Origin of the sequence: Roseobacter sp. MED193 (assembly GCF_000152965.1) — a bacterium.
GTDB lineage: Bacteria > Pseudomonadota > Alphaproteobacteria > Rhodobacterales > Rhodobacteraceae > Pseudophaeobacter.
Genome location: NZ_CH902583.1, coordinates 214,330 through 306,237, shown reverse-complemented (window position 1 = coordinate 306,237; position 91,908 = coordinate 214,330). Strand labels below are relative to the sequence as shown.

General features: G+C 56.0%; 84 protein-coding genes and 2 tRNA genes (1 of these 86 only partly in view). 37 read left to right on the top strand and 49 right to left on the bottom strand.

All coding sequences use genetic code 11. The annotated features are described in order from the left end of the window. From MED193_RS03955 to MED193_RS03930, 6 genes are all read right to left on the bottom strand, one after another. Positions 1-1,312 (bottom strand): branched-chain amino acid ABC transporter permease (locus MED193_RS03955; protein WP_009808353.1); only part of this gene is annotated, 1,312 nt, incomplete at its 3' end. Then, a complete protein-coding gene (locus MED193_RS03950) occupies positions 1,309-2,319 on the bottom strand; it encodes a branched-chain amino acid ABC transporter permease (RefSeq protein WP_009808352.1) in 1,011 nt (336 codons plus the stop codon). The genes MED193_RS03955 and MED193_RS03950, both read right to left, overlap by 4 nt. Positions 2,320-2,756: 437 nt before the next feature. Continuing rightward, entirely contained in the window at positions 2,757-3,470 is a 714-nt protein-coding gene (locus MED193_RS03945) for an ABC transporter ATP-binding protein (RefSeq protein ID WP_009808351.1), read from the bottom strand. 90 nt (positions 3,471-3,560) lie between these two features. After that, entirely contained in the window at positions 3,561-4,346 is a 786-nt protein-coding gene (locus MED193_RS03940) for an ABC transporter ATP-binding protein (RefSeq protein WP_009808350.1), read from the bottom strand. Between the two features lie 97 nt (positions 4,347-4,443). Then, complete coding sequence (locus tag MED193_RS03935) at positions 4,444-5,637, bottom strand: ABC transporter substrate-binding protein (RefSeq protein ID WP_039965850.1); 1,194 nt, start codon at positions 5,635-5,637, stop codon at positions 4,444-4,446. Positions 5,638-6,109: 472 nt separating this feature from the next. Further along, positions 6,110-7,108 (bottom strand): GlxA family transcriptional regulator, encoded by a 999-nt coding sequence (locus MED193_RS03930; protein ID WP_039965847.1) that lies wholly within the window; start codon positions 7,106-7,108, stop codon positions 6,110-6,112. 194 nt (positions 7,109-7,302) lie between these two features. Between MED193_RS03930 and MED193_RS03925 the strand changes: the two genes are divergently transcribed. Beyond that, the gene (locus MED193_RS03925; protein WP_009808346.1) at positions 7,303-8,679 is read left to right on the top strand and encodes a class II 3-deoxy-7-phosphoheptulonate synthase; all 1,377 of its coding nucleotides are present in this window, start codon (positions 7,303-7,305) and stop codon (positions 8,677-8,679) included. A 186-nt stretch (positions 8,680-8,865) separates the two neighbouring features. Here the strand turns inward: MED193_RS03925 and MED193_RS03920 are convergent, their stop codons facing one another. Next, entirely contained in the window at positions 8,866-9,681 is an 816-nt protein-coding gene (locus tag MED193_RS03920; RefSeq protein WP_009808345.1) for a PAS domain-containing protein, read from the bottom strand. A 251-nt stretch (positions 9,682-9,932) separates the two neighbouring features. On the opposite strand from MED193_RS03920, the gene MED193_RS03915 reads away from it, so the two are divergent. From MED193_RS03915 to phoB, 10 genes are all read left to right on the top strand, one after another. Further along, positions 9,933-10,829: a YicC/YloC family endoribonuclease gene (locus MED193_RS03915; protein ID WP_009808344.1), complete on the top strand. Its 897-nt coding sequence runs from the start codon at positions 9,933-9,935 to the stop codon at positions 10,827-10,829. 19 nt (positions 10,830-10,848) lie between these two features. Further along, positions 10,849-11,490, top strand: a complete 642-nt coding sequence (gene gmk, locus MED193_RS03910; protein ID WP_009808343.1) for a guanylate kinase — start codon at positions 10,849-10,851, stop codon at positions 11,488-11,490. After that, entirely contained in the window at positions 11,487-12,008 is a 522-nt protein-coding gene (locus MED193_RS03905; RefSeq protein WP_009808342.1) for a gamma carbonic anhydrase family protein, read from the top strand. Before gmk ends, MED193_RS03905 begins: the two co-directional genes overlap by 4 nt. Positions 12,009-12,126: 118 nt before the next feature. Then, positions 12,127-13,170 carry a cell wall metabolism sensor histidine kinase WalK gene (locus MED193_RS03900; RefSeq protein ID WP_009808341.1) on the top strand — a complete coding sequence of 348 codons (1,044 nt, stop codon included), beginning with the start codon at positions 12,127-12,129 and terminating at the stop codon, positions 13,168-13,170. Between the two features lie 435 nt (positions 13,171-13,605). Further along, positions 13,606-14,661 carry a substrate-binding domain-containing protein gene (locus MED193_RS03895; RefSeq protein WP_039965844.1) on the top strand — a complete coding sequence of 352 codons (1,056 nt, stop codon included), beginning with the start codon at positions 13,606-13,608 and terminating at the stop codon, positions 14,659-14,661. Positions 14,662-14,768: 107 nt separating this feature from the next. Next, positions 14,769-16,247, top strand: coding sequence for a phosphate ABC transporter permease subunit PstC (gene pstC / locus MED193_RS03890; RefSeq protein ID WP_009808339.1), 1,479 nt, complete (start codon positions 14,769-14,771; stop codon positions 16,245-16,247). Next, a complete protein-coding gene (gene pstA, locus MED193_RS03885) occupies positions 16,247-17,599 on the top strand; it encodes a phosphate ABC transporter permease PstA (RefSeq protein ID WP_009808338.1) in 1,353 nt (450 codons plus the stop codon). Before pstC ends, pstA begins: the two co-directional genes overlap by 1 nt. Positions 17,600-17,613: 14 nt before the next feature. Beyond that, positions 17,614-18,411, top strand: coding sequence for a phosphate ABC transporter ATP-binding protein PstB (pstB, locus tag MED193_RS03880; protein WP_039965840.1), 798 nt, complete (start codon positions 17,614-17,616; stop codon positions 18,409-18,411). Positions 18,412-18,431: 20 nt separating this feature from the next. Further along, positions 18,432-19,142, top strand: coding sequence for a phosphate signaling complex protein PhoU (gene phoU / locus MED193_RS03875; protein ID WP_009808336.1), 711 nt, complete (start codon positions 18,432-18,434; stop codon positions 19,140-19,142). 3 nt (positions 19,143-19,145) lie between these two features. Continuing rightward, a complete protein-coding gene (gene phoB / locus MED193_RS03870; RefSeq protein WP_009808335.1) occupies positions 19,146-19,835 on the top strand; it encodes a phosphate regulon transcriptional regulator PhoB in 690 nt (229 codons plus the stop codon). Between the two features lie 79 nt (positions 19,836-19,914). Here phoB and MED193_RS03865 read toward each other — a convergent pair whose 3' ends face one another. Continuing rightward, a complete protein-coding gene (locus tag MED193_RS03865) occupies positions 19,915-20,829 on the bottom strand; it encodes a LysR family transcriptional regulator (protein WP_009808334.1) in 915 nt (304 codons plus the stop codon). Between the two features lie 109 nt (positions 20,830-20,938). Here MED193_RS03865 and MED193_RS03860 point away from each other — a divergent pair, with 109 nt between their 5' ends. Together MED193_RS03860 and MED193_RS03850 are read left to right on the top strand one after the other, a co-directional pair. After that, on the top strand, positions 20,939-22,159 hold the full coding sequence (locus MED193_RS03860) for an acyl-CoA dehydrogenase (RefSeq protein WP_009808333.1): 1,221 nt from the start codon (positions 20,939-20,941) through the stop codon (positions 22,157-22,159). A 749-nt stretch (positions 22,160-22,908) separates the two neighbouring features. Next, positions 22,909-24,654 (top strand): SulP family inorganic anion transporter, encoded by a 1,746-nt coding sequence (locus tag MED193_RS03850; RefSeq protein ID WP_039965837.1) that lies wholly within the window; start codon positions 22,909-22,911, stop codon positions 24,652-24,654. A gap of 155 nt (positions 24,655-24,809) precedes the next feature. Here MED193_RS03850 and MED193_RS03845 read toward each other — a convergent pair whose 3' ends face one another. Both MED193_RS03845 and MED193_RS03840 read right to left on the bottom strand, forming a co-directional pair. Further along, entirely contained in the window at positions 24,810-25,085 is a 276-nt protein-coding gene (locus tag MED193_RS03845; RefSeq protein WP_009807547.1) for a hypothetical protein, read from the bottom strand. Continuing rightward, positions 25,054-26,403: an ISNCY family transposase gene (locus MED193_RS03840; protein ID WP_009807548.1), complete on the bottom strand. Its 1,350-nt coding sequence runs from the start codon at positions 26,401-26,403 to the stop codon at positions 25,054-25,056. The genes MED193_RS03845 and MED193_RS03840 overlap by 32 nt, the downstream gene beginning before the upstream one ends. Before the next feature lie 202 nt (positions 26,404-26,605). On the opposite strand from MED193_RS03840, the gene MED193_RS03835 reads away from it, so the two are divergent. Further along, the gene (locus MED193_RS03835; RefSeq protein WP_009808330.1) at positions 26,606-27,373 is read left to right on the top strand and encodes an SDR family oxidoreductase; all 768 of its coding nucleotides are present in this window, start codon (positions 26,606-26,608) and stop codon (positions 27,371-27,373) included. 38 nt (positions 27,374-27,411) lie between these two features. On the opposite strand, the gene MED193_RS03830 is transcribed toward MED193_RS03835, so the two are convergent. From MED193_RS03830 to MED193_RS03785, 10 genes are all read right to left on the bottom strand, one after another. Next, positions 27,412-28,275 (bottom strand): acyl-CoA thioesterase II, encoded by an 864-nt coding sequence (locus tag MED193_RS03830; protein ID WP_009808329.1) that lies wholly within the window; start codon positions 28,273-28,275, stop codon positions 27,412-27,414. Positions 28,276-28,288: 13 nt separating this feature from the next. Next, entirely contained in the window at positions 28,289-30,250 is a 1,962-nt protein-coding gene (locus MED193_RS03825) for an acetoacetate--CoA ligase (RefSeq protein ID WP_009808328.1), read from the bottom strand. Then, entirely contained in the window at positions 30,247-31,458 is a 1,212-nt protein-coding gene (locus tag MED193_RS03820; RefSeq protein ID WP_009808327.1) for a serine hydrolase, read from the bottom strand. Before MED193_RS03820 ends, MED193_RS03825 begins: the two co-directional genes overlap by 4 nt. Positions 31,459-31,490: 32 nt before the next feature. Beyond that, positions 31,491-32,255 (bottom strand): enoyl-CoA hydratase/isomerase family protein, encoded by a 765-nt coding sequence (locus tag MED193_RS03815; RefSeq protein WP_009808326.1) that lies wholly within the window; start codon positions 32,253-32,255, stop codon positions 31,491-31,493. A 199-nt stretch (positions 32,256-32,454) separates the two neighbouring features. Continuing rightward, on the bottom strand, positions 32,455-33,483 hold the full coding sequence (locus tag MED193_RS03810) for a phosphotransferase family protein (protein WP_009808325.1): 1,029 nt from the start codon (positions 33,481-33,483) through the stop codon (positions 32,455-32,457). Between the two features lie 14 nt (positions 33,484-33,497). Beyond that, the gene (locus MED193_RS03805) at positions 33,498-34,148 is read right to left on the bottom strand and encodes a histidine phosphatase family protein (protein ID WP_009808324.1); all 651 of its coding nucleotides are present in this window, start codon (positions 34,146-34,148) and stop codon (positions 33,498-33,500) included. Between the two features lie 2 nt (positions 34,149-34,150). After that, on the bottom strand, positions 34,151-35,146 hold the full coding sequence (locus MED193_RS03800; RefSeq protein WP_009808323.1) for a nitronate monooxygenase family protein: 996 nt from the start codon (positions 35,144-35,146) through the stop codon (positions 34,151-34,153). Positions 35,147-35,190: 44 nt separating this feature from the next. Then, positions 35,191-36,012, bottom strand: a complete 822-nt coding sequence (locus MED193_RS03795; protein WP_039965832.1) for an SDR family NAD(P)-dependent oxidoreductase — start codon at positions 36,010-36,012, stop codon at positions 35,191-35,193. Positions 36,013-36,018: 6 nt separating this feature from the next. Further along, positions 36,019-37,134 carry an acyl-CoA dehydrogenase family protein gene (locus MED193_RS03790; protein WP_009808321.1) on the bottom strand — a complete coding sequence of 372 codons (1,116 nt, stop codon included), beginning with the start codon at positions 37,132-37,134 and terminating at the stop codon, positions 36,019-36,021. A gap of 5 nt (positions 37,135-37,139) precedes the next feature. Continuing rightward, the gene (locus MED193_RS03785) at positions 37,140-38,309 is read right to left on the bottom strand and encodes an acyl-CoA dehydrogenase family protein (protein ID WP_009808320.1); all 1,170 of its coding nucleotides are present in this window, start codon (positions 38,307-38,309) and stop codon (positions 37,140-37,142) included. A gap of 171 nt (positions 38,310-38,480) precedes the next feature. Between MED193_RS03785 and MED193_RS03780 the strand changes: the two genes are divergently transcribed. The 3 genes from MED193_RS03780 to MED193_RS03770 all read left to right on the top strand — a co-directional run bounded on the left by MED193_RS03780 (position 38,481) and on the right by MED193_RS03770 (position 40,848). Beyond that, positions 38,481-39,476, top strand: a complete 996-nt coding sequence (locus MED193_RS03780; RefSeq protein ID WP_039965829.1) for an NADPH:quinone oxidoreductase family protein — start codon at positions 38,481-38,483, stop codon at positions 39,474-39,476. Positions 39,477-39,640: 164 nt separating this feature from the next. Continuing rightward, positions 39,641-40,093, top strand: coding sequence for a type II 3-dehydroquinate dehydratase (gene aroQ / locus MED193_RS03775; protein WP_039966618.1), 453 nt, complete (start codon positions 39,641-39,643; stop codon positions 40,091-40,093). Next, entirely contained in the window at positions 40,093-40,848 is a 756-nt protein-coding gene (locus MED193_RS03770; protein ID WP_009808316.1) for a LuxR family transcriptional regulator, read from the top strand. Before aroQ ends, MED193_RS03770 begins: the two co-directional genes overlap by 1 nt. 643 nt (positions 40,849-41,491) lie before the next feature. Here MED193_RS03770 and tsf read toward each other — a convergent pair. From tsf to MED193_RS03745, 5 genes are all read right to left on the bottom strand, one after another. Beyond that, positions 41,492-42,367, bottom strand: a complete 876-nt coding sequence (tsf, locus tag MED193_RS03765; protein ID WP_009808315.1) for a translation elongation factor Ts — start codon at positions 42,365-42,367, stop codon at positions 41,492-41,494. Positions 42,368-42,457: 90 nt separating this feature from the next. Next, complete coding sequence (rpsB, locus tag MED193_RS03760) at positions 42,458-43,213, bottom strand: 30S ribosomal protein S2 (protein ID WP_009808314.1); 756 nt, start codon at positions 43,211-43,213, stop codon at positions 42,458-42,460. Between the two features lie 157 nt (positions 43,214-43,370). Further along, positions 43,371-44,198 carry a 1-acyl-sn-glycerol-3-phosphate acyltransferase gene (locus MED193_RS03755; RefSeq protein ID WP_009808313.1) on the bottom strand — a complete coding sequence of 276 codons (828 nt, stop codon included), beginning with the start codon at positions 44,196-44,198 and terminating at the stop codon, positions 43,371-43,373. A gap of 4 nt (positions 44,199-44,202) precedes the next feature. After that, positions 44,203-44,964, bottom strand: coding sequence for a GNAT family N-acetyltransferase (locus MED193_RS03750; protein WP_009808312.1), 762 nt, complete (start codon positions 44,962-44,964; stop codon positions 44,203-44,205). Positions 44,965-45,071: 107 nt separating this feature from the next. Further along, a complete protein-coding gene (locus MED193_RS03745) occupies positions 45,072-45,254 on the bottom strand; it encodes a DUF3553 domain-containing protein (protein WP_009808311.1) in 183 nt (60 codons plus the stop codon). Positions 45,255-45,281: 27 nt separating this feature from the next. Between MED193_RS03745 and MED193_RS03740 the strand changes: the two genes are divergently transcribed. Next, entirely contained in the window at positions 45,282-45,878 is a 597-nt protein-coding gene (locus MED193_RS03740; protein ID WP_009808310.1) for a histidine phosphotransferase family protein, read from the top strand. Positions 45,879-45,976: 98 nt separating this feature from the next. On the opposite strand, the gene MED193_RS03735 is transcribed toward MED193_RS03740, so the two are convergent. From MED193_RS03735 to MED193_RS03705, 7 genes are all read right to left on the bottom strand, one after another. Further along, the gene (locus MED193_RS03735; protein WP_009808309.1) at positions 45,977-47,242 is read right to left on the bottom strand and encodes a glutamate-5-semialdehyde dehydrogenase; all 1,266 of its coding nucleotides are present in this window, start codon (positions 47,240-47,242) and stop codon (positions 45,977-45,979) included. A gap of 97 nt (positions 47,243-47,339) precedes the next feature. Beyond that, complete coding sequence (gene proB, locus MED193_RS03730) at positions 47,340-48,446, bottom strand: glutamate 5-kinase (protein WP_009808308.1); 1,107 nt, start codon at positions 48,444-48,446, stop codon at positions 47,340-47,342. Next, positions 48,434-49,468: a GTPase ObgE gene (gene obgE, locus MED193_RS03725; protein ID WP_009808307.1), complete on the bottom strand. Its 1,035-nt coding sequence runs from the start codon at positions 49,466-49,468 to the stop codon at positions 48,434-48,436. The genes proB and obgE overlap by 13 nt, the downstream gene beginning before the upstream one ends. Before the next feature lie 127 nt (positions 49,469-49,595). After that, positions 49,596-50,132, bottom strand: coding sequence for a GNAT family N-acetyltransferase (locus MED193_RS03720; protein ID WP_009808306.1), 537 nt, complete (start codon positions 50,130-50,132; stop codon positions 49,596-49,598). A gap of 241 nt (positions 50,133-50,373) precedes the next feature. Next, positions 50,374-50,643 carry a 50S ribosomal protein L27 gene (rpmA, locus tag MED193_RS03715; protein WP_009808305.1) on the bottom strand — a complete coding sequence of 90 codons (270 nt, stop codon included), beginning with the start codon at positions 50,641-50,643 and terminating at the stop codon, positions 50,374-50,376. 11 nt (positions 50,644-50,654) lie between these two features. Continuing rightward, the gene (locus MED193_RS03710) at positions 50,655-51,218 is read right to left on the bottom strand and encodes a 50S ribosomal protein L21 (protein WP_009808304.1); all 564 of its coding nucleotides are present in this window, start codon (positions 51,216-51,218) and stop codon (positions 50,655-50,657) included. A gap of 274 nt (positions 51,219-51,492) precedes the next feature. Beyond that, positions 51,493-52,302, bottom strand: coding sequence for a DUF2059 domain-containing protein (locus MED193_RS03705; protein WP_157041263.1), 810 nt, complete (start codon positions 52,300-52,302; stop codon positions 51,493-51,495). Positions 52,303-52,466: 164 nt separating this feature from the next. Between MED193_RS03705 and MED193_RS03700 the strand changes: the two genes are divergently transcribed. Next, positions 52,467-52,556 (top strand) — tRNA-Ser (locus MED193_RS03700). A 145-nt stretch (positions 52,557-52,701) separates the two neighbouring features. Here MED193_RS03700 and MED193_RS03695 read toward each other — a convergent pair. Genes MED193_RS03695 through MED193_RS03685 form a run of 3 tightly spaced genes read right to left on the bottom strand, consistent with a single transcriptional unit; the run spans position 52,702 to position 55,019 of the window. Beyond that, entirely contained in the window at positions 52,702-53,760 is a 1,059-nt protein-coding gene (locus MED193_RS03695; RefSeq protein ID WP_039965825.1) for a methyltetrahydrofolate cobalamin methyltransferase, read from the bottom strand. Between the two features lie 3 nt (positions 53,761-53,763). Beyond that, positions 53,764-54,696: a methylenetetrahydrofolate reductase gene (locus MED193_RS03690; RefSeq protein ID WP_039966616.1), complete on the bottom strand. Its 933-nt coding sequence runs from the start codon at positions 54,694-54,696 to the stop codon at positions 53,764-53,766. Between the two features lie 26 nt (positions 54,697-54,722). After that, complete coding sequence (locus MED193_RS03685) at positions 54,723-55,019, bottom strand: virulence factor (protein WP_009808300.1); 297 nt, start codon at positions 55,017-55,019, stop codon at positions 54,723-54,725. A 322-nt stretch (positions 55,020-55,341) separates the two neighbouring features. Here MED193_RS03685 and MED193_RS03680 point away from each other — a divergent pair, with 322 nt between their 5' ends. Together MED193_RS03680 and MED193_RS03675 are read left to right on the top strand one after the other, a co-directional pair. Beyond that, on the top strand, positions 55,342-56,454 hold the full coding sequence (locus tag MED193_RS03680) for a Ppx/GppA phosphatase family protein (protein WP_009808299.1): 1,113 nt from the start codon (positions 55,342-55,344) through the stop codon (positions 56,452-56,454). 66 nt (positions 56,455-56,520) lie between these two features. Then, positions 56,521-57,252, top strand: coding sequence for an RlmE family RNA methyltransferase (locus tag MED193_RS03675; RefSeq protein ID WP_009808298.1), 732 nt, complete (start codon positions 56,521-56,523; stop codon positions 57,250-57,252). A gap of 21 nt (positions 57,253-57,273) precedes the next feature. Here the strand turns inward: MED193_RS03675 and MED193_RS03670 are convergent, their stop codons facing one another. Together MED193_RS03670 and MED193_RS03665 are read right to left on the bottom strand one after the other, a co-directional pair. Then, a complete protein-coding gene (locus MED193_RS03670) occupies positions 57,274-57,453 on the bottom strand; it encodes a hypothetical protein (protein ID WP_009808297.1) in 180 nt (59 codons plus the stop codon). Between the two features lie 157 nt (positions 57,454-57,610). Then, positions 57,611-58,468 (bottom strand): YihY/virulence factor BrkB family protein, encoded by an 858-nt coding sequence (locus MED193_RS03665; RefSeq protein WP_050757569.1) that lies wholly within the window; start codon positions 58,466-58,468, stop codon positions 57,611-57,613. A gap of 166 nt (positions 58,469-58,634) precedes the next feature. Between MED193_RS03665 and MED193_RS03660 the strand changes: the two genes are divergently transcribed. Genes MED193_RS03660 through MED193_RS03650 form a run of 3 tightly spaced genes read left to right on the top strand, consistent with a single transcriptional unit; the run spans position 58,635 to position 62,753 of the window. Then, positions 58,635-59,291: an ABC transporter ATP-binding protein gene (locus MED193_RS03660; RefSeq protein ID WP_009808295.1), complete on the top strand. Its 657-nt coding sequence runs from the start codon at positions 58,635-58,637 to the stop codon at positions 59,289-59,291. Beyond that, positions 59,288-61,711, top strand: a complete 2,424-nt coding sequence (locus MED193_RS03655; protein WP_009808294.1) for an FtsX-like permease family protein — start codon at positions 59,288-59,290, stop codon at positions 61,709-61,711. The genes MED193_RS03660 and MED193_RS03655 overlap by 4 nt, the downstream gene beginning before the upstream one ends. After that, positions 61,701-62,753: a lipocalin-like domain-containing protein gene (locus MED193_RS03650; protein ID WP_050757568.1), complete on the top strand. Its 1,053-nt coding sequence runs from the start codon at positions 61,701-61,703 to the stop codon at positions 62,751-62,753. Before MED193_RS03655 ends, MED193_RS03650 begins: the two co-directional genes overlap by 11 nt. Positions 62,754-62,801: 48 nt before the next feature. Here MED193_RS03650 and MED193_RS03645 read toward each other — a convergent pair whose 3' ends face one another. The 3 genes from MED193_RS03645 to MED193_RS03635 all read right to left on the bottom strand — a co-directional run bounded on the left by MED193_RS03645 (position 62,802) and on the right by MED193_RS03635 (position 67,454). Continuing rightward, complete coding sequence (locus MED193_RS03645) at positions 62,802-63,245, bottom strand: universal stress protein (protein WP_009808292.1); 444 nt, start codon at positions 63,243-63,245, stop codon at positions 62,802-62,804. Beyond that, positions 63,242-66,343 carry a TRAP transporter permease gene (locus MED193_RS22225; protein ID WP_009808291.1) on the bottom strand — a complete coding sequence of 1,034 codons (3,102 nt, stop codon included), beginning with the start codon at positions 66,341-66,343 and terminating at the stop codon, positions 63,242-63,244. The genes MED193_RS03645 and MED193_RS22225 overlap by 4 nt, the downstream gene beginning before the upstream one ends. Positions 66,344-66,488: 145 nt before the next feature. Further along, a complete protein-coding gene (locus tag MED193_RS03635) occupies positions 66,489-67,454 on the bottom strand; it encodes a TAXI family TRAP transporter solute-binding subunit (protein WP_009808290.1) in 966 nt (321 codons plus the stop codon). Between the two features lie 929 nt (positions 67,455-68,383). On the opposite strand from MED193_RS03635, the gene mtnA reads away from it, so the two are divergent. Together mtnA and MED193_RS03615 are read left to right on the top strand one after the other, a co-directional pair. After that, complete coding sequence (mtnA, locus tag MED193_RS03620; protein WP_009808289.1) at positions 68,384-69,499, top strand: S-methyl-5-thioribose-1-phosphate isomerase; 1,116 nt, start codon at positions 68,384-68,386, stop codon at positions 69,497-69,499. Next, on the top strand, positions 69,489-70,166 hold the full coding sequence (locus tag MED193_RS03615; protein WP_009808288.1) for a class II aldolase/adducin family protein: 678 nt from the start codon (positions 69,489-69,491) through the stop codon (positions 70,164-70,166). Before mtnA ends, MED193_RS03615 begins: the two co-directional genes overlap by 11 nt. 155 nt (positions 70,167-70,321) lie before the next feature. On the opposite strand, the gene MED193_RS03610 is transcribed toward MED193_RS03615, so the two are convergent. The 8 genes from MED193_RS03610 to pdxH form a co-directional block, all read right to left on the bottom strand. Continuing rightward, entirely contained in the window at positions 70,322-73,969 is a 3,648-nt protein-coding gene (locus MED193_RS03610) for a vitamin B12-dependent ribonucleotide reductase (RefSeq protein WP_009808287.1), read from the bottom strand. Between the two features lie 701 nt (positions 73,970-74,670). Further along, positions 74,671-76,323, bottom strand: a complete 1,653-nt coding sequence (locus MED193_RS03605; RefSeq protein WP_009808286.1) for an IS66-like element ISRosp4 family transposase — start codon at positions 76,321-76,323, stop codon at positions 74,671-74,673. A gap of 64 nt (positions 76,324-76,387) precedes the next feature. Further along, positions 76,388-76,741, bottom strand: coding sequence for an IS66 family insertion sequence element accessory protein TnpB (tnpB, locus tag MED193_RS03600; RefSeq protein ID WP_009808285.1), 354 nt, complete (start codon positions 76,739-76,741; stop codon positions 76,388-76,390). After that, positions 76,738-77,166, bottom strand: coding sequence for a transposase (locus MED193_RS03595; RefSeq protein ID WP_009808284.1), 429 nt, complete (start codon positions 77,164-77,166; stop codon positions 76,738-76,740). Before MED193_RS03595 ends, tnpB begins: the two co-directional genes overlap by 4 nt. Positions 77,167-77,653: 487 nt before the next feature. Continuing rightward, positions 77,654-77,730: transfer RNA gene (locus MED193_RS03590), tRNA-Pro, on the bottom strand. A 44-nt stretch (positions 77,731-77,774) separates the two neighbouring features. Further along, positions 77,775-78,221: a DUF192 domain-containing protein gene (locus MED193_RS03585; protein ID WP_050757619.1), complete on the bottom strand. Its 447-nt coding sequence runs from the start codon at positions 78,219-78,221 to the stop codon at positions 77,775-77,777. Between the two features lie 46 nt (positions 78,222-78,267). Beyond that, the gene (locus MED193_RS03580) at positions 78,268-78,810 is read right to left on the bottom strand and encodes a cold-shock protein (RefSeq protein ID WP_009808281.1); all 543 of its coding nucleotides are present in this window, start codon (positions 78,808-78,810) and stop codon (positions 78,268-78,270) included. A gap of 120 nt (positions 78,811-78,930) precedes the next feature. Beyond that, positions 78,931-79,536, bottom strand: a complete 606-nt coding sequence (pdxH, locus tag MED193_RS03575) for a pyridoxamine 5'-phosphate oxidase (RefSeq protein WP_009808280.1) — start codon at positions 79,534-79,536, stop codon at positions 78,931-78,933. A 160-nt stretch (positions 79,537-79,696) separates the two neighbouring features. On the opposite strand from pdxH, the gene fabI reads away from it, so the two are divergent. The 5 genes from fabI to trpE all read left to right on the top strand — a co-directional run bounded on the left by fabI (position 79,697) and on the right by trpE (position 86,039). Beyond that, positions 79,697-80,500, top strand: coding sequence for an enoyl-ACP reductase FabI (gene fabI, locus MED193_RS03570; RefSeq protein WP_009808279.1), 804 nt, complete (start codon positions 79,697-79,699; stop codon positions 80,498-80,500). Between the two features lie 91 nt (positions 80,501-80,591). Continuing rightward, positions 80,592-81,110 (top strand): xanthine phosphoribosyltransferase, encoded by a 519-nt coding sequence (gpt, locus tag MED193_RS03565; RefSeq protein WP_009808278.1) that lies wholly within the window; start codon positions 80,592-80,594, stop codon positions 81,108-81,110. Between the two features lie 163 nt (positions 81,111-81,273). Next, the gene (locus tag MED193_RS03560; RefSeq protein ID WP_009808277.1) at positions 81,274-82,449 is read left to right on the top strand and encodes an aminotransferase; all 1,176 of its coding nucleotides are present in this window, start codon (positions 81,274-81,276) and stop codon (positions 82,447-82,449) included. Positions 82,450-82,668: 219 nt separating this feature from the next. Continuing rightward, positions 82,669-84,513, top strand: coding sequence for a peptidylprolyl isomerase (locus tag MED193_RS03555; protein ID WP_009808276.1), 1,845 nt, complete (start codon positions 82,669-82,671; stop codon positions 84,511-84,513). 14 nt (positions 84,514-84,527) lie between these two features. Next, positions 84,528-86,039 (top strand): anthranilate synthase component I, encoded by a 1,512-nt coding sequence (gene trpE, locus MED193_RS03550; RefSeq protein ID WP_009808275.1) that lies wholly within the window; start codon positions 84,528-84,530, stop codon positions 86,037-86,039. 149 nt (positions 86,040-86,188) lie between these two features. Here the strand turns inward: trpE and MED193_RS03545 are convergent, their stop codons facing one another. After that, on the bottom strand, positions 86,189-87,910 hold the full coding sequence (locus MED193_RS03545; protein ID WP_254655430.1) for a divergent polysaccharide deacteylase family protein: 1,722 nt from the start codon (positions 87,908-87,910) through the stop codon (positions 86,189-86,191). A 225-nt stretch (positions 87,911-88,135) separates the two neighbouring features. Between MED193_RS03545 and MED193_RS03540 the strand changes: the two genes are divergently transcribed. The 6 genes in view from MED193_RS03540 to glp are tightly spaced (at most 40 nt apart) and all read left to right on the top strand, a layout consistent with a single transcriptional unit that may run on beyond the window. Next, positions 88,136-88,717, top strand: a complete 582-nt coding sequence (locus MED193_RS03540) for an aminodeoxychorismate/anthranilate synthase component II (protein ID WP_009808273.1) — start codon at positions 88,136-88,138, stop codon at positions 88,715-88,717. Beyond that, complete coding sequence (gene trpD, locus MED193_RS03535) at positions 88,714-89,739, top strand: anthranilate phosphoribosyltransferase (protein WP_009808272.1); 1,026 nt, start codon at positions 88,714-88,716, stop codon at positions 89,737-89,739. The genes MED193_RS03540 and trpD overlap by 4 nt, the downstream gene beginning before the upstream one ends. Then, positions 89,736-90,407, top strand: a complete 672-nt coding sequence (locus tag MED193_RS03530; protein ID WP_009808271.1) for a uracil-DNA glycosylase — start codon at positions 89,736-89,738, stop codon at positions 90,405-90,407. The genes trpD and MED193_RS03530 overlap by 4 nt, the downstream gene beginning before the upstream one ends. 40 nt (positions 90,408-90,447) lie before the next feature. Continuing rightward, positions 90,448-91,260: an indole-3-glycerol phosphate synthase TrpC gene (gene trpC / locus MED193_RS03525; protein ID WP_009808270.1), complete on the top strand. Its 813-nt coding sequence runs from the start codon at positions 90,448-90,450 to the stop codon at positions 91,258-91,260. A gap of 2 nt (positions 91,261-91,262) precedes the next feature. Further along, positions 91,263-91,733, top strand: coding sequence for a cyclic pyranopterin monophosphate synthase MoaC (moaC, locus tag MED193_RS03520; protein WP_009808269.1), 471 nt, complete (start codon positions 91,263-91,265; stop codon positions 91,731-91,733). Further along, positions 91,734-91,908 carry the beginning of a gephyrin-like molybdotransferase Glp gene (gene glp, locus MED193_RS03515; protein WP_009808268.1) on the top strand. The gene runs 998 nt beyond the window's last position, so 175 of the gene's 1,173 nt are visible here — the first part of the coding sequence; its start codon is at positions 91,734-91,736; its stop codon lies off the right edge, out of view.

Below are 91,908 nucleotides of genomic sequence, written 5' to 3'. Positions count from 1 at the left end.
GGATCAAGCCGCGTGGGCTGAAGCGGAGCACCAGAAGGAGAATGAGCCCCATGGTGAATAGTCGCATATGCGCGGCGTTTTCCATCAGATGCCCCCGCAGGAAGCTACCATCATCCAGGCCAGAAGTGAGCAGCGTTATCAGCTCCAGGCTCATGGGTTCCACCTTGATCCAGAGGAACCAGATCAGGAAACCGCCCAGGACTGAACCAAAGTTGTTGCCAGAGCCGCCCACGATCACCATCACCCAGATCAGGAAGGTAAAGCGCAGCGGGTTATAGGTCCCCGGTGTCAATTGCCCATCCAGGGTGGTCATCATCGCACCTGCAATGCCGCAGATTGCTGAGCCCAGCACAAAGATCTGCAAATGGCGTTTGGTGACGTTTTTTCCCATGGCTTGCGCAGCCACCTCATTGTCACGAATGGCGCGCATCATCCGGCCCCAGGGGCTTTTGAGTGCCATCTGAGCCATCCACAGCAGGACAATCAGAACTAAGGAAAACAGCCCCGCGTAGCCCAGTTTGACATAGAGCGTGGAACCCAACACAGGGTCCATCCCAAAGCCCGCAAACCACTCTACATAGGAGGGGTCATTTTGCAGATCGACCTCATAGGGCACCGGACGCGGCAGGCCGACAACGTTTTTCACACCGCGCGACAGCCAGTCTTCGTTCTTCAGGATCGCGATAATGATCTCGGCAATGCCCAGAGTTGCAATCGCCAGGTAATCTGAGCGCAGACCCAAGGCGGTTTTGCCGATCAGCCAAGCAGCACCTGCGGCCAGAAGACCGCCCACAGGCCAGGATAGGATGACGGGCCAGTTAAGCCCCCCAATATTACCTTCCAGGGCTGGGTTAATCGCTTCGATGGCTTCAATCGATGGATCAAACAGGGCGCGATAGATGACAAATCCAATAATCAGGATCGCCAAGATCAAAAGGGCCCGCAGGCGTCCCTTTGGCACCATCTTTGTCACGGCGACTGCTGAGACAACTGTTAGCGCGCCCATGACCATGGCCATGAGAACACCGGGGCCGCCGGCACTCCAGGCGCCGGGTGTTGGAGGCATTGCCGTCAGAACAACAGCAAGCCCGCCCAAAGCCGTGAACCCCATGATGCCCACATTAAACAATCCGGCAAAGCCCCATTGCAGGTTCACCCCCAGCGCCATGATCGCCGAAATCAGCCCCATGTTGAGGATCACCAAGGACGAGTTCCAAGAACCCGAGAAAAAGCTCCAGTCCGTCAGGCCTTCCAAAAGGATCAGAACTGCCACCACGGCAAACATCAGGCTGTGTTTCATAGTATCAGTCATACCGATTTCCCCTTGAAGAGCCCTGTTGGCTTGAACAGGAGGACGATGATCAGGATGGCAAAGGAGACCGCAAACTTATAGTCGGTACTCAGCAGTTGCACCAATCCATCCGGCGCGAGGCTGTCAGGCAGGGCATAGTTCAGCACCTTCTTCCAGGCATAGGTGATGGTGACCTCAGAAAAGGCGATGATAAACCCACCTGCAATGGCGCCCTGCGGGCTTCCCAAACCGCCAACAATCGCCGAGGCAAAAATGGGCAGCAGCAGCTGGAAATAGGTGAAGGGCTTGAACGACTTGTCTAGACCATAGAGCACCCCGGCGATGGTCGCCAAAGCAGCCACAATAAGCCAAGTGTACATCACCACCCGGTCCGGGTTGATGCCGGACAGAAGCGCCAGATCCTCGTTGTCGGAATAGGCGCGCATGCTCTTCCCGGTGCGGGTCTTGTTGAGGAACCAAAACAGCAGCGCCACAACCACAATGGCCGTGATCACAGTGATGCCCTGAGAGGTCTTGATCGCCAGACCCTCGCGCAACCCGGTCATCTCCTTAAAGGCGCGCGCCTTGATGATGAAGCGCTCGCCATCGGCAAAGCGCTGATCGCCGGGGCCGATGATAAAACGGACAAGGCCGTTCATCATGAACATCACCCCCAACGAGACCATGACAAAGACCACCGGCTTGGCCTTTTGGGCGCGGTAGAAACGATAGACGGTTTGATCGGTGATCAGCACCAATGCCATGGTCGCCAGAATACCAAAGGGCAGGGCCAAAAGCGCCGTTGGCAGCGGGCCAAAACTCACACCCCAGGACTGCAGCAACCAGGTGACCAGAATGGTCATCATAGTGCCAAAGGCCATGGTGTCCCCATGGGCAAAATTGGAGAACCGCAGGATACTGTAGATCAGCGTCACCCCCAGCGCGCCAAGTGCGAGCTGGCTGCCATAAGCAACAGCGGGGATCATCACGAAATTGGTAAGCGCCACAAGGGCGTTGAGAAGATCCATTAGAATGCCGCTCCCACAAAGCATGTGCCTAAATATGAGAATGTTTCGACCGAGCCATCCCGCATGTTTTGCCTATAGTTCATTCGAGCGCTCCGATCCGACGGAGTAAAACTCAAATCGGTAAATGAGCGGCTTGCAAACAAGATCGTCTCGCCAACAGGCTTTCTTTCAAACACTTCAAAACAATCCGCTCCGCAATGATCGGAGGACACGATGTTCATCTCATTTTCAGAATTGTTCGAAGCCTCTTGGTGCAGAACAAAAGACTGGGGAGAAACAGAGCTACAGCTAGAGATATCGTCCAAATCGTCGCAGTGCCTATCGAAAGAACACTCTAGGATAATCTTCTCAGCATCGGGCTGTCCAACACGGCCATAGGAACTACAAGAGGTGAGCATTATCAAAGGAACGAAACACATTTTTTTTCCAACCATCTCTCACCCCCCCAAGAACGATTTGCGCACTTCAGGGTCTGCCAACAGCTCTTGCCCGGTGCCGGTATAGGCATTGCGCCCCTGCACCAGGACATAGCCTTTGTCAGCGATCTCGAGCGCTTGCTTGGCGTTCTGTTCCACCATCAGGATCGGCAGCCCGGTGCGGGCCACCTCGATGATACGATCGAACAGCTCATCCATCACGATGGGGGAGACGCCCGCTGTGGGTTCATCCAGCATCAGGACCTTGGGCTGGGTCATCAGCGCGCGGCCCACGGCCACCTGCTGGCGCTGACCACCGGACAGCTCACCTGCGGGCTGGTTGCGTTTGTCGCGCAGGATCGGAAACAGGTCATAGACCTGCTCCATGGTGCCGCTGATATCGTCCGTGCGGATGAAGGCCCCCATCTCCAGGTTCTCTTCCACCGTCATCGAGGTGAAGATATTGCTGGTCTGGGGCACAAATCCCATACCCTTGATCACCCGATCCTGCGGGCTGAGCTTGGTGATATCCTCACCGCCCAAACGCACCGCGCCCGAGCGCACATTCAACATGCCAAAGACTGCCTTCATGGCGGTGGATTTCCCGGCCCCATTGGGCCCCACAATCACGGCGATTTCGCCGGGGTTCACGGCGATGGTACAGTCATGCAGAATATCCGGCCCCTTGCCGTATCCCCCTGTCATGCCGTCACCAATCAAAAAGGGTTCAGACATACGCGCCTCCCTGCATCACCTTTGCATAAATATTCCGGGGGAGCCGCACCGCGGCGGGGGCAGAGCCCCAAATCTTCCGATCTGCCGCCATCAGGCCTGCTCCAGCTTGTCTTTGTTTTTCAGGCCAGTTCCCAGATAGGCCTCAATGACCTGCTCATTGGCCTTGATCTCATCCAGCGTACCCTCAGCCAGTTTCTTGCCCTCGGCCATACAGATCACCGGATCACAGAGTCGGCCGATGAATTCCATGTCATGCTCAATCACCACAAAGGTATAGCCGCGTTCTTCATTCAGGCGTTTGATAGCGTCGGCAATGGTATAAAGCAGGGTGCGGTTAACCCCGGCGCCAACTTCGTCCAGGAAAACGATCTTGGCATCCACCATCATGGTGCGGCCCAGCTCCAAGAGCTTCTTTTGGCCCCCCGACACTTCGCCTGCCCGCAGATCGGCAATATGGCTGATGGTGAGGAACTCCAGCACCTCATCGGCCTTGGCGCGCAGGGCACGTTCTTCATCAGCGATGCGCTTGCGGCCAAACCAGGTGTTCCACAGGCTTTCGCCCGATTGTGCACCCGGCACCATCATGAGGTTCTCCCGGCAGGTCATTGAGGAAAACTCATGCGCAATCTGGAAGGTGCGCAGCAGCCCCTTGTGAAACAACTCATGTGGCGGCAAGCCGGTGATATCTTCCCCATCCATGGTCACCCGACCAGATGTGGGCTGAAGCACGCCTGCGATCACGTTGAAAAGGGTGGTTTTTCCGGCACCGTTTGGGCCGATCAAACCGGTAATGGACCCCTTGGCGATTTCGAGCGAAGCGCCGTCAACCGCGTGGAACCCGCCGAAGTGCTTATGCAAGTCATCGACGACGATCATTTCATTCTATCCCCTGCCGCATTTTCGGCTTTCTAAATTTGGAACAGCCCGGGAAATCCCCGGGCTGTTCTTTGGTATTATGACCCTACAAGAGAGATCAGCGGAACTTTACTGTGGTGTTCATGCCGTCTTTGACCAAAATCTCACGGTAGGAGCCTGCGCTCTCACCGGGGCCAATCAGCTCAACGCCAGTGGCACCTTGATAGTCAACATCTTTGCCGGCCGCGATCAGTTCCAGTGCCTTGCCCAGGTCACCGGGGTTGATCACTTCACCAGGCGCATTGGCCACATCCATGATCTTTGCGCCATACTCAGCAGGATCAGTCGAGTTTGCGGCCTGCATGGCCAGCAGGATCAATGCAGCAGCGTCATAGGATTCTGGCGCATAGGCAGAGGTCCCGTCAAAGCCTACGGCTTTGGCCTGCTCGGCAAAGATAGCTGCACCTTCGCTGTCAGAACCGGCGATCTGGCCATAAGAGCCATCCAGGTCAGATCCAACATTCTTTGGCAAGCTGTCGCCGATCATGCCACCTGGCAGACCAAAGGTGTCAAATGCGCCAGAGTCCAGCGAGGACTGGATGATGCCCAGACCACCCTGGTCAAGATACCCGGCGACAACCAGAATATCGCCACCAGCAGAGGCCAGAGACGCAACTTCGGCGGAGTAGTCACCTTTGCCGTCTTCGTGGGCTGCAACGATGGTTACCTCACCACCAACAGCCTCAAAGGAGGTCTTGATCGCGTCTGCCAAACCTTTGCCATAGTCGTTGTTGGTATAGGTCAGGGCGATGGACTCGACGCCTTTTTCTTGCAGAACCTCAGCCATGACCTGACCTTCGCGCGCATCTGAGGGCGAGGTGCGGAAGAACAAGCCGTTGTCTTCCATGGTGGAAAGACCAGGCGACGTCGCCGAAGGGGAGACCATGACCATCCCGTTTGGAATAGCAACGTTTTGCAGGATCGCACCCGTCACACCAGAGCAGTCGCCACCGATAATACCATTGACGCCTTCAGCAATCAGCTTTTCGCCGTTTGCCACCGCCAGGCCGTTATCGATACAACCAGTGTCAGCACGCACGGATGTCACGGTGGCACTGTCGAGCAGCTTGCCAGATTTTGTGACTTCTTCCATTGCCATTTCGGCACCGGAGGCCATCGCAGCTGTCAGGGATTCAATTGGGCCGGTAAAGCCGATCAGAACGCCAAGTTTCACTTCCTTGGCGTGGCCGCCTGCATAGGCGGTGCCAGCAGTCAACGCGAGGGCCGCAGTGGCCATCATCAGTTTTTTCATCATAGTTCTCCCAGTTTTTGGAACAAGTGTGTTCAGATCAAACCCTAGGCAAGGTGTTTTCAAAAGGAAAGTCCTCTTGGCCTGGGCGAGGGGTTTGACCTCAGCTTGCTCTCATTTCTTGGACCCTCCCGTTTTGGGCTGGCCTGATGAGGCGAATGCTCTACAGACTTCGGAGCACGAGGGGAAGAACACAGAGACCATTTTGTCGCAGTTCAAACACTCGCCGGACTGATAAAAACTGACAATTAGGATCCCATCTGGGGCCTGCGGTGCGGTTTGAACTTCCGGCAAACCTCTGAGGTCCAACCAATTTTGGCTAAAAATTGATCAGTTGGAAAACCAAGGGGGCGCTGAAGAAACCAATCCCCACCGACTGCAAAAAAAATGGATCCAAAACTGAGAATAGGTTGACGACCGGAGGGCTTACGACTGTTTCAACAGGCGGAATCACCCCAAGAATCATGCGGCAGAATCACAGGGATTCCGATTTGCTGCCGCGTTCCCGGTAGGGGGTAGTATTGTAGTGTGAGCGATAACACTTGGAAAAATGCGACGGGGACGCAAATCCGCAGGCCAGAGCCACATTGATCACACTCATATCGGTCTGCATCAATAGATTGCGCGCCTTTTGCAGTCTCAACTCCATATAATAGCGTTTGGGGCTTCGATTGAGGTAGCGCCGGAACAGACGTTCGAGCTGCCGGGTCGACATGCCAACATCCTGTGCCAATACAGAAGGGCTGATCGGCTCCTCGATATTGGCTTCCATCATTTGGACCACCATAGACAATTTCGGATGGCGCACACCAATACGCGTCGGGATAGACAAGCGCTGAGTGTCTTGATCGGTGCGGATTGACGAGTAGATCAACTGATCTGCCACGGCATTGGCCAACTCTTCACCAAGATCATTGGCAATGAGTTTCAACATAAGATCTATAGAAGAAGTGCCGCCCGCAGTTGACAGCCTGTTGTTATCAATCACAAAAACAGATTTTGTGAGGGTTACTTCTTCAAACTCTTCGGCAAAGCTGTCGATGTTCTCCCAGTGGATCGTTGCGCGTTTTCCATCCAGCAAACCGGCCTTTGCCAGAACATAGGAGGCGGTACATAGCCCGCCCACCGTCACGCCCTTGCGCGCCTCACGACGCAGCCATGCAAGCATTTTTTTGCTGGTGGCACCCTGTACGTTTACACCGGAACAGACCAAAATAGTGTCATCTCGTTGCAGATCGCCGAGATCACCATCCACAGCAAAAGTGGTTCCGGCTGAACAGGTAACATTCTCGCCCTCTTCTCCCAGCAAGCTCCAGCTATAGGCGTTACGTCCTGCCATACGATTTGCAATGCGCAGACATTCAACCGCCGACGCAAAGGAGAGCATGGAAAATCTCTCCAACAAAACAAATACATATCTTTTAGTGGGTCCGGTTTCTTTTGGTGTTTCGACCGGTTTTCTGTGAGCTTGCATGGGCACATCCTTGGCAAAATTTGAATGCACCGGGGGAGACCTGTGTGAAGTCAGCCCCGCGTGATACACAAAAACCGTGACCATAGGTTTGCGGCCGGGTCAAGAGGGAGCAAATCTAAACTGGTCAGCACGGGTACGTTTTTGTATAGGTGGCATCCGTTCTATTACAAAGACCTCTTAAGCGGAGAAAAGCTATGAGTGAGTGGCAAAAAGCAAACTGGCGCAACAAACCCCGCGTGCAGATGCCCGACTATACCGACGCTGCGGCCCTGGGGGCCGTTGAAGCGCAGCTTTCAAACTATCCGCCACTTGTTTTTGCCGGGGAAGCACGTCGCCTGAAACAACATCTGGCCGCCGCCGGCCGCGGTGAGGCCTTTTTGTTGCAGGGCGGTGATTGTGCCGAAAGCTTTGAACAGTTTAGCGCCGATGCGATCCGCGATACCTTTAAGGTCATGCTGCAGATGGCCATGGTCCTGACCTATGGCGCCAAGGTTCCGGTGGTCAAGGTTGGCCGGATGGCCGGCCAGTTTGCCAAACCCCGGAGCGCGCCAACTGAAACAGTAGAAGGCGTGGAACTGCCCAGCTACCGCGGCGATATCATCAACGATCTCGGCTTTACCGAAGCCTCCCGGATTCCTGATCCCAAGCGGATGCTGCAAGCCTATACCCAGGCGGCTGCAACGCTGAACCTGTTGCGCGCCTTTTCAACCGGCGGCTATGCGGATGTGAACCAGGTACATGCCTGGACCCTAGGCTTTACCGAGGGCGGAAAAGCCCAGAAATACCGTGAAATGGCCAATCGTATCACCGATACACTGGATTTCATGAAAGCCGCTGGCGTCAACAATGATGCCTCACACGCGCTGCAAACCGTTGAATTCTATACCAGCCACGAAGGGTTGTTGCTGGAATACGAAGAGGCGCTGACGCGGCTGGATTCGACCTCCGGAAAATGGCTCGCTGGCTCTGGCCATATGCTCTGGATTGGGGATCGGACACGTCAACCTGATGGCGCCCATGTTGAATTCTGCCGCGGGGTTCTCAACCCCATTGGCATGAAATGTGGCCCAACCACCAGTGCCGATGACCTGAAGGTGCTGATGGAACGCCTGAACCCAGAAAACGAAGAGGGCCGTCTGACCCTGATCGCCCGCTTTGGCGCCGGCAAGGTGGCAGAGCACCTGCCGCGTCTGGTCAAAGCCGTGGAAGAAGAAGGGGCCAAGGTCACCTGGGTCTGCGACCCAATGCATGGCAATACCGTCAAATCCTCTACCGGCTACAAGACCCGTCCCTTTGAAAGCGTCCTACGCGAAGTTCAGGATTTCTTTGCAGTCCATTCCGCCGAAGGCACGACGCCGGGCGGCGTCCATTTTGAGATGACGGGCCAAGATGTCACCGAATGCACCGGTGGTGTTCGTGAAGTGACGGATGAGAACCTGAGCGATCGCTATCACACCGCCTGTGATCCACGTCTGAACGCCAGCCAATCATTGGAACTGGCCTTCTTGGTTGCCGAAGAATTGTCAGACCTGCGCAACAAGCGTCAGGCACGCAGTGCAGAAGCCAGCTAAACCGCTGCCGCCGCCAATACTGACTAGAAAACCGCCCCAGGCTAATGGGGCGGTTTTTCTTTTGTCAGATCGTTGCAAGGTTTTGAGGGGAACTTTTGTTGATGCAAAGGGAAACGCCCCGGGAATTCTTCCACGGGGCGCTGGTAACTAGACTATGACCAAATAGACTAGAATGCGGCTAAAATTTTACGAAACGGTCGTATCATCACGGCTGGAAACCAGCCGTAGATGTGATCCTTTGGATTTACTCTTGGCGTCCGCGCGCGAAGTGTCTCGGGCAGGTCTGGAGAGCTTGAGGTCCGCCAGATCACGCGCTTCCTGCAATATCGAAGTTTCTTCCGTCATACGGGACTGCAATTTTGCAAACTCAGGATTAGGTGTGTTTACATCATCCGAACCACGTGATTTTGCTTTGAATTCAGTATCATCAGTGGCTTTGGCAATGGCGCGCATCTCGATCGAAGTGATGGTAAAACGCTGAGACGTCTTTGTTGGGTTGCCTTCGGACACAAAGACCCCAAGCGCCCGGCTGACATCGCCCAGATCACTGCGCAGGGGCAGCAGCAACATGCGCGCTTCGCGGCGACCGCGCAGGCGGGAGCCTTCGGTCTGCATCTCGATCTCTACGATCGCAGGAGCTTCAAACATATGTTCGAGCGCAGCACTCATCTGTTTGCGCGCTTCAGGGGTGAAAAAGGCGGTGATCGGCATGCCGCGCACTTCCATTCCAGCCATTTCATTGACCTTTTGGCCGGCCAGACGGAAGCGGGCGATACCGGGCGCAACACGTTCCAGAATGAAGGTCTGGGACAGGATGTTTTCTAGCCCGCGTGGATCGATCTGCGCGCGGCTTGGAATATCGTCACCACGGCGCAGAGCTGTCCAATAGGCTTCTGCCTGGCGCATGGAGGAAACCGGAACGGTGTTACGGAAATTTGTCATGGCAACCACCTTGTTGTGACCCTTGCCCTGGCTAGTGTTTTTGCTATCGCCAAAAAACATGTGCTTTTCCTTACGTTATCCGGTTCATGTCCCATCAAGTCCGCAACACAGTCTGTCGACTGCCTTATTCGTACCGTTTAGATGGTTACCTTGCAGTTAACATGCCATAATATTATTCAAATTTGGACTAAAACTTAAAGCAATGGTTAACGCCTTTGGATAAGCACCTATCCTTTTGGGTCTGTCACCTCGTCTGACGACACAGTTTTGGGCCCGAAGTTGCAGCCAGTTGGCCAGATAAGGAAAAATTGATGAAAATTCGAAGCATGACGGGCTTTGCCTCGGGCCAGGGTCGGCTTGCCGCTCATAGTTGGAGCTGGGAAATGCGCTCTGTCAACGCCAAGGGGCTGGATCTGCGGCTACGCGTGCCGGACTGGTTAGAGGGGCTCGAAGCCCATCTGCGTAAGGTCATGGGCCACCGGTTGGCGCGGGGCAATGTCTCTTTGGGGCTTCGGATCAGCCGGGGAGAAGAAGGCGCTGGCACGCTCTCACTGAACAAACCTCTATTGGCCTCTGTCCTCGCCGCCCTGGCAGAGGCCGAGGCACTGGCGCAATCCGCAGGGGTAGATCTTTCGGTAACCTCTGGTGCGGATTTGCTGTCAATACGTGGGGTTCTGGAGACCACAGCGACCGAGGATGACCCGGCCCCCTTGGTCGCCGCATTAAAAGAGGAATTCGAAAGCCTTTTGACCCAATTCGTTCAAATGCGTGAAGCAGAAGGGGCAGCCCTGGCGCAGGTTCTGCGCGATCAGTTGGCAGAGGTGAAGCGTTTGACCCAATTGGCAACTGAGCGCGCCGAGGCACGCAAGCCTCTGGTGGCAGAGGCGCTTAAGGCCAATCTGGCTAAGGTCCTGGAAAACACTGAAGGGGTTGATGCCAACCGTGTTGCCCTGGAGTTGGCGATGCTGGCGGTGAAATCTGATGTGACCGAGGAAATCGATCGGCTTGCGGCCCATGTCACTGCTGCAGAGGAGCTTTTGTCCACCGGTGACGCCGTAGGGCGAAAGTTTGATTTTCTGATGCAGGAATTTAACCGCGAGGCCAATACGCTCTGTTCCAAGGCGCTCAACAGTGACTTGACCTCGGTGGGTCTAGAGTTGAAAGCAGTGATCGACCAAATGCGCGAACAAGTGCAAAATATAGAGTAACTCCAAAGGAGAAGACCTGATGGCAGACCGCCGCGGCCTTTTGATCATCCTGTCCTCGCCCTCCGGCGCAGGCAAATCCACCCTGGCAAAACGGCTTCGCAGCTGGGACGACAGCATTTCCTTCTCCGTCTCAGCCACCACCCGAAACCCACGACCCGGAGAGGTCAATGGACAGGACTATCACTTTGTGTCGGTAGATGATTTCAAATCAGCCGTGACCGAAAATGATATGCTTGAACATGCCCATGTCTTTGGCAATTTCTACGGATCCCCAAAAGGGCCGGTGCGCGCCGCTATCGAGGACGGTCAGGACGTCTTGTTTGATATCGATTGGCAGGGTGCCCAGCAGATCCGCAATTCGGAACTGGGTCAGCATACGCTGTCGATCTTTCTGCTGCCGCCCTCGATCACCGAGCTTAAGCGCCGGCTGGAAAGCCGCGGTCAGGACGACGCGGAGGTTATTTCGCGCCGGATGGAAAAGAGCTGGGATGAAATCAGCCACTGGGGCAGCTATGATCACGTCTTGATCAATGATGACTTGGACGCCACCGAAGAGGCGCTGAAGACCATAATTTCTGCAACCCGGCTGCGACGCATCCAGCAACCGCAGCTGACAGATCACGTGCGGGTACTGCAGACGGAATTTGAGGAAATGTCATGACCCTTTATGCTCTTGGGGCCCATCAACCGCAACTGCACGCCGATACCTGGGTTGCCCCGGATGCCAATTTAGTGGGGCAGGTTGTGCTGGAGGCCGGCGCTTCGGTCTGGTTTGGCTGCACCATTCGCGCCGACCACGAAGAAATTCGCATCTGTGAAGGCGCAAATGTGCAGGAGAACGTAGTCATGCACATTGATGCAGGCTTTCCGCTGACCGTGGGCAAGAACTGCACCATTGGTCACAAGGTGATGCTGCATGGCTGCACCATCGGTGAAAACAGCCTGATCGGCATGGGGGCTACGGTTCTGAACGGTGCCAAGATCGGCAAGAACTGCCTGATCGGGGCAGGGGCCTTGATCACCGAAAACAAGGTGATCCCGGATAATTCATTGGTAATGGGCGCGCCTGGTAAGGTGGTGCGGGAAGTGTCTGAGGCTCAAGCCAAGAACCTCACCCTCAGCGCCCTGCATTATCAAGAAAACATGCGCCGTTTTCGGGACGAGATGCGCCCCATTTGAGCAGGTTTTCTCAAAATTCTGAGAGCCACGCATCCCGCTCGTATTGCGCTGCGACAGCTTGCCATATGACATTTACATTCGCCTGTTAGGAGAGCTGAATCACAGTGGAGAGCGGAGAATGAAACAAGAGGTGATCGCAGGTTTCCTGGAAGCCATGCCGCTGCCGAGCGTCTTGGTGGACCAAACTGAGCGGTTCATCGGAGCCAATCGGCTTGGGCATGAGCTGTTGGGAGATCAAATAATGGGTCGCCATTTTGCCACCATCCTGCGCCAGCCCAGTGTTGCAGGCGCGATAGAAAAATGCCTGGAGGATCGCGGCAATCGCGCCACCCGGTACTTGTCCAACGATGGGGCCCAAGACACCACCTATGAAGTCTCCTTACGCTATATTGCAGGGATTGGTGCGGTGGAGGGAGGCGCAGTGCTGATTAGCTTTACTGATGTGACCGAACGGGAGCAGGCCAATCAGATGCGGCGTGATTTTGTTGCCAATGTCAGCCATGAATTGCGGACACCGCTAACTGCCTTGATGGGATTTATTGAAACCCTACGTGGTGCGGCGCGCGATGATGCCGATGCCCGGGATCGGTTCCTATCGATCATGGAAGGCGAAGCCAGCCGAATGAACCGCTTGGTCGGGGATTTGTTGTCTTTGAACCGCGTTGAAAGCAAAGAGCGCATTCGGCCCAAAGAGGAATTGGACCTCGTGGCCCATCTCGCCTCGACATTAAAAACCATGCAACCCTTGGCCGATGCTGACAACGTCAGCCTGAAGTTCACACCTCCCTCTGAGCCGGTGATGATCATTGGGGATCCAGATCAATTGCTCCAAGTCTTTATGAACTTGATTGAAAACGCCATCAAATACGGCGGAGACCAGGTAGAGATGACGGTTGAACTGCTGGAGCGTGATCCTTCTCTGCGCACCGCAGCCGTGCGCGTCAAGGTAATGGACAACGGGGCGGGCATTGATCCAATCCATTTGCCCCGTCTGACAGAGCGGTTCTACCGCGCTGACAATCACCGTTCTCGCGAGCAAGGTGGAACCGGGCTGGGATTGGCAATCGTAAAGCATATCGTCAACCGTCACAGGGGGCGACTGCGGGTCAGCAGCGATCTTGGGGTTGGAACCTGTTTTGCGGTGACCTTGCCGCTGTCGTAGCAAGCCTCAGGCCTCTGCTTGGTCCGAGAGCCACACGAAGAACTCTAGATCCTGCCGGTCAAGCGAATGGTCGATTGATTGAGCTGCGACCGGGCCTGACGATGCAGGTCTTTGGTATTTCTAGATGGGCGTTACCCCCCGACCGCAAAACTGCCTCCGGGAATATGACCTGTTGCGACCAGCGTCATTCAGCGCGGAACTTTAGGGGCAGGGCGCTGGGGTATTAGTTTCAGACGACAGGTTCTTAGCCATTTCTGAGCCTCGCGTTAAAATTAGTTAAGACAGAGGCCTGTTTTGTGACAAATATCGCCTCAATCTGGCTTTTGTCATATGCCTGTTACATAGCCGTCACAAAAGCCTCATGTACGCCTCTTAGGAGGAGCCCATGATCATCACGAAGATGGTCACACATATTAATCTCTCATGGAGACTCCCATGTCCTTTGTGAAACTGACCGCTTCTGCCCTGACCATTGCCGCTGCTACGGCGACAGCTGCCACAGCACGTGACCAGGTTCAGGTTGCAGGCTCCTCGACCGTTCTGCCCTATGCTTCCATCGTAGCCGAAGCCTTTGGCGAAAACTTTGACTTCCCAACACCCGTTGTTGAATCCGGTGGCTCTTCGGCTGGTCTGAAGCGGTTCTGTGAAGGTGTTGGAGAGAACACCATTGATGTCGCCAATGCATCGCGCGCCATCAAGGAAAAAGAAATCAAAGCCTGCGCCGAAGCTGGTGTCACCGACATCATCGAAGTTCGCATTGGCTATGATGGCATCGTCTTTGCTTCCGACATCAACGGCAACGAATTTGCCTACACCCCCACCGACTGGTTCCTGGCTCTGTCCGATGAGATCCTGGTTGACGGCAAAATGGTTCCAAACCCAAACAAAACCTGGGCTGACGTAAACGCGTCTTTCCCAGCCCAGAGCCTTCAGGCCTTTATCCCAGGCACCAAGCACGGCACCCGTGAAGTGTTCGAAGACAAAGTGATCCTGGCTGGCTGTGAAGCCACCGGCGCATTTGAACACCTGCTGGCCCAAGCCGAAGGCGACACTCCTAAGGCCCAGAAAAAAGCTGCCGAAAAAGCCTGTATCGCTCTGCGTACCGATGGCGTTTCCGTTGACATCGATGGCGACTACACCGAGACCCTGGCCCGCATCGAGAGCAACAAAGATGGCATCGGCGTCTTTGGTCTGGCTTTCTACGAAAACAACACCGACAAGCTGCAGGTTGCAACCATGTCCGGTATCGTGCCTTCGACTGAAAGCATCGCGACCGGCGAATATCCTGTTTCGCGGCCACTGTTCTTCTACGTGAAGAAAGCTCACATCGGCGTGATCCCTGGCCTGAAAGAATATGCTGAATTCTTCATCTCCGATGAAGTTGCCGGCCCTGATGGTCCTCTGTCCGAATATGGCCTGGTTGCCGACCCAGAACTGAGCCAGACTCAGGAAACGGTTGCAAATGAAGCCACCATGGGCGGCAACTCCTAATAGCCCCCAGCACATAGCCTTTTGGCTGGGGCGGATCATCCGCCCCAGTCGTGTTTCTGGACTAAATCCAGCTCGCCTTTTTCGCTGCTGTCACACCGGAGCTTTTGATGCCACTATTCTGGCTTGTCGTTGTCTTGCTAGCGCTTACCGCGCTTGGCTTTTGGTTTGGGCGCCGCCGCGCCTTGGCCTCGGTGCAGGGAAACCCGCGCCATTTGCATTCCTTGCCAATCTATTACGGCGCAAATGTAGCCATGAGTATCGCCATTCCAGCTCTGCTGACCTTGGTGATTTGGCTTCTGGCGCAACCGCTGGTGATTGAAAACCGGGTCTCGGCGACCATCCCGCAGGACTTGCTCCCCGAAAACACCAGCATCGGCCTGGTGATGAGCGATGTTCGGCGCCTCGCAGAAGGGCTGGATCAAGCTGTAGAACAAAATGTGATGACCACCGCTGAGACACTTGCCCTGGATGCAAGCACCACTGATGTGCGTGAACTACTCGGCACCGTGGGCGTCGCTCTGGGCTCCGAAGTGCGCCCTGAGGTACTCTCAGCAGCTCAGAGCTACCGACAGCTGTCTAGCACAGGGTCGACCGCAATGGCGGTTGTTTGCCTGGTCTTGGCCCTGGCTGGCTTTGGCCTTTCTGCACGCCACACCAACAAAGAGTTCCGCGCCCGAAACGTTGTTGAGCGCGGGGTTTTGGCCCTGTTGATCCTGGCGGCGTCGCTCGCGATCCTCACAACGGTTGGCATCGTCTTGTCGATGCTGTTTGAAACAGTAAACTTCTTTGGTCTGCATGCCTGGACGGACTTCTTCTTTGGCAGCACCTGGGCGCCCAACTTCCGCGGCGACAGTGAGTTGTCGATGCTGCCACTGCTCTGGGGCACGCTCTATATCTCAGCCATTGCGCTTTTGGTTGCGGTGCCAGTGGGTTTGTTTGCAGCGATCTACCTCTCTGAATACGCCGGACCAGCTGTGCGCTCCCTGGCAAAACCACTGCTGGAGATCCTCGCGGGTATTCCGACAATCGTTTATGGCCTCTTTGCGCTTCTGACCGTTGGCCCGCTGCTTCTCAACCTTTTTGGTCAGGGCGAAAACGGCATCCTTGGGCTCAACTGGATGACTGGTGCAACCTCAGTTCTCACTGCAGGGGTGGTGATGGGTATCATGTTGATCCCCTTTGTCTCCTCTTTGTCTGACGACATTATCAACGCGGTTCCCCAATCGCTGCGCGATGGCTCGCTGGGCCTGGGCGCAACCCGGTCGGAAACAATTCGACAGGTGGTATTACCCGCAGCTCTTCCAGGCATCGTGGGAGCCATATTGCTTGCAGCCTCTCGTGCGATCGGCGAGACGATGATCGTCGTGATGGGGGCAGGGGCGATTGCCAAGTTCTCCGCCAACCCCTTTGAATCCATGACGACAATCACCACCCGTGTTGTCAGCCAGCTGACCGGCGATACCGATTTTGCCAGCCCTGAAACGCTGGTCGCCTTTGCCCTCGGGCTTTCCCTCTTTGTCCTTACCCTGGGCCTTAACGTCCTGGCGCTTTATATCGTGCGCAAATATCGGGAGCAGTACGACTAATGACCGATTTCAGCCCAACCCCGGACCAGCCCGCAGCAGCGCAGAGCTCCTTGCTCACCCTGTCTAAGCGGACAATCCAGCGCAACGCTGCCGAGAAACGGTTCAAAGCCTATGGCATCGCCGCAATCGCCGTCGGACTTGTTATGCTGCTGGTTCTGGTCACCACGATCGTTGGTCGCGGTACCGGCGCCTTTCAGCAAACCTTCATCACCGTGAATGTCGAACTGCTGGAAAGCAAGCTGGACAAAAACGGTGAGCGCAACATTGAAGACATCAAACGTGTCACAACCTTTGGCTATGCGCCCCTGATCAAAACTGCGATGCAGAATACCGTGGCAGATCTGGGTATTGAGACCAGCCTTAAAACCAAACATATGGCGGGGCTGCTGTCTAAGAACGCGGTTGCCCAGCTGCGTGCCTTTGTGCTGGAGAACCCAGAAAAGATTGGCGAAACTGTTGAGTTCCGCTTCCTGGCTCAGAGCCGTGTCGATGGGTACCTCAAGGGACGTGTGTCCCGCGACAGCATTGCAAACGATAAGAACATCTCGGCAGAACAACTGGACCTGGTGGATGCGCTGGTTGCTGCCGGAGTTATTGAAAAGACCTTTAACCTCGACTTTATCCTTGGGTCAGATGCGTCGGATCAACGCCCTGAAGCCGCAGGGATGGGGGTCTCGATGATGGGCTCTCTGTTTATGATGTTGGTGGTGTTGGCCCTGTCTTTGCCAATTGGAGTTGCCGCCTCTATCTATCTGGAAGAGTTTGCGCCAAAGAACTGGATTACCGATGTAATTGAGGTCAATATCGCAAACCTCGCGGCGGTGCCCTCAATTGTTTATGGTATCCTCGGCCTAGCGGTTTTCATCAACTACATGCACCTGCCCATGTCCGCCCCGTTGGTCGGTGGTTTGGTGCTGACGCTGATGACCTTGCCGACGATCATCATTTCGACCCGTGCAGCCCTGAAGGCGGTCCCTCCCTCGATCCGAGACGCTGCACTGGGGGTTGGCGCTTCCAAAATGCAATCGGTGTTCCACCATGTGCTGCCATTGGCCGCGCCGGGTATTCTCACCGGGACCATCATTGGCCTGGCACAGGCATTGGGAGAAACCGCGCCGCTGCTGTTGATCGGCATGGTTGGCTTTATCGCTTCCAACGCTCCAGAGACCATCGGTGAAGGCCTGTTGTCTCCGAACTCTGCAATGCCTGCTCAGATCTACGAATGGGCCAAACGGGCCGACCCGGCCTTTTATGAGCGCGCCTGGGGCGGGATCATTATTCTGCTAATCTTTCTTGTAACCATGAATACGGTGGCCGTAATACTGCGTCGTCGCTTTGAACGTCGCTGGTAGCCAGAGGTGAGGAAATGAACACTATGAATATGTTGGATAAAACCTTGGATACAAACACCACCAAGATCGCAGCACGGGACGTCAACGTCTATTATGGTGAAACCCATGCCATCAAGAACGTGAATGTGGAGATCGCCACAAACACGGTCACAGCCTTCATTGGCCCATCAGGGTGCGGTAAATCTACTTTCTTGCGCTGCATCAATCGGATGAATGACACAATTGATGTCTGTCGTGTGACCGGAGACATTCTGCTGGATGGGGAAGATATCTACGACAAACGTGTCGACCCGGTACAATTGCGCGCCAAGGTGGGAATGGTGTTTCAAAAACCAAATCCGTTCCCCAAATCGATCTACGACAATGTCGCCTACGGCCCGCGGATCCACGGCTTGTCGAAAAACAAGTCAGAAATGGATGAGATTGTTGAGAAATCCCTGCGCCGTGCTGCCATCTGGGAAGAGGTAAAAGATCGCCTTGATGCGCCGGGTACCGGCCTGTCTGGTGGTCAGCAGCAGCGTCTGTGCATCGCCCGCGCCATTGCCACGGAACCCGAGGTATTGCTGATGGATGAGCCTTGTTCTGCACTGGATCCAATCGCGACGGCCCAGGTGGAAGAGCTTATCGATGAGCTGCGTGCCAACTATTCCGTGGTGATTGTCACCCACTCGATGCAGCAGGCCGCCCGGGTCAGCCAGAAAACCGCGTTTTTCCACCTCGGCAACCTGGTTGAATTTGGCGCCACAGGGCAGATCTTTACCAACCCCGAAGATCCGCGCACCGAAAGCTATATCACTGGTCGTATCGGCTAAAGCCCACAAAGGAAAAAACCATGGTAGAACAACATATTGCCTCCGCCTTTGATCGGGATCTCGAAGCTATTCAAGCCCAGATCATGAAGATGGGTGGCCTGGTTGAAGCGGCAATTGTCGATTCAGCACGGGCTCTGGAAACCCGCGACGAGGAACTGGCACAAAAGGTGCGTCTAGGCGACAAGGCCATTGATGGACTGGAAGAGCTGATTAACGAAGAATCCGCCCGCGTCATTGCGATGCGGGCCCCGGCTGCGGTTGATCTGCGGGTCGTTCTGTCCGTGATGAAGATTGCAGGTAACCTGGAGCGTATTGGCGACTATTCAAAAAACATTGCCAAGCGCACGGGTGTTTTGGTGCAGTGGCATGACAATACAGACAGCTCTGCCGCCCTGCGCCGCATGGCTCGTGAAGTCGAGCTGATGCTAAAGGACGCTTTGGATGCCTATATTCAACGCGATACAGAACTGGCTGCCGATGTAATCACGCGGGATCGTGAGGTGGACCAGATGTACAACGCACTGTTCCGCGAGTTCTTGACCCATATGATGGAAGATCCGCGCAACATTACAGCCTGTATGCATCTGCACTTCATTGCAAAAAACATCGAACGCATGGGGGATCACGTCACCTCCATCGCTGAAGAGCTAATCTATCTGGTGACCGGTCGTCGGCCAGAGGATGACCGGCCCAAAGCAGATTTCACCTCCATTTCGACAGAGGAGGCCTGATCCATGACTGCCGATCAGCCGACAGTTCTGATCATCGAGGATGAGTTAGCCCAGCGAGAGGTCCTTGCCTACAATCTTGAGGCCGATGGCTTTCGTGTCATCCGGGCAGAAAACGGCGAAGAAGGCTTGCTGCTTGTTGAAGAAGACATGCCCGATATCATCGTGCTGGATTGGATGATGCCAAATCTAAGCGGGATCGAAGTCTGTCGGCGTTTGAAGACACGGCCAGAAACCCGCGGGATTCCAATCATCATGCTTTCGGCCCGATCCGAAGAGGTGGACAAGGTGCGTGGGCTTGAGACAGGTGCCGACGATTATGTGGTCAAACCCTATTCTGTGATCGAGCTGATGGCACGGGTCCGCACCCAGCTGCGGCGCGTGCGCCCCTCTACTGTTGGGATGCGTCTTGAGTTTGACGACATAATCCTGGACGCCGAAACCCATAAGGTCAGCCGGTCCGATAATTCGCTGAAACTTGGCCCCACAGAGTTCCGCCTGCTCTCTACCTTTATGGAGAAACCAGGTCGCGTCTGGAGCAGAGAACAGTTGCTGGATCGGGTTTGGGGGCGTGATATCTATGTCGACACGCGAACGGTAGATGTGCATATCGGCCGTCTGCGTAAGGCGCTGACCCAGTTTGGTGGTGCTGATCCGGTGCGCACGGTGCGCGGCGCGGGCTACGCTTTAGGCTAAGGCCTCGCCAGACCGTATGAACACTTCAATGGGCGTCACTCGGCGCCCGTTTGCTGTCGCGGTCGATCACAGGCAGCGCCTATCGCGGTAGCGGGTCTTCTGGCTGTGCTTGACCTTCAAGCCAGAGCCGAAACTTTGTCAGCGCCGGATCACGCGATTTATTCTTTGGCCAGACCAGAAAATAGGCGCCTGCGGCCTCACTGGGGCGTGATTGTAGCGCAGCCAACCTACCGGTGGCGATATCCTGTTCCACAAGATAATCCGGCATCAAGGCCACCCCCAACCCGTGCAATGCAGCCTGGGTAATGGTTGAGAATTGATCATACATTGTCCCGCCCAGACCCTCTGGGCTGGCCGAAACACTATGCTGCTCAAACCAATCCAGCCAGGCCTTGGGCCGGGTCTGAATATGTAACAGCGGCATGTCCAATATGTTCTTGGGGGCAACATAGGTTCCAATCGGGACCATTTGCGGGCTACAAACCGGCAAGAGCTGCTCAGATTTTAGCAGCATGGATTCGGTGCCCGGCCAATCAGCAGTACCAAAATGAATTGCTGCATCAATAGGTTCGCTGCCAAAACTAAAGGCCTGCAAGCGCGTGGTCATATTGATGGTGATATCAGGATGACGGCGGGCAAACTCTGGCAGGCGCGGCATCAACCACCGCATCCCAAAGGCGGGAAGAATCGCAAGATTAAGTGTTCCAGCCATAGGGGCGGTCTGCACCCGCAGTGTGGACTGGGTGATCTTATCCAGAGCCTCGCGGATCTCGCGCGCATAGGTTTCAGCCTCTGGAGTCAGGTGAAGTTTCTTGCGATCGCGCTGCACAAGCGAAACCCCGAGTTGGGCTTCAAGCGATTGTAATTGCCGACTAACCGCACCTTGGGTCAGGCACAGCTCCTCCGCCGCAGCCGAAGCACTGCCGAGACGATCCAACGCTTCGAGGGCGCGCAGAGCAGAAATTGAAGGGAGAAAACGTCGAGGATGCTGCATGTATGAGTTTTATGCATATTTGAATGCCAAAGTCTCGCTGTTTTTTTGTCCGTCCCACTGTTAATCTTTGGACAACAATCATCACATCTCCAAACCTGAGGGTCTTTCAATGACTGACAAGCCAAGCCTACGCGCCAAAGATGCACCTGATCTGGGAGGATTCACCTGGGAAGATCCTCTGCGTATGGAAGATCAGCTGACTGAAGATGAGCGGATGATCACCGCCTCTGCACGCGCCTATGCACAAGAAAAACTGCAACCCCGGGTCACCGCCGCTTATGAAAACGAAGAGACAGATCCAGCGATCTTTCGCGAGATGGGCGAAATGGGCTTGCTGGGGACCACAATTCCCGAAGAATACGGCGGATTGGGCGGCGGCTATGTATCCTATGGGTTGGTTGCCCGCGAAGTAGAGCGCGTCGACAGCGGCTATCGTTCCATGATGTCGGTGCAGAGCTCGCTGGTGATGTACCCGATTTACGCCTATGGCAGCGAAGAGCAGCGTCAGAAATATCTGCCCAAACTTGCGTCTGGCGAATGGATTGGCTGTTTTGGCCTGACGGAACCCGATGCGGGTTCAGATCCGGCGGGCATGAAGACCCGCGCCGAGAAAACCGCGACAGGTTACAAGCTGACTGGTTCCAAGATGTGGATCTCCAACGCACCCATTGCGGATGTCTTTGTGGTCTGGGCCAAATCCGAAGAACACGGCGGCAAGATCCGCGGCTTCGTCCTTGAAAAGGGCATGAAGGGGCTTTCTGCACCGAAGATCCAGAACAAGGCCTCTTTGCGCGCCTCAATTACCGGTGAGATCGTCATGGATGGCGTCGAAGTGGGCGAAGACGCGCTGCTCCCTCATGTGCAGGGGCTGAAAGGACCCTTTGGCTGTCTGAACCGTGCGCGCTACGGCATCAGCTGGGGCGCTATGGGCGCGGCTGAGGCCTGCTGGCATGCCGCCCGTCAATACGGTCTGGACCGCACCCAGTTCGGCCGCCCACTGGCCAACACCCAGCTCTTCCAACTGAAGCTCGCCAATATGCAAACCGAAATCACCCTTGGGTTGCAGTCATCTCTGCGTGTTGGTCGCTTGATGGATGAGGCCAATGCAGCGCCTGAAATGATCTCAATCGTCAAACGCAACAACTGTGGCAAGGCGCTGGAGATTGCTCGCAATGCCCGCGACATGCACGGTGGCAACGGTATCAGCCTAGAGTTCAACGTCATCCGTCACATGGTGAACCTGGAGACCGTTAACACCTATGAGGGCACCCACGACGTGCATGCCTTGATCCTCGGGCGGGCTCAGACCGGCCTACAGGCATTTTTCTAAAGAGCTTTCGCTTTCAGATAATTCGTTCGGACCCTTTGGTCCCGAAACTAGGCGAGGGATGAAGCAACATCCCTCGCCACTTTTTTGGCTCACCTTTGCGTTGATGCAATTTCGTCATGCAAAGCTGCAAATACGGCAAAATTCCAGTGCGTCCCGATAGCCCTGCAAAGAACTTGGGCGTTGTATTCTTCCATCCAGCTACGGCTTTGGATCCAAACCCCTTAACCACTAGGCGCGCTTAGATGACAGGATATCTCCGGGAAACCCCCAAGAAACATTGGAATGCTTACGGTAGCAACGCGAGAACAAACATCCGAGCCAAAGGGCGGAAGGTTAATCTGCCGACGGTTATGCGGAAAACTTGCAAAGGCCTTCCCAAAAAATAACCCCGATACAGGTAAATTTGCTAGGGTCGACTTTATTGCCAAGGGGCGGGGGCATCTTGCAGAAATGCATCTGATCGACATAAGCTCGACGGAGTATCAAGTTCATGCCCCACCGGCCTTGCAGATATGGGGCTATGATTTTGCATCGATACACGCCAAAAAATGCAAAGCATTCAGGTTCACTCTCAAAGAAACACCCATATAAATGCAAATTTAAAATAGGTTAACGCATTCTCTTGCTGTTGGAAAGGCTTTTGTATCAATTTGCTCAGTCCTAGGGGTTTACTCTCGCCACTTAACATATAAATAAGTGAATGTGTAAACGCGCACAGGCTTGCGCCCCTCGCAATGATGAAAGCCGCTATGACAAAAATCACCCTGCCAAATGTTCGATGGTCGCAGCTCTTCCCAATCTTAAACTGGGGATCCGGATACAGCCGCCAAGATCTGGGCGGCGATTTAACCGCTGCAATCATCGTCACCATCATGCTGATACCGCAGTCTTTGGCCTATGCGCTGCTGGCAGGACTACCCGCAGAGGTTGGGCTCTATGCCTCGATCCTGCCCTTGGTCGCCTATGCCATTTTTGGCACATCCCGGGTCTTGGCAGTGGGCCCCGTGGCGGTGGTGTCCTTGATGTCGGCCTCTGCACTTTCGGCTTTAGGATTGGAAACCCTGGAGGACTATGTGGCAGCCTCGGCGGTCTTGGCGTTGATGTCTGGCACACTGCTGGTGGCGATGGGCGCGCTTAAGTTGGGGGTGGTCGCCAACCTGCTTTCTCATCCCGTCATTGCCGGATTTATCACCGCATCGGGGCTGCTGATTGCCATCAGCCAGGCCAAACATATCCTGGGCGTCCAGGCGTCAGGCCATAATCTACCAGAGATCCTAAGCTCATTGGGGCAGGGGCTTGGGCAAGTCAACTTTGTCACGCTAATTCTCGGGCTTGGGGTTTTGGCCTTCCTGTTTTGGCTACGTCTTGGACTGTCTGACCTGCTGCAGAACAAGCTTGGGCTGTCAAAACAGATGTCAGGCACAATCGTTCGTATCGGTCCGGTTTTTGCGGTACTGGGGACCATCGCGCTCTCCTGGGGATTTGATTTGCCCGCCCTTGAGGTTTCGGTCGTTGGTGCGGTGCCGACAGGCTTGCCGCCAATTGGAATGCCGCAACTGGACCGTTCGCTCTTGACGGCGTTGATAGGGCCAGCCGTCTTGATCACCATCATCGGCTATGTCGAAAGCGTTTCCGTCGCCCAGACCCTCGCCGCCAAGCGCCGCCAAAAAATTGACCCCAATCAAGAACTCACAGCCCTGGGGGCCGCCAATATCGCATCAGGCCTGTCGGGGGGCTATGCGGTCACAGGTGGTTTCGCCAGATCAGTGGTGAATTTTGACGCAGGTGCACGAACACCTGCTGCCGGCGCTTTGACGGCGATAGGTTTGACCTTAGCTGCTCTCTATCTGACGCCATTTCTTTATTTTCTGCCAACGGCAACATTGGCAGCAACAATCATCGTGGCGGTTCTCTCGCTTGTTGATCTGTCTATCCTTAAAACCGCCTGGAGCTATTCCCGAGCGGACTTTGCTGCGGTCTTCGTTACCGTAGTCCTGACTCTTTTGATCGGAGTGGAAACCGGGGTGGGCGCCGGTGTTTTGACATCAATCGCGCTGTTTCTGTGGAAGACCTCGCGTCCCCATGTGGCGGAGGTCGGGCAGGTGCCGGGCAGTGAGCATTTCAGAAACATTGACCGCCACCAGGTCTTGACGGATCCATCGCTGGTGACTCTCAGGATTGATGAGAGCCTGTATTTCGCCAATGCCCGGCGCATGGAGGAGTTGATCCTGGAACGGGTGCACCGAGGCAATGGCCAGCTACGCCACGTTGTTTTGATGTGTTCCGCAGTGAATGAAATCGATCTTAGTGCCTTGGAATCTCTTGAGGCGATAAACCATCAACTTGGGGATCTAGGCGTCAAACTGCATCTCTCTGAGGTAAAAGGACCGGTTATGGATCGTTTGAAGCGCAGCCATTTCTTGCAGGATCTTACAGGCCAGGTCTTTTTGTCGCAAAACTGTGCCTTTCAGAACTTGAGCAAACAGAGCGCTTAGCAACGTGTATACACCATTCGGAAATGTCACCGGCTGTACAATGCAGAAACGTCACCACCAAACACAAGCCTTGTAGATCGATGTAAACGCCATTCAGAAATGTCACTGGTTGCGCAAAGCAGGAATGTCACCAAGGGGCGCGACATGAGCAAGGCTTAGTCTTCGACGACCTCAATACGCCATGATGCGCCGGGGGTGATTGCCACGTCATCGTCGTCGCCAATGCGTTTGTCCGTTGTCAGTTCTTCGATCAACTTGAGACCCAGCACAAAGGATTGAACTGGGTCTATCCCGTAGACTTTCTTTTCCTTGATGAAACCGTCCACTGAAACAACCGCATAGTAGTCCTCGACGCCGCCTTGGCTGCCATCGGTCGATATGGTCGCCTCGACACCGTCGTCAGATACTACGCGTAGCTTGATTTGTTTCATCTCGCTGCCTCTTTGCTTTCGATCCTGAAGGTCGGCCTTGCGGCTTATAGCCCATCTTCTCAGAGTTTGTCCTAACTGGATATTTGGGCGGTGCGGCGTCCTGTATCTCTTTGATGTGTTCCAGAACCGCACCGAGGCGCTTGTTGTCGGTGATAGCTGCATGGGTCACGCGCTGATCCATGTCGAAGATTTTGTAGGGCAGGGAGCGGCCTTTTGAGCGCACCTCAAACCTGCCATCCACGAAGGCATAGGTGTCGACGTATTTGCCTACCAGACCGCGCGTGACGTCACTTTCTTCCAGCATGATCCGCTTACGATCATAAGAGAACGTCAGCTGCTTTCCGACATAGCGGTTCTCGCGCCAGCACAACACATCATCCAGCCGATCTGGCTCCACATTGAGTGCGCGATGCAGGTTGTCAGGCTTGGCCGGTGCTTTGGCGAACTTGGCGTTGTGACGCTCTTTGAAGCCTTGCAGATAGGCGTTTCCAGCATCCATATCGCAGATGTCAGCAAGGCGCAGTTCCTTGACCAGGCGATCTTGCAACGTCCTGTTGGCGCGTTCGACGCGGCCCTTGGCCTGGCTGCTGTTGGCGCAGAGGATCTCGACGTTCAACTGATTCAACGCACGCCCAAATTGGGTCATGCGGGCACCACCTTTGGCATCTTCCTTCGCCACACGGAAAACCGTGTGTTTGTCGGAATAGAAGGCGACGGGACGACCATGTTGGCGCAGATAACTTTCCAGAGCCTCGAAATAGCTGAACGTGCTCTCGGATTTGACGAACCTCAGCTCCATCAGCGTGCTGGTGGCATCATCGATAAAGACGAGCAGGGTGCATGGTGGGCCGCGATCTTCAAACCATCGGTGATCAGAGCCATCAATCTGGATCAGCTCACCAATACATTCCCGGCGTAATCTGGGCTGGTGGAACTGGCGGCGCTGCTTACGAGAAAGCCAGATACCATCCTCGGCCATCCATTTGCGCAACGTCTCGCGGGAAACTTTGAAGCCGTGATTTTCGGCCAACATCTCAGCGGCCAATGTCGGGCCGAAATCCGGATACTGTTCCTTGATGACGGTCAGCGCATAGTCACGCTTGGCTAAGTGGATTTGGTTGTTCGGCGTGCGACCGCGCGACTTGTGCCGGATCGCTGCCGCACCATCCTGGCGATACCGCTTTAACAGTCGGAATATCTGCCGACGCGTCAAATCCAACATGTTTGCCGCGTTGTCGACGCTTAACTGGCCATCATCGACCTGCGCCAAAACCTCCACGCGGTTCAGCTCGCGCTCGCTCATCATCAACCATCCCATATCCGCTCATCCTCACATCGTTTTGCGAGGAGAGTGACACTTCTGCTTTGCTCATGGGTGACATTATCGCTTTGCGGCTACAATCGAAAAGCTTATAATTGGTATTATGTTATTTATTACTTCCGTTCCGTCACTCTGCATTGGCAGACATTGGAAACCGCAGTAGCCTTTCCTCCGAACAACCAAGGACAAGGCGACAGAGATGGTTATCAAGGGAAGTTGCATAGTTGTAACTGGTGCCGCGCAGGGCATTGGCAAGGGGCTGGCACAGAAATTTGCAGATCTGGGCGCTGCTCATGTGGTCTGTGCCGATATTGATCTTGAGGGCGCCAAGGCAACGGCAGACCAGATTGGAGGTGTTTCGCTCCACTTAGATGCAGGAAGCGAGGACAGCGTAAAGGCCCTGATCGAGACAGTCGAGGACACCATCGCCCCAATTGACTTGTTTTGCTCCAACGCTGGCATCCTCACCATGGGTGGTTTTGAAGTCTCCAATGATGATTGGCAAAAAATTTGGGATATCAATGTGATGTCCCACGTTTGGGCAGCGCGCCATTTGGTACCTCGGATGATGAAGCGCGGTGGTGGCTATATGCTGAACACAGCCTCAGCAGCCGGACTGTTGAACCAGATTGGTGCGGCTCCATATGGTGTCACGAAACATGCCGCCGTTGGTTTTGCTGAATGGTTGGCGATCACCTACGGCGACCAGGGCCTTGGTGTTTCCGTGCTGTGCCCCCAAGCGGTTCGGTCTGAAATGACCCGCGGGTTTGAGGATAGCGTGGCCAGCCTTGACGGTATGCTGGAACCGGATCTTGTCGCGGACTACTGCGTAAAGTCGATTGAGAACAATGAGTTCCTGGTCCTTCCGCATCCACAAGTCAAAGACTACATGCAGGCCAAAGCATCAAACTATGGCCGCTGGATCACCGGAATGCAAAAGCTCCGCCAACGCTTCGGCGGCCGGTGAACCGTCGGTGAAAAGCGATAAAACACGGATGCGTTCTTTCATCGTTTGATAGGACGCATCAAACCTTCCTGAGCGACGCTAGCGACCAACTGACCGTCCTGTGTATAGATGGAGCCACGATTGAAGCCCCGTCCACCGCCACCAAATGGGGAATCCATAGTATAGAGGTGCCACTTGTCGAATTGTACCGGTGCATGAAACCACATGGCATGGTCCAGACTGGCGGTCATGGCTTCCGGCTTATGCCATGTCAGCCCATGCGGGCGCAGCGCAGATCCCAACAGACCAAAGTCTGAAGCATAGGCCATCAGAACATGTTGCAATTGCGGCCCTGCCCCTTTGGCAGCTTCCATTCTGATCCACATGTGATTGATATCGCTGGTAATATCAGGATTTAACGGATCTCTCGGTTCGATATCTCGTATCTCGAACGGACGGGGACGGATAAATTCAGCCCGGTGTTCTTCTGCGATACGATGGGCATTTTGCAGATGCACCTCATCACGCGACATGAGCCCATCGGGTGCTGGCACGTCCGGCATACTGTGCTGATGCTCCCATCCGCCTTCTTGATGATGAAAAGAAGCCGCGAGGTTGAGGATCTGACGCCCATTCTGGATCGCGGTCACGCGGCGTGTGGTGAAACTTCCGCCATCGCGAGCGGGGTCAACCTCATATATCACGGGTTTGCTGGGGTCGCCGGGACGAATGAAATAGGCATGAAGCGAATGGCACAGCCGTTCAGGAACACTGGCATAAGCGGCTGCCAGCGCCTGTGCTATGACCTGACCTCCATAGATACGCATTGGCGTTTCTCCGCCTGACCCAATCCCACGGTAGAGATTGGTGTCGAGCTCTTCCAGGTCGAGAAGATTGAGAAGAATACTGCCAGCATCAGTCATTTAGCAGGTCTTTCTAAGTTTCATTTCGGTCATTTGCATAGTCTATGAAAATGTCGAAACTATCAGGGTTCACCATCGAGTCCCGGTTCACGACTTTTGCAGGGTCTCCTCCAAGTAGCAGCTTTTTCACTGGAACTTCCAGCTTTTTGCCCGACAGCGTCCGCGGTATTTCAGGAACTTCGATGATTTCATCCGGGACAAAACGGGCAGAGACGAATTGGCGGATGGAGGATTTGATCTGATCCTTCACCCCATCTGCCAAGCTTCCGGGATGTGTCAGGACCACAAAAAGCGGCATAAATCCGTCTTTGCCCAGGAATTCGAGATCCACCACAAGGCTGTCCTGTATTTCTGGCAGCGCTTCGACCGCCTGGTAGATCTCGGAGGAGCCAAGGCGCAAGCCGCGTCGGTTGATCGTTGCGTCTGACCGACCGTAGATCACAGACCCTCCCTCTGCTGTGAAGGAGATCCAATCCCCATGGCGCCAGATACCGGGATAGGTGTCAAAATAGCTTTCATACAGGCGCGAGCCATCATCATCTCCCCAGAAAAACAATGGCATAGAAGGCAAAGGCTCGGTGCAGACCAACTCTCCCACTTCACCAGTCAGCTCAGCGCCAAAGGGATCATAGGCCCGAACAGCATTGCCCAGGGCGCGGGCCTGCATTTCACCTGCCCGAACCGGCAACATGACATTGCCTCCTACAAAGGCACCGCAAAAATCAGTGCCGCCAGAGACCGGCGCCAACCAGATGTCAGCACTCACCGCGCGGTAGACCCAATCATATCCGTCTGAGGTCATCGGCGATCCGGTTGCCCCCAGAGACACCAGCGCAGAGAGGTCCAGATTGGCACCAGGCTCAATACCGGCCTTGGCACAGGCGGTGAAAAACGCAGCCCCAGCGCCAAAATATGTCATTTTCTCATCGGCCACACGACGCCAAATATCCAACATATCCGGATAGTTAGGGGCGCGATCATAAAGCATCACAGTGGCACCCTGCCCCAATGCACCCAATTGCAGGTTCCACATCACCCAACCAGAGGACGTCAACCAGCAAAAACGGCTGTCAGGCCCCAGATCAAGGTGCAGGGATTGCTTTGACCCTTCCAGCAAAATCCCACCGTGGCCGTGTACGATCGGCTTTGGGTTGCCGGTGGTACCAGAAGAATAGACGATCCAGAGCGGGTGATCAAAGTCCACTTGAATGAAGCTCAACTCAGCCGCAGTGTCCAGCAAGCCCTCCCAGGCAATAGCCCCGGATGGTAGGTTCTGCCCCTTGGCTGAGACAAAGATGTGCTGCTGGAGGCTTGGCAAGCCAGCCACAACATTGGCCATTTCATCTTGGCGGCTGATCAGTTTGCCACCATGTTGGTAGCTGTCTTGATAGATCAGAACCTTTGGTTCAATCTGGCGAAAACGATCCAATATCGCAACATGCCCCATATCCGGAGCGCAAAGCGACCAAATAGCGCCTAGGCTGGTGGCTGCAAGGCAGGCGATAATCGCGGCTTCGGTATTGGGCAGTATCGCGGCGACCCGATCCCCCTGCCCGACACCCATTTGCCGTAGGTGCAAGGCCAGGCTCGCAACCTGAGTGCGCAGCTGGTCCCAGGTCAGTTCTGACCGACCAAAAGTTTCAGAATGGATGATAAGGGATTGATTTTCATCACTGACACCCCGACCAAAAAGAATATTTTCTGCCCAATTCAGTTGTGCCCCAGGGAACCATTTTGCCCCTGGCATCTTTCGTTCAGCCAAAACTTTCGTTGCGGGAGCGGAAAATTGAAGTTCAAAATAATCACAAATCGATTGCCAAAAGGCCTCTAGATCAGTCGTGCTCCAGGTCCAAAGGTCATTGTAGTTGTCAAACTCAAGTCCCTTGGTTCGCTTGAGCCAGTTTTGGTAGGCCGCCAGCTGGCTTGCCTCGGCGCGTTCCGGTGTTGGGGTCCATAGGATTGGGTTTTTATTCATTGCAACAGCGCTCCATGCACCAGGGCTTTGAGTTCAGCACGTGCGGGATAAGAACTGGACGGCGAGAGCTGGGTAAAAAAGACCACCGACAGGTCCAGCTTGGGGTCCATCCAAAAGAAGGTTGAGGCCATGCCTCCCCAGCTGAAATCGCCAATTGAGCCCGGACAACGGGCGCGTGCAGGATCCAAGACCACAGCACCACCTAAGCCAAAGCCCATTCCTTCCATGGGTTGTTCAGCAAAGCTCTGCGGTCCCATCGATGCAATGTCACCGGGCAGATGATTTTGCATCATAAAATCAATGGTTTTTGGCGACAGGATAAAGCCATCTTTCGTACGGCCACGCTGGCGTAGCATTTCTACAAAAAGCATATAGTCATCAATGGTACCGACCAAACCTCCGCCGCCAGACATCATGTCCGCGGTTTCAAAAGGCGACCCACCATAGAGATCCGTCAGGCGCAGTGTCTCGACACCCGTCTTTGCGATGTTGAGCGCCATGGCGTCCCCGGCAAGCGGCGTATAGAGCGAGGCAAAGCGGTTCCCTGCCTGACGCGGAACTCGAAACCCAGTTTCACGCATTCCCAAGGGTTGGAAAATTTCGGCTTCGAAGAACTCGGCAAGTGTTTGACCAGAAACAACTTCAATCACACGTCCAAGCACGTCAATGCCAACAGAATACTCCCACCGACTGCCTGGCTGAAAGGCCAAAGGGTAGCTGGCCAGATGGGCCACCATCTTCCCCAAATCGCCTTGGTTTGGTTTGAACATCAGCTGTTCGCGATCCATCGCCTGCGGCAGCAAGCCGGGATTGAAAGGGTAGCTTAAGCCACCCGTATGGGTCAGCAATTCGTGGAGAGTGGGGGCCCGCGCGGGTTCCGTCTGATCGAGCGAGATCGCGCCAGGAACCAAGGCCTGCATCTGAGAAAACTCAGGAATAAAGTCCGACACCGGCGCATCCAAATGAAACAAGCCTTTTTCAGCCAGCATCATCAGCGCGACTGAGGTCACCGGTTTGGTCATGGAATAAATCCGTGCCAGGGTATCGCGGGTAAAATCGAGCTTCTCTTCCAGGTTACGCAGACCGGCGGAGTGGAAATATTCCTCTACGCCACCCTGTTTGATCAGAAGTGAACTGCCTGCATATTTTCGTTGATCGACATAGCGTTGTTGCCACCGCTTTAAGTTTTCAAGACGAAACTCATCCATTGCTTCTCCCCTCCTCTGTGCCCGCTCCCAGGCTAGCCCTGATTCAACATCCGCTGCATGGCCTCTCGGGTCTCAATGTTGAACCAGCCACCCTCTGGCGCATTGCCACCGTCCGCTATTGCCGCCTGAATCTTGGCGATTGTCTCTCCCCTGAGCTGCTGCTTGATAGAGGCGTAGGCCATTGCCGGCAGCTCAGCTAACTTGCGCGCCTCCGACAGAGAGTAAGCAACCAGATCCTCCCGGTCCTCTGCGACGATATCAATGAACCCAAAATTGCGCGCCGCGATGGGGCCAATAGGCTGGCCCGTCAACATCAATCGACGCTGAGTATTTGAATCCAGCGTCGCCTTGGCGATTTCAAGCGGCCCGACCGGGAAATCCGCGCCAACACGGACTTCCGCAAGGCCAAAGGAAGATTTTGACATGGCAACGCGGCGATCACTTGCCAGCACAAAGAATAAACCGCCAGCTATCGCGGCCCCCGCCACAGAGGCAACCACAGGTTTGGGGCAGGCATAGAGAGCCAGAAAACCTTCGTTCAGCCCACGCACAATGGCCTTTTGCTGATCAAGATCGAAACCCTGCGCCTCTTTGAGGTCAAGACCGGCTGAAAACACCTTGAAAGGACTGGTCAAAATGATGGCCCGAACCGCGTCATCAGCCCCCAGTCGAGTGATCAAATTTGCAAAATCCATTAGGAAGTCGGCACTTAGCGCATTGACTGGGCCCCGCCCCAATTGCAACTCAACAATCCCATCCCCAAGATCCCGTGTGCTAAGGGTGTCGCTTTGTGCCATCCAGGCTCTCCTTCGCTCAGAAACTGCCTTCTGTTGCCGAAGGCTTTGCTGACATATTGCGCATTACCGGGCGTCTTGGTCGAGAGCAAAAAACTACGTAGAACCACGCATAAGGGCATGAAAAACCTGATTTGCCTGGGGCTCCCAACCATATGCAGGCCTGGGCTGCCTTCACAAATAACCCGCCCCCCCTTAGGGCTCACTTTTTCAGCGCATCCAAACCGCTGCGCGCAAACAGTGAGACAAACCCTCCAAGTTTCACGGCGCGTTCTGGGTTTGACGCGTTTCCATCCAGTGCCCGTTTCAAAACGCCCTGCAAGATGCCTCCCATGCGGAAAAAGCTAAACGACAGGTAGAAGCCAAAATCATCAATTCCGTGCAATCCTCTGCGTTGGCAGTAGCTGTCGATAAAAGCCTGATCAGATGGCAACCCAAGCGCCGCACGATCAACACCGGCAAGCCCGCGCCCCTCTGCGCCTGGGGGCATTTGCCACTGCATAATCACCCCGGCAAGATCCGCGTATGGATGGCCAATGGTGGACAGCTCCCAGTCCAGAACCGCTTTGCACATGGGGCTATCGGAGGCAAAAATCATATTGTCGATCCGGTAGTCCCCATGCACCAGTCCACGCTGCCCGTCGTCTTTTGGCATTGCAGTTTCAAGAGCTTGGATCAACTCGTTCATCTCGGGGATCGTTTCGGTTTCTGAGGCACGATACTGTTTGGTCCAACGGGCCAATTGGCGCTCAAAGTAGTTTCCCGGAGGGCCATAATCCGACAGGCCCACGGCCTCGATATCGACCTGATGCAGCTCTGACAGCACCCGGCTCATTTCATCAATCACACCAGTGCGGGTCTCCGGGTCCAGATCCTGCATGCGCGGATCGGTGATATTGCGTCCCGGTACGTGATCCATCACATAGAAGGCAGAGCCAATTACATCATCATCTTCGCACAGCAAATGCATCTTAGCCACCGGAACCTCGGTGTCTGCCAGGGCCTGTTGCACCCGGAACTCCCTGTCCACTGCATGTGCGGATTTCAGCAAAACCCCCGGAGGTTTACGCCGCAGCACATAGTTCCCTTGGGAGGTTTTGAGCATAAAGGTAGGATTTGACTGCCCGGTCTCGAATTTAACCACCTCAAAACCGCCGTCAAATCCAGGTAGCCGCCCGCGAAGATAGGCGCCAACGGCCTCTTGATCCAGGGTCTGGGTCTTTGTGCTCATATCTTCTGCTCCCCTCAGCTATAGGTCATAAGAGCCGCACGCTCGAGATTATGAAAATGCGGCACAGAATTGAATTCGTGGAGAAAAAACTTCTCTTTTGAGAACACAAACCGGCTGGTCGACGTGTTCTTGATCTGTAGGTTCAAGGCGATCATCTGATCATTTGGCATGGCGAGACTGGCGGCAACCAGTCGGGCGATGGCGCCGCCGGAACTGACAACCAAGACGCGCTCAGCCTCGGTTGATATGGCCGAAAGGCGCGCCTGCTCCACACGATTGCAAAATTGATCCCAGCTTTCACGCGCCTGAGAAATACCACCTAGCTGCCATTCAGCCAGGGTTTCCTTCAACGCCCGAAAATGGGTTTTTCGGTCGGTGATGACATCACTGGGCGCCTGTCCCCCATAGCGGCTGTGAAGAAGATCGTGAAAATCATACTCATTCCATCCGTCATGCACCTCACCAGAGCCTGCAAACCCCATTTCCTCCAGGGTTTGCTTTTGCCGCATCAGGCTGCCGGTAATCATCCGATCCGGGACCCAGTCAAGGCCACGCAGGGTTTCCCCCAGGGCGCGCGATTGTTGCCGCCCCAGGTCGCTCAGCTCATCATAGTTGTCGGCCCCAAAGGAGGCCTGGCCATGGCGAACGATCAGCAGTTCTGCCATTTTTAGTTGTCAAACTCGCTGGCCAATTTCGTGCCCGCGGCCTGATATTCGGTTGCAATGCGGTCGACCAGTTCTCCGGCGGAACAGATGGATTTGACATCGCCAATGCCCTGGCCAGAGCCCCAGATCTCTTTCCAGGCTTTGGGCTTGGAGGAACCGCTGCCAAAGTTCATCGAAGATGAATCTGCACTCTCGAGATTGTCAGGGTCCAGGCCGGCCTTGATGATAGACTTTTTCAAGTAGTTCCCAGAAACGCCCGTGAACAATGAAGAATAGACGATATCATCGGCGCCGCTCTCAACGATCATCTGCTTATAGTCTTGCTGGGCGTTGGCCTCGTGGGTGGCAATAAACGGAGAGCCCGCATAGCCAAAATCTGCCCCCAGAGCACGCGCAGCCAAAAGCGCCTCGCCGCTGGCAATTGCACCAGACAATGCCAAAGGCCCATCAAACCAACTGCGAATTTCGCGGATCAAAGCAAAGGGTGACTGCTGGCCAGCGTGGCCACCAGCTCCAGCGGCCACGGCGATCAAACCGTCTGCCCCCTTGTCAATCGCCTTTTTGGCAAAGGTATTGTTGATCACGTCGTGCAGTACTATTCCACCACAGGAATGAGCGGCTTCGTTGACCTCTGGCCGCGCGCCAAGCGAAGTGATCCAGATCGGGACATTCCAGCGATTGCAGATCTCCAGATCGCGCTCCAGCCGACCATTGGAACGGTGGACGATCTGGTTCACCGCAAAGGGCGCGGCCGGTTGATCCGGGTTCTCCTGATTATGGCGATCCAGTTCTTCGGTGATCTGTTTGAGCCAGGCCTCCAGAAGGATAGGATCCCCCTCGCCTTCGCGCGCATTAAGGGCCGGAAAGGACCCGACAATCCCAGCCTTACACTGGGCGATAACCAGTTCAGGCACCGAGATAATGAACAAGGGCGAGCCGATCAACGGGATGCGCAGGCCTTGCAACACCTTTGGCAAATGATCATGATTTGAGGTCATTTTAGATCCTATTTCAGTATCTTATAAGGTCAAGCTTGACCAAGTTATTCCAGCGCACTGGCAAAAATATTGTGGCCAGACATCACATTGATTCCGCCAGATATCGGCACAACGGATCCGGTGACATAGGCGCCACCTTTACCGCTGAGAAACAAAACCGACCCCGCAATATCCTCATAGCAGCCCACCCGGCCAAGGGGCACATCTTTGCCAACCTTCGCCCGCTTTTCTTCATCTCCAGTGGCAAAGGCCGTCATCTTGGAAACAAAAGGACCAGGGGCCAGGGCGTTCACGGTAACATGTTTATGCGCAAGTTCCTTGGCGAGAATTTTGGACATATGGATCACTGCCGCCTTGGAGGCCGCATAGCTATAGGCCCCATCCCCCATCGGGATTTCCCCCATGACAGAGCCGACATTGATGACCCGTGCGGGATCACCCAGTTCACCACTTTGGATCAGCATCGGCAGCAGCCGCCGGGTCAGATCAAAGACACCGGTGACATTAACATTCATCACCTTTTCCCAGGCCTGATGAGGGAAGTCCTTCAGCTCGGCACCCCAAGTGATACCAGAGTTATTCATAAGGATATCAAGCTGTTGGGTTCGGGATTTAACCTCCTCCACCAGGGCCTCTATTCCTGCTTCTGTGCCTACATCACCTGAAAATCCTTCCGCCGCACCTGGCGCATCGAGCGCGTTGAGCTCTGCCGCCACGGCCTCACAGGCGTGGCCTTTGCGGGACGCGATCAAGACCCGTGCGCCTGCCCGGACCATGGCTTCCGCTGCCATGCGACCGATGCCCGTGGCGCCGCCTGTGATCAGGGCAGTCTTGCCGTTGAGTGTAAATAAGTCCTGCATCGGTATCTCTCCCTAAAACCCGCGCAACTGGGCAACCTGCCCCGCATGATAGCCATAATCCCCCAGCCATTCGGCCGCGACCCGGGCGCGTTTCATGTAAAACCCCATATCAAAAGCATCAGTCATGCCAATGCCGCCGTGCATTTGCACCCCTTCTTGCACCGATTTTTGCGCTGTATCTGTCGCGCGGGCCTTGGCGACGGAAACCGCAAGCGTCGCCTGGTCTGGGCTCTCATCCAGAATACGACCTGCATTTAGGACGGCTGACTGAGTGAGTTCGATCTCGCACCATAGATGCGCCGCACGATGCTGCAGGGCCTGAAAGCTACCAATGGTAATGCCAAATTGCTTACGCTCTTTCAGGTAGTCCGTGGTGAGGTCAAAGGCTGCCTCTGCCAGCCCGGTAGTTTCTGCCGCCAGCGCGGCCTGCCCGGCCTCAAGCGCGGGTTTTAACAGCGCATAGCCAGCCCCGACCTCGCCCAGCAAGGCTTCGCCTGAGACCTCCACATCATCAAAGACCATGTCTGCCGCATCCCGGCTGTCGATCATTGCCAAAGGCTCCTGGCTGATCCCTTTGGATTTATTGGGAAGATCAAACAGGCACAGGCCGTCATTGCTCTTGGCAAGAACAAGAATGCGGTCTGCCTCGCAACCATCTACAACAAAGCGCTTTTTACCGTTTATGACATAACCATTTCCGCGCTTCTCTGCGATAAGCTCGACCCGCTCTGGTGAATGCTTGGCGCTCTCGTCTATGGCCATGGCATAGGTCAAGGCGCCGGATGCGATCTGTTTCAGCTTTCCCATGCTCGTTTCATCCCGGAACTGGCGCAGCAGCGTTGCAGCCATCACTGCAGTGCTGAGGAACGGGCTAACGGTCAGGTTCCGCCCCATCTCGCGGGCAAGTACATGTGCTGCAGCATGGCCCATATCAGAGCCCTCCGCTGCCTCGGGCACCAGCACGCCAGCCCAGCCGGCAGCGGCCATTTCCTGCCACAACTCTGGGTCATTGCATTCTCCCGCGTCACGCATCTCGCGCAGGCGAGACACAGGTGCGAATTTGGAGAGGAACCCACGGGCCGCCTCTGACAAGAGGGTTTCTTCCTCTGTTTGAATGAGTTTTGCCATGGTTCTTATCCTGGAAGGTTCAAAATGCGACGGCTGATAATCGAGAGCATCACTTCGGAGGTCCCGCCCTCAATGGAGTTGGCTTTGGTCCGCAACCAAGAGGAGGCTGCGCTCTCGCCCCAGGTCAGGCCATCCGCCCCATCAGCGGCCATGATCAATTCCAAACGCTGTTTGTTTAGCTCGGTGCCCATGTATTTCAGCATGGCAGAGGCATCGCCTACGCCCTGACCGCCTTCGGCTTGATCTTTGTAACGTTCCAGCGTCATTTCCAAGGCCAGGCTATCCACCTCGGCCCGCATAGCGTCGCCGCGCAGGACCGGGTCACTTTGGCCGGTGTCAGAGTCAGACAGGACGGCCCCCAACGCGCGGCCCGATCCCATGACATTGCCGCCATTGCTGATCATCTCCCGCTCATGGGTGAGAAGGTATTTTGCGACGTCCCAGCCGCGATTGATGGTGCCGACCACCTGAGTCTTTGGCACCTCGACATTTTCAAAAAAGGTCTCACAAAAAGGCGATGCCCCAGAGATCAACTGGATGGGGCGGGTGGTAATGCCAGGGCTGCGCATGTCCATCAAAACAAAAGAAATCCCGAGGTGTTTCTTGGCCTCACGATCGGTTCTCAGAAGCGCAAAGATCCAATCGGCGCGATCCGCATAAGAGGTCCAGATTTTCTGTCCGTTGACCAGCCAGGTATCTCCCTGATCCGCCGCATGGGTCTGCACGCCCGCCAGGTCAGATCCTGCGCCAGGTTCCGAGTAGCCCTGGCACCAACGAATTTCGCCACGGGCGATTGGGGGCAGAAAGTGAAGTTTCTGTTCCTCGCTGCCAAACTTCAGCAACGCCGGCCCCAACATCCAGATACCAAAGCTATCCAGAGGTGAGCGTGCGCCAATGGCCTGCATCTCCTCTTTTAGGATCTTGTCTTCATCGCGGCTAAGCCCTGCGCCCCCATAGGCTCTTGGCCATGTGGGCACGGTAAATCCACGTTCAACACAGCGATCTAACCAAGTTTTCTGTGCCGCACAGGTAAAGGTCCAACTGGTCCCTCCCCAGCAAATTGAATCCTCTCCTGCAGCGCCATCACGCATTTCTGGCGGACAGTTTGCCTCCAGCCAATCACGTACTTCCCGCCGAAACTCAGCGTAATCGCGCCCCGCGTCAACTTCACCCATAACCTTGCTTCTCCTCACCCCCGCCATCCAGAGCCTCCCGTGGCTATGGCGGTTTCACAATGTAGAATTACATTTCGCTATGCCATTGACAACGCGGCTGAGCAGCAGAAGACTTTACGTAATTTTAGGAAACATCAGGTTGCCGTCGCGCGACCTAGAAGGGCGAAAACAATGAAATCAATGTTAAGCACCACCCCCGGTGGGCCAGAAACGCTGGTCTGGAGCGAGCAACCGGACCTCACTCCTGGCAAGGGAGAGCTATTGGTCGAAATCCGCGCGGCGGGTGTAAACTTCCCAGATACGTTGATTATTCGCGACCTATACCAAATGAAGCCCCCCCGCCCCTTTGCACCCGGCGGAGAGATTTCAGGTGTTGTGATAGCCCTTGGTGAGGGGGTGAGCGGTTATGAGATCGGCGACCGGGTTCTGGCGCTAACAGGCCACGGCGGCTTTGCAACCCAGATTTGTGTCGCAGCCAACCAGGCTGTGAGATTCCCCAAGGAAATGCCGTTTGAGGATGCCGCTGGGTTTGTGTTCACTTATGGAACTTCCTACCACGCTCTGAAAGACAGGGCTCAGCTCAAACCCGGGGAAACCCTGTTGATCCTGGGGGCTGCCGGTGGCGTTGGCGCAGCGGCGATTGAGCTCGGAAAATCCATGGGAGCAAAAGTAATTGCAGCTGTCTCCACTGCTGAAAAAGCCGCCTTTTGTGCTGAGATCGGCGCTGACGAGACACTGGTTTATAACCGCGATATGAGCAAGGAGGACCAAAAGGAATTTTCTAAAAATATCAAGGAACTATCCGGCAAATCTGGAGTCGATGTCGTCTATGACGCTGTGGGGGGAATGTATGCAGAACCGGCGCTGCGGGCCATGGCCTGGTTAGGGCGCTATCTGGTTGTCGGATTCCCTGCCGGCATTCCTGAGATCCCGCTGAATCTGCCATTGCTAAAAGGGTGTGATATCCGCGGCGTGTTCTGGGGCGCGTCGGTGTTTCGCGACCCCAAAGGCCATGCGGAGAACATGGCAGAGCTGCAGGCGCTTTATGGCGCCGGCAAGATCAAACCGCAGATCTGTGAGGTTTTGCCAATGACCGATGCATCCCTGGCGCTGGAAATGATGCAGGACAGGCGTGTTATGGGAAAAGTCATTCTGATCAATAGCTAGTGGGCACCCCACTGAACCAACCAAGACGGGCGGCTTGTTTCTGGCCGACCGTCTTTTTACGTGCGATATTAGCAACATAGTCGGTGCAAATCCGCAGGGCCAGGTTTCGCTTTCTCTGTGCAAGGTCTTCATTTCAGCTTAAACCTGTAACTGGGGGATATATGATGCACAGCTTATTGATACTGAACGGTCCAAATCTTAATCTACTGGGGACCCGACAGCCCGAAGTTTACGGGTCCGGCACGCTTGATATGTTGGAAGACAGCTGCGCCAAACATGCCCAAAAATCGGGGTTCCAGGTACAGTGCCTCCAGTCGAACCATGAAGGTGCTTTGATAGATGCCATCCACGGTGCCCGAGGCCGGCATGGTGGGATCGTTCTGAATGCCGGGGCCTTTACCCATACCTCCATTGCGCTGATGGATGCGATCTACTCGGTTGAAATCCCAACCGTTGAGGTTCACCTTTCCAATATTCACGCGCGCGAGAGCTTTCGCCATCAGTCCTATATCGCGCGGGCTGCGATCGGCCAAATCTGCGGCTTTGGCAGACAGGGATATCTGATGGCCATCGATGCCTTGGTGCAAAAACTGACTCAACCGAGCGATGTAACCTAATGACAATACTCGAATATCTTCACTTTGTTTCTGGAGCCAAAAGCCTGGAAGAGCTTTGGCATACTCATGTGATGAAGATGGCAGAGTATGGTTTTGACCGCCTGATCTATGGCTATACCCGGTTTAAGACCGAGACGTCTTTGGGGGACCCTGACGATTTTGTCATACTGACCAACCATGACCAAAAATACATCTCGGGGTTTCTGCATCAGGGGCTCTATCGACAGGCACCAATGGTGCTGTGGGCACTTGAAAATGAAGGGGCCTGCAGTTGGAAGAAGATCCGAGAAATGCTCGAAGAGGGTCAACTTAGCCCAGGGTCAAAGCAGGTTATCGAGTTTAACGAGCGTATGCAGCTCAACGCGGGCTATACGATCAGCTTTTTCTCAGCTTCGAAACGCTACAAGGGCGCAATATCTTTAGCCGGGCGATCTGGAAGTACCCAAGCCGACCTGGATGGCATGTGGCAAGAACATGGTGAAGACATCATCTTGATGAACAACATGGTCCATCTCAAAATCCTCACTCTTCCCTATGATCCCCCGAATCGCAGTCTCACGAACAGACAGCGCGAGGCCTTAGAATGGGTCGGCGACGGCAAGACGACTCAGGATATTGCCCTGCTCATGGGGTTGACCCCTGCGACAATCGAAAAGCATCTGCGCTTGGCCCGTTCCTCACTGTCGGTTGAAACAACGGCCCAGGCCGTTCTGAAGGCTGCCTTGCAAAATCAAATGTATGTTCTTGAAAACTAATGTACTTTGCATGAACCGCTATAGCTCTACTCTGCCCCCCCCTCTCGCTGGGCAGATCTCCCTCAGGGTGTAACTTCCTCTAGGTCAGTTTTCGCTATTCGGGTAAGGAAAACACTACTACACTCACGCGGACATTTGGGGCAGAATACACAAGTTCCGTGAGTGGTGGCTTTAGCCTAGGAACTTCGGGGAACGATCCTTGCGATATCAAGGCTCTCGGACCCGTTCGGTTGCTGGTGTGTATTTTTCCGCACCAGTACCGTGTTAAAGAGGGGCCCCATCCATCCCCATCAATGGGGCCTCTCAGACCACCATATCTGGCAATTCCCACGGTCCCTCCTCACGTCCTTCAGATAGCTGTCGACAGTTGGTCTTCTATCGCTCAGGTCAATCCCAAATTCTATGTTCTCTTCTGCATTGGCTCAACGGCTACGATAGGTCTTCCCTCACAAGCCGGTGAAATTGTGCATTGGGCCACCAATCGCGGCTATGAGGTCAAAGCAAAGTTCAGCAGTGCGGTTCTGCGGGCCAAGAACCGAACGCATAGGTTTTGCAAGCAAGGCAGAGAAAATGACCGTGGCGAAGCAAAAAGGGGCCGACGGTCATCCGCCAGCCCCAAAATCTTCGTTGGTATTGAAAAAGCTTAGCCCTGAGCCGCTTTTGCGACTTCAGCTGCGAAGTCTTCTTTTTCAACTTCGATGCCTTCGCCAACTTCCAGACGCACAAAACCAGTGACAGTAGCGCCGGCTTCTTTTGCTGCGGCCTCAACGGTCAGGTCAGGGTTCACAACAAAGGCTTGGTTCAGCAGGGTAGCTTCGGCAACGAATTTCTTCATGCGACCGACGATCATCTTTTCGATGACAGCTTCAGGCTTGCCGGATTCGCGCGCGATATCCATCTGAACCTGCTTTTCTTTCTCAACAACCGCAGCGTCCATGTCGGCCTCAGAAAGAGCCGCAGGGTTTACAGCTGCAATGTGCATTGCAACCTGCTTGCCGAAAGCTTCGTCGCCACCAGTCATTGCAACCAGAACACCGATCTTGCCCATGCCAGCAGTTGCGGCATTGTGGACATAAGAGATCACGGTCTCGCCTTCCAGCGCGGCCATGCGACGTACCGACATGTTCTCACCAATGGTGGCGATCTTGTCGGTGATCACGGCTTCGACGGTCTTGCCACCCATGTCAGCAGCTTTCAGCGCATCGACATCGGAAACACCTAGGGCCGCCTTGGCGATACCGCCAACCATTTCCTGGAATTCGGCGTTTTTGCCAACAAAGTCGGTCTCGGAGTTCACTTCAACCGCAACACCTTTGCCGCCTTCAACAACAACGGCCACCAGGCCTTCTGCTGCGGTACGACCGGATTTTTTGGCGGCTTTGGCCAGACCTTTGGTGCGCAGCCAATCAACGGCGGCTTCCATGTCGCCATTGGTTTCGGTCAACGCTTTTTTGGCGTCCATCATGCCGGCGCCGGTGGAGTCGCGCAGTTCTTTAACGAGTGCAGCTGTGATTGCCATCTTTAGGCTCTCCTCAAATCAAAACGGAATTGGGGCAGGTGATACCCTGCCCCGCATGTCAAATCTGTGACAAGTAGTGAGGCTGGGTGCTTATTCAGCAACAGCTTCTTCTACAGGCGCTTCTTCCAGAGCACCCAGATCAACACCGGCAGCGCCCAGCTGAGCGGACATACCGTCCAGAGCAGCACGTGCCACCAGGTCACAGTACAGGGAGATGGCGCGAGATGCGTCATCGTTGCCTGGGATCACAAAGTCAACGCCATCGGGGGAGCAGTTGGTATCGACAACAGCCACAACTGGGATACCCAGCTTTTTGGCTTCGGCGATGGCCAGCGCTTCTTTTTTCACGTCGATGACGAAGAGCAGGTCAGGAACACCGCCCATTTCAGCGATACCGCCCAGGGAGGCCTGGAGCTTCTGCTGGTCACGTTCCATGCCCAGACGCTCTTTCTTGGTGAGGCCTTCAGCGCCACCTTCGAGCTTCTCGTTGATTTCGTTCAGGCGTTTGATCGACTGGGAAACGGTTTTCCAGTTGGTCAAGGTGCCACCCAGCCAGCGGTGGTTCATGAAGTACTGAGCGGATTTCTCAGCGGCTTCGGCGATGGGGCCCGCGGCCTGACGCTTGGTGCCTACAAACAGAATGCGGCCGCCCTTGGCAACGGTGTCACGCACGATCTGCAAAGACTGATCCAGCATTGGAACGGTCTGAGTGAGGTCCATGATGTGGATGCCGTTACGCGCACCATAGATATAGGGTGCCATACGTGGGTTCCAGCGCTGTGTCTGGTGACCAAAGTGAACGCCTGCTTCCAGCAGCTGGCGCATGGTGAACTCGGGAAGAGCCATGCAAATATTCCTTGTTTCCGGTTTCAGTCCTCGGTGGGGGTTCAGAGCATTTGCTCCAACCGGCGGCCGATTTGGGGATTTCTCCCCCAGACAGGCCAAACCCCACCTGCGGGTTTGATGGCGCGCGTATAGGCTAGGAATGCACTGGCTGCAAGCGTTATTTGCGCATCTCCACATGGCCCAGCCGGACCAGTCGCTCACATTCTGCCGCCAAGGCCTTACGACTGGGAAAATCACTCACCTTGAGCGGCGCGTGATAGGTCAGCTCCACCTGCCCCTGGCGCAATGAGGCAAGGGTTTTTAGCAGATGCGGACCAAACTCCATATCTCCCCACCATCCATAAAACCGCTCTTCCGCTCCTTTGGGGGCATGAAACACCACAGACACTGGCTGGATCCAGCAAATATCCCTTAGATGATCGCCAAAGAAGGCCGCAAAAAGCGTTGTTTTGAAGGGTAAAACCCGCAACCCATCGGTAGAGGTGCCTTCGGGAAAGAATAGCAACTTATGTCCGGCCATTAGGCGCGCTTCGAACAGTTCAGTCTGTTCTTTGGCGCGGGCGCGATTGCGTTCGATGAAAACGGTCCCCGTGGCGCGCGCCAGCCAGCCGATGCCAGGCCACGCGGCCACCTCGGCCTTGGACACAAAATAGATGCGTTTCTTGGCATTCAGCGCAAAGATATCCAGCCAGGAGGTATGATTTGCCACCACGGCACCGCGGTGCTGCATCAGGCGGCCATGTGCACGAAACCCAATCCCCAGGATGCGGAAGGCATTGCGGCAGACAAACTGCGTAATAAAGGGTGTCGCGGGCCGATGCAGCCCGCAAAAGGGCCGTTCGACCAGACGGACCAACAGCAAAACCAGCAGCCCACCAAACACCACAGCGCCCAGAAGGCTGGCCCGCAGCAGGATTAACAACCAGCCAAGCGCGCTGATCCGCAGCGGCTCGGGCGGCTCGCCCTCATTCCAGGTCTCTGACATCCCGTTAGCCCCGCGCCTTTGTCGTGCTATAAAAGCGCTTTTGTCGTGTTGTCATCCGCGCCGTGTCCAGGATCATCATCACATCCGTGGTATTGAACTCATGATCGACAAAAGCCCCATCCCCAACTGTGCCGCCAAGGCGCAGATAGGCCTTAATCAAAGCAGGGCATTCGACCATGGCGCGCTTACGATCCACGGCGCTGGGGGGCACCAGATCCATGGCCTGATAGCGCCGCGATCGGCAGCGCAGAGCTTCAGGGGCAAGATAGTCCTGATGGAGCACCGTCAAAGGCCCCGCGAGACTCTGCAGCTCTGTCCCTGCAAAACTAGCGGTGCCAAACAGGACTTCGATATCATGCTCTGCCACATAGTCATTGAGGCCTGACCACAGGTAGAACAGGGCCTTGCCTCCGCGAAAATCCGGGTGCAGGCAGGACCGGCCCAACTCCAACAATCGCCGCTTTGAGGAGAGCAGCGGTCCCAGGTCGTATTCATCTTCAGAATAGAATCCGCCCGCCTGTTGCGCCTGATCGCTGCGCATCAGTCGGTAGATGCCAATAGCGCGCCCCTGGGCGGTCTCTCGGATGATCATATGATCACAGAAAGCATCAAACCGGTCTGTCTCCAGACCTTGCTGATGATCAACCAGCGCACCATCGGCCCCCATTTCCTCCACAAAGACCTGATAGCGAAGCGCCTGCGCGTCCCGTAGGTCTGCTTCGTCTCGGGCCAAGGAGACTGTGAATTCTGTTGGGCTGTCAGCCATATACCTGAGCCTTCGTAATTCCGTTTGCGGCGCTGATAGACCGCAGGGGGCACAATAGGCAAGGTTTTCGTAAAATGCTCCGGGGTTCCTTAACCATTCATAAACCGTTAAGCCTCATGCACTAGAATCAAGGGGACACGCGCCCCGTCGAAGACCAGTTTTCCCTGGTCTGGGAAATTGACAGTAATTTTGCCACCTGCGTTGGATTGGACTTCACCTGGTCCCCAATCAGGATAATCCGGGTGTTTAACGCGCATGCCGGGGGCGAGAAAAGCATTGAGGTCGATCATGTGGTGGGCCCAATTCGGAGGAATGATATGGCCGTAGATACCGCCAATTTGGCCGCTTTGATAGGGTCCAGAATTTGTCACGATTTGATCAGCCCGGTCGGCGCCATCAACAACGGATTGGAGCTCTTGGCGATGTCCGGAGCGATGGCAGGTCCTGAGCTTGAATTGATCTCCGACAGCGTACTTAACGCCAATGCCCGTATCCGTTTTTTCCGTATTGCCTTTGGTGCGGCCGGTGATCAGCAGATGGGCCGGGCCGAGATCGTCTCGGTACTGGATGACATCGGTAAGGCTGGGCGTTTGAAATACCAATGGAACCTGGCTGAGGGCTGTAGTCGCAGTGAGGTTCGCATGGCGTTTCTGGCCGCCCTCTGCCTGGAAACGGCCCTGCCCTATGGCGGATTAATCTCGGTATCCTGCACCGATGGCAAATGGACTGTGGTTGGAGAAGGTCGCAAGATCTCCATCGAAGCCCCTCTGTGGGGTCATGTCGACACAAGCGATACAAGCGCGACCCTAACACCGGCTCAGGTGCAATTCGCCATGCTGGCCGTTGCGGCGCAGGAAGCCGAGCGCCAGGTGTCCTTTGATCATAGCGAAGAAAAAGTCACCGTCTGGTTTTAGACCAACTGCTTCTAGATGCTTGGGCGGTCCATCCGTCGAACTAAAACCCCAGTCCATGGATTGGGGTTTTAGTCTTTCTATCTCTGCCCACCAGCACACTACGCCCGGACTGTGCCGTCGCCGCGTACCAAGTACTTGAAACTTGTCAACTGCGCTGCGCCAACTGGTCCACGGGCGTGCATCTTCCCGGTCGCAATGCCGATCTCTGCTCCCATGCCAAATTCGCCGCCATCGGCAAATTGGGTTGAGGCGTTATGCATCAAGATCGCACTGTCTAACTCAGCAAAGAACTGCTCCACAGCGCTTTCATCCTCGGTGATAATGCAATCAGTATGCTGCGAGTGATATTTGCGAATATGAGCGATTGCATCGTCGATATCTGCAACGGGCTTTGCGGCAATCACCTTATCGAGGAACTCTTTACCCCAGTCATCGTCATTGGCAGCGGTCATCTCTTCGGGGCCAACCAGCCCACCAGCAGCGTGGATCTCTACCCCGGCGGCTGCCAAGGCCGTCAGCACATCGCGGCCAATGGTGTCAACGATATCGCGATGGATTAGCAGACATTCAGCAGCCCCGCAGATGCCGGTCCTGCGGGTTTTTGCGTTCAGCACCACCTCAAGCGCCTTTTTGGGGTCAGCGGACTTATCCAGGTAGATGTGCACGATGCCCTCGAGATGGGCAAAGACAGGTACCCGTGCTTCCCGTTGAACCAGCCCCACCAGCCCCTTGCCACCGCGTGGAACAATGACATCGACATAGTCGGTCATGGTGAGCAACTCCTGCACCGCAGCCCGATCGCGTGTTGGCACCAACTGTACGGCATCCTCAGGCAGGTTGGCGCCGCGCAGGCCCTCCGTCAGGCAGGAATGGATGACCTGACTGGAGTGAAAACTCTCAGACCCACCGCGCAGGATCACCGCATTACCAGACTTCAGGCATAGTGCCCCGGCATCCGCCGTTACATTTGGGCGGCTCTCGTAGATGACGCCGATCACGCCCAGAGGCGTTCTTACCCTTTGGATCATAAGGCCAGAGGGCTGCTCCCATTGGTCAAGGATTTCGCCTACGGGATCTGCCTGCTCTGCCACCGCACGCAGCCCGTCAACAATCCCCTGAATGCGGATCTCATCCAGCATCAGCCGGTCCATCATTGCAGGCGACAGACCTTTGGAGGTGCCAAACTCCAGATCTTTGGCATTTGCAGCAATAATTTCCGCGCGTCGGGTCCAGACCGCCTCAGCGGCACCAATCAGGGCCGCGTGTTTGCGCTTAGCGCTGGCTGTCGCCAGAATTTGGGCCGCCCGCTTTGCGCGCATGCCAAGCTCCGCCATCAGGGCGGGAATGTTATCAATATCTTTCATGGGTCTCGTCTAAGCCTTTTCTGATCGAGGCTGGTGCCGCAAGTTGCAACCAAGGTAACGGAAGCAACAGCCGGTGTTCCACCCCAAAGTCGTAGGATCAGAGCGCCATATCGTCCCGGTGGATCAAAGCGGCCCTGCCAGGGTATCCCAGCGTCGCTTCAATCTCAGCAGATTGGCGCCCCTGAATGGCACGGGCCTCGTCGCCGGTATAGCGCGACAAGCCCTGCCCCAGTTTGCGCCCCGCCGGGCCCTGGATGGCCAGGGGGTCCCCCCGGCCAAAGTCACCCTCCACATGACTGACCCCTGCGGGCAGTAGGCTTTTTCCATTTGCCAGGGCACCTTCGGCCCCAGCATCAACAGTAATGATCCCACGCGGCTTCATCGCCGCGATCCAACGTTTACGGGCGACCTGTGGATCGTCCTGTGCAGTGAACCAAGTGCAAGCCGCACCATCCATAAGTGTTTTCAAGGGGTTCAAGGGCGACCCTTCAGTGATCACCATAGCACAACCTGCGGCTGTCGCCATCTTGGCCGCCAGAACTTTTGTGATCATGCCCCCCTTTGACAGCCCAGACACACCATCCCCGGCCATGGCTTCGATCTCGGGTGTGATTGCGTCAATTGTGTCGTAGCGTTTGGCGTCGGGATCCAACGCCGGATTGGCAGTATAAAAGCCATCCACATCAGATAGAAGAACCAGCGCATCTGCGCCAACAGTCACAGCAACCTGTGCCGCCAAGCGGTCGTTATCGCCATACCGGATTTCATCGGTGGCAATGGTGTCGTTTTCATTGACGATGGGCACCGCGCCAAGCCCAATCAGGGTTTCAAGCGTGGCGCGGGCATTCAGGTAACGACGCCGATCGGCGCTATCCTCAAGTGTCACCAGCACCTGCGCGGTGGTGATAGTATGGGGCGCAAGCGCTTCCTCATATGCGCGGGCCAGGCGAATCTGACCGACAGCGGCGGCGGCCTGGGATTTCTCCAAGGGCAAATCGCTGCGGGGCAGACCGAGAACTTCGCGCCCCAGCGCGATCGAGCCGGACGAAACCAGAATAACATCTTTGCCCTGGGATTTTAGCCAAGCCACATCGTTGGCCAGCGAATGCAGCCAGCCAGAGCGCAGCTGCCCGCTGGTGCGATCCACTAGCAAGGCTGAGCCGATTTTTACAACGATGCGTTTGGCGTTGATCAGGGCCGCCAAGGTTCTTGCTCCTCGACGGGTTTCTGCCGGATGCGGTCATCGTCGATTTCAGCACGCACCGCGCGCAGGACTTCGTTCAGCCCCTCGCGGCTCACACCGGACAACATCAGCACCGTTTCACCAGCAGCAGCCTCCAGCGCAGCCCGCGCCTCAGCGCGCTCTTCATCATCCAGGGCATCGACCTTGTTTAGCGCAGTGATACGCGGCTTATTGGCCAGCTCTCCGCCATAGGCTTCAAGCTCATCAATGATGGTCTGGTAATCGCCAGCCACATCCTCCGAGGTGCCATCCACCAGATGCAGCAGCACCGCGCAACGTTCAACGTGACCAAGAAAGCGATCACCAATGCCTTTGCCTTCATGAGCGCCGGCAATCAAACCGGGGATGTCCGCCATAACAAATTCAGTGTTATCAATACCAACCACGCCGAGGTTCGGGTGAAGTGTGGTGAAAGGATAGTCGGCAATTTTAGGCCGCGCATTAGAACTGGAAGCGAGAAAGGTGGATTTTCCCGCATTGGGCAGCCCCAGCAGGCCGGAATCTGCGATGAGCTTCAGGCGCAGCCAGATTGTGCGCTCGACCCCTTCCTGGCCAGGATTTGCCCGCCGCGGCGCCTGGTTGGTGGAGGATTTGAAGTGGAGGTTGCCAAAGCCGCCATTGCCGCCCTTGGCCAATTGCACCCGCTGACCAATCTCGGTCATATCTGCCAGCACGGTTTCCTGGTCCTCGTCGAGAATCTCGGTGCCTACGGGGACCCGTAGAATGATTTCCTCGCCGTCTTTGCCTGTACGCTGCCGCCCCATACCGGATTGGCCGTTTTGAGCAAAGAAGTGCTGCTGATAGCGAAAATCAATCAGTGTGTTCAACCCATCCACGGCCTCGGCCCAGACCGAGCCGCCCTTGCCGCCGTCGCCGCCATCGGGGCCGCCATATTCGATGTATTTCTCACGGCGAAAGCTCACACAGCCATTACCACCGCCACCAGAGCGGACGTAGACCTTTGCCAGATCGAGGAATTTCATGGTGGCTCCTTAGCTGCACGGCCCCCAAAAGGACGCTGCGCGGAAATACGAATGGGGTGAACACGCCCCTCCCGGGACGCGTCACATGGTTGAGATGTGCCTTACCTGAAAGCGCTGGCCGCGCCAATCACAGTTTTCGGCTGTAGGTCCAGGTCGGCACATTTGCATTGCGGCTAACGCAGAAGCTTTCAGCATCGCCTAGGTAATCAAAACCACAGTGTGTCAACACCCGTGCCGAGGCCGGGTTATCCTGAAACACCGAGGCAAACATCGTGGCATTGCCCAATGGGTTCGCGCTTACCAGGGCCTCCAGCGCCTCAGAGGCGAGGCCGGTGTTCCAAAACAGCGGCGCGATCCATAGGCTTACTTCAGACTGATCCCGGTCCATCTGTTTGAGGCTGATAATACCCTTCAGCTCTGCACTGCCAGCCTGAGCGCCATCAATGGCCCAGATCTCCTCATCCCCTGACGCATCCGTCGCGCGGGAGACATAGGCCTCTACCGCCCCAGGAGGCATCGGGTGTGGAATACTCGGAATCATGCGAGCAACCCGCTCATCCCCCATAAACTGGGCAATCAACCCGCTGTCGGAATCCCGAAGCGGACGCAGTACAAACCGGCTGGTCTCAATAACCTGCTGATCCTTCACATTATCCAAGCTCATATCTCTGCTCCTTTTCGCAAAGAAATCGAAAACAAAGGCACCTCCACTAGGCAGATCCCATGCTCTGGCGCTTGCAGGGCTTGGCTAAAAGCCTGTGCAACCTCCAAAGCCCATCAACAGGGTGGCCAGCATTGGTTAGAGAAGCCAATACAGAAAAAATACCAGGCGCATCTGCACCAAATAGAAAAAGGGGACCGGCTGTTGCCGATCCCCTCATTGTTCAAAACCTTGTGGGTTCGGTTTACTCAGCGGCCTCCGCCACTGGGAGAACCGATACAAAGGTGCGGCCCTTGAGGCCCTTGTGGAAGGTGACAGCACCATCAGTCACAGCATAGATCGTGTGATCTTTGCCCAGACCTACGCCCTCGCCCGGCCAAAATTTGGTCCCGCGCTGACGAATGATGATGTTGCCCGAGATAGCCGCTTGGCCACCATAGAGTTTCACGCCGAGGCGGCGACCCGCTGAGTCGCGGCCGTTACGGGAGGAACCACCAGCTTTTTTATGTGCCATTCTGTCTCTCCTTAGCCTTTAGCCAGATCTTTGGCCTGTGCAACCCACTCGGGTTTCACTTTGACCGCGTCAATACCAGCAATGTCGTCATCCGACAAGGCTGCGATCTGGGCAAAGCTTGTCAGACCAGCGTCATTCAGCTTTTTGGCGGCGGCAGGGCCAACACCGGTCAACTGAGTGAGATCATCTGCACCGGCCGCTGCTGCCGGAGCGGCCTTAGGGGCGGCTTTGGCGGCGGCTTTTGGAGCTGCTTTGGTTGCACCAGATGCAAGGATCTCAGTGATCTTGATCAGGGTCAGCTTCTGACGGTGGCCCTTGGTACGCTTGGAAGAGTGCTTACGACGACGCTTCACGAAGTGAATAAGCTTTTCGCCTTTGATCTGATCGATCACTTCTGCCTTAACAGCAGCGCCATCTACCAAAGGAGCACCAACCACGGGGGCGTCGCCACCGAGCATCAGGATTTCGTCGAACTGGATTGTTTCGCCAGCATCAGCAGCCAATTTTTCAATGCGGAGGATATCACCCGCCTGAACTTTGTACTGCTTGCCGCCAGTCTTGAGGACCGCAAACATATGCGTGTTTCCTTTATCAACCGCGTCCTTTGGTCCCCGTATGGGCGTTTCGGTCAGATATCAAAATCTGACCACCTCGAACAGCGCGCCCCGGTTGGGGGCCGTATTACAAAATGAACCCGGCACAGAGAATCCGAGCCGGGATGGCGCATTTGCCCGAAACGAGCCCCCGCTGTCAACCCACTATGATCATGCTGCCAATCTAACGAGACCTTTTAGGCAAAGCCCAGAGCTTTGGAGACTGGATTAGCGACGATAGCCCCCGGTTCGGAGACTAGATGTCTTCGCCCTGCCCCAGTTCTTTCATCCGGTAGGCGAGCGCTTCAAACCGATTGGCCGTGATTTCGAATTGAACTGCGTTCAACAGTTCATAGACCTGTTGCATCAAGGGTGCCTCCAAGGCCTCAACATAGGCCTCGATCTCATCCTCACTAAAGTCTTGATAGGTATAGGCTGACCCCGCCAGATTGGCGGCCCTCAGCGCCATGCGCATCTCTGCTTCCTGATCGCGTTGTAACGCACGCAACCCCTCAGCATCCAGCTGTAGTTCAATGATGCCTGCGGCGCTGGCGGCCATCAGAAAGCGAAACTGAATCTGCTGAATGGACCGAAGCCCAGACCCGGCCGCATCAATTGCCCTGCCCATCCGGTGATATAGGGCAATACGCTTGCTGCCGGATTTGACCAGATCCGCAATGATCCGTTCACCGGCAATCTGCTTGGTGTCGCCTTCCTCAACCAAATGAGCGGCATTTTCTGCCAGAACCAGCCGCTGACCCAGATCACTGGCGTAAAAGGCGGCTGCGTGGCTCAAGGCCTCCTCTTCCAGCGTCTCAGTCAGGATATCCAGCGCCAGGTCACGCATCTTCTTCTGATCAAATACCGCCTCAGACAGGCGTGTCCACTCGGCGCCAAAGTCCCCGGCAGAGAGCCCGAGCATATCTGGTGCGTCCCCCGCAGAGAGCGCAATACTATCCAGAGCCACATCAAATCCAGTGACCTCCAGAAAGGCCGCCACTTTGCCACGATCCGCGGCCTCAGCCGGAGTGATCATATGAAGCGCAAGAAAACCAAGAGCAAACATGGCCCCCGCCAGATGAGAAATGCGTTTTGAAAACTGTATCATACTAGAAATCTAGGCCAAAACTCCGACGAAACAATGAAAAAATGTCATTCTCAAAAGAAGTTGAAAATCCCTCTTGCGCTACGGGGCGTTCAGCCTTAAACGCTCCTCCACCAGACCCCCGCGGAGAGGTGCCGGAGTGGTCGAACGGGGCGGTCTCGAAAACCGTTGAGCCTTCACGGGTTCCCAGGGTTCGAATCCCTGTCTCTCCGCCACTATACTCCCGCCTAATACCTTAATACTAATCAACGCAGTTCAGGGCCGCGTGGGATTCCTGCTGTTTTCGACGCTTTCAACCAAGTAAAAAAGACCGGGCGAATGCCGGTCTTTCTCAGATTTCTGTAACTCTCGCAGCGCTGCTTAGCCCCGACGGCGACGCCCACCGCGCCCACCGCGACCGCGGCCCTCTTCACCTTCTTTGGCGGGAGCTTTGTTGAACTTGATCCATTCACCACCGTGGGGGTCATTGTTGGTCAGGAAGTTGGCAGCGCGGATGGCTTCCATTTCTTTTCCAGCACGCGGTTTCATCGACCCAAGTCCAAACATTGTCACAAAGGTTTCATCATCCATGCCCTCGGGCAAGATGATACCGGCTGCTGCAACTTCTTCCTTTTTAGCCGCCAGCGCCTTTTGTGTCACAGGCAGACCGACCGGGTTCATGATCGCAGAGGTCATGCCAGCCCCCATGGCCATCGGCAGGAAGGCGTTGTTGATACCGTGGCGGTTGGGCAGACCAAAAGAGATGTTAGACGCACCACAAGTGGTGTTTACGCCCAGCTCTTCACGCAGACGACGCACCAAGGCAAAAACCTGCAGGCCAGCTGTTCCCATGGCCCCCACGGGCATCACCAACGGATCCACCACGATGTCATGGGCAGGAATGCCAAAGTCAGCGGCGCGCTGAACGATCTTTTTGGCCACTTCAAAACGCACATCAGGGTCTTCGGAAATCCCGGTGTCGTCGTTGGAGATCGCCACAACCGGCACGTTGTATTTCTTAACCAGCGGCAGGATCTCTTCCAGGCGTTCTTCTTCACCGGTGACAGAGTTCAGCAGCGGGCGGCCCTCACAGACCTCAAGTCCGGCCTCCAGCGCACCAGGCACTGAGGAGTCGATACACAAAGGCACGTCCACAAGCCCTTGAACCAGTTCAATGATCTTCCGCATCAGCGGCGGCTCGGTCTCATTGGGGTTAGGATTTGAATTGTAAACAACACCCGCATTGATATCGAGAACAGTAGCACCCGCCAGAACCTGCGCCACCGCATCCTTTTCAACAGTGGAGAAATCGCCGGCTTCCAGTTCCGCTGCCAATTTTTTGCGCCCGGTGGGGTTGATCCGCTCGCCGATGACGCAGAAGGGCTCATCAAAGCCCATTACAGCGGTTTTTGTTTTTGATTCTATAACCGTACGGGTCATTGTTTATCCTTGGGGGTTGACGGGCTGCGCGGATGCGCCGCCGTTGTTGATGGCCCAGGTGGCATTGGTCTTGATACCGCCAAGTGGGAAAAAATGGACTTTGGTGATGTTGAAATCCGGGTTAGCGGCCTTGTGGGCTGCGAGATCCGCCAGAATTTCATTTGGCTCATGCGGCAGCAGCAGTTTGGTCACGTCTTTGGCGCGCTTTTGCAGCACTTTCAGCGAGGGGCCAACGCCGCAAGCAATGGCGAATTTGATCATTGTCTGAAGCTTGGCAGGCCCGGCGATGCCGATATGAACAGGCAGGTTCATGCCGCGTTCGCTCAGCTCGTTGACCCAGTCAATCACGGGCTGCGCTTCAAAGCAGAATTGGGTCGCCAAGGCCATTTCAGCGTCTGTGCGCTTGGAGAATTCCTGTTTCCAGTCCAGCGCAGCATAGGTGTTGGCACGCCCGCCCTTGGGATCAATATCCAGGTTGGGCTCCGGGTGGCCGGCAACGTTCAGGTTGGTAAAGCCAGCCTTGTCAAACAGACCGGTTTCCAACAGCTGCATCGAAGAGTGGAAATCGCCTTTGGGCTCGGCAACCCCACCGGCCAGCAACAGCGCCTGTTTGACCCCGGCTTCGCCCTGGTAGCGGGCAATCCAATCGCCCAATGTGGCCTCATCCTGGATGATGCGCGCCGGGAAATGCGGCATGACATCAAAGCCCTCATCTGCAATGCGTTTTGCCGTCGCAACCATGTCCTCGATGGGCGTGCCATCGATATGGGCGATGTAGACGCGGGTTCCGGCGGGCAGCAGGGCACGAAAGTCCTCAACCTTGGCCGCGGTGCGCGGCATCACTTCGATGGAATACCCCTTCAGAAAGGCCTCCATCTCGGGGGTGACGGGCTGGTCGGCGCCAGAGTCGCGTTTTTTGAAGTTCAACAAAGCCATCACGGCCTCCCATAGTGGTGTCAGGCTCACGCCCATCCGTCATTTGCGATCAGGGCTTTCAGACGGTCCTGATCGTACTCCGCTTCCAGACGTTTGGCCTCAGATTCGGCAACTTCGGCAGACTCGCCTTCCAGGACATAGGGCGCAGCCTTGCGCCATTCTGCCAGGTAGGCGTCGCTGTCTTTGGCGTTGACCTTCATTGCCGCCCGGTCGATGGCCTGTTCAAACCGTTCTTCCAATTGGCGTTTTGAACCACGGCGGCCTTTGCCAACAATGACCTGCGCGGGGATATCGCGCCAGTATACGATCGTAACATCCACCATAGCCTGTTCTCCTGAGACGTCTGATATTTTTTGTTTCTAGAGCGTCCCGTTTGACGGAGTACGCCGGATTTCGACACCACTTGGGTTTTGAGCGACGTTTTTCCTTTCTCTTGAATACAAAGCCACCCTGGCGCTGACCACAGCAGGAAGGTGTCAAAATTCTCATCAAACATATGAGTTTGTCGCAACCTCGCCCTCAGGCGTTAAAATGCGCCGCACCGCTGCGACATGAGATGCTAGGGTTATCGCGCCCGGATCCCCTTGCGCTGCCGGGCTTCGCTCCATAGTCTAGGGGTAACACGATAATCGGAGGGCGTGAATCATGGCGCCCAGGCGTTCCAAAGGTGCGGGCGCGTTTCCCAAGGTGGTTGAAACCCCTGTACCAGCCCGTCCGGATTCTGATGCGCTTTATGCGGCTCTGGATCTTGGCACAAACAGTTGCCGCATGCTGATTGCCCAACCAAAGGGCAGCGGCTTTCATGTGGTCGATAGCTTTTCCAAGTCTGTGCAGCTTGGCACAGGGCTTGAACGAACCGGACGGCTGTCTCGTTCGTCCATGTCGCGCACGATCCAGGCTTTGCGGATCTGCCAGCAAAAGCTCAAGCGGAACCGGGTCAAGCGTATGCGGCTGGTCACTACAGAGGCCTGCAGGCGCGCAAAAAACTCGCGCGAGTTCATTCGCCAGGTCAAGCGCGAAACCGGCCTGCCCCTCGAAATCATCCAACCCGAAGAAGAAGCCCGCTTGGCGGTAATTTCCTGCGCGCCATTGGTGTCGATAAAAACGGAACAGCTTTTGGTGGTGGATATTGGTGGCGGCTCGACAGAGCTTGTCTGGATTGACCTATCCTCGGTTCCAGGGCGGGACCGCCCCGCTGCAATCATGCGCCTACATGCCGGTTTCCACACCGCAGACAGCCCTTTCCCATCGGCCAAGGTGGTGGATTGGATCTCTGTCCCTCTTGGGGTGGCGACCCTGCGAGATCAGTTCAACGACGTCGAGGATGATTCCGCTCGCTTTGCCCTGATGAGCTGGTATTTTGAAGAACATCTGGCGGATTTTGCCCCCTACAAGGACGAGCAGGCCCGCGAAGGCTTTCAGATTGTTGGGACCTCCGGTACGGTGACCACTGTTGCTGCCTCCCATCTTGGGTTAAAGCGCTACGATCGCACCAAAGTGGACGGGCTGCGAATGACCAGCGACCAGATTGACAAGGTCATCCGAGGCTATTTGGATCTTGGGCCTCAGGGACGCCGACGCGACCCTCGTATCGGCGAAGACCGCCAGGCTCTGATCATGTCTGGCTCGGCCATTTTGCAAGCCCTGCTCCGGTGCTGGCCAACGGACCGCCTGTCGGTAGCGGACCGGGGTTTACGCGAAGGTCTGCTTTATGCGCAGATGAGCGCGGACGGCGTATTGGAAGACGGGCCCTTTTGAGGCTGGTAAATGTAATTCACGCCCTGCCCTTCGCTTTTGAAGGCTGCGGCGAAAACGGTGAAGACAATGGCAAAAACGCCTACAGGAAAGACCCCCACGGGCAAGAACACCTCTGGTCGAGGCCAACGGGATCTGAAGGTCAAAGTGAAATCCGCTCGTGGTCGGCGGCTGAGTTCAACTCGCTGGCTGCAACGCCAACTGAATGACCCCTATGTCAAACGCGCCCAGGCCGAAGGCTATCGTGGGCGCGCTGCCTACAAAATCATGGAAGTCGATGACAAATATCGCTTTCTTGTGCCTGGCGCGCGGGTGGTTGATCTGGGCTGTGCTCCCGGTGGCTGGGCACAGGTCGCCGTGAAACGCATCAATGTCATGGGCGAAAAACGCGGTAAAGCGCAGGGCCGCATCATTGGTGTTGACCTGCAGGAGATCGAACCCTTGGCGGGGGCAGAGTTTCACACGCTCGACTTTATGGATGAAGGCGCAGACGATCAGGTCAAGGAATGGCTTGGTGGCAAGGCAGATGTCGTGATGTCCGACATGGCTGCGTCCAGTTCGGGCCATAAACAAACCGACCACTTAAAGATCATAGCGCTCTGCGAGGCAGCCGCCTATTTTGCCTTTGATGTTCTGGAAGAAGGCGGCACCTTTGTTGCCAAGGTTCTGGCGGGTGGAGCCGAAGGCGAATTGCAAAAACTGCTGAAGAACAAGTTCACCAAGGTCGCCAACGTTAAGCCGCCGTCGTCTCGCTCGGACAGTTCGGAAAAATTTGTGGTGGCAATGGGTTACAAGGGATAGTGATAGCCCTTCCCTTGGACTTTAGTGTTGCCCCATAAGAGATTGCGACGCCAGATCCCTCAGCTTGAGGGCATCTTCGCCCTCGCCTTCGCTCTGCAAGGAAACCCGCAACTTTTGCGACATCTGTTTGGCAAGTCCTGATTTCTTCAAAGCCTGTTTTAGCAGATTTGGAACCAACAGTTCTGCACCAATTCTTTTCATCGTGATCTTCCTATTCATCGTGTCCCAGGGCGAGGGATAGAAAATGGGTAAGATCTGAGAGCGGCCAAAATGTGGCGAAGCTGCCCCATTGTTTCCAATCCGGAAACATGTGGCATTTTTGCCAAGTCGGCGCCTCATGCAGGCCAGGCCTCGGCAGCTATGCCGTCAAGCGCAATTCGATAAGAGCGTTGTTGAACTCAGCCCCGAAGATCAAGATAGCTGCATTCACATAGAGAAAAATCATCGCTGCCATGGCCCCCGCCAACCCTGCATAGGTCGCCGAATATTGAGCGATGGAGCCCACATAGAAAGCAAAGCCAATCCCAGCCCCCCACCAAAGCGCGACGGTGAGAACCGTGCCAGGAAGTAAATGGGACAGCCGATGGATATGACCTGGTAACACCAGATGACAGAGAAACACTGCAAAAAACGGCAGCAGCACGGCAACCAGCCCATGCAACCCGGATGTCAAATAGCCCGAAAGCTCCACCTCTGGGAAAAAGTCTGCCAAATAATGGAGATAGAGCGGTAAGATAACCTCAAACAGGGCGGCGAAAAGAATGCCAGCCCCGCCAAGGATCACAAATCCTATGCAAAGTATGCGCGACAGCCAAAAGGGACGCCGGTCCACATCATGATAGGCCTGGACCATGGCAATGCGTACAGCATTTACCCCGTTGGAGGCGAAATAGAGCGCCAAAAACCCGCCAACCGTGATAAGCCCTGTGCTAGAGGTGGCAAGAACAGCGTTCAACTCTGACACGATCGGGGTAGAGACCGGTTCTGGCCATGACCCAAAAACAAGATCAACCAGATGGTCCAGATCGATACCTTGGGAAAAAACACTGGCCATTGTCCCCGCCAAGGCGACAGTGAACAAGACAAAGGGAAAGAGCGCCAGCATCATCGACATCGCAATATGGCTGCTCATCACCCAGTGGTTTTTGTGGTTGAATTGCTGTGCTGCGCGCCAAAGAGATTTCACCCAGATATTCTGAAGTACACGATTTATCATTCTTCCAGCCATCCAAGCCCCCGTCGCACCCCGCACCCTATATCAGAGCCCGGCGTTAGGACAGCTACTTGCTGGACACTGCGCCCGCAGAGGTATTGACTGCTGATAAGAGACCAGCCAGCCATTCACCTGAGCACTGGCAACCAAGTGGGAAACAGATCAAGACATGGTATTAACCGTTTCAGATGTGACCAAAACACTCCCCCAAAGCGGCCTGGAGCGGCCGATTCTGGATCGGGTCTCGCTACATCTGGAGGCTGGGAAATCACTGGCGCTCACCGGGGAGAGCGGATCAGGCAAAAGCACCCTATTGCATCTTGTTGGCGCATTGGACGGGTTTGACAGCGGCGAAATACGCGTTGATGGCACCTCTCTCAGCGTCCTTGATGATAGCGGACGCGCCGCGTTACGCCGCTCCTCCATATCTATTGTTTTTCAGCAATTTAATCTCATTCCCTCACTCAATGTTTCGGCCAATATCTCGCTGCAGGCCAAGCTCGCGAAACGGTATGATCCGGATTGGGAAGATCAGTTGGCACAGCGCCTTGGCCTTGCCCAGCTGTTGGCGCGCTACCCCGAGCAACTCTCTGGTGGGCAGCAGCAGCGGGTCGCTATTGCCAGATCGCTCGCGATGCGCCCCAAACTGCTGCTCGCGGATGAACCAACGGGCAGCTTGGATGAAGAAACCGGAAATGCCGTCTTGGCTTTGATGTTAGACCTGGTCGCAGAAAGTAACACGGCCTTGTTCTTGGTCACCCATTCCCCGACAATTGCCTCAGCCCTCGACAGGCGCCTGCACCTCAGCACTGGCGGGTTAACGTGACCGGAGTTGCTCTGCGCGCCCTGCTGTCTCATTGGCGTCAGCACCGGTTTCAACTGGCGGCGCTCATAGTTGGACTAGCCCTTGCAACAGCCCTTTGGGTGGCGGTCCAGGCGATCAACGCAGAAGCCAAGGCAAGCTATGCCAAGGCAGAGGGCTTTGTGCAGGAATTCGACCGGAAAAGCCTGGTATCAACAGACAAACCCCTGACAGTGGCAGACTATGTTGCGCTCAAGCGAGAGGGATGGCCATTGTCCCCAGTGTTGGAAGGACGCCTAAAGATTGAGAACCAATGGATTGATCTTGTTGGATTTGACTTTCTGACCTTTCCCCCCGTTCCCACCATCTCCGCCCCTGGTGCCCAGGCCCCAGATGGGGCGTTTCTGATCTCTTTACTTCGCCCTCCTGGCGGGCTGATTTTGAACCCACAGACCGCAGCTGATCTTGCTATCTCTAAGCAAGGGCTAGCCATTCATCTTTCTGATGCGGTCCCACTAGGCAGCGGGATTGCGGACATCTCCCTTGTTAGTCGATTGCTTGGCAAGCCAGACAGTCTGACACGGCTGATCTACCTTGGACCGGACCCACCCGAAACAAAGACCCTGGGTCAGCTGCCAGATCACATCCGGTTTAGTTCTGCGAACAGTGCAGCCATCGAACCAAGCGCCCTGACCGAGAGTTTTCATCTCAATCTGACGGCCTTTGGCTTCTTATCCTTCGTTGTTGGGTTGTTCATTGTCCAGGGCACCATTGGCCTGGCCATGGAACAGCGGCGCGGACTGTTTCGTACCCTGCGATGTCTGGGGCTGCCCTTTCGCAACTTGGTCCTGGCACTGGTGGTTGAAATTTCCATCATTGCTTTGATTTCCGGCCTTATAGGTCTGATAATTGGGTATTTTCTAGCGGCCGCTCTCTTGCCAGGTGTGGCCGTGACCCTTTCAGGGCTCTATGGGGCAGAAATTGAAAACACCCTGTCTTTGCGACTCGCATGGGTGCTGTCCGGTCTTGCGATGACGCTTCTGGGGGCATCGATCGCAAGTTCATATGGGTTTGTTTCCCTTTGGCACCTCCCCATTTTACAGGCCCCTTCCACCCGGGCCAGGGGGCAGCAGGTTTTGCGCAACTTCAACGGATGGGCCCTGCTCGGAGCAGGACTATTGGGGCTTGGTGTCCTGTCGCTGCTCTTTCTTGGTGGGCTCAGTGGTGGCTTTGTCTTCCTTGGCTGTATCATGCTCGGGACCGCGCTGTTGCTGCCGTATTTCCTTTGGCACATCTTGCGGGCGGGTCAAAGCGCCACGCGCCACCCGCTTGGGCATTGGCTCTGGGCGGATGCCCGTGCTCAGCTCCCAGGTCTCTCCCTGGCGCTAATGGCATTGATGCTCGCGCTTGCCACGAATATCGGCGTCGGAACAATGGTTTCCAGCTTCAGGCTCACCTTTTCTGATTGGCTAGACCAAAGGCTTGCTTCTGAGCTCTATGTCACCGCGCGCGATGATGCCCAGGGGGAAGCGATACAACAATGGCTCGAGGAAAAAGGCCTGCGTGTTTTACCTATCCGTTCCAGGGTTTTGCAGCAGCCATCTGGACAAATCACTATCTACGGCGTTCGCGATGACCCGACCTATCGCGACAACTGGCCCATGATTGACGTCCTGCCGGATGCCTGGGATCTTCTGGCACAGGGCCAGGGTATTCTTATCAGCGAACAACTCGCGCGGCGTCAAAACATCAACCTCGATGAAACACTCTCCCTGCCCGAAGGATGGCCGCACAGGGTCTTAGGCATCTACTCAGACTACGGCAATCCCCATGGCCAGGCGATTGTTTCGATGCCTCAATTACTGCGCAACGCGCCACAGGCGGAAAACCAACGTTTTGGCGTTCGCCTGGATCCAGATCACATTCCTGTCTTGACCAATGCACTGCGAGAAGCGTTTGATTTAACGAACGAAAATGTGACGGACCAGGGGCAAGTCAAGGAGGCTTCAAAACAGGTTTTTGACCAGACTTTCCGTGTTACAGATAGCCTGAAACTGCTGACACTGGGGGTCGCGAGTTTTGCCATCTTCACCAGTCTCGCTACTCTTTGGAGCCAGCGCTTGCCACAGCTTGGGCCAGTTTGGGCAATGGGGGTCAGCCGACAAGCCCTGGCACAGATCGATGTTTTGCGCAGTCTGTTGATGGCAGGCCTGACTGCTCTTCTGGCCTTGCCCCTCGGGCTGGTTCTGTCCTGGGCCTTGCTGGTGGTCATCAACACAGAGGCCTTTGGCTGGCGCCTGCCGATCCATCTGTTTCCGCTCGACTGGCTCTGGCTTGTCAGCCTGTCGCTCCTGGCAGCACTTTTGGCAGCGATATTGCCCGCATGGCGCCTGTTTCGCCTTCATCCCAGCGCACTACTAAAGGTGTTTTCCAGTGAGCGTTAATCGGTTCCTTTTGTGTCTGTGTCTCCTTGCCCCAAGCCCGGCCCTTGCCCAGGGATTTGCAGGCTTGGGGACCGAGGCTGATGGATTTGCGGTACCGGTTCCTGACGTCCCGCTGACCTTTCCAATGGATCACGGGCCACACCCGGATTTTCGCATTGAATGGTGGTATTTGACCGCCAACCTTGAAGATGAACTGGGTCAGAGCTACGGCATACAATGGACACTGTTCCGAAGTGCGTTGGCCCCCGGTGAAGCAGAAGGTTGGCAAAGTCCACAGATCTGGATGGGCCATGCGGGCCTCACCAGCGCCACAGAGCATTTCTCGGCCGAGCGGTTGGCCCGTGGCGGTATTGGTCAAGCCGGTGTCACATTGGCGCCCTTTCAGGCCTGGATTGATGACTGGCAGATGAGCGGTCAGGAGGACCTGTCGCAGCTTACTCTCACCGCCAAGGGAGATGCCTTCTCTTATAGTCTCGAGGCACAGGCAGAGGGCCCATTGGTCTTGCAAGGTGCGCAGGGGTATTCGGTGAAGTCCCCGGAAGGCCAGGCCAGCTATTATTACTCGCAGCCTAACTACCGGATAGCGGGCCGGCTTACCCTGCCCTCTGGACCAGTCACTGTCAGCGGTGACGGTTGGCTGGATCGCGAATGGTCCAGCCAACCCTTATCGGAAAACCAAAGTGGTTGGGATTGGTTTTCTCTGCGGTTTGACAGTGGGGAAAAACTGATGGGGTTTGTATTGCGGGGCGCCAATGGCGCAAAAGATTTCAGGTCTGGCACCTGGATTTCCGCCACAGGCGAGGTCACGCCTCTGCCCCCTGGTGCTTTCCAAGCAGTTCCTTTGGCACAGGCGGAGGTGGCTGGCAGAAAGATCCCGGTACGCTGGGAACTTCGCTTGCCGGAAAAGGATGTTTTCTTGATAGTTGAAGCCCTTAACCCGCAAAGTTGGATGGATGTGACCTTTGCCTATTGGGAGGGACCGGTAGCAGTGTCCGGCAGCCATAGGGGCACAGGGTATCTAGAAATGACCGGCTACGAATAAGTACGACAACAACAAAGGGGCGCTCCACAGCGCCCCTTTGATTTGAATTTAGGCCTGTGGGGCGCGCACGACAAAAACCGAACACCCTGAATGCCGGATCACTCGGGCAGCATTGGGCCCGAGCAGGTAGTCCTTCAGATCCGGCTTATGGGCGCCAATCACGATGAGATCACTGCCGGCGGCCTCTGCCACTTTTAGGATCTCCTGGTAGGCTGTGCCTGTCGCCACCACATGACGGACCTTTGCATTGCGGTCCTCGCCGAGAATTTCAGCGCAAACTGATTTGAGCCGGGCGGTGGTGTCCTCCACCGCCTTCTCATGGTGATGGCTCTCAAAGAACCCAGAGACCCAGCTCTCGCCAAAGTCAGGCAGGACGTTCACCACATCCAGCTGAGCCTGATCCAGGTCGGCCAATCTAACCGCCTGCTCAAGCACCATCTTGTCGGTTTCCTTGTCGCTCAGCTCAACCGCGCAAAGTACAGATCTGCTCATGCTGTTTCTCCTTCTCTGCGGGCGCGGCCGCTTTGCATCATGGCGATCAAACCCAGCAACAAAAGCGCAGGAATGAACACCAGCTCCTTTGGCATCTGATCCGCTGGGGCCAGGATTTCCTTCACAAAAACAGGGCTATCCCCGTAGAAGTCAAAGCTACCCAAATCCTGTTCCGCAGGGGTGCCAAAGCCCGGCGCGTCCAGGTTCATCTGATCCGCCTCTGGCAAGAGAACCAACCCGGCTTTTTCTGCCATGGCAGCGCCGTCCAAACCCTCCAACACCTCGACAACCAGAGTGGTTGAAGCGATCTCGCCCGTGTCAAAGTCCGGTCCTTCAATGGTCAGGCGCAGTTCCTGCCCCGCCTCTGCCAAATCCAGTGCCTGCACCAGTTCCGTTGGGGCAACCGCACTATGGGGAGGCATGATCCGGTTCATGAAGAAATCGGGCCGGAACAGCGCAAAGGCCACAAAGACCAAAAGGAAGCTCTCATAGAGCCTGCTGCGGGTGACAAAATAGCCCATGGTGCCAGCGGTAAAGACCAGGATAGCGATGGTTGCTGATATGGCCACCAATATGCCTTGCGTCCAGGTGACATCTATCAACAACAGGTCTGTGTTGAAGATAAAGACAAAAGGCAAAGCCACTGTTCGCAAACTATAAAAGAAGGCGACAAAGCCGGTGCGGATCGCATCCCCGCCCGACACAGCCGCCGCCGCAAAGCTGGCAAGCCCAACAGGCGGCGTCACATCGGCCATGATCCCAAAGTAGAACACAAAGAGATGCACAGCGATCAGCGGCACGATCAGACCGGACTGCGCGCCCAGCTCCACCACAACCCCCGCCATCAGCGAGCTGACAACGATGTAGTTGGCGGTGGTCGGCAGGCCCATCCCCAGAACCAGAGAGAGCAGACCAACACAGAGCAGTACAAAGACCAGAATGGTGCCTGTCATATCTGCGGCCCGTTCCGCCACGGTTCCCTGGAAGCTGGTGATACCAATCAGATCGGTCAGCGGGCTGATGGCATGGACCACGATGGCACTGAGATAGGTGAGCCCATAGGCCATGGTTTCCACCAGATCCGCCATGACCTGGCCAACGCCGGTCAGTGTTACCGTACCGACGATGACGCCGGCCGTAGCTGTGGCCAGTGCAATCCCGATCATGTTGCGCGAGCCATCAATCAAGCCGCTCCACAGATCATGACAACCCTCAACAAAGGTCGCCATCATATTGCTTTGATTGCGGAAAAACGCCTTGATAGGTTTCTGAGTCAACAGGATCACAAAAAGCAGCGCCGTGGCCCAGAAGGCCGATAGCCCAGGGGATTTCTGTTCGATCATCAGGAAATAGACCAGCACAACGATGGGCAATAGGTAGTGGAGGCCCGCCTTATAGATCTTGGAGATATCCGGCAGTTCCACCTCTTTGGCATTGGGATCATCGGGTTCCAGATCCGGAATACCTGCGGCCAGAGCAACCAGCGCCACATAGATGACAAAGACCACGCCAAACATCAGAACTCCGGCAAAACTGGGCACCCATCTATAGGCCGCTTCGACCGGGAACTGGCTGCCATAACAAAGTCCCGCGAAGACGGCAAAGAAGCTGGCCATCCCAAGAATGGTACGGGCCATATGGACCTCGCGGTTGCCCAGGGTGGGCATATTCCGCTTCACCGCCTCCAAATGCACGATATAGACCAGCGCGATATAGGAGATCGCGGCGGGCAGGAAGGCATGGGTGATCACCTCAACATAGGAAATGCCCACATATTCCACCATCAGAAAAGCCGCAGCCCCCATGACGGGAGGCATGATCTGGCCATTGACCGAGGAAGCCACTTCAACCGACCCGGCCTGTTCCGAGGAAAACCCGACGCGTTTCATCAGCGGAATAGTAAAGGTGCCGGTGGTGACAACGTTGGCAATCGAGGACCCAGAGATAAGACCGGTCGCGGCAGAACCCACAACGGCTGCCTTCGCCGGACCACCGCGCAGGTGACCCAAGGCACCGAAGGCCATCTTGATAAAGTAGTTCCCAGCACCAGCCTTATCAAGAAGTGCCCCGAAAAGCACAAAAAGAAAGACAAATTTGGTTGAGACTCCAAGTGCAATCCCAAAGACTCCCTCAGAGGTGATCCACATATGGCTCATCGCCTTTTTCAGGCTTGCCCCTTTCCAGCGGATAACCTCAGGCACCCACTCAGAAGAGCCGAAGAAGACATAGGCCAGAAAAACCGTTGCGATGATTGCCATAGCCGGTCCAAGCGCGCGACGCGCGGCCTCAAACAGGATCAGCAGACCGGCAAGCGCGTAAAACTTGTCGATATCATCTGCCAAACCGCCACTGTCGACGATCTTTTGGTAGTTCAAAAACCCATAGATGGAGACAAAGACACCAGCACCAGCCAGGGCCCAATCCTGAACTGGGACAAAGTCGTTCTCTGGCGTATCCCATTGACGAATATAGGAAAGAGCGAACCAACCACCAACGGCAAGCCCAAGGATAAGTGCAGCGATCTGCAGGGTGCTGCTCCAGTCGCCCAACAGGTATTGCCCGAGAATGGCAAAAGCGCTGTAAGACAAGACGACGATAGCAACAAACATTCCCACCGCACTGACAACTCGCTCACCTCCTGTGGCAACGCCGCTCCCATTGAGGTAGGTCGGGGCAACCAAGGCAAGCGCGATCACTGCACCAACTATAACGGCCATATTCATCGAGATATCCGGCGCAATGGTGACCATCACCGCCACGCTAAAGGCACCAAGCCCAAGCACTGTTCCAAGGTGACCAAGCGCAAAGGAAATCAGGTTGCGGCTTTCACGGCCCATCGCAGGATAGGCCATAAAGCCCAGCATCAGCGCGAAGGCGAGATGGATCAGCCGTGAGTTATTGTTGACGGCCCCTGGAAGCAAATAGTTTGCCAAAGGTGAGGCCAGAATGACTTGGAAAACAGACCAGCTTACAGCGATGACAGCAAGGGACAGTCCCACAGCTCCGACCGGGTTGCGCGCACCCGCGTCGGAGGAGGCAACCAGTTCCTGTAGTTCATCTTCGCTAAGCGGTCGATTTCCCTGAACATCGGATGTCATGGATAATCTCCCATACAGACCAAGGCTGTCGTATTGGGAAAAGCCCCGTGATCGGCGCCTCGTCTGAGTTTATTCGTTTTGGGGGCAACCCCTCGTAAATGGAAAGGGGCACGAAACCGCGCCCCTTTCTATGTCGTTGGATTTATTACTCAATCCAACCCTGTTCACGGTAGTATTTCGCCGCGCCATCATGCAGCGGTGCAGAGAGACCATCGGCAATCATCTCTTCGGCCTTCAGGTTTGCAAAGGCAGGGTGCAGTTTGCGGAAGGCGTCAAAGTTCTCAAACACCGATTTCACAACAGCGTAGACCGCTTCTTCTGGAACATCGGTAGAGGAAACGAAGGTTGCACCAACACCAAAGGTCTGGGTGTCCGCGTCCGAGCCTCGGTACATGCCGCCGTGGATGGTTGCTGTGCGGTAAAAGGCATTGTCGTCAACCAGTTTGGAGACAGCATCGCCATCCACAGTCACCAGAACGGAATCACAGGCCGTGGTGGCTTCCTGAATGGAACCCGATGGGTGCCCAACGGTGTAAACCATGGCATCGATCTGGTTGTCACACAGGGCAGCGGACTGTTCAGCTGCTTTAAGCTCGGTTGCAAGGGCAAAATCTTCCATACCCCAGCCCTTGGCTCCCATCAGAACTTCCATGGTGCCACGCTGACCGGAACCTGGGTTCCCGATGTTGACGCGCTTGCCCTTCAGGTCGTCAAAGGTGGAAATGCCGGCGTCGGCGCGGGCCACAACGGTAAAGGGCTCTGGGTGGACAGAGAATACCGCACGCAGACCTTCATAGGCGCCCTTTTCAGAGAACTTTGAAGTGCCGTGATAAGCGTGGTGCTGCCAGTCAGACTGCGCAACGCCGAACTGCAGTTCGCCCTCACGAATGGTGTTGATGTTGTAAACAGAACCACCTGTGGATTCCACGGCGCATTTAAAACCGTGCTCTTTGCGGCTTTTGTTGACCAGACGGCAGATCGCACCACCGGTTGGGTAATAAACACCGGTCACACCGCCGGTGCCGATTGTGATGTATTCCTGAGCCTGAGCAGCTGGCGCCATAAAGGCCGCTGCAACAAAGGCGCCGACGGTAAGTTTGGTATGTTTCATGTTTAGATCTCTCCCAGGATGTTTTTCATGAAATTTCGCCGCCCTACGTTGGGGCGACGACGACTACACACACTCTTTTTTCCTCACTGGCCTGACGACCAATGTGACGAAAGAGGGGTGATCTGATCGCACGCTTCAAGCTAGCCCGCTTGGGGGCGAACCTGTCAACCGCTTCAAAATCAAGCTGAGTGAATGAAACGGTGCTTTTCGCGCATGTGACAAAAGCCCGTTATTTTTCCCCATGCTCTCCCCCTCAAGAGTCGCAGCACTGTGGCAGAGTGTCGCACCTAAAGGCAAGAGCGTTCTCAACCAGATCGGACGCTCTGGCGCATTTTCTCATCTCTTGAGCAAAAACGACAAATCTCTTTCTGATCACAAATGTATCGATGACACGAGCTTCAAACTTGTTTAGGTGATATTCAAATGAATTGAACAACTCTAGGGCGATTCTCATGATCCTCCAGAAGGAAAGAGCCGTGATCCTACTTAGCGATCTTGTCGCGAACAATCCTAGGGCACAAGACTTCTGGGCACTAGAAAGATGTGTCTCTGAAGCGGCGCGGCGCATTCCGCACAGTCCAGACAGTGCAGAAGTGCATATGCACTTTGATGTGGAACCTGAATACCGTTCAACCCCGCGGAAATGGCAGATAATTCTGATGGCGGCTTATGAGCGAGGCCTTCGTGCCCGCAGGATCTGTGAAGACTACCCTCGATCTTTCACAGAAATGATCTGACCAGGCGGCTATGTGGCTCAGGACCAACTAATTTGATGTCGCTGGGCATGGTCTGTTTTATCTCGCCAAAGCTGTCAAAACTCCGTTACTCATCTGGTACAATGCTATTTTCAGCACCAGCACATCTGGCCTTCCAACCCCTATCGTCCAAACCGGACTGTCAAAGGAAGTGCACCCTCGCGGAGAGACCCTATGAAAGTTGACGGCACGCCCTATAGATCCCTGTGGTGGGATGCAGAAGCCGAGGCCTTACAGATTATCGACCAGCGCTGGTTACCCCATGATTTCCGCATAGAGCAGTTGGACAGTCTGGAAGATTTTGCCCTCGCTATCAGGGATATGCATGTACGCGGCGCACCGTTGATTGGAGCCACGGCGGCCTACGGCATGGCGCTAGCCATGAGACTAGATCCAAGCGACGCGGCCTTGCAGCAATCATGGGACGACCTTAACAAAACCCGCCCCACCGCGATCAACCTCAGATGGGCATTGAACCGCTGTCGGGACCTGCTCCTGGGATTGCCACCGGGTCAACGACAAGCAGCGGCGCTGTCGCTCGCCCATGAGATCGCCGAGGAGGATGTGGAAATCAACAGGCGCATCGGTGAACACGGATTAAAGGTGATCCAGAACATTGCCGCAAAGAAAACGGACGGCAGCCCTGTGCGCCTCTTGACCCATTGCAATGCTGGCTGGATTGCCACAGTGGACTGGGGCACTGCCACCAGCCCAATGTATCAGGCCCATGATGCGGGCGTTCCGTTACATGTTTGGGTGGATGAAACCCGGCCACGCAATCAGGGCGCTCTCACCGCTTGGGAGTTGGGGAGCCATGGCATCCCCCATAGCTATATAACCGACAATGCCGGTGGCCATCTGATGCAGCATGGTCAGGTTGATATGGTGATCATCGGAACCGATCGCACCACCTGTCAAGGGGATGTCTGCAACAAGATCGGGACCTACCTCAAAGCACTGGCCGCCAGGGACAACGACATTCCCTTTTATGTCGCCCTCCCCTCCCCGACAATCGACTGGACCGTAACCGATGGCATCACAGAAATTCCCATTGAAGATCGCTCACCTGAAGAGGTGAGCCACATTCAGGGCAGAACGGCCGAAGGTACTATCTCTTCGCTGCAAGTGACACCAAATGGGACAGGAGTCGCGAACCCGGCCTTTGATGTCACCCCCAATCATCTGGTGACCGGTTTGATCACCGAACGCGGGATTTGCGCCGCCTCAGAGGCTGGCCTGGCTGCCTTGTTCCCGGAAATGGCGGCTAAAGTGGTTGAAAATGGATCCTGATCTCATGCAAAGCCCTGTTTTTGATAGCATTGAAACCCGGCAGGCTATCATTGATGCCTGCCGCGCCATGCAGGCCGCAGGCGTCAATCAGGGTGTTTCAGGTAATATTTCAGTGCGCACCAAGGATGGCATGCTGATCACGCCGTCAGGACTCGATTATGAAAAAATGCGGCCGGAAATGTTGGTTCTGATGCCACTGGACGGTTCCCCCATGGGCAAGGGCCAGTTGAAACCTTCGTCAGAGTGGCAATTTCACCGCGACATTCTACTGGCAAAGCCTGATGCAATGGCGGTGGTACACGCCCATCCCGTCTATTGTACGGCCTTGGCGATGAACAACCAGCCAATCCCAGCCTGTCACTACATGGTGGCGGCCTTTGGCGGCGATGATGTTCCCGTGGCCGACTATGCTCTCTTTGGCACCCAAGACCTGTCCGACGCCGTGGTTCGGGCGCTTGACCACAGATCCGCCTGCCTGATGGCCAACCACGGCGCCGTGGTAACCGGTGACACATTGGAACGCGCCCTGTGGCGTATGATTGAGCTTGAGACCCTGGCTAAGGGCTATGTCACCGCGCTCAGCATTGGAACACCAAAAATCCTGAATGCTAAGCAGATGAATGAAGCGAAAAAAGCCTTTTCAGATTATGGCCTTAAGACGCGTTAGCTAGGTTGGGCTCGCGCTCTGGGTAAAAGACGCATCCCCCCAGGCAAAACGAAGCGTAGCGATGCAAAACCCTGCACCGCTACGATATCTGTTTCAAAGCGGCGCAGTCTTTTCTGCGCAACAGAGCCGCCCCGAATGTCTGAGAGTTGCTGCGATCACGAACAGCCGCTGGTACTGCCGCAGGTGTTGCACTTCATGCAGGTCCCGTTACGAACCAGAGTGTAATTGCCACATTCACCGCAGGCTTCACCCTCATAGCCCTGCATTTTTGCCTTGGTCCGCGCGTCCATTCCGGTAGCAGGCGCTATGGATGTTTCTGGCACCAAAGATTGCAAATCAGAGACCGGGTCCCCAGCAGTTCCATCCCCCAGCAGGCCAGTTTCAGCTGTCTGCCCGCCCTGAAGCACGACTAGATCCTGTGGCAAACGCTTGCGCAGATAGCCGGTGGACGAGATCTGTTTCAGAACCTCCAGCGAACGGGTCGCCGCGCTTTCGCTGATCTCGGACAGGTTGGAAACCCCTTCTTCCTCCCCACGGCCGATATCGTCAAAGGCTGGGCCCTGTGGTTTCACATGAGCCAGGTCGGTGCGATCCAGGTAACTCACCGCCAGCTCGCGGAAGACATAGTCCAATACTGACGTGGCATTCTTGATCGAGTCATTGCCTTGCACCATGCCGGCGGGTTCGAACTTGGTGAAAGTGAAGGCATCCACAAATTCTTCCAGCGGCACGCCATATTGCAGACCAACCGAGACCGCGATGGCAAAGTTGTTCATCATCGCCCGAAAGCCAGCCCCCTCTTTGTGCATGTCGATGAAGATCTCACCCAGGGTACCGCTCTCATATTCGCCGGTCCGCAGATAGACTTTATGACCGCCGACAACCGCTTTCTGGGTATAGCCTTTGCGGCGATGAGGCATCTTGGTGCGGTGGGATTTCACCACCTCCTTGACAACAATCTTCTCAACAATTTTTTCTGCGAGAACAACGGCTTTCTCTTGGACATTGCCAGTTTCAAGCACCTCGGCCGCATCATCATCATCCTCAACCAATGCCGCAGCCAGGGGTTGGCTCAGCTTGGAACCATCGCGGTACAACGCATTTGCCTTGACGCCCAAGGACCAGCTCAGCTCATAGGCTTTTTGGCACTCTTCGATTGCCGCATCGTTGGGCATATTGATGGTCTTGGAAATCGCGCCAGAGATGAAACTCTGTGCGGCTGCCATCATGCGAATATGGCTCTCAACATCCAGGTAGCGCTTGCCCTTTTTGCCGCAGGGGTTGGCGCAATCAAAGATCTGGTAGTGCTCCTCTTTGAGATGAGGCGCCCCTTCCAGGGTCATAGTACCACAAACGTGATCGTTGGCCGCGTCGATATCACCCTTGGAAAAACCGAGGTGGCGCAACAGATCAAAGGTGGGATCGTTCAGCTTTTTCGCGGGGATACCCAGCACTCCGGTGCAGAAATCCTCACCCAAGGTCCATTGGTTGAACACAAAGCGAATATCAAAAGCGGACTCCAAGGCACTGTCAATCTTGGACAATTCACTTGGGCCAAAGCCGTGACCAGTCAGCGAGGTATGGTTGATACCCGGTGCATTGCCAAGAGTGGCATGACCCACCGCATAAGAGACAATCTCTTCGATCTGCGAGGAGCTATAGCCCAGCCCTTCGAGCGCTGCGGGGACCGAGCGGTTGATGATCTTGAAATAACCACCGCCGGCCAATTTTTTGAACTTCACCAGGGCAAAGTCTGGTTCGATGCCGGTGGTGTCACAATCCATCACCAGGCCGATGGTACCAGTGGGGGCTATCACTGTGGTCTGCGCATTGCGGTAGCCATGCTTTTCGCCCAGCTCTAATGCCTCATCCCAGGCCCCCATAGCGAGATCCGCAAGCCGCGCATCCGGGCAACCCGCAATATCCAGCGGCACTGGCGGAACTGACAGGCCCTCATAGCCTGTGGCCTTCCCCATCGCTGCGGTCCGGTGGTTGCGAATGACTTTCAGCATGGCATCGGCGTTTTTGGCATAGCCCGCAAAAGCCCCAAGCTCAGAGGCCATCTCGGCAGAGGTGGCATAGGCAACGCCGGTCATCAGCGCAGTGAGCGAGCCACAAAGCGCCCGTCCTTCTTCGCTGTCATAGCCGTAGCCCATATTCATCAGCAACCCGCCGATATTGGCGTAGCCAAGACCCAGGGTTCTAAAATCATACGACCGCTGCGCGATTTCCTTGGAAGGGAACTGCGCCATGGTGACCGAGATTTCCAGCGTCACGGTCCACAGGCGGCAGGCATGCATGTAGTCCTCAGCCTGAAACTTTCCATCCTTATAGAAGGTCAGCAGGTTCAATGAGGCCAGATTGCAGGCGGTGTCGTCCAGGAACATGTATTCAGAACATGGGTTTGAACCGCGGATTTCACCGTCATTGGGGCAGGTATGCCACTCATTTACGGTGTCATGGAACTGAATGCCAGGATCGGCACAGGCCCAGGCGGCATGGCCCACCTTCTCCCACAGATCCCGCGCCTTGACGGTTTTGGCAACCTTGCCATCGGTCCGGTTGATCAGCTGCCAGTCGGCATCCTTTTTCACCGCATGCAGGAAGGCATTGGTGACCCGGATCGAGTTGTTGGAGTTCTGGCCCGAAACGGAGCTATAGGCCTCAGAGTCCCAATCCGTATCGTAAATGGGGAATTCAATGCTGTCATAGCCCTGTTTGGCATAGTCCAAGACCCGTTTGACATAGGTCTCGGGGATCGCGACTTTCTTGGCCTCACGGACAGCCTTCTTCAGCGCAGGGTTAACCTGAGGCTCATAGGCATCCGCGGCGACACCATCCCAGGAACGGATTGCCTCAAAGATCCCATTCAGCATCTTTTCGTGCATTTTTGAGCCCGCAACAATGGCGGCAACTTTCTGCTCTTCGATGACCTTCCATTGGATAAAGTCTTCGATATCAGGGTGATCAGCGTCAACAATAACCATCTTGGCCGCACGGCGGGTGGTGCCACCGGATTTGATCGCGCCAGCCGCCCGGTCGCCGATCTTCAAGAACCCCATCAGACCAGAGGATTTACCGCCACCAGACAGGGCTTCACCCTCACCGCGCAGATGGCTAAAGTTTGTACCGGTGCCGGACCCGTATTTAAACAGGCGCGCCTCGCGGACCCAGAGATCCATAATGCCGCCATCGTTCACCAGGTCATCCGCCACGGATTGGATAAAACAGGCATGGGGCTGCGGATGTTCGTACGAACTGGTGGATTTGGTCAACTTGCCGGTTTTGTAATCAACATAATGGTGTCCCTGCGCAGGGCCATCGATGCCATAGGCCCAATGCAGACCGGTATTGAACCATTGTGGGCTGTTGGGGGCGGCACGCTGGGTCGCGAGCATGTGGCGCATTTCGTCGAAATAGGCGCGGGCATCGTCTTCATTGGAAAAGTAGCCACCTTTCCAGCCCCAATAGGTCCAAGCACCGGCCAAGCGATCGAACACCTGCTTTGAAGAGGTTTCGCCGCCCGTGGGAACATTCTTACCCGCAGGGACCGAGCGCCACAGGAATTCTGGCACCCCCTCTTCTTTGACCTTCTTCAGGTTCTCAGGAACCCCGGCTTTGCGAAAATACTTTTGAGCGATCACATCACTGGCGACCTGACTCCAGCTGGAAGGCACCTCGATGTTTTCCTGGCGGAATACGATGGTTCCATCTGGATTCCGGATTTCCGACGTCGCCGAAATAAAATCCAGATTAGCATAGGCGTCCTGCCCTGCGGTGGTGAATTTGCGCTCGATCTTCATGCTCTGCCCCTTAGGAGATTACTATCTCGTTGCCTTCTGTTGCGCTACACTTGGTGCAGCTCCCTGCCATTTTGAAAGCACGAGAAAACCGGCACGTCTCTTTGGTGGACATGCAATTCGAGTGACCTTCGCCGGTCGTTTTCATGGATGTAACTTGTGTTTTCGTCTTGTCACAAAGCTGCAATATCCAACTAGATATTGTGGCCCTGCTCCAGGCTTCCACAATTTGGCGTATTCAGCCCAAGAGGGTCAACAGATATTTTACCAATTTTGAACCATCTTTTCTGTTGACGAAATTCTGGGGGATTCGGGGATCTTGGATCTGAGTGATTCACCCACATGAACGCCGATTTGACCCGTTTCAGTTACCGAATGGCCGGAGCCGAAAATTCGGGTAACAGCAAAGACTTGCCCAACCAAGTTGAAATCCCCCCCTGAGGGTAGACCCGATGCGCTGAAAAAACAGGCAGGCCTTCTAGAGCAACAAAATGACATGGCACAGGATTTGTTCACCTGTGTTGCCAATTTATTTGGATTAAAAGTTTGGCAACAATTTGAAGCCCTTTCGCGTCAGTCTCTTAGTATGCGACGTCCACGTCCCATTGGGATTTCGCTTGCGTGTGGGATGACCAGCGCTCTCGATTGACGTTTTCGCCTTTGTGAGCGCTCAGAATGAGCTCAGTGGGGATTCCCGGATGAGCTCATTGTGAGGGGACGGGGACCGCGGCGTAAGCCCACGGCATCAACGCGTCGATGTCTTTGTCGAGATGCCCGTTGGCGAGCTTGGTGAACAGATCACGCAGATAGGCATAGGGTTCGACGCCGTTCATCTTGCAGGTGCCGATCAGACTGGCAAAGCGGGCCCAGTTGCGTCCACCCTCGTCATGGCCGGCGAAGAGCGCGTTGCGGCGGTTCATGGCCGGGCTGCGGATGGCATTTTCGACGAGGTTGGAGTCGATGTCGACGCGGCCGTCGTCCAGGAACAGCCGGAAGCCGTCCTGACGTTTCAGCATGTAGGCCATTGCCTCGCCGAGGTCTGATTTGCGCGACACGCGCGCGGCCTGGGCCGCCAGCCAGGTGAAGAACTCATCGACCAGCGGGCGAGACAGGTCCTGCCGGACAGCCCGGCGATGATCCGGGTCTGACCCGCGGATGGCATCCTCGACCTTGTAGAGCGCCGCGATGCGCAGCAGCGCCGCGTCCACGATGGGTGATCCCTTCTTGGGCGCGGCCTTGATCAGTTTGCGCCGCCCATGGGCCCAGCAGAAGGCCAGGCGCAACGGATCGCCGCCTGGGCGTTTCGGCGTGGCCAGGTGGGTATAGGCACCATAGGCATCAACCTGGATCGTGCCGTTGAAGCCGGTGAGGATTTCAGCGGCATACTCGCCCTTCCGGCCGGGCCGGTAGTGGAACACCACGCCGGGCGGTGCAGGGCCGTTCCAACCACGATCATCGCGCAGCACCGCCCAGAGATATCCCGTCTTTGTCTTGCCGCGCCCCGGGTCCAACACCGGGGCGGTGGTCTCATCAACATAAAGCCGGGTGCTCCCAGTCAGCAGCTGCTTGGCCATGTGATCGACGACCGGGGCGATCAGCGCGCCCGTCCGGCCCATCCAGTCGGCCAGTACCGAGCGGTCGATCGGCACGCCGTGCCGGGCCATCACCACGGCCTGCCGGTTCAGTGGCATGTGCTCGGAATGCTTGGACACGGCGACCTGGGCCAGCAGCGCCTCGGTGGGCCAGCTTCCTTCGAGAAGATGGGCGGGTGCCTTGGCCTGCACCACGCCGGTGCGCCCCTTTGGGCAAGCGTAGCGGGGCCGGATCGTCACGACCACCTGGTAGCGTGCGGGGATGTAATCCAGCCGCTCAGTGCGGTCTTCACCGATCCGGACCATGTCGCCACAGCCGCAGGGGCATAGGATGCTGTCGGGTTCAACCACGCGTTCGACCCTCGGCAGGCTGTCCGGCAAGGCCCGTGCCTTGCGGGGGGCGCGCGACTTGCGCTTCTCGGGATCACGCTCACTTGCTGCCATCCTGTCCTCGAGAGCGGCGATCTGCGCCTGCGTCTCGGCGATGGCTGTTTCCTGATCCTCCAGCGCCAGCTCCAGCTGCGCTGGGTCCAGCTTCTCCGATTTCGGCCCGAACTTCGTGCGCCGGTAATCCTGAACCTGACCTTCCAGCTTTGCGATCAGGTCCTTCAGCTCGGCGATGAAGGCCTCCTTCTCGGCCGCCACCGCCTGTTCGTGTTGGCGCGCCGCACGTTCAACCGAAAGCTCGAATTCAACGGCCGCAAAGGCCTTTACTACCTCGGGCGGCAGGTCTGGGAACTGGCTGAGATCGAGCGATTGTGACATGCGCCTTTCTACCCGATCCAGGCTTAAAATCCCAATAAAACATGGCCAATATATGCCTGATGAGTCATCCCGCCGCAGCTGGCGGCACGACCCTTTGCGCCACCACCCGCCGCCAATCGAGCCCTTCGAACAGGGCTTCCGCCTGCGCCCGCGACAGACGCATCGTACCGTCCTGCACCTTCGGCCAGGCAAAGCTGCCCTGCTCCAGGATCTTGTAGATCAGCACCATCCCGGTTCCGTCCCAGACCAGGATCTTCAACCTGTCCCCGCGCTTCGAGCGGAACACCACCGTCACCCCGGAATGCGGATCAAGCTTCAGCTCGGTCTGTACGATCAGCGCCAGAGCGTTGTGGCCGCACCTGAAGTCGACCGGCTTCGTCGCGATCAGGATCGGCAGCCGCTGGCCCGCGACGATCATGCCGAACCTCGCAGGGCGCACGCCACCGCCGCAGCCCGGTCCACCGGAACATCGCCCGGCACCTGCAGCACGAACGCGTTGCCGATCTCGATCGTGATGACACCGCTGTGCCGACCGGTATCCGCTGACCGCCCGACCTCATCTGACCCCACCGAAATCGGCACAAAGGCGGGCAGAGCGTCAGACGCCGCCCCGGTCATAGCGTCCGCAGGCAAAACCAGTTCGCCCAGCCGCGCCTGACGCCGCCAATCCGAAAGCTGATGCGCCGCAAGGCCATGCCGCCGCGCGACATCTACCACCCGCACGCCAGGCTGAAGGCTTTCGGCCACGATCCGGCCTTTCACCTCGTCCGGCCAGCGCCGGTATCCACGCGTCCGCTGCACAACCTCGACGCACCCATCAAAACCGTCGCCCCCATCTGCCATCGTCGTCTCCTTCTGACTGCTCAGAATAGAAACATCGCCGCTAGATCAGCCCACTGGAACCACAGCAATCAATGGGACGCAGACGGCGCGTACGTCTCTTAAGAAAGTCTTAACGAGAGATCCGGCAAGGCCCCCAACAAACTCTTCGCTACATTCTGAGTGATTCTGCGGATCATAGAACGTAGGGCAGCACAGGGCGGATGCAGAGCCCCCCCCAATCAGTTCGAGCGCCCAAAAGTTGAGAGGGTTTTCTCAGATAGCACCACCGCCAAAAAGACTGTGAAACTGTATCGCCAAAACCCAAACCGCTGGACCGACGCGCGCCCCGGCGCAAACACCGCAGGTTTCGGCACGTCAGACACCAAGTCACGCGTCATTTGGTCGAATTCAAAATGGGAGATTGAGAGTAAATTTTCCCTCTGGCGGGAGGCTAGGAAACCTGGCCTCTCGCGAGAGATCAAGGAAACTAAAGGGTTTTCCTTGAAAGTGGTCGGGGCGGCGAGATTCGAACTCACGACCCCCTGTACCCAAAACAGGTGCGCTACCAGACTGCGCCACGCCCCGAACCGTGCGCTGTTCCTAACGCCAGTGAATTGATTTGAAAACCCCTAACAGGGCCAAATTGGTGCAGTTTTTGAAAAAACTTTGTGGCGCATCTCGGACCCGATCGAAATCCCGTATTGAGCGCTCAAACCGCCGTTAATTTCGAGTACCGCAAAGACGTTATCCCCGCCTGGCAGCGGCGTCAGATCCCCAGGAATCGCATCGGCCTGAATCGCTATGACCCGGCCCGTCTGATCTAAGAAAATAATATCGAGCGGTATGAGGGTGTTCTTCATCCAGAAGGCCGCACGTTGCGGTTTGGGATAGACAAAAAGCATGCCCGCGCCACGCGCCATGCTGTCACGGAACATCAACCCTTGGGCCCGTTCCTTTTCATCATCCGCAATTTCAACAGTAAAGGAGACCTGCCCCCAGCTACCGCGCAGATCTACCCTGTCAGACCGACAGTCCGCTGCGAGGGAGGGGGTCGAAAAGCCGAGGCCAAAAAACATGGCCAAGGCAGAGGCGGCGAGAAAGGATCTCAACCGCGGCACCGGATCAGCTTTCCTGATCGCTATCAAGCAGGGCAGCTTCCCAGGCTTGAACTTCGGCGGCCATTTGACCGCGCTTTCCGTCGATCACCCGCGGGGCCAGCGCCTCGCCAGGCTGAAGATCAGCCAATCCAGATTGGCGAAGCACTTCAACATGCAGGAAAACATCTTCGCTGCGGCCAAAGATATTGGCAAAACCAAATCCCTTACCCTTGTTGAACCACTTAACCCGTGCGGCCACCAAAGGTTTGGATTGCAAATCCGTGAGGTCAAAGTCAGCAAAATCACTTAGCACTGGCGTCTCCTCCCGCTCTGGGGGGTGAATTGCCAGGACTTCTACCGCCTGCACACCTCTGTCGGTGCGATGGGTCACGATTTCGATGCGCGTTCCGTCCGCAACAGAACTTTGTCCAAAGTTACGGAGTACATTCACGTGCAACAAAATATCAGGGCCGCCCAGATCGGACACAACAAAACCAAATCCCTTGGTGGGATCAAACCATTTAACAAGGCCTTGGATTTGCTGCAGGCTGCTCAGATCTTCTGCCACTTATCTCATCCACTGCGTCTTTTTCATTTTAGTAATGACGTGATGCGCGATTTCGCTGCATGATTTCAAGCAAAAAACCCTCCCATTTGTTAGGAAAGTACTATTTCCCTCGCAAAGTGCTTAAGGATTGAGGCGCGAAACCGACCAATTGTCCTGTTTTTCGCCCCGTACCCAACTAAAACGGTCGTGTAAGCGAAATGCACCGTCCGCCCAGAACTCAATTTCGACAGGTGTGATCCGATATCCACCCCAAAATGGCGGCCTGGGGGGATTCGGCCCCTTGGTGGCGGTGACCTTTGCCACCTCCGCCATCAGACTGGCGCGACTGTCGAGCGGCTGAGACTGTTTTGAGGCCCAGGCACCAAGACGGCTTTTGAGAGACCGCGAGGCATAATACTCATCCGCCTTTGGCCCCTCTTCGCGACTGACGGTGCCGCGCACGCGGATTTGCCGCCGCAGGGATTTCCAGTGCATTACAAAGGAGGCCTTCCCGGCCTGCTCCAACTCCTGTGCCTTGGTGCTTTCATAGTTGGTATAGAATACAAAGGCGTCATCCTCGATGTCTTTAAGCAAGACCATTCGTGAATTGGGCAGACCGTTGGAATCAACCGTCGCCAGCGCAATCGCATTGGGATCGTTGATTTCTGTTTTTTCCGCTTCAGCCAGCCAAGCGCGGGCAATTTCAAAGGGGTCATCGCCCGCAAAGAGTCCTGAACGTTCACTCATCGGAGCCTCCTGTCTGATTTCACCGGCACAGTATCAGTGCCTTTGGGAACGGCAAGGCCTGTGCGGAACACTTATGCGAACAATCAAGGTCGCCCCTTGAAGCACAGGCCCCGGCATATTAAACGTCTTTAACTTCACGGATCACAGGCGGAGAACCTGAATGTCTAATCAACTGATGACCGGCAAGCGCGGTCTGATCATGGGCCTGGCCAATGACAAATCGATTGCCTGGGGAATCGCAAAGGCCTGTGCCGATGCCGGTGCCGAGCTGGCATTCTCCTATCAGGGCGACGCTCTGAAAAAACGCGTCATCCCACTGGCCGAACAACTGGGGAGCGATATCGTACTGCCCTGCGATGTCTCTGACGAAACCTCCATGGATGAGCTGTTTGCCGCATTGGAAGAAAAATGGGGTAAGCTGGACTTCGTGGTTCATGCCATTGGCTTTTCTGACAAGAACGAACTGCGCGGGCGCTATGTGGATACCAGCCGCGGCAATTTCCAGATGACCATGGATATCTCGGTCTACTCCTTTACCGCCATTGCAAAACGCGCGGAAAAGATGATGCCCGAAGGTGGCTCGATGCTGACCCTCACCTATTATGGTGCTGAGCAGGTCATGCCACATTATAATGTCATGGGGGTCGCCAAGGCTGCGCTTGAAGCCTCAGTGAAATACCTTGCCGAAGATCTGGGCAAGGACGGTATTCGCGTCAACGCGATTTCAGCCGGTCCAATCAAAACCCTGGCCGCCTCTGGCATTGGCGATTTCCGCTACATTATGAAGTGGAACGAATATAACTCGCCGCTGCGGCGCAATGTGACCACCGATGATGTGGGCAAATCGGCGCTCTACCTGTTGTCGGACCTCAGCTCGGGCGTAACCGGCGAGAACCTGCACGTGGATGCCGGTTATCATGTGGTCGGCATGAAGGCCGTCGACGCCCCAGATATCGCCAAGTAGTAACACAGGCCAGAGCGCAAGCTCTGGTCCGGATTTCTCCTCCATCAGCGGGAATTACCCCCCTGACACAGCCATCGCCGGAGCCATAGAAATGACAGACCGCCTGCCGCATGAAAAAGGCTTTCATATCAGCTGGGACCAGATCCATCGAGACAGCCGTGCCCTGGCTTGGCGACTTGACGGACAGGGGCCGAACGATGGGGCCTGGCGCGCCGTCGTCGCGATCACTCGGGGCGGCATGGCACCAGCCATGATTGTCAGCCGCGAGCTGGATATTCGCACGGTGGACACAATCTCCGTTAAATCCTACCACTCTGGCGGCGGCGCCCAGGATCAGCAACGCGAAGCCCAGGTTCTCAAGAGCCCGGATGCCGAACTGATGGGCGACGGCGAAGGTATCCTGATCATTGATGACCTTGTTGACTCGGGTAAAACGCTGGAACTGGTACGGAAAATGTACCCTAAAGCCCATTGTGCCACCGTCTATGCCAAGCCCAAGGGCGAACCCATGGTTGATACCTTCATCACCGGCGTCAGCCAAGACACCTGGATCTTTTTCCCCTGGGATATGGCCCTGCAATATGTCGAACCCTATCGCGGTACCGACTAAGCCAAACCTGAGCCCTCGAACAGGTTTTGAAACGCGCCCTCACTGGGCGCGTTTTTCGTTTGCGGGCCGGCCAATGCGCTTTGCCCCGGACAGAGCGATTGCCTTCGCGCCCACAAGTCCCTACCAATTTCCGAGCAGTTTAATTTCGTGAACAGGAGCGGGCATGAGCAAGTCACGCACAGAGGCAACCTTTCTTTCCCCAATCGTCGAATCGCGCCGCTGGGTCGAAGGGGTTTCGTTCACCGAAGATCTCCCCCTGCTGAATGTAAGCCAGGCCGCCCCCGCTGATCCGCCCCCACTCGGCCTGCGCCAAGCTCTGGCAGAGGCCGCGCTCAATCAGGATGACGCCCATCTCTATGGCGCGGTTCTGGGGCGCGACGGGCTTCGCTCGGCGCTCTCGGGGCAGATGTCCAGCCATTATGCCGCAGCGATCTCGGCCGATCAGATTGGGATCACCTCGGGCTGCAACCAGGCCTTCGCAGCCACCATTGCGGCGCTTTGCGGCGAGGGCGATGAGGTGATCATTCCTGTGCCGTGGTACTTCAACCATAAAATGTGGCTGGATCTCAGCGGTGTCAAAGCCTGCCCCCTGCAGGTTGGCGAAAATATGCTGCCCGATCTTGAAGCGGCCAAGGCGCTGATCTCACCACGGACCAAAGCCATTGTTTTGGTCACACCGAACAACCCCACCGGCGTTGAATATCCCGATGGCCTGCTGCGCGCCTTTTTTGATCTGGCAAGATCCCAGGGGCTGACCCTGATTGTGGATGAGACCTACCGCGATTTTGACAGCCGCTCTGGCCCGCCGCATACTCTGTTTCAGGATCCAAACTGGAGCCAAACCCTGATCCACCTCTATTCGTTTTCCAAGGCCTATCGGTTGACGGGCCACAGGGTTGGAGCCATTGCCGCTGCGCCACAACGGCTGTTCGAAATGGAGAAATTCCTGGACACTGTGACCATCTGCCCTTCGCAACTTGGCCAGATCGGGGCCCAATGGGGAATTCACAATCTTCAAAACTGGCTTGCCGGGGAACGCGACGAAATCCTGGCGCGTAAACAGGCCATCATTGATGGTTTCCCCAAACTTGCTGCCAAGGGTTGGCGGCTGCTGGGCTGCGGCGCCTATTTCGCCTATGTCGAACATCCCTTTGAAAAAACGGCCGAAGAGATTGCCAAACAGCTGGTCACTGATGCCTCCATTTTGATGTTGCCTGGCACGATGTTTATGCCAGAAGGCAGCGAAATTGCAGAGCGTCAGTTCCGCATTGCCTTTGCCAATGTCGATGCAGCGGGGATTGCAGAGCTGTTTTCCCGCTTGAGCCGTTTCGCCCCCTAAATCCCGGGCATAGAGCCCGACACCCGCAAATATGGAGATGTTTGCTCAACGCTGCCCCTTAGATCCCCGTTAAAGCGGGGCAATCAAGCTCTTGAGAGACCGCAAGATCTTGCTCCCTCTCGGGTGGCAGCGTATGCAAGGAACGAATTCATTTCAGGCGGTGGTCGCAGGGTCGGAAACTCGCGATGCCTCCCGTGAACCGAAAACAACGAGGACAGCATGGCCACAGGCATAAAAAAACTATCCAATACCTTTGTTTGGATCCTTATGGGCTTGCTGATCGTGGGTCTTGCCGGCTTTGGCGCCGTGAACTTCAGCAGCTCTATGTCTGCCGTCGCTCTGGTTGGTGAGGAAGAAGTCACCGTTGACGAATACCTGCGCGAAATGCAGCGCGAACAACGGGCGCTGCAAGCGCAGGGTGGTCAGGCCTTGAGCCTCTCGCAAATGGCCGCCTTTGGCCTAGACCAAGCGGTTCTAGGGCGCCTCATCTCGATCGCCGCTATTGACAACGAAGTCAAAAATCTCGGCATTTCCGTCGGTGATGACAACCTGCGTCAGGAGTTGGCCGAGATCCCTGCATTTCAGGATCCCAGCGGAAATTTCGACAGACAGACCTATAGCTTTGCTCTGCAAAACGCCAACTTGAACGAAAGCGATTTTGAGGCCGATCTGCGCCGTGAATCTGCGCGGACTTTGGTCCAGGGCGCCATCGTGGTGGGGGCCAAGATGCCTGACACCCTGACCAAGACCCTGACCAGCTATATCGGTGCCCGCCGCAGCTTCTCTTACGTGCCTTTTAGCCCGGATCAAATTTCTCTGATCCAGGTGGTGCCAGAGGACGCTGTGCTCATGGCGTTTTACGAGGCAAATGCTGATGACTTCACCCTGCCTGAAACCAAACGCATCACCTATGCGCGCCTCAGCCCTGATATGATTTTGGACACTGTCGAAGTAGACGAAGAAGCCCTGCGCACGCTCTATTCCGACCGCAGCGAACAGTACCAAATTGCCGAGCGCCGCCTGGTTGAGCGCCTGGTCTTTGCTGACGACACCAGCGCCGCGGACGCCAAAGCCCAGCTAGATGTGGCCGGAACAACCTTTGAAGCGCTGGTAGAAGGGCGCGGTCTTGCGCTTCAAGACATTGATCTGGGCGATGTGACACAGTCCTTCCTGGGTGATGCCGCAGAGGCTGTGTTTGCTGCCGAGGTCGGTACAATTGTTGGACCCCTGCCCTCGGATCTTGGCCCTGCCCTCTATCGGGTCAATGGTCAGCTTGAGGCCCGCCACACCACATTTGAGCAGGCTGAGCCAGAGCTGCGCGATGAGCTGGCAGCGGATCGTGCCCGCCGTCTGATCGAACAGCAGGCCGAAGAGATCAATGACCTGCTGGCGGGGGGCGCTACGCTGGAGGATCTGGCCAATGAGAGCGATATGGAAGTCGCCAGCCTGGGCTGGAGCGGCGAAACTGGCGAGGGCATCACCGCCTATGAAGGCTTCCGCACCGCCGCCAGTTTGGTCACCGTGGAAGATTTCCCCACCGCAGAATTCCTAGGGGATGGCAGCCTGTTTGCGCTTCGCCTTGATGAAATTTTGCCTGAACGTCCCGAAGCCTTTGAAGATGCAAAGGCTAAGGTTCTGGCAGCCTGGGAGGCGGACCGTGTTGCAACCGCGCTGCAGGCCGAAGCAGAGGCCCTGCTCGCAACCGTCACACAGACAGGGGATTTCCCCGAAGGTAGCCAGGTACAGCAGGAAACCGGTCTCACCCGCACGGCCTATCTGGATAACACTCCGGCGGATATGATGAACCAGATCTTTAGCATGGAACCCGGCGATCTAAAGGTGATCAAAGGCGAAGCAGGCACTGTTGTCGTACGCCTGGATGCGGTGCTTGCAGCCGAGGAAAATGAAGAAATGCAGCTCTTGGCAAAGGCTCTGAGTACCCAATTGGACCAGGCCGTTTCTGAGGCCCTGTTCACGGCCTTTATCTCCGATGCACAGCTCCGCGCTGCGCCGCGTGTGGATCAGCAGGCTTTGAATGCTGTTCTGACCAACTATTCCCAATAAGCGAGACCTGCCCGATGGCTTTGACCCCAGACTTTGCGAGCTTCGCCTCTGCTTATGAGAGCGGTGAAAACCAGGTTGTCTTTACGCGGCTTGCTGCGGACCTGGACACGCCCGTCTCTTTGATGCTGAAGCTCACAGGCGCTCAGAAGGACGCCTTTATGCTGGAATCCGTAACCGGTGGTGAGGTGCGCGGACGCTACTCCATCATCGGCATGAAGCCTGATCTGGTCTGGCGCAGCCATGGGGAGGCTTCTTCACTCAACCGCTCAGCCCGGTTTGATCCAGAGGCTTTTGAAGAACAGGCAGGTAATCCGCTGGACAATCTGCGCGCCCTGCTAGCAGAAAGCAAAATCGACCTGCCCGAAGACATGCCACAGGCAGCAGCCGGTCTGTTTGGCTATCTGGGCTATGACATGGTGCGCCATGTTGAGTACCTGCCGGATGTAAACCCTGACCCGCTTGGCCTACCCGATGCCGTGATGATGCGCCCCTCAGTGATCGCCGTTTTGGACGGGGTCAAAGGCGAAGTCACCGTAGTCTCGCCCGCCTGGGTGAGAGAGGGCCAAACCGCCCGCGCCGCCTACGCCCAGGCGGCGGAGCGGGTGATGGATGCGGTGCGCGATCTGGAACGGGCCATGCCCTCGGAAACCCGTGATCTAGGGGACGCCCACGAAATCGCTCCGCCGGTTTCTAACTTCACCAAATCCGGCTACATGGAAGCCGTAGAAAAAGCCAAGGATTACATCCGGGCCGGTGATATCTTTCAGGTGGTTCCAGCTCAGCGTTGGAGCCAAGAATTTCCGCTGCCGCCTTTTTCGCTCTATCGCTCACTGCGGCGCACCAATCCTTCGCCCTTCATGTTTTATTTCAACTTTGGCGGCTTTCAAGTCATCGGCGCCAGCCCCGAAATCCTGGTGCGTGTCTTTGGCAAAGAGGTCACAATCCGCCCCATTGCCGGCACCCGCCCCCGTGGGGCAACGCCTCAGGAGGACAAAGCCAATGAGTTGGAGCTGCTGGCCGACAAGAAGGAATTGGCGGAGCATCTTATGCTGTTGGATCTGGGCCGCAATGACACCGGGCGCGTTGCCAAGATTGGCACGGTCAAGCCGACAGAACAGTTCATTATTGAACGCTATAGCCATGTGATGCATATCGTTTCCAACGTGGTTGGTGAGTTGCATGAGGACAAAGACGCATTGGATGCCTTCTTTGCTGGCATGCCCGCTGGAACCGTTTCCGGCGCGCCAAAGGTGCGGGCGATGGAAATCATTGATGAACTGGAACCAGAAAAGCGTGGCGTTTATGGCGGCGGCGTTGGCTATTTTTCAGCGGGGGGCGACATGGATATGTGCATCGCTCTGCGCACCGCCATCGTCAAAGACCAGACGCTCTATGTGCAGGCGGGCGGCGGTGTTGTCTATGACAGCGACCCAGAGGCAGAATATATGGAAACCGTCCATAAATCCAACGCCATCCGCCGGGCTGCCGCAGATGCAGCCCGGTTTGTTGGCCGGGGCAACGCCTAGATTTCTGCAAGCTCACCTTGAGCGCATTCAGCTCAACAGGACATAATTGCAAAGGGCCCCCAACTGGAGGCCCTTTTTTTTCAGTGTGGTACGGCCCGAACACTCTGACCGCTGACCTCAGGCGTCAAGCCGCGCTTTGATGCCTGCAATCATTGCGTGGATGTGAGGTTAGCCCTTAGACCCGCAGATATCGGCGCAAGCCCCACCTGGCTCGCCCGATCCTGCAATCCCCATAGCAACAGTGCAGAGATCGTATCGGGGCGCAATCGGCCCAACATGATCACAGCGCCCTCTTGGCGAGCGCGAAAGGCGGCCTGGTCCAAAAAGCGGCGAATGGCACGTGGGTTTTGCCCGGCACCGTCAAAGTCACGAAACACCACGCCCGAGGGAATACCGTCGCGCAGCGCCAATTTTTGCACCGTGTTCAACCCATTGTTCTGGGTCACCATGCCAAAGCCCGAAGCCTGCATAACCGCCACCATCTGGTCCGCCAGCGCACGGTTGCCCTGAAAACCAGTCTGCACCCCCTCAAGGATTCCAACCGCCTGCGGCATTTGCTGGATCCAAACCGCCATCGCGGTCTCTGCATCCTGTGGTGAGGCTTCACGTGGCAGATCCGCCAGCATCAAGACTTCAAACCCGGCTGCGCGGCGTGCTTGGGTTTTCTCAGCGGCATTTGGATCCTGCGGCGAGATCGCAAATGTCAGCGGATAGGGGAAGCTCTCTAGCGCCTCGGCGCCAATAGCAACCGCGTCATCGATCAATACGATCGACATCAAAGGACGCCCCTCAGGCGCGGTAAATTCCTCAGCATTGATCTCAAAGGGAGTGCCCTGTGGCGATGTCGCCTCAACTGCAGGCTCGGCATTATTCCCAATCAGGGTGGGGGTTCTGCTGCGTTCCGTCAACGGCACAACACGGGAAGCCAATCGAGAGCCCGTGGTTTCCTGTTGATCTGCCTCGGTTTGATCCTGATCGGAGGGCGAAAGCACCGATTGGCGCTCAGCCAAGGTAGCCTCCTGTTCCGGTTCCGCGCCGACTGCGCTGGCGGTCTCTTCCGCGTCAGTCTCTGCCTCAGCCTGTGTATCTGCGCGAGCGGCGTTTGGTGTGGCGACAGGCATGACCGCAATACTGGGGCGCACCGTGGCCGTCGGAGCGGCACCGATCTGAGGCCCCGACAGATCCGGAACCACGGGAGATACGGTCTGCCCCTCAGTCGAAGGCATGGTCTCCGCTGGCGCGGCCGCAGATTCGTCCCCGCTGTTTTCGTCCTCCGCTCCCTGTGCCACCAGGCGGGCTTCAATGCCTGTATCAGCGGGCGCAACGGGCTGCCCAAGGCCCGCAGTCTGTTGAGCGCTCGTAGTCTGTTCAGGGTCTGATTCTGTAGCCCGTTGCGGCGCAGGCAGTTCTGCGGTCTCGGTGGACACAACGGGTGTTTGATCTGCACCGGGCACATCCGGCGCATCCCCCCCACCTGGCTCCCCCGGAACCGCGCTCGGGCTCTGCGGTAGGGCCGCGACAGGAAGGCCCGGCGCCACATCGCCTCCTCCTGCGCCCTCAGCCGTTGCCACGACAGGTCTTGCACCGGGATCTGTGTCCAGCACCGCAATGGGGCTGGTATCTTCGTCAACAAAGGTCGCGGGCGCGCTGGGCACCGCCTCCACCAAATCGGCATCGCGCCGCTCATTGGCCTCTGGTGGCACGGTGTTGACTGCACCAGGCTGATCCGACTGTTCAGGCAGTGTGCTCTCCACCTGCACCCGGGCAGGCAAAGGCGTAGAAAGCGACCACATCGCTGCCCCGCCTACAGCCACCAATGCCCCGATGCTCACGCCTCCGAGAAACCCTTTCATCGCAGTCCTGCCTCTCATCACCTGTTTCCACCCTGTCACCGGGCTGGTTTATCGTCAAAGCTTCAGTCGGATAGCAATGCTTGCGCATCCTACAATCCCACTGGCTTGGTCCCCTGTCAGGCGAGGCCAAGCGCCAAAAGAACGTCCTGCTCTTGACGCTGCCGCACAAGCCTGAACAAGTATACCAAAACCACTATACTGCGGCGCCCCCCAGGCCCGCCACCCATAAAAGAGCCCGCCAAGATGCTGCTGCTAATCGACAACTACGACTCCTTTACCTACAACCTAGTGCACTATCTCGGCGAGTTGGGTGCCGAAATGGAAGTCCATCGGAACGATGCCCTCACGGTGCAGGACGCCATGGCGCTAAACCCTGCGGGCATCCTGCTATCGCCCGGCCCCAAAGCGCCCGAACAGGCCGGAATCTGCCTCGCGCTGACACAGGCTGCCGCAGAAACAAAGACACCCCTTCTGGGTGTCTGCCTGGGCCACCAGACAATCGGCGAAGCCTTTGGGGGCAATGTGGTGCGATGCCATGAAATCGTACATGGCAAAATGGGACTGATGCACCATAAGAATAAGGGGCTGTTCGCCGGATTGCCGAGCCCGTTTGAAGCCACCCGTTACCACTCCTTGGTGGTGGAGCGCGAAACCCTGCCAAGCTGCTTGGAAATTACAGCCGAGCTAGAAGATGGCACCATTATGGGGTTGCAACACAAAGAGCTGCCAATACACGGCGTGCAATTCCATCCCGAATCCATTGCCTCTGAGCACGGCCATGCCCTGCTCAAAAATTTTCTTGATGACATGAAGGTGACAGCATGAGCGACCTGATCAAACCCTTGATTGGAGCCGCTGCCGATCGCCCATTGAGCCGAGAGGAGGCGATGCAGGCCTTTACGCTGCTGTTTGAAGGTGAAGCCACGCCCAGCCAGATTGGCGGCATCCTGATGGCCCTGCGCACGCGCGGCGAAACCGTCGATGAATATGCCGCCGCGGCCTCGGTGATGCGTGCAAAATGCAACCCGGTCAAAGCGCCTGCCGGTGCTATGGATATTGTCGGCACGGGTGGTGATGGCAAGAACACCTTGAATATCTCTACTGCCACCGCTTTTGTCACAGCAGGTGCAGGCGTCGTCGTGGCTAAACATGGCAACCGCAACCTGTCCTCTCGCTCCGGGACCGCCGATGTCCAGGCCCAGATGGGCATCAATGTCATGGTGCCACCAAAGGTTGTCGAAGCGGCGTTAGAGCACTGCGGCATCGCCTTCATGATGGCCCCGATGCACCATCCGGCGGTGGCACATGTGATGCCAACACGCCAGGAGCTGGGGACAAGAACGATCTTTAACATCTTGGGGCCACTGACAAATCCTGCCGGTGTCAAACGGCAACTCACCGGCGCCTTCGCACGGGATCTGATCCGTCCCATGGCAGAGACACTCGGCCAGCTGGGGTCCGAGCGCGCCTGGTTGGTGCATGGCTCAGATGGCACAGACGAGCTCACAATCACCGGCATCAGCTGGGTTTCAGCCCTAGAAGAAGACGGAACCGTCCGCGATTTTGAATTGCACCCCGAAGAAGCGGGCCTGCCAGTACACCCGTTTGAGGCCATTGTCGGCGGCAGCCCCGAAGACAATGCCGCGGCCTTTCGTGCCCTGTTGAACGGGGAAAAAGGCGCCTACCGCGATGCTGTTTTGTTGAACGCGGCTTCGGCTCTTGTGGTGGCAAATGCGGCAGGTTCTTTGACTGAAGGCGTGGAAAAGGCGCGCGAAAGCATTGATTCCGGTGCCGCAAGGAAAAAGCTCGAGAGCCTGGCAAAGATCACCACGGCCACAACCGCATGACCTCTTCAATAGAGGCGGGCGGCCTGCCATCCTCACTTGGGGACTGGGCCGATCTGACGTTTTTTTCTCAGGATTGGCCTGGGATAAAGGCCCGTCTGGAGGCAGATCCACGCGCAATTTTGCCGCCCGAGGCACTTCGATTTGCGGCACTTGAGCTCACTCCGTTGGACAGGACCCGCGTTGTTATTCTGGGCCAGGACCCCTACCCAACGCCGGGTCATGCAAATGGATTGGCCTTTTCAGTGGCCTCCGATATTAGCCCCTTACCACGATCTCTCTCTAACATTTACAAAGAGCTACAGGCTGATATTGGCGCCCACCCGACAACGGGAGATTTGAAAAACTGGGCGCGCCAAGGGGTATTGCTGCTCAATACCGCGCTGTCAGTTCCCTCCGGAGAAGCCAATGGTCACAAAGATCTAGGCTGGGAGAGGCTGATCCAACAGGTGATCGCTCGGACATCGCAGGCCCCAACCGTCTACGTATTCTGGGGAAAACAGGCGCAGAGGCTTGAAAAATATGTCCATCCGGGCGATCACCTTATCCTAAAGACGGCCCACCCTTCGCCACTCTCGGCCCACCGTGGCTTTTTTGGCTCAGGGGTGTTTTCTAAGATCAACCAATGGCTAAACCAGCGTGGGTCAAAAGCGATCGATTGGACGGCATAGGGTCAAACAATGATACAACACGACGACAGGAGGCTGTTATATGGCTGAAAATGTTCTGGACAGGATCAAGGCCTACAAGCTGGAAGAAATCGCCGCTGACAAAGCCGCCAAACCACTCTCTGAGGTCGAAGCCGAGGCCCGCGATGCATCTGCTCCGCGCGGCTTTGCCGCAGCCCTCTCCTCCGCTGCCCGCGACGGCTATGGGTTGATTGCGGAGATCAAAAAGGCCAGCCCCTCCAAAGGGTTGATCCGTGAAGATTTTGACCCAGCTGCCCTCGCCCAGGCCTATGAGCAAGGGGGCGCCGCATGCCTCTCGGTTTTGACCGATACGCCCAGTTTTCAGGGGGCAAAGTCTTTTCTGGTCGAAGCCCGTGCTGCCTGTTCATTGCCTGCCCTGCGCAAAGATTTTATGTATGATACCTATCAGGTTGCCGAGGCCCGCGCCCTGGGAGCTGATTGTATCCTGATCATTTTGGCCTCGGTTAGTGACGCCCAGGCGGCGGAGCTGGAAGACTGTGCATTGGACTGGGGCATGGATGTGCTGCTGGAGGTCCATGACGAAGCGGAACTAGAGCGCGCCAGCCTGCTTAAATCGCCGCTGATGGGGATCAACAACCGCAACCTCAAGACCTTTGAGACCACCTTGGACACCACGCGCCATTTGTCGCGACTGGTGCCCGCCGGGCGCAGCATCGTCTGTGAGAGCGGCCTGTCCACACCGCAGGATCTGGCGGATATGGCCCGTTTTGGTGCCAGGACTTTCCTGATTGGGGAGTCTCTTATGCGCCAGGAAGATGTGGCCCAGGCCACCCGCAACCTGCTGGCAAACCCGCTGATCCCCGGAGCACTTTGAACATGGCTCTGACCCATTTTGACACCAAGGGCGATGCCCATATGGTGGATGTCTCCGACAAACAGGTCACCGCACGGGTGGCCGTTGCCGAGGGCCATATCGCCATGGCACCACAAACCTATGAGATCATTGCCCAGGGCAAAGCCAAAAAAGGCGATGTGCTGAGCGTGGCGCGGCTGGCAGGCATCATGGGGGCGAAAAAAACACCAGACCTTATCCCTCTCTGCCATCCGCTTGCCATTAGCAAAGTCGCGGTTGAGCTCACGCTGGATCCTGATTTGCCTGGTGTCCGGGTTGAGGCCACAGTCAAGACCACAGGTCAGACCGGGGTAGAGATGGAAGCCCTCACAGCCGTCTCTGTTGCCTGCCTGACGGTCTATGACATGGCCAAGGCCGTGGATAAGGCGATGCAAATAGGTGGCACCCGTGTTGTGCTGAAAGATGGCGGAAAATCAGGGCGGTACGAGGCGTAGATGATTTCAGTTTCCGAGGCCCGCGCCGCGCTATTGCAACTCTGCTCGGTCACCGAAGTCGAGCAGGTCCCCCTGGCGCAGGCCAATGGCCGGGTCTTGGCACAGGAGGTCAGCGCCACGCGGGAGCAGCCGCCTTTCTCTGCATCGGCAATGGATGGCTATGCGGTAAAGCGTG

Bases quoted from the DNA above. Each gene is read 5' to 3' on its own strand.
- MED193_RS03745 (WP_009808311.1), bottom strand. From the start codon at position 45,254: ATGATCGACCTCAATGCTTTTCTCGCCCCCGGCATGCGCGTTAAACAC.
- MED193_RS03860 (WP_009808333.1), top strand. From the start codon at position 20,939: ATGACTGACAAGCCAAGCCTACGCGCCAAAGATGCACCTGATCTGGGA.
- MED193_RS03695 (WP_039965825.1), bottom strand. From the start codon at position 53,760: ATGACCCGTACGGTTATAGAATCAAAAACAAAAACCGCTGTAATGGGC.
- pstA (WP_009808338.1), top strand. From the start codon at position 16,247: ATGACCGATTTCAGCCCAACCCCGGACCAGCCCGCAGCAGCGCAGAGC.
- MED193_RS03555 (WP_009808276.1), top strand. From the start codon at position 82,669: ATGGCCACAGGCATAAAAAAACTATCCAATACCTTTGTTTGGATCCTT.
- MED193_RS03820 (WP_009808327.1), bottom strand. From the start codon at position 31,458: ATGGATGAGTTTCGTCTTGAAAACTTAAAGCGGTGGCAACAACGCTAT.
- phoB (WP_009808335.1), top strand. From the start codon at position 19,146: ATGACTGCCGATCAGCCGACAGTTCTGATCATCGAGGATGAGTTAGCC.
- MED193_RS03720 (WP_009808306.1), bottom strand. From the start codon at position 50,132: ATGAGCTTGGATAATGTGAAGGATCAGCAGGTTATTGAGACCAGCCGG.
- MED193_RS03635 (WP_009808290.1), bottom strand. From the start codon at position 67,454: ATGAAACATACCAAACTTACCGTCGGCGCCTTTGTTGCAGCGGCCTTT.
- MED193_RS03905 (WP_009808342.1), top strand. From the start codon at position 11,487: ATGACCCTTTATGCTCTTGGGGCCCATCAACCGCAACTGCACGCCGAT.
- MED193_RS22225 (WP_009808291.1), bottom strand. From the start codon at position 66,343: ATGACATCCGATGTTCAGGGAAATCGACCGCTTAGCGAAGATGAACTA.
- MED193_RS03865 (WP_009808334.1), bottom strand. From the start codon at position 20,829: ATGCAGCATCCTCGACGTTTTCTCCCTTCAATTTCTGCTCTGCGCGCC.
- tnpB (WP_009808285.1), bottom strand. From the start codon at position 76,741: ATGATCGTCGCGGGCCAGCGGCTGCCGATCCTGATCGCGACGAAGCCG.
- MED193_RS03810 (WP_009808325.1), bottom strand. From the start codon at position 33,483: ATGAGCACAAAGACCCAGACCCTGGATCAAGAGGCCGTTGGCGCCTAT.
- MED193_RS03900 (WP_009808341.1), top strand. From the start codon at position 12,127: ATGAAACAAGAGGTGATCGCAGGTTTCCTGGAAGCCATGCCGCTGCCG.
- MED193_RS03735 (WP_009808309.1), bottom strand. From the start codon at position 47,242: ATGAAAGATATTGATAACATTCCCGCCCTGATGGCGGAGCTTGGCATG.
- MED193_RS03950 (WP_009808352.1), bottom strand. From the start codon at position 2,319: ATGGATCTTCTCAACGCCCTTGTGGCGCTTACCAATTTCGTGATGATC.
- MED193_RS03930 (WP_039965847.1), bottom strand. From the start codon at position 7,108: ATGCAAGCTCACAGAAAACCGGTCGAAACACCAAAAGAAACCGGACCC.
- MED193_RS03925 (WP_009808346.1), top strand. From the start codon at position 7,303: ATGAGTGAGTGGCAAAAAGCAAACTGGCGCAACAAACCCCGCGTGCAG.
- MED193_RS03895 (WP_039965844.1), top strand. From the start codon at position 13,606: ATGTCCTTTGTGAAACTGACCGCTTCTGCCCTGACCATTGCCGCTGCT.
- MED193_RS03815 (WP_009808326.1), bottom strand. From the start codon at position 32,255: ATGGCACAAAGCGACACCCTTAGCACACGGGATCTTGGGGATGGGATT.
- MED193_RS03940 (WP_009808350.1), bottom strand. From the start codon at position 4,346: ATGATCGTCGTCGATGACTTGCATAAGCACTTCGGCGGGTTCCACGCG.
- phoU (WP_009808336.1), top strand. From the start codon at position 18,432: ATGGTAGAACAACATATTGCCTCCGCCTTTGATCGGGATCTCGAAGCT.
- MED193_RS03675 (WP_009808298.1), top strand. From the start codon at position 56,521: ATGGCAAAAACGCCTACAGGAAAGACCCCCACGGGCAAGAACACCTCT.
- MED193_RS03540 (WP_009808273.1), top strand. From the start codon at position 88,136: ATGCTGCTGCTAATCGACAACTACGACTCCTTTACCTACAACCTAGTG.
- MED193_RS03605 (WP_009808286.1), bottom strand. From the start codon at position 76,323: ATGTCACAATCGCTCGATCTCAGCCAGTTCCCAGACCTGCCGCCCGAG.
- MED193_RS03755 (WP_009808313.1), bottom strand. From the start codon at position 44,198: ATGTCAGAGACCTGGAATGAGGGCGAGCCGCCCGAGCCGCTGCGGATC.
- MED193_RS03935 (WP_039965850.1), bottom strand. From the start codon at position 5,637: ATGAAAAAACTGATGATGGCCACTGCGGCCCTCGCGTTGACTGCTGGC.
- MED193_RS03750 (WP_009808312.1), bottom strand. From the start codon at position 44,964: ATGGCTGACAGCCCAACAGAATTCACAGTCTCCTTGGCCCGAGACGAA.
- MED193_RS03780 (WP_039965829.1), top strand. From the start codon at position 38,481: ATGAAATCAATGTTAAGCACCACCCCCGGTGGGCCAGAAACGCTGGTC.
- MED193_RS03530 (WP_009808271.1), top strand. From the start codon at position 89,736: ATGACCTCTTCAATAGAGGCGGGCGGCCTGCCATCCTCACTTGGGGAC.
- MED193_RS03615 (WP_009808288.1), top strand. From the start codon at position 69,489: ATGGATCCTGATCTCATGCAAAGCCCTGTTTTTGATAGCATTGAAACC.
- trpC (WP_009808270.1), top strand. From the start codon at position 90,448: ATGGCTGAAAATGTTCTGGACAGGATCAAGGCCTACAAGCTGGAAGAA.
- aroQ (WP_039966618.1), top strand. From the start codon at position 39,641: ATGCACAGCTTATTGATACTGAACGGTCCAAATCTTAATCTACTGGGG.
- MED193_RS03740 (WP_009808310.1), top strand. From the start codon at position 45,282: ATGGCCGTAGATACCGCCAATTTGGCCGCTTTGATAGGGTCCAGAATT.
- gpt (WP_009808278.1), top strand. From the start codon at position 80,592: ATGACAGACCGCCTGCCGCATGAAAAAGGCTTTCATATCAGCTGGGAC.
- MED193_RS03595 (WP_009808284.1), bottom strand. From the start codon at position 77,166: ATGGCAGATGGGGGCGACGGTTTTGATGGGTGCGTCGAGGTTGTGCAG.
- MED193_RS03805 (WP_009808324.1), bottom strand. From the start codon at position 34,148: ATGGCAGAACTGCTGATCGTTCGCCATGGCCAGGCCTCCTTTGGGGCC.
- MED193_RS03945 (WP_009808351.1), bottom strand. From the start codon at position 3,470: ATGTCTGAACCCTTTTTGATTGGTGACGGCATGACAGGGGGATACGGC.
- MED193_RS03785 (WP_009808320.1), bottom strand. From the start codon at position 38,309: ATGGGTGAAGTTGACGCGGGGCGCGATTACGCTGAGTTTCGGCGGGAA.
- obgE (WP_009808307.1), bottom strand. From the start codon at position 49,468: ATGAAATTCCTCGATCTGGCAAAGGTCTACGTCCGCTCTGGTGGCGGT.
- MED193_RS03850 (WP_039965837.1), top strand. From the start codon at position 22,909: ATGACAAAAATCACCCTGCCAAATGTTCGATGGTCGCAGCTCTTCCCA.
- MED193_RS03685 (WP_009808300.1), bottom strand. From the start codon at position 55,019: ATGGTGGATGTTACGATCGTATACTGGCGCGATATCCCCGCGCAGGTC.
- moaC (WP_009808269.1), top strand. From the start codon at position 91,263: ATGGCTCTGACCCATTTTGACACCAAGGGCGATGCCCATATGGTGGAT.
- pstB (WP_039965840.1), top strand. From the start codon at position 17,614: ATGAACACTATGAATATGTTGGATAAAACCTTGGATACAAACACCACC.
- MED193_RS03560 (WP_009808277.1), top strand. From the start codon at position 81,274: ATGAGCAAGTCACGCACAGAGGCAACCTTTCTTTCCCCAATCGTCGAA.
- fabI (WP_009808279.1), top strand. From the start codon at position 79,697: ATGTCTAATCAACTGATGACCGGCAAGCGCGGTCTGATCATGGGCCTG.
- MED193_RS03665 (WP_050757569.1), bottom strand. From the start codon at position 58,468: ATGATAAATCGTGTACTTCAGAATATCTGGGTGAAATCTCTTTGGCGC.
- MED193_RS03825 (WP_009808328.1), bottom strand. From the start codon at position 30,250: ATGAATAAAAACCCAATCCTATGGACCCCAACACCGGAACGCGCCGAG.
- mtnA (WP_009808289.1), top strand. From the start codon at position 68,384: ATGAAAGTTGACGGCACGCCCTATAGATCCCTGTGGTGGGATGCAGAA.
- MED193_RS03705 (WP_157041263.1), bottom strand. From the start codon at position 52,302: ATGTTTGCTCTTGGTTTTCTTGCGCTTCATATGATCACTCCGGCTGAG.
- MED193_RS03670 (WP_009808297.1), bottom strand. From the start codon at position 57,453: ATGAAAAGAATTGGTGCAGAACTGTTGGTTCCAAATCTGCTAAAACAG.
- trpE (WP_009808275.1), top strand. From the start codon at position 84,528: ATGGCTTTGACCCCAGACTTTGCGAGCTTCGCCTCTGCTTATGAGAGC.
- MED193_RS03835 (WP_009808330.1), top strand. From the start codon at position 26,606: ATGGTTATCAAGGGAAGTTGCATAGTTGTAACTGGTGCCGCGCAGGGC.
- MED193_RS03660 (WP_009808295.1), top strand. From the start codon at position 58,635: ATGGTATTAACCGTTTCAGATGTGACCAAAACACTCCCCCAAAGCGGC.
- MED193_RS03770 (WP_009808316.1), top strand. From the start codon at position 40,093: ATGACAATACTCGAATATCTTCACTTTGTTTCTGGAGCCAAAAGCCTG.
- MED193_RS03915 (WP_009808344.1), top strand. From the start codon at position 9,933: ATGAAAATTCGAAGCATGACGGGCTTTGCCTCGGGCCAGGGTCGGCTT.
- MED193_RS03710 (WP_009808304.1), bottom strand. From the start codon at position 51,218: ATGTTTGCGGTCCTCAAGACTGGCGGCAAGCAGTACAAAGTTCAGGCG.
- pdxH (WP_009808280.1), bottom strand. From the start codon at position 79,536: ATGAGTGAACGTTCAGGACTCTTTGCGGGCGATGACCCCTTTGAAATT.
- MED193_RS03840 (WP_009807548.1), bottom strand. From the start codon at position 26,403: ATGGGATGGTTGATGATGAGCGAGCGCGAGCTGAACCGCGTGGAGGTT.
- gmk (WP_009808343.1), top strand. From the start codon at position 10,849: ATGGCAGACCGCCGCGGCCTTTTGATCATCCTGTCCTCGCCCTCCGGC.
- trpD (WP_009808272.1), top strand. From the start codon at position 88,714: ATGAGCGACCTGATCAAACCCTTGATTGGAGCCGCTGCCGATCGCCCA.
- rpsB (WP_009808314.1), bottom strand. From the start codon at position 43,213: ATGGCTCTTCCCGAGTTCACCATGCGCCAGCTGCTGGAAGCAGGCGTT.
- MED193_RS03610 (WP_009808287.1), bottom strand. From the start codon at position 73,969: ATGAAGATCGAGCGCAAATTCACCACCGCAGGGCAGGACGCCTATGCT.
- rpmA (WP_009808305.1), bottom strand. From the start codon at position 50,643: ATGGCACATAAAAAAGCTGGTGGTTCCTCCCGTAACGGCCGCGACTCA.
- MED193_RS03690 (WP_039966616.1), bottom strand. From the start codon at position 54,696: ATGGCTTTGTTGAACTTCAAAAAACGCGACTCTGGCGCCGACCAGCCC.
- MED193_RS03680 (WP_009808299.1), top strand. From the start codon at position 55,342: ATGGCGCCCAGGCGTTCCAAAGGTGCGGGCGCGTTTCCCAAGGTGGTT.
- MED193_RS03645 (WP_009808292.1), bottom strand. From the start codon at position 63,245: ATGAGCAGATCTGTACTTTGCGCGGTTGAGCTGAGCGACAAGGAAACC.
- pstC (WP_009808339.1), top strand. From the start codon at position 14,769: ATGCCACTATTCTGGCTTGTCGTTGTCTTGCTAGCGCTTACCGCGCTT.
- MED193_RS03790 (WP_009808321.1), bottom strand. From the start codon at position 37,134: ATGGCAAAACTCATTCAAACAGAGGAAGAAACCCTCTTGTCAGAGGCG.
- MED193_RS03920 (WP_009808345.1), bottom strand. From the start codon at position 9,681: ATGTTTTTTGGCGATAGCAAAAACACTAGCCAGGGCAAGGGTCACAAC.
- MED193_RS03545 (WP_254655430.1), bottom strand. From the start codon at position 87,910: ATGAGAGGCAGGACTGCGATGAAAGGGTTTCTCGGAGGCGTGAGCATC.
- MED193_RS03800 (WP_009808323.1), bottom strand. From the start codon at position 35,146: ATGACCTCAAATCATGATCATTTGCCAAAGGTGTTGCAAGGCCTGCGC.
- MED193_RS03830 (WP_009808329.1), bottom strand. From the start codon at position 28,275: ATGACTGATGCTGGCAGTATTCTTCTCAATCTTCTCGACCTGGAAGAG.
- MED193_RS03845 (WP_009807547.1), bottom strand. From the start codon at position 25,085: ATGAAACAAATCAAGCTACGCGTAGTATCTGACGACGGTGTCGAGGCG.
- tsf (WP_009808315.1), bottom strand. From the start codon at position 42,367: ATGGCAATCACAGCTGCACTCGTTAAAGAACTGCGCGACTCCACCGGC.
- MED193_RS03585 (WP_050757619.1), bottom strand. From the start codon at position 78,221: ATGTTTTTTGGCCTCGGCTTTTCGACCCCCTCCCTCGCAGCGGACTGT.